Origin of the sequence: Bradyrhizobium sp. CCBAU 25360 (assembly GCF_028128695.1) — a bacterium.
GTDB classification, from domain to species: domain Bacteria; phylum Pseudomonadota; class Alphaproteobacteria; order Rhizobiales; family Xanthobacteraceae; genus Bradyrhizobium; species Bradyrhizobium ottawaense.
Genome location: NZ_LBJA01000032.1, coordinates 55,665 through 171,007 on the forward strand (window position 1 = coordinate 55,665; position 115,343 = coordinate 171,007).

Consider the following 115,343-nt stretch of genomic DNA (forward strand, 5'->3'; position numbering starts at 1 on the left):
GCGCTCGTCTCCCTGCTTGCACCACGTGGTGGAGCGAGGATCGCCGCAAGCGTCGAGGATGCGCTGGGCGGCGCAACCGGTCTCGTCAACGGCACGCCGGTCGGCATGCTGCCGAACCGGGGCATGCCGGTCACCGCCGATTTGCTGCATGAAAAGCTCTGGGTGGCGGATGCCGTCTATTCGCCCTTGATCACGCCGCTGCTGGCGGCGGCACAAGCCAAGGACGCGCGGATCATGACCGGGCGGGAGCTCGCGATCTACCAGGCTGCCGACGCTTTCGAACTGTTCACGGGCCTTGCCCCATCGACCGAGGTCATGGGAGAGGCATTCGACGAGGTGATGGCGGCACGAAGCTCGGCCTACCACGCAGCGTAAACCGAAGCGGCCGACACAAGGCCGCGGACACTTTCGACGAAAAATGGGAGGAGAAACCATGAAATCGACCCTGCTGGCAGGCGCCCTGCTTGCCTTCGCGACTGCAACCAGCGTCCACGCCCAGGCCATCAAGCTCGCCAACGTCGCCGAGCTCTCGGGCGGCGGCGCCACCGTCGGCACCAACTGGAAGAACGGCATCGACCTCGCCATCGAGGAGATCAACGCCAAGGGCGGCGTGCTCGGCCGCAAGCTGGAAGTCAGCCATGCCGACTCGCAATCCAACCCCGGCGTCGCCCGCGCCCAGGTGCAGAAGGCGCTCGACGCCGAGCCCTATGTGCTGCTCGGGCCCGGCTACTCCGGCTCGGTCAAGGTCACCGCGCCGCTCGCCGCCGAAGCGGGCATCGCGCAGATCATGGGCGGCGAAGCCGCCGAATTGACGCAGGCTGGAAACAAGTTCCTGTTCCGCACCTCGTTCGGCCAGCAATCCTCGATGCCGAAGGTCGCGAAATACATCCATGACGAGATGAAGGCGAAGACGGTCGCTGTGGTCTGGGTCAACAACGACTTCGGCCGCGGCGGCCGCGACGTCGTCGTCAAGGAGCTCGACCGGCTCGGCTCCAAGGTGGTCGCCGACCTCTCGACCGAGGCGGGCCAGGCCGACTTCGCCGCCGACGTCGGCAAGATCAAGGCTGCCAATCCGGACGCCGTGTTCGTCTACCTGAACGAGGAGGAGAGCGCGCGCATCCTGAAGGAGCTGAAGCGCCAGGGCGTCACCGCGCCGCTGATGGGCGAGACCACGCTGATCGGCCAGAAGGTGATCGAGCTCGCCGGCGACGCCGCCAACGGCGCACGCGGCCATGTCGGCCTCACCACCGATGCCCCGGTCGACCTGATCAAGGCGTTCCGCGAGAAATTTTCCAAGAAGTACAATTACGTGCCCGACCATAACGGCCTGAAGGGCTATCTCGCCGTCTACATGGTGAAAGCCACCACCGAGAAGATGGGCAAGGTCGACCCGAAGAAGTTTGCCGAGACGCTGCACGGTCTCACCATCAAGGCCGCGGACGAGCCGGGCATCCTGATGGACGTCACCTTCAGCGACACCGGCGACATCGACCGCCAGAGTTTTCTGGTCGAGGTGGTCGAAGGCAAGCAGGTGGTGAAGCAGGTGCTGCCCAAGGTGAAGTGAGGAACGTGGTCTTTCACCTCTCCCCGCTTGCGGGGAGAGGTCGGATCGCATCGTAGATGCGATCCGGGTGAGGGGGAGCCTCCGCGAGTCCGACTGTCAGCGACCCCGCGGAGACTCCCCCTCACCCCAACCCTCTCCCCGCAAGCGGGGAGAGGGGGAAGACAGAGCGAGGGACACGAGGGGAGAAAATGTCCAATCTGTTCGATCTTCTGGTCGCGGGACTGGCCACCGGCGCGATCTATGCGCTGGTCGCGGTCGGCTTCACGCTGCTGTGGCAGACCTCGCAGACCATCAATTTCGCGCAAGGCGAGTTCGTGATGCTGCCGGCGTTCCTGATGCTGGCGGCGATGCATGCCGGCGCGCCGTTCTGGCTCGCGATCATCCTCGGCATCCTCTTGTCGATGATCCTGCTCGGACTCGGCTTCAAGCTGCTGCTGGTCGACCCGATGATGCGCCACGGCGTGCTGCCGCTGGCGATTGCGACGATGGCGCTGGCGATCGGCCTCAAGGAGGCCGTCAAACAGTTCTTCAGCGCCGAGGCCTCGCCCTTCCCGTCGATCGTGCCGACCGGTGACATCTCCATCCTCGGCCACGCGGTATCGCTGCAAAGCATCGGCGTGCTCGTCGTCGCCATCGTTGCGGTGTTCGGCCTGACTGCACTGCTCAATCGCACCTCGCTCGGCCACCAGATGCAGGCGGCGGCGCAGAACCCGACGGTGGCACGCATCATCGGCGTGCCGGTCGAGCGCATGATCCTGCTGACCTTCCTAATCAACGCCTTCCTGGTCGCACTGGCTTCGCTTTTGATCACACCAATCTACCTCGCAAAATTCTCGTCCGGCGAGGTGCTGGGCCAGGCCGCCTTCATCGCGGCGATCGTCGGCGGCTTCAACCAGGTCCGCGGCGCGATCGCCGGCGGCCTCTTGATCGGCGTGCTCGACAATCTCGCGGCCGCCTATATCTCGACGCAGTACCGCGCCGCCGTGCCAATGATCTTCCTGATCGCCGTCATCCTGTTCCGGCCGCAAGGACTGCTCGGCCGCGCCGAGGAGCGCACGGTATGATCAGCTTCGGCAACCCCCTGAAGATCGCGCTCGGCCTGATCGTCATCGCCGGCCTGATCATCGTTCCCATGAACTTCAACCGCTACGGCCTGTTCATCCTGAGCCAATGGGCGGTGATGACCATCGCTGCGATGGGCCTCAACCTCACGCTCGGCTATGCCGGCCAGGTCTCGCTGGCGCAGGGCGCCTTCGTCGGCATCGGTGCCTATGCAGCGGCGATCATGACCACCCATGGCTGGCCGCTGCCGGCGGCGATCGTCGTCGCCATCGTGCTCAGCTTCGCGGTCGGCTGGGTGCTCGGTTATCCCGCGCTGCGCGTGCAGCATCACTACCTCGCCTTCGTCACCCTGGCCTTCTCCACCCTCGCCTTCCTGGTGTTCCGCAACGAGAGCTGGCTCACTGGCGGCATCTATGGCATCTCCAACATCCCGCGTCCGCATATCTTCGGTTTCGCGACCAACAAGCCGCTGCCGTTCTACTACGTCTGCCTCGGCTCGCTCGCGATCGTGTCGCTGGCGGTGTGGTGGCTGATTCGCTCGCCCTGGGGCGGCGCCTTCATGGCGCTACGCGAGAACCCGCTGCGCGCACAATCGCTCGGCATCGACACCCGCCGCTACACGCTGATGGCATTCGCGATCGGCTCGGCGCTCGGCGGCATCGCCGGCGCACTCTATGCGCCGCTCACGCAATACATCGATCCCGTGCCCTTCAACCTGTCGCTCTCGCTCGACCTTCTGATGATGGTGATCGTCGGCGGCGCGGGCTTCTATTTCGGCCCGTTCCTCGGCGCGATGATCGCGGTGCTGCTGCCGGAATGGCTGCGCTTCACCGAAGGCTATTATCTGATGCTCTACGCGGTGGCGGTGATGCTCCTCCTGATCTGGTCGCCGACCGGCATTCTGGGAATCCTCGACCGCTATCTCGCCGAGCGCCGCACCAAGGCTGCCTCCGCGCTGCGCGCCGTCGCAAAATCCCGCCTGGAGACGGTGCAATGAGTGCGGTCCTCGAAGTCACCGATATCAAGAAGAACTTTGGCGGCATCAGCGCCGTCGACGGCGTCTCCTTCGACGTGCGCGAGGGCGAGATCCTTGGCCTGATCGGTCCGAACGGCTGCGGCAAGTCCACGCTGTTCAACTGCATCCTCGGCCAGCTCACCCCGTCAGGCGGCGAGGTCAAGCTCGACGGCAAGCTCGTCACGGGCCTCCGCCCCTCCGAGCTCAACAAGCTCGGGGTCAGCCGCACCTTCCAGCTGCTGCAGGTGTTTCCAAAGCTCTCGGTCCGCGAGAACCTGATCCTCGCGGGCCAGGAGCACCAGGGCAACATGGCCTCGCGCCTGGTCGGCCGCTCCGATGCCGGGTTGACCGAGACTGCCAACCAGATGATCGGCTTCTTCAAGCTCGATCATCTCGCCGACGAGCCGGCCGGCGGATTATCCTATGGCCAGCAGAAGCTGCTCGACGCCGCCATGGCCTTCATGGGCGGCCCGCGCCTGGTGCTGCTCGACGAGCCCGCGGGCGGCGTCAACCCGTCGATGCTGGCCGACCTGAAGGACCGCCTGGTCGCAATCAACCGCGAGAAGAACGCCACCTTCGTCGTGATCGAGCACAACATGGAGTTCGTGATGTCGCTGTGCTCGCGCGTGATGGTGATGGCGGAAGGCAGGGTGCTGGCGATGGGGCGGCCGGACGAGGTGCGCAAGAACCCCGCCGTGATCGAAGCCTATTTGGGTCATTGAAGGAGCCGACCATGAGCGAGCCAATCCTCTCGGTTCACAATCTCGTCGGCGGCTACGGCAAGATGACGATCTTGAACGGCACGACCTTTGCCGTGCCGGAGGCCACGATCACCACGATCATCGGTCCCAACGGCGCCGGCAAGTCCACCGTGTTCAAGGCGATCTTCGGCCTGTTGAAGCTGCGCGAGGGCAAGATCAGCTTTGCCGGCCGCGACGTCACCAATTTGAGCCAGCGCGCGCTGCTCAATGCCGGCATCTGCTATGTGCCGCAGGGCCGCAACATCTTCCCCGAGCTGTCGGTGCGCCACAATATCGAGCTCGGCGGCGTGGCCGCCGGCAAGGGCCTCGACCTGCCCGCGCGGATCGAGGCCGCGCTTGACCTGTTCCCGGCGCTGCGGCGGAAGTCGACGCAGCAGGCCTCCACGCTGTCCGGCGGCGAGCAGAAGCAGCTCGAGATCGCCCGCTCGCTGCTGCTCGAGCCAAAACTGGTGCTGATCGACGAGCCCTCGATCGGCCTGTCGCCGCTGATGGTGCAGCAGACCTTCGACATCATCAAGAGCCTGCGCGACCGCGGCGTCACCATCCTGATGATCGAGCAGAACGCGCGCTCGGCGCTGGAGATCTCCGACATCGGCATCGTGCTCGAGCTCGGCCAGACCCGCATGGTTGACGACGCCAAGCGCATCCTGAACGATCCCCGCATCGGCCAGCTCTTTCTCGGGGGAGCCATGGAGGAGAGCGCGGCATGAGTGCGCGAATGCGCATCGCCGTCGCCGGCGCCGGCCTGATCGGCCGCCGCCATGCCGAACTGATCGCGACCTCGGCGGACTGCGTGCTGGCCGGCATTGCCGACCCCTCGCCTGCGGCCAAGGAATTCGCGCAAGCACGCAACGCACCCTGGCACGCCGATCATCGCGCATTGCTGGAGCAGGAAAAGCCCGACGGCCTGATCATCGCCTCGCCCAACGCGCTGCATCTTCCGATGGCGCTCGACTGCGCAGAGGCCGGCGTGCCCGCGCTTATCGAGAAGCCGGTCACCGACAGCGTCGCAGCGGCACGTCGGCTCTGCGAGGCGGTGAAGCGCAGCGGCGTGCCGATGCTGGTCGGCCATCATCGCCGCCACAATTCCATCATCAAGGCCGCCCGCGAGGCCATCGCAGCCGGCAAGCTCGGCCAGCTCACGGCCGTGGCCGGGCTGTGGCTGCTGAAGAAGCCCGACGATTACTTCGAGATCGCCTGGCGGCGCGAGCACGGCGGCGGGCCGCTGCTGATCAATCTGATCCACGACATCGACAATCTCCGCTTCATCTGCGGCGAGATCGCCGAGGTGCAGGCACTGACGTCGAACATGGTGCGCGGCTTTGCCGTCGAGGACACCGCCGGGCTGCTGCTGCGCTTCGCCAATGGGGCGCTCGGAACCATGACCGTTTCGGATGCGACGCCGGCGCCGTGGAGCTGGGAGCTGACCTCGGGCGAGAACGCGGCATACCCGAAGCAGGATCAGCCCTGCTACGTCTTCGCCGGCACGCGCGGCTCACTGTCGGTGCCGAATATGGAGCTGTGGTCCTACCCGCAAGATCCCGGCTGGCACGTGCCGCTGGTTCGCGAGCCCGTCGCACTCTCCACTTACGATCCACTCGTTGAACAGCTCCGGCATTTCCTGGCGGTGATCGCAGGCCGCGAACGGCCTCTGATTTCGGTCGAGGATGCGACAGCGACACTCGCCGTCGTCGAAGCCGTCAGCGAAGCGGCACGCACGGGCCGAAAAGTCTCACCGGGGCGGATCATGGAGCAGGCAACATGAACAAGCGCTCGATCGCAACCGTCTCCCTCTCCGGCGCTCTCGACGAGAAGCTCCGCGCCATCGCGTCCGCCGGCTTCGACGGGGTCGAGATCTTCGAGAACGATTTGCTGTCGTTCGGCGCCGGCCCGCGCGACATCGCGAAGCTCTGCAAGGATCTCAATCTTGGGATCTGCGCGTTTCAGCCGTTCCGCGATTTCGAGGGCATGCCGGAGCCGCAGCGCGCACGCAATTTTGCCCGCGCGGAGCGCAAGTTCGATCTGATGCAGGAGCTCGGCACCGATTTGCTGCTGATCTGCTCCAACGTCTCGCCCGCCTCGCTCGGCGGCATCGATCGCGCCGCCGACGATTTTCGCGAGCTGGGCGAGCGCGCCGCCAGTCGAGGCTTGCGCGTCGGCTACGAGGCCTTGGCCTGGGGACGTCATGTCAACGACTATCGCGACGCCTGGGAGATCGTGCGCCGCGCCGATCATCCCGCGATCGGAATCATCCTCGACAGCTTCCACGCGCTGGCGCCGGGCCTTCCGACCCGCGCGATGGCCTCGATTCCCGGCGACAAGATTTTTCTGGTGCAGCTTGCCGATGCACCAAAGCTCGAGCTCGATATCCTGTCGTGGAGCCGGCATTTCCGCTCCTTCCCCGGCCAGGGCGATCTGCCGGTCGGTGAGTTCATGGCGGCGATCGCGGCGACCGGCTATGCCGGGCCGCTGTCACTGGAGATCTTCAACGACCAGTTCCGCGCCGGCTCGGCCGCGCAGACCGCGCTCGACGGCCTGCGCTCGCTGATCCTGCTGGAGGACCAGCTTGCGCCGGATTGGCCGAGATTCGCCGCCGAACCGCTGGCACCGAAAGCGAAGAGCCGCGGCACCGGGTTCATCGAGTTTGCCGTCAACGAGACCAAGGCCAGCGAGCTCGCCCGCCTGTTGGCGCAGCTCGGCTTCCGCAAGTCCGGCGCGCATCGCAGCAAGGCGGTGGAGCGCTGGTCGCAGGGCAAGGTCGAGCTCGTCATCAACAGCGAAACCGACGGCTTTGCGCATTCGCATTATGTGACGCACGGCCCCGGCGTCTGCGCGATTGCGCTCGATGTCGACAATGCCGGCCTTGCCATGCAGCGTGCGGAGATGTTGAAGGCGCGCACCTTCTACCAGCCGGTCGGGCCGGGCGAGCTCGAAATCCCGGCGATCCACGGCGTCGGCGGCAGCCTGCTGTATTTCCTCGACCAGGCCGGCAAGAACTGGGACACGGATTTCGAGCCTGTTGCGAGCGACAAAGGCGCGGACGCGCTGCTCGCCGTCGATCACATCGCGCAGTCGATGCCCTATGACGAGATGCTGTCCTGGCTGTTGTTCTACACCGGCATCCTCGACCTCAAGCGCCTGCCGCAGATGGAGATCGCCGATCCCCGAGGCCTGGTGCAGAGCCAGGCCATCATCAACGCCGACCAGAGCCTGCGCTTCGTGCTCAACGGCTCCTCCGCCAACCGGACGTTGCCGGCACGCTTCATCTCGGAGTTCTTCGGCTCGGGCGTGCAGCACGTCGCATTCTCGTGCCGGGACATTTTTGCGACGGTCGCGGAGATGCGCAAGCGCGGCGCGGATTTCCTGGATATCCCCGACAATTACTACGACGACATCGAAGCCAAATACGACCTCGCGCCCGAGCTGATGGCGCAGCTGCGCGCCAACCACATCCTCTACGACCGCGAGGGCGACGGCGAGTTCTTCCAGGTCTACACCCACATTTTCGACGAGCGGTTCTTCTTCGAGATCGTCGAGCGCAGGGATTATCAGGGGTTCGGTGCGGCCAATGCCGGGATCAGGCTCGCAGCCCAGGCCCGCGAAGTGCGGCCCGCGAGCATGCCAAGGGTGTAGGCACTTCTTCCCCTCGCCCCTTGTGGGAGAGGGTGGCTCGCCGCAAAGCGGCGAGACGGGTGAGGGGTCTCTATCCGTGCGATCAACTCTCGCAGGGAATCTGCGGAGAGATACCCCTCATCCGGCGCTTCGCGCCACCTTCTCCCACAAGGGGAGAAGGGGCAACGTCGCTTGTAGCTACTTCATCTTGCACTTGTCGTGGAAACGATCCTGGTCGTTCTCCACGATGGTCGCGACCGTCTTCAGCGAGAGCTGGCCTTCGGCGTCCTTCACGACGTCCTGGAGATAGAAGCTCTGCACCGGGATGTGGTTCTTGCCGTATTTGAACGCGCCGCGCAGCGACTTGAAGTTGGCCTTCTCCATCTCGGCCTTCATTGCGTCCTTCTTGCTGGTGTCGCCCTTCACCGCGACCACCGCGCTGTTGATGAGCTGGGCGGCGTCATAGGATTGCGCGCCGTAATAGGTCGGGCGCAGGCCGGGATATTTCTTGCGGTAGTCGGCGACGAAGCGCTTGTTCTGCTCGTTCGGGAGGTCGTTGACCCATTCCTGCGCGCCGGGCACGCCGAGCGCGTTCTCCTTCTGCAGCGGCAGCGAGAGCTCGTCCACCGTGAAGGCGGTGTAGAGCGGCATCGTGCTCTTCAGGCCGGCCTGCGCATATTGATTGAGGAACTGCACGCCGGCGGCGCCCGGATAGAAAACGAAGATCGACTCCGCGCCCGAGGCGCGCGCCTTGGAGAGTTCGGCTGAGAAATCGAGCTGGCTCGGCCACACCGTGTATTCCTCGCCCTTGATCTCGCCCTTGAACGTGTTCTTCAGGCCCGCGAGCATGTCCTTGCCGGCCGCGTAGTTCGGCCCGATCAGGAACACGCTCTTGACGCCTTTCTGGTTCATGTAGAGGCCCATAGCCTGCGGCGTCTGGTCGTTCTGCCAGGAGGTCGAGAACACGTAAGGCGAACAGAGTTCGCCGGCGAGCTGCGACGGGCCGGCGTTGGCCGAGATCAGGAAGGTCTGCGAATCGACCGCGGTCTTCAGCGAGGCCAGCAGCACGTTCGACCAGATGTAGCCGACGATGAAATCGACCTTGTCGGACTGCACCAGCTTCTCGGTCTTCTGCTTGCCGACATCGGGCTTCTGCCCGTCATCCTCGTAGATGACCTCGACCGGCTTGCCGTCCATCTTGCGGCCCATGTGATCCAGCGCGAGCTCGAAGGAGTTGCGCATATCGTTGCCGATCACGGCGGTCGGGCCGCTGAAGGTCGAAACGAAACCGATCTTGATGGTGTCGCCGGCGAATGCCGGGCTCGCCAGCACCAGCGCCGCTGCGCCCGCCAGCCAGAATGCCGTCCTCATAACCACTCCCCTCCTTATTATCGGTCCCGGAAAACGGGGTGATCGCCGCCCCGGGCCTGTCTCTATTGAACGCAAAATCTGTCGCGCCGCCAATGGCTCAGCGCCCGCCCCTGCACCATATTTCGCCCCAATCGGCGATGGCAAGAAATATAATTCTACTTACTTAGATCAACCCTGCGGCGCTTTTTCGCGCCCGATCGATACATCCGGCCTATGCGGCGATTGATGACAGCTATTGGACCGCAGCGTCCGATCCGCACTTAAATGGGGATGTGGAGCAGCGAGATTCGAGGGCACATCATGACCACGACACCGCATCGCGTCGTCATCGTCGGCGCCGGCTTCGGCGGGCTGGAGGCGACCTACCGGCTTGCGGGTGCGCCGGTCGAGATCACGCTGATCGACCGCCGCAACCATCATCTGTTCCAGCCGCTGCTCTATCAGGTCGCAACCGCCTCGCTCGCCACCAGTGAGATCGCCTGGCCGATCCGCCACCTGATGCGAGACAGGCCCGAGGTGACGACGCTGTTCGCGACCGTCAGCGGCGTCGACGCGGCAAGGCGCTGTGTGCTGATCGACGACGGCAGCGAGGTGCCCTACGACACGCTGGTGCTCGCCACCGGCGCGCGTCACGCCTATTTCGGCCACGACGAATGGGAGCAGTTCGCGCCGGGCCTGAAGACGCTGGAGGACGGCACCACGCTGCGCCGCCACATCCTGGTGGCGTTCGAGCGCGCCGAGCGCGAGACCGATCCGGCGAAGCGCGCGGCGCGGCTGACCTTCGTCATCGTCGGCGCCGGCCCCACCGGGGTCGAGCTCGCCGGCACCATCGCCGAGATGGCGCGTCACACCTTGCCCGGCGATTTCCGCAACATCGACACGACCAAGGCGCGCGTGGTGCTGATCGAGGCGGGGCCGCGCGTGCTCGCGGGCTTCGCCGACGATCTCTCGGCCTATGCGCAGGCCTCGCTGGAGAAGATCGGCGTCGAGGTCGTGCTGGGGCAGGCCGTCACCGAGATCAATCGTGAGGGCGTGGTATTCGGCGGCAAGCTGCTCGAGGCAAAGACCCGAATCTGGGCCGCCGGCGTCCGCGCCTCTCCCGCCGCAGAATGGCTGGACGCGCCAGCCGATCGCGCCGGGCGCGTACAGGTCGAAGACGACCTGACGATACCAGGCCATCCCGAGATCTTTGCGATCGGCGATACCGTCAGCATCAACGCCTGGGACGGCAAGCCGGTGCCAGGCATCGCGCCGGCCGCCAAGCAGCAGGGCCGTCACGTCGCAGAAACGATCAAGGCGCGACTGCGAGGCGAGACAAAGGGCGCGTTCCGCTACAAGCATGCCGGCAGCCTCGCCCAGATCGGCAAGCGCCTCGCCGTGATCGACTTCGGCCGCTTCAAGCTGCGCGGCGCGATCGCATGGTGGATCTGGGGCATCGCCCACATCTACTTCCTGATCGGCCTGCGCCACCGGCTCAGTGTTGCGCTGAGCTGGCTCTGGATCTACGCGCGGGACCAGCGGGCAGCGCGGCTGATCACGCAGGGGAGTAGTAAGGTGGTGTAGGGGCTATCGCGGCGCGTTCCTCTTACCCTCCCCTGGAGGGGGAGGGGTCGCGAAGCATGCCGCGAAGCGAAATGCGTAGCGGGGTGGGGTGACAGTCTCTCCGCGCAGACACTGCCCGTGTTGAGAGATCACCCCACCCCGCTCGCGCTGCGCGCGATCGACCCTCCCCCTCCAGGGGAGGGTGAAAGAGACGGCGCTCGCTCCCTTACTTCACCAATTCACACCCGCCTTCCGCCAGCGGGCGGAACGCCTGGTCGGCCGGAATCGTCGAGACCAGCTTGTAATAGTCGTAGGGATATTTCGACTCCTCCGGCTTCTTCACCTCGAACAGGTACATCGGATGCACGACGCGGCCGTCCTGGCGGATCGTGGTGTCGCCGAACAATTTGTCCTTGCCTCTGAACTTCTTCATCTCGGGCACGGCGTCCTTGGCGTTGTCGCTGCCGGTCGCGGCGACCGCATTGAGATAAGCGAGCGTCGAGGCATAGACGCCGGCCTGGTTGCCGCTCGGCATCTTGCCGTTCATGCCGGGACGGGCGGCGAACCGCTTGGCGAAGGCGCGGGTGTCGTCATTCATGTCCCAGTAGAAGGCTTCCATAAGCTGGAGGCCCTGCGCGACCTTGATGCCCATGCCGTGGACGTCGTTGATGAAGAGCAGGAAGGCGACGAGCCGCTGCCCGTTCTGCTGAATGCCGAACTCGGCGGCCTGCTTCACCGCGTTAATGGTGTCACCGCCGGCATTGGCAAGGCCGATCACCTGAGCCTTCGAGCCCTGCGCCTGCAACAGGAAGGAGGCAAAGTCGGAGGTGCCGAGCGGGTGCTTGGAGGAGCCAAGCACCTTGCCGCCATGCGCCTCGATGTATTTCTGCGCTTCCGATTCGATGCCCTTGCCGAGCGCGAAATCGACTGTGAGGAAATACCAGTCCTTGCCGCCACGCGAGACCATCGCGGCCGCCGTGGTGTTGCCGGTGGCCCAGGTGTCGTTGACCCATTGGATGGTGTTGGGCGAGCAGGCCTTGCCGGTGAGATCGGAGCTTGCGGTCGAGGACGCCAGGAACGTCATGCGGCTGTCGCGCAGCAGCGTGTTGATGGAGAGGCCTACGGCCGAGTTCGGCACGTCGACGATGGCATCGACACCCTCGACGTCGAGCCATTTGCGCGCAATGGCATTGCCGACATCGGCCTTGTTCTGGTGGTCGGTATAGACGATCTCGACCTTGATGTTCTTGCCGCCGCCGTTGAAATCCTCCGCGGCCATGCGCGCGGCTTCCACCGAGCCCATGCCGTTAGTGTCCTGGAAGATGCCGGAGATGTCGTTGAGCACGCCGACGCGCACGACATTGTCCGAGATCTCGGCGCTCGCCGCGCCGGCCACCAGGCTCGCGGCCAACGCAAGCGTCCATTTCAGATGTTTCATGGTTCCCTCCCCTGTTTGATGGTTTGCCGCGCCGGTCGTTGCCGGCGCGTCGAGACTCAGACCTGCCGCTCCGGCAGCTTCACGACGAGCCCGTCGAGCTCCGGCGTGATCTTGATCTGGCAGGACAGCCGGCTGTTGGGCAGCCGCTCGCTCGCGGTGCCGTCAAGCAGCGCATCCTCGTCGTCGGCCATGCCGGGCAGCCGCGCGAGCCAGCCCTCGTCGACATAGACATGGCAAGTCGCGCACATGGCGTTGCCGCCGCATTCGGCCAGAATGCCGTCGAGACCGTGTCGGGTCGCGGTCTGCATGGCGCTCTCCCCGTCCGCGGTCTCGATGCGCTCGGACTTGCCGTCGGGATGGATGAAAGTGATGGCGGGCATCAAAGCTCCTGGTCAGGCCGGGGTGATCGTGACGGGCAGGCTGTCGAGCCCGCGCAGCGTGTTGTTGAAGCGACGCTTCGGCTCGCCCGTGATCTCGATCTTCGCGATGCGCCGGGCCAGCGCCGTCAGCATCACCTCGCCTTCGAGGCGGGCGACGAGCTGGCCGACGCACATGTGGATGCCCGAGCCGAATCCGACGTGACCGGAGGTGCGGCGCGTGATGTCGTAGCTATCAGGCTCGTCCCAGCGTCTGGGATCGCGATTGGCGGCGGCGAGGAACATCAGTACCTTCTCGCCCTCGCCGATCGTCGCGCCTGACAGCTCGACATCGCGAGTGGTGGTCCGGAAGAAAGTCTGCACCGGGCTTTCGAACCGCACGGCCTCCTCGAAGGCGTTGCGTGCCAGCGTCAGATCAGCGCGCAGGCGCTGCCACTGGTCGGGGAAGCGCGCAAGGCAATAGACCGCCGCGCCGATGCCGTTGACGGTGGTGTCGAGACCGGCCGACAGCAGCGAACGCACCAGCAGCGGCGCCTCGGTCGCGGTGATCTCGCCGTCGTCGACCCGGGCGTGGATACAGGCGCCAAAGCCACCGGGCGCGAGGTTGTCGCGCTGGCATTGCTCGGCGACATAGGCCTGGTGCGGCGCCGAGCGCGCGATCGCCTGCTGGCGCAGCTCATTGGGCGGACCGAACGCGTTGAACACGACGCTGGCATAGGGAATCAGATGCTCGCGTCCCTCCGCCTTCAGGCCCAGCGCATCCGGAAAGATCGAGAGCGGATAGGCCTCGGCGAGATCGGTGATCGCGTCGAAGCTGCGCTTGTCCAGCAGCGCATCCACCCGCTCCTCCGCAGCGCCGGCAAAGCGGTCGCGCACCTGCTTCATCACGGTCGGCGACAGCACCTTCGACAGCACGGCGCGGGTGCGGGTGTGCGCGGGCGGATCGGCCTCGAGGATCAGGCTGGGCGGCCGCCACGGTGTCTCCCTCTTGAAGTCGGACAGGCCGACGCCGCGGCTGGAGCAGAACGTCGCGGGATCGTTCAGCACCGCATGGACCTCGGCATAGCGCGCCACGCCATAGACGTTCCATTTGTCGAGATAGACCACCGGCCCTGCCTCTCGCAGCCGCTGGTGTGTCGGATACGGGTCCGCGAAAAAATTCATGTCGAAGGGATCGACGTCGAGATGCGGGACGGCCGCAGAGCCTGTCGATGCAGGGGTGCCGGATGCGGTCATGGGAGACCTCTCTCATTTTGATCTTGTGAAAGCGCGGCGCATGCCTTTAGGTCGGTGGCCTCACCGCGAGACAGAACGCCGACATGCCTGCGCCTTCGACCAGACCCCGCCACAAGCCTGCGCCCGCAGAGGCGGGACCGACGCTCGATCTCGAGCGTTACGTCCCGGCCTTCGTCACCTTCATCGCCAACAAGCTCTCGAACAGCGCGACCGCGTTCTATCAGCGGGAGTTCGGCGTCAACGTCACGGAATGGCGGATCATGTCGCTGCTGGCGATCGAGCCCGGCATTCCGGCCTCGCGCATCTGTCACGTCATCGGCTTCGACAAGGGGCCGGTGAGCCGGACGCTGGCGGGCCTCGAGAAGCGCGGGCTGATCTCGATCCGCACCGATCCCCATGACGGCCGCACCCATTCGATTTCGCTGACGGCGAAGGGCCGCAGCACCCACGACAAGGTGATCGCCGCAGCGCTCGAACGCGAGCGGCGGCTGTTGTCCTGCCTGAGCAAGGACGAGCGCGAGGTGCTGATCGGCCTGCTCCGCCGGCTGCACGAAAATCTCGGCGCGGTCACGGACAGCAGCTACACCTGACGCACCGCACCGCGGCCGCGCCCTGTCGCCACCTCCAGGCATGCGCCCGCGCTTGCCCGCGGCACCCTTCCTGCCGAGCATCGTTTCCTCCGAGATCGGACCCGGCGGTTTCCCCGCCGTCGTCCTGGTCTGGAACGGTTCGCACAGATTAGTTGCTTAGGCAACAAAAGAAACAGCAATATATTGCGGCAGCGGGATTGGCCTATCGGCTCGTCATTCCGGGGCGCGCGTAGCGCGAACCCGGAATCCATCGTGCAACACCACTGCGGTGAATTGGATTCCGGGCTCGCGCCAAGAGGCGCGCCCCGGAATGACAGCGGAATGTGGCTTCGCTACCGGCCTTTACAACCCGATCCACTCGCCCGACGCATCATCGTTCAACCGCGCCACCGCATCGGCGCGGCGGGTCAGCACGGCGCGCTGGTTGATGTAGCCCTTGTCGGTAATCTCGCCGCCATCGACCGACGGCGGTTCGGCGAGAAGCAGCGCGCGCGTGGCGTGGCCGGCGGAATTGGGGCCGTCCTGCTTCAGTTTCGCCAGTCCCTGCGCAATGGCGCTCCTGACCTTGTCATGCGCGAGCACCTCGTGCACATCAGCCGTCTCGCCCAGGCCGGCATGAGCACGGCAGGCCGCGACGTTGGGGAACACCAGGAAGCGCACTTCGTCGCCGCCATGACCTGACACCACGATATCCTGCGCCAGCGGCGCCAGCGCGGCGATGCCGGCAACGCGCAGCGTGCCGACGCTGACCCAGGTGCCGGAATTGAGCTTGAAATCCTCGGCGACGCGGCCGTCGAAGAACAGACCGCGCTCCGGCCGCGCGTGATCGGCAAGCTTCACGGCATCGCCGATCAGATAAAAGCCCTCTTCATCAAAAGCCTGCCTGGTCAGCTCCGGCGCCTTCCAATAGCCCGGCGTGACGTTGGGACCACGTACCCGCACCTCCAGCTTGTCGCCGGAGGCGACGAGCTTCAGCTCGGTGCCGGGAATGGGGACACCGATATTGCCGGAACGTTCGGCGAGGAAATGGCAGTCGGTCGCAAGCGGCGACGTTTCGGTCGAACCCCAGGCCGAAACCATCGGCAGCGCGCGGCCGACGGTCCTGATCGAGAGGTCTTCGAGCGCATCCCAGAGATTCTGCGGCAACGCGGCACCGGCATAGAAGGCGAATTTCACCTCGCTGAAGAAGCGGTGACGCAGCTCCTCGTCGCCGCGCAGCGCCGCGATCAGCATGTCGAATCCGCGCGGCACGTTGAAATAGACCGTCGGCATCACGCTTTTCAGATTGGCGAGCGACGTCGCAAACAGCCCGGGCGCCGGCTTGCCGCCGTCGATATAGAGCGAGCCGCCATTGCGCAGCACGAGATTGAAATTGTGGTTGGCGCCGAAGGTGTGGCTCCAGGGCAACCAGTCGAGAATGACGAGGTCGCGGCCACCCTGCTCCAGAAATGTCCAGGTCTGCGCCTTGGCCTGCTGGCTCGAGGTCAGCATGCGCTGGGTGTTGATGACGGCCTTGGGCCTGCCTGTCGACCCCGAGGTGAACAGGAATTTGGCGATCGTGTCGGGCGTCACCGCGGCGAACGCCGTTGCGACGTCGGGCGTTTCAGGCGTTGTTGCAATGGCGCCGAAGGCCAACGCATCGGCATCGCCGTCGATGCCGCTGATGATCTGGGCCGTGTGAAGCGGTTTGATCGCCGCCAGCGCTGCCGCAAATGGTTTCATGGCGGAGACATAGATCGCGCCCGGCTCGAGCAGTGCGATCATGCTCTTGAGCTTGTCGAAATCTTTCGACATCAACGAATAGGCCGGCGAAATCGCCGCCGAGGGCACGCCGACATGCTGGGCCGCAAGCGCCAGCAGCGCGTGGTCGATGCTGTTGTCGGAGAGGATCGCGAGCGGGCGTTCGGCGCTCAGACCCTGTGCCAGGATCCAGGACGCCGCCGCACGCACCTGGCGCAGCGCCTGCGCATAGCTGACGGTGGTCCATGGCGCCTCGACGTCGCCGCGCTCGGCAAGGAAGGTCGCATCCGGCGTTTGCCGCGCCCATTGCTCCAGCCAGTCGCCGACGCAGCGCGCGCCGTCGCGCAAGGGGTCGGGCGAGCGCAGCACGATGCTGCCGTCGGCGCGATGCTCGGCGACGGTCCGTGGCGTTGCAAACAGGCTTGCGGCATCGCCGCGTGCGGCGGTTGTCATGATTTCCTCCTCCGCCCGGATCCCGGATCGGCCGCAGCCTCGTTCCGGGCTGCTTTGGCCATAATGTTGGGCATGACAATTGTTGTCGTCAACAACAATCTTCCGCCCGCGCTATAATGACGTTACAAGAATAGTCCGGCAGGAGACGCGATTTGACAGCCACCTCAGCCCAGACTTCCGCACGCAGACGCGCCGGCAACGGCGCGGCGCCTCGGGACATGGCCGACGATATTGGCCTCGACGCACTGGTCGGGCACGCCGGCTATGCGGTGCGGCGCTTCCAGATCTGGATCTTTCAGGACTTCATCAGAACGCTCGGCGATGTCGACATCCGGCCGACGCAATATTCGGTGCTGACCGTGATCGGCGCCAATCCGGGCCTGTCGCAGATGGCGGTGGCAAAGCGCCTTGGCATCGAGCGCGCCCGGCTGGTGCACCTGCTCGACAGCCTCGAACAGCGCAAGCTCGTGAAGCGGGTCAAATCGAAGGCGGACCGTCGCTCGCATGCGCTGCATCTCACGACCCAGGGCGAGACGGCGCTGGCGAAATTCAAGCGGCTCGCGGCCGAGCACGAGCGGCATGTCGAAGAGAAGATCGGCAAGGAAAACCGGGCGCAGCTGCTGCGGATCCTCGCCGGCTTCACCTGATCTCGACTGCCCATGATTTGGGCAGATGCCCGTCACAGGGCGCTGACGGCACGGCCCGCCCGCCTGCCAAAATATCCCGCAAGCCACTGATCCCACGGATCATATCCGCAGCAGCCGTCCTGCCCGGATAATGTACACAATGGCACATCGCTTGCTTCACTCCGGGGGTGAAGCAGTTGCCGGAGTTTTGTCGCCATGGGGGCTGAAATGGGGGCTGAGCAGCCTGAAACGATCGCCGCGATTTTGGCCGCGCATCGCGCGGGCACGCTGACGCCGGCAGAGACGGTCGCGCGGACCTATCAGCGCATCCACGACCACAATGATCCCGCCATCTTCATCAGCCTGCGCGACGAAAAGGATGCGATCGCCGAGGCTGAGAGGCTCGCCACGAAGGACACCGCCAGCCTGCCACTCTACGGCGTGCCCGTTGCGGTGAAGGACAATATCGACGCGCTGGGCTTTCCGACCACGGCGGCCTGCCCGGCCTTCTCCACGACGCCGACGCATGACTCGACTGCGGTGGCGCGGCTGCGCGCGGCCGGCGCCATCATCATCGGCAAGACCAATCTCGACCAGTTCGCCACCGGCCTCGTCGGCGTGCGCTCGCCCTACGGCGTTCCCAAGAATTCGATCCGCGAGGATCTCATTCCGGGCGGCTCCAGTTCGGGCTCCGCGGTGGCGGTCGGCGCGGGGCTCGTGCCGCTGTCGCTGGGGACTGACACGGCCGGCTCCGGGCGCGTGCCGGCGATGCTCAACAACATCGTCGGGCTGAAGCCGAGCCTCGGCATGGTCTCGAATGCGGGGCTGGTGCCGGCCTGCCGCACGCTCGATTGCATCTCGGTGTTTGCGCTGACCGTGGACGATGCCGCACTGGCGCTCTCCGTGATGGCAGGACCCGACCAAGCCGATCCGTTCTCGCGCGACCGGCCGCTGGGCGCGCTCACGCCGTTCCCGGCAGGCTTGCGCCTCGGCGTGCCGCGCAACGGACAGCTGATCTTTTTCGGCGACAAGAAGGCGGAAGCCGCCTACGCCGATGCACTGAAGCGCTGGACAGCACTCGGCGCAACGTTGGTCGAATTCGACCTCGAGCCGTTCTACGAGACGGCGCGGCTGCTCTATGAGGGCCCCTGGGTCGCCGAACGCTACCTCGTGATCAAGGATCTGCTGGCGTCCGCGCCCGATTCGATTCATCCGGTGACGCGCGAGATCACCGCGGCCGGCGCGCGGCTCACGGCTGCGGACACGTTCTCGGCGCTCTATCGCCTGCAGGGCCTGCGCAAGATTGCCGAGCGCACGTTTGCCAATATCGACGCGCTGGTGCTGCCGACCGCGCCGACCGCCTATACCACCGCGCAGGTGCTCGCCAATCCGATCGAGCTCAACAGCCGGCTCGGCACCTACACCAATTTCGTCAATCTGCTCGATCTCTGCGGCCTCGCGCTGCCGGCGTCGATGCGCGCCGACGGCATTCCGTTCGGCATCACGCTGCTCGCGCCCGCGGGGCATGATGCGCTGCTCGCGAGCATCGGTCGCGTCTTCCATGCCGATACCAAGCTGAGTCTCGGCGCGAAGGGCACGGCGCAAGCTCCGCTGTCGCCGCTGCCGCCAAGCAGCGGCGACGAGATCCCGATCGCGGTCGTCGGCGCGCATCTGTCCGGCATGGTGCTCAACGGCGAATTGAAGGCACTGAACGGGCGCCTGATCGAGGCAACCAGAACTGCGCCCGACTACAAGCTCTACGCGCTCAAGACCACGCCGCCGAAACCCGGCATGCTGCGCGTCGCAGCCGGCAAGGGCGCATCGATCGAGCTGGAGATCTGGTCGCTGTCGCCGTCCGCGTTCGGCAAATTCGTCAATGCGATTCCTTCGCCGATGGCGATCGGCACGGTGCGCCTGGGCGACGGCCGCAGCGTGAAGGGGTTTCTCGTCGAGCCGGAGGTGCTGAGCGATGCGCGAGATATCACCGCGTATGGGGGATGGCGCGCGTATATGAAGGAAGCTGCGACAAAGTAGGTCTCGTAGGGTGGGCAAAGCGAAGCGTGCCCACGATCCCGACCTTCATGAAAAACCGTGGGCACGGCGCTTTGCGCCTTTGCCCACCCTACGGCACCGATCGCGCGGCGCTACACCGACACCGCGTAGATCTCGTACTCCCCGCGCACCAATTCGATATGCGCGCGCATCGCGACGGCTGCGCCCTGCTTGTCGCCGCGCATGATGGCGACGACGACGCGGTCGTGCTCGGCTTGCGATTTGGCGAGACGGCCGAGGTTGCGGAACTGGGCGCGACGGAACGGTTGCACGCGCACCCGCGTGGCGAGCGTGATCTCGGCGATGTAGCCGTTCTGCGATCCCGCATAGATCGCGTTGTGGAAGCGCTCGTTGACCACGTGGAAGCGATCGGGATTGCCGGTGTAGCTCAGCACGCGCAGCTCTTCGTGGATCGCCTCGAGGCCATGGCGCTCGGCGGCGGACATGCGCTCGGCGGCAAGGCCTGCGCACAGCGCCTCGAGCTCGGCCATCGCCTCGAACATGCTCGTCAGACGCTCGATCGAGGGCTGCGCCACCACCGCGCCGCGATGAGCACGCGCTTCGACGAGGCCGCTGGCCACGAGCTGACGCAGCGCCTCACGCACCGGCGTCCGCGACACGCTGAAGCGGCGCGCGATATCGGTCTCGTCCAGGGGCGAGCCGGGGGCCAGGGCGCCGCGCACGATCTCGTCGGCGAGTTGCAGGCGCAGCTCCTCGGCGCGCGTGACCTTCTGCACCGATGGCGAGGCACGGTCGACGCGGGGCACCACCGGCTCGGCCGGCAGTGCTCCCTGCGGAAGATCGTCGAGCGTCATGCGGTCAGGTCTCTTTCGGCTCGTCGATCATGCTGACATGGGCGGCGACGACGCGCCAGCCCTCGGGAAAGCGAATCCAGGTCTGCATCTGCCGGCCGACCTTGCCGGGCGCCGTATCGCGGTAGAACAGGGTGGAGGCCACCGCGGTGTCGCGGCCATAGCTGCTGATCACCGTCTTGGCGGTGCGGCGGTTCAGGCCGACCGGCGAGCGCGCGGCGCGGAAGCCGTTGATCGCCTCGTAGCCGTAGAGGTTCTCACCGATGCCGTAGCGCAGCGTGCGGGGATCGTTGCGGAAGAGTTCGCCGAGCACGGCGACATCGTTACTGACGAGGGCCTGCTCATAACGATCGAATGCGGCTTTGACTTCCGCGATCACCTCGGGGAGATCGATCTCCATGTCAGAGTCCTCTCGGCGCGGGCGCTGCCGCGACGCCCATCTTTTCCAAAGCGTAGGCGACGCGGAGCGCGATGTCCTCGCGCCAGGGCGCAGCGATGATCTGCACGCCGATCGGCAGCGGCTCGAGCGGCACCGGGACGGCCACCACCGGCAGGCCGATGAAGGAGATCGGCTGGGTGTGGACGCCGATATTGGCGCGCACCGGCAGCTCGACGCCGTCGAGGTTGAAATTCACCTGGCCGAGCTTTGGCGCGGTGCAGGGCGTTGCCGGCGCGAGCAGCACGTCGACGGTCTTGAAGATCTCGGCGAGCTGCGCGCGATACCAGCGCCGAAATTTTTGCGCCCGATCGACCATCGGCGCCGGCACCATCGCGCCTGCGATCAGCCGGTCGCGCACGGCTGGATCGAAATCGTTCGGCCGCTTGCGCAGGCGATCGAGATGCAACGAAGCGCCCTCGGTGGTGGTGATGACATAGGCGGCCGCGCGGGCGCGCGCGGCTTCGGGAACGTCGATCACCTTCGTTGCGCCAAGCGCCTTGGCGACGCGGCTGACGGCCTCGACCGCTTCCGGAAACACGTTCTTCTGGAAATACCCGCCGGCGATGGCGATGCGCAGATCCGAGACGGGATTGGCGATCAGCGGCAGCGTCGGCTCCAGCCCGCGCGTCGTGCAGGCGCTGTCCTCCGCGTCAGGGCCCTGCATCACGTCATAGGCAAGCGCGAGATCGGTGACGGAGCGCGCGAACGGGCCGAGATGATCGAGGCTCGCGACGAACGGGAACGAGCGCGCGCGCGACAGCCGGCCATAGGTCGGCTTCAAACCAAAAATGCCGCAAAACGAGGACGGCACGCGGATCGAGCCATTGGTGTCCGAGCCGAGCGCGATCGGCACCAGCGCGCCGCCGACCGCGCTGCCGGAGCCGCCCGAGGAGCCGCCCGTCATCCGCGTGGTGTCATGCGGATTGCGCGAGGGACCGTCATGGACGTTCTCGCCCGTAAAATCATAGGCGTATTCGCCCATGTTGAGCGCGCCGACCAGCACGGCGCCGGCGGCTTCCATCCGCTCGATCAGCGTCGCATCGCGCGCTGCGGGCGCGCGATCGCGGTTGATCTTCGAGCCGGCGCGCGTCGGAAGCCCGGCGACGTCAAACAGGTTCTTCACCGCGAAGGGAACGCCGGCGAGCGGGCCGACTTCCTTGCCGGCGGCGATATCGGCGTCGACGGCGCGCGCTTTGGCGCGGGCGCGATCGGCGGTGACGTCGGTGAAGGAATTGAGGATGCCGTCATGCTGCTTGATGCGCGAAAGTGCCGCTTCCGTGGCATCGAGCGCGGACATCCGGCGGCCCGCAACCGCACTCGCGATGTCCGAGGCCGTCATCTCTGGCTTGCTGGTCATGGCAGCATCAAGCGGTGAAAATCGGCGCCGGCTCGGTCTCGTCCGGCAGCGCGAATTCGTCGACCAGGCGAGCGAGGCGCAGCGAGACTTCGAGATTGGCGCGCACCGCGGGCCTCCAGGCCTCCTCGACCGGCAGCGCCAGCGCTTTCGATACGGCGTCGATATAATCGTCCAGCGGCTCGGCCATCACGCTCCCAAACTAGCTCTCTAGGTTGTCATTTGAGCATGATCTTTTCGGAAAACCGCGTCACACTTTTCCGGATCATGCTCAGTGGACCTGCAACGGCGGATGCGGGATCGCCGTCAGCAGCTCCTTGGTGTAGTCGTCCTGCGGATCGCTCAAGACCTGCTCGGAAGAGCCCTCTTCGACGATTCGACCCGTCCGCATCACAATGACACGATCGCACAGCAAGCGCACCACATTCAAATCATGCGAGACGAACAGATAGCTCATACCTAGCCGCGCCTTGAGGTCCTGCAGCAGGTTCAGAACGACAGCCTGCACCGAGACGTCCAGCGCCGCCGTCGGCTCGTCCAGGATGACCAGCTTGGGATGCAGCGCGATGGCGCGGGCGATGCCGACACGGGCCTTCTGGCCGCCGGACAATTGATGCGGGAAACGATCCAGCAGGTTGTGCGGCAGGCCGACCATGGTGGCCAGCTCCTCGCAGCGGGCGCGAAGCGCGTCGCGCCCCCTGATATCTCCCAATTGCATGATCGGGTCGGCGATGGCGCGCGCGGCGGTGAAGCGCGGGTTGAGGCTGTCGGTCGGATCCTGGAACACCATCTGGATGCGGCTGCGCTGCGGCAGCCGGGCGAACGAGGCCGGCGCGATGCCGCCGATGTCCTCGCCGTCGAACTGGATCAGGCCGGAGGTCTGGTCGAGGAGGCGCATCACCATCATCGACGTGGTCGATTTGCCGCAGCCGGACTCGCCGACGAGGCCGACGCTTTCGCCATGGCCGATCGAAAAGCTGATGCCGTCGACGGCGCGGAACACGTCCGGCTCCAGCGGCGGCTTGCGGCCGAACAGTTTTCCGAGCGTCGCGGTGGCACCCTGGCGCGGGTATTCCTTGACGAGCTTTTCGATGAGGAGGAGCGGCGTCTTCTCCCTCTCCCCGCTTGCGGGGTCGCGACGAGCTTCGCTCGCGCTGAGAGGGTCGGGGTGAGGGGGACTCTCCGCGAGCACGGTGCTGGGAGAGCCCCCCTCACCCGCCGCGCTCCGCGCGTCGGCCTCTCCCCGCACGCGGGGAGAGGCAAGAGTCTCCTCCTCCGGCAGCAGATCCCGCAGGCTCACACCAAGCCGCGGCGTCGCGCGCATCAGCTTCTTGGTGTAGGGGTGCTGCGGGTTGGCGAAGATGTCGGCGGCTTTCGCGGTTTCGACCACGCGGCCCTTCTCCATCACCACGACGCGGTCGCAATAGGCGGCTGCCAAGCCGAGATCGTGGGTGATCAGGATGGTCGACATCGCGCGGCGCTTGGTCAGCTCCACGATCAGGTCCATCACCGCCTTCTGCGTGGTCACGTCAAGGCCGGTGGTCGGCTCGTCCGCGATCAGCAGCTGCGGATTGCAGGCGAGCGCGAGCGCGATGACGACGCGCTGGCACATGCCGCCCGAGAGCTCGAACGGATAGGCGTGGTAGCGCTCGCGCGGGCGGGCGATCTTGACCTGCTCCAGCGCCTCGATCGCCTTCTCGCCGTGATCCTTGACCTGGGCCTGCTGCACGTGGGTGCGCAGCACGTCCTCGATCTGGTCGCCGACTTTCCGGATCGGGTTGAGCGCGGCGCGCGGATTCTGAAAGATCATCGAGACTTCGCGGCCGCGCAGATCGCGCATCTGGTCCTCGGTGGCGGCCTTCACGTCGATGCCGGAGAACATCACCGAGCCCTCGGCGATCCGCCCCGCGCGGTCGAGGATGCGCATCACCGCGTACGACGTCACCGACTTGCCCGAGCCGGACTCGCCGACGATGGCAAGCGTCTCGCCCTTGGCGACGGAGATGTTGACGTGCTGCACGGCTTTGACGATGCCGCGGCGGGTGGAGAATTCGACGGTGAGGTCCTGGACGTCGAGCAGCGGCTGGGCGGTCATGCGGGCCTACGAACCAAAAAACGCGAAAACAACCCCATGCACAGTAGAATGGGATTGAAATCATTGGAGAATTTTGGACGGGTGTTTGCGCGTGAGGCGTGCACGGGCCTCTCGCTCCCTCTCCCCGTTCTTACGGGGAGAGGGTTGGGGTGAGGGGCCTCTCTCCGCGCAAACGGCTGGCAGAGGAGTTCGCGGAGACCCCCCCTCACCCGGTCCGCTAACGCGGCCCGGCCTCTCCCCGCACGCGGGGAGAGGCGAGCTTCAGACAAAGCAATCATCACGTCCTCCGCTGGGGGTCGACGATGTCGCGCAGGCCGTCGCCGAGGAGGTTGAAGCAGAACACGGCGATCATCAGGGCGAGGCCGGGGAACAGCGCGATCCACCATTCGCCCGACACCATGAAGCCCGCGCCTTCGGCGACCATGATGCCCCATTCGGCGGTGGGCGGGCGGACGCCGAGGCCGATGAAGGAGAGACCGGCGGCATTGAGGATGGCGTAGCCCATGGTCAGCGACATCTGCACGATCATGATCGGCATGATGTTCGGGAGGATGTGCACCAAGAGGATGCGGAATTCGCCGTTGCCGGAGAGACGCGCGGCCTGCACGAAGCCGGCGTTGCGGCGGACGTTGGCCTCGGCGCGCGCGACGCGGGCGTAGAGCGGGAAGTTCACGATGGCTGTAGCGAGGATGATGTTCTGCACGGTGTTGCCGAGCGCGGCGACGATGCCCATCGCCAGCACGAACAGCGGGAAAGCCATGATGGTGTCGGCGATGCGGCCGACGATGCGATCGGTCCAGCCACCGAAATAGCCGGCAGCGATGCCGGCGAGGCCGCCCATCAGGAACACCAGCGCGACAGAGGCGACCGCGATAAAAGTGTCGAGCCGCGTTGCCACGACGACGCGACTGAAGATATCGCGCCCCAATTGGTCGGTGCCGAACCAGTGCGCGGCCGACGGCGGCTTCAGTGCTGCGGCGGTGTCGGAGGCGAGCGGATCGTAGGGCACCACGTAGGGACCGAGGATCGCGGCGGCGAGGATCAGGATCAGCAAGGCGAAGGCAAAGCCGGTGACCTTGTTTTCGCCGAGCACGTAGCGGGTCTGTTCGAGGATCGCAGCCAGTCCCGAGGTACGTGCGGGACCGACAGGCTCGACAGCAGGCGCAACAGAACTCATGAATGCCCCCTACCCTTCCAACCGCACGCGCGGATCGATCACGCCGTACAAAATGTCGATCACGAGATTGAGCAGCACGTACATGACCGCCATGGTCAGGACAAAACCTTGCACCGGCGCGAAGTCCGACGAGATCAGCGCTTCCACCGCGTAGGAGCCGATGCCGGGCCATGCGAAGACTTTTTCCACCAGCACGTTGGCGCCGAGCAGGAACGAGAACACCATGCTGAGCGTGGTGATCACGGGCAGCATCGCATTGCGGAAGGCGTAAGTGACGATCACGGTCGACGGTGACAGGCCGCTGGCGCGCGCGGTGCGGACGAATTCGGACGCGAGCACCGCCAGCATCGAGGCGCGTGTCATGCGTGCGATCGGCGCCAGCGAGAAGATCGCCAACGTCGTCGCCGGCAGGATGAGCTGGCTCAGCGCCGAGCGGAACGCTTCGAGATCGCGCGCGATCAAGGTGTCGATCAGATAGAAGCCGGTCACCGTCGGCGGCGCGCTGTAGAACACGTCGAGCCGGCCGAGCGGCGCAGGCGACCAGCCGAGCCGGAAATAGAAGACATAGACCAGCACGAGGCCAGTGAAGAACACCGGCAGCGAGACGCCGGCTGTCGTCGTGATGCGACATAAGTGATCGACCCACGATCCCGGCCGCGTCGCGGCGAGCACGCCGAGCGGAATGGCGATGACGACGGACACGATGAGGCCGAGCAGCGTGAGTTCAGCCGAGGCCGGCAGGCGGTTGCGGATCTCGGCCGCGACCGGCTGTCCTGTCGTCAGCGAGTTGCCGAAATCGCCGTGGGCGAGGTCGTTGGTGTAGCGGAAGAACTGCTCGATCAGCGGCTTGTCGAGGCCGAGTTTTTTCCGGATCTGCTCGACGGCTTCCTTCGTCGCAGCGGGGCCGGCGAAGTAGGCGGCGGGATCGCCCGGCAGCGCGCGCGTCAGCAGGAATGTGACGATGACGACCCCGATCAGCGAGGGAATCGCAAACATCAGGCGCTTGCCGATCATGGTGAGCATGGGGTGCTCCTGCGCTGCGTATGGGAACGAGATCGTGCGGCACGTTCGGCTGCGTTCCCTTCCCCCTTGTGGGGGAGGGCTAGGGAGGGGGGTGGCTCCGGGAGAGGTCTGAGTTTGTGGCTACCCCCCTCCCTGCCCCTCCCCCACAAGGGGGGAGGGAATGAGGGAGCGGTGGCAGCCTCACTCCAAGAGCTGAAAGACACGGCCAGATCGCACGCACGCACGACACCTCACCCCTTCGCCAGCGCGCGATAATCGAGCCTCCGGTGGAACCAGTATTGATAGCCGCTGATGTTCTTCTGCATCGCGACGTTGACGAAGGGCTGGTACAGCGGGATGCGCGGGATGTCGGTGAAGGCGAGATCGACGAAGCCCTTCACGTCGGCATCGTAAGTTGACTTGTCGCCGGCCGCGGCGGCGGTGCGGGCGCCGTCGATCAGTCTGTCCATCTCCGCCGACTTGTAGCTCATGGTGTTGAAGACGGAATTGTTGCCGTGATAGCACCAGTAGAAGAAGTACTCGGGGTAATCGAGCCAGCCCGAGAACACATTGGTGAAGAGCGGCATCTCCTTCTTGTTCAATTCGGTGCGCCAGTTGGCGCCGGGCACCTTGTTGATGGTGGTCTTGATGCCGATCTGCGCGAGGCTCTCCTGCACCAGCACGCAGAGCGGCTCGTTGACGCCGGCAAAATTGAGGTCGAACGAGATCGTGGTCTCGAAGCCGTTCGCATAGCCCGCCTCCGCCAGTAGCGCCTTCGCCTTGTCCATGTCGGTGTTGTATTTATGCGGCTGCGGCCAGGCGACCTCGGTCGCCTTGTCCTTCGGCGCGCCGAACATCGGGTTGGCGAGGCCGAACATCACGGCGTCCATGATCTTCTGATAGGGCAGCGCGTAGGCAACGGCCTGGCGCACCTTCGGATTGTCGAAGGGCGGCTTGGTGACGTTCATGCCGATATACTGGATGCCGTTGGAGAACGGCAGCGACACCACGTTGAGCTTGCCGTTGGCTTTCATCTCCTGAAAGTCCTTGTTCGGCAGCTCATAGGAGATGTCGGCATCGCCGCGCTCCAGCAGCGCGCGGCGGTTGCCGGCCTGCGGCACCATGCGCCAGATCACGCGCTTGATCTTCGGCAAGGGGCCACCGACCCAATCCTCGTTGCGCTCCATGATCACTTCGGTGCCCGCGGTCCACTTCGTCACCTTGTAGGCGCCGGAGCCCGCGGTCTGCTGCTTGGTGAATTCGAGACCCCAGGGGTCCTTCTCGCTGGCGTTCTTCTTCACCAGCTCGGAGTTGACGATGCAGGGCACGATCACCGCGAGATCGGGGACCGTCAGCTTGTCCTTCTTCAGGAAGTCGACGCGCACCGTGTGGTCGTCGATCACGACGAACTGCTCGGGCTTGGTCAGCGAGCCCGCGCTCATCTGGAACGTCGGAAAGCCGCCGACGCTGACGGCGCGATCGAGCGACCACTTCACGTCCTTGGCGGTAACGGGCGCCCCGTCGTGGAATTTGGCGTTCTTCTTCAGCTTGAAGGTGACCGACATGTCGTCGATCCTAAACTCCTCGGCGAGCTCGCCCTTGAACTTGTCGCGGTCGTAATAGGGCACCCCGCCGGGGCCGCTCTTCATCTCGTGGCTGATCAGGCGGTCGTAGCAATTCCAAGACACCTCATAGCCGGGCACGTTGGTGCCGACGCCATGGATGTCGAGATTGTTGGGGCCGCCTTCCGAGACGATCAGCAGCGTCTCGGAGCGGGCGTCGGCATAGGCTGAGGAAATCACCTGTGGCATCGCCGGAAGCGCCGCTCCGGCGGCCAACCCGGAAACGGACTTGAGGAAATCGCGGCGCTTCATGAAATCGCTCCAACTCAAAGTTTTTGGTTGGAACCGGATTCGCAAAGTTCGTGCCAAGGCTTAACGGGTATTTACAATCAAGGTAATAGGCTGAAATCGCATATGAAATATTGATTTGACGCGTGCGCCGCCTTCGTCTCGATTGTCCGTAATTGCATACAAAGATACAGATTTGCTTATTTAATGAGCTACATTGGATAGACGCCCGCCTAATAAGCATGACCGTCATTCCGGGGTGATGCGCCGCATCGAGGCCAGAATCCATCGGGCGGCAGAACGCGCGGGACCATGGATTCCGGGCTCGCCGCTGCGCTGCGCCCCGGAATGACGGATCGAGGTAGTGCGCTCACCCCGTCCAGATCAACTCCTGCAATTCCAGCAGATCATCCGCCTGCTCCTGCCAGCCCTCGATGCAGATGTGGCTGTTGAGGTCGCTGGCGCGGTGCAGCAGCATCAGGGCCATCAGCCGGCGCTTCAGCGTATAGTCGAGCTTCGTATAGCCAAAGCCTTCGAGCAGGCTCTTCACCCTCCCCGGCCGGCCCGCCGCCATGAACGCGCCGGGGCCGAGCAGGTCGTAATCGCGCCATCCCGCCAGCACGTCGCCGAAGTCGAACAGGCCTTTGAGCGACCACTGGCCGTCATCGCAGGCGAGCAGGAAGTTCTCCGGGATGTACTCGCCGACCAGAAAGACCGGCGGCGCATCCATCGGAATGAGCTTTTCCGCATCGCGCAGGAGATCGTCGAGGCCTTTGAGGAATTTCGGCGCGAGGCCGAGGCGCGTGTGCCGGGCACGGCAGCCTAGCATCTGCGCACGCATGAAGTCGTCCCAGCGCGGCTCGATGTTCGCCAGCGGTCCGAGCGGGACGCGCTGGACGCTCGCGATGGTCTCGCCGATCTGGCGCAGCAGGCGCTCCTTCTGCGCTTCGGGCAGATGCGGCCAGACCTCCGAGCCGAGCGTGCCGGCAAGACGGGTGATGACGAGATAGGGCCAGCCGTCTCGCGTTCCTTCGGCGACGATCTCGGGGATCGGCAGATCGAGATGGCCTTTGAGCTGCATCAGCGAGCCGCGCTCGGAGACGAATTGTGCGTGCAGCAGCGGCGGGAAGATTTTCAGGATCAGCGTCTCGCCGAGACCAACCACGAGGTTGGTGCCGGTCGCAAACACATGCGGCGCGCTGATGTCGAGATCGTGGCTGCGCGCGATGTCGAGGGCGATCGGCAGCCATTGCGAGGACGCGGAGCGAAAGGCGCGAAAGCTTTCGGAGTCGGTGAAGGCCGGCAGTGTTTGCGATGGAGCGATCGTCATTCAGGTGTTTTTTTGTTGATTCAGTGCGAGCCAAGAAGACGGTGCACCTCTCCCGCTTGCGGGGGAGGTCGGCGCGTTCCGGGCGATGCGAAGCATCGTCCCGCGCCGGGTGGGGGCTCTTTCCTCTAGGGGATTATCCCGTTGTGGAGACACCCCCACCCCAACCCTCCCCCGCAAGCGGGAGAGGGGGCGCACCTCACTCGAGGTCGCAGCGGTGTCCAATCGCAACATGCATTACCGCTCCGGACTTGCCCGCTCGAACTGGCGAAGCAGCTTGTTGCCGCGCTCGACGGCGGAATCCAGCGCGGCTTGCGCGCTCTTCTGGCCGGCGAACGCCTGCTCCAGTTCGTCCTCGATCGCGCCGCGGATCAGGACGAAGGAGCCGAGCCGGATGCCCTTCGAGTTCTCCGTCGGCGGATTGAGCGTGATCTCCTCGAACGAGATCGCCGAGCCCGGATTGCGCTCGTAAAAGCCCTGCGTGCGCGTCAGCTCGGACGCGGCGCGGGTGATCGGCAGATAGCCGGTGTTCTGATGCCAGGCGGCCTGCACGCCGGGCTGCGACAGATAGGCGAAGAACCGCGCCACGCCCTTGTATTCCTCGCGCGGCCGGTCGCGCAGCACCCACAGCGTGGCGCCGCCGATGATCGAGTTCTGCGGCGCGCCCTTCACGTCGGGCCAATACGGCATCATGCCGTAGCCGATCTCGAATTTCGAATTCGCTCTGATGTCGGCGCGCGTCGCCGAGGAGCCGATGAAGATGCCGCATTCGCCCTTCTGAAAGCGCGGCTCGGCCGCTTGGCCGCGGCCGCCATAGTCGAACAGTTTTGTCTTTTGCCATTCGGCGAGCTGGGCGATGTGCATCACCACGACCGGATTGTTGATGGTCAGCTCGGCGTCGAGCCCGGCAAAGCCGTTGCCGCGCGTCGCCAGCGGCAAATTATGGAAAGCGGAGAAATTCTCGACATGGATCCAGGACGGCCAGGACGTGGTGAAGCCGCACGCCGCACCGCGGTCGCGCAGGCGCTTTGCGGCCGCGCCCAATTCCGGCCAGGTCTTCGGCGGCGCGTCCGGATCGAGGCCGGCGTCGCGGAACATAGTTTTGTTGTAGTAGAGGATCGGCGTCGAGGAGTTGAACGGGAACGACAACAGATTGCCGGCCGCGTCGGTGTAATAGCCGGAGACCGCGGGCAGGTAATCGGTCAGCGAGAACGGCTCGTGCATGTCCCGCATCAGGCTGAACACCGGATAGATCGCGCCCCTGGCCGCGGTCATGGTGGCGGTGGCGACCTCGTTGACCTGGACGATGGCGGGCTGGCTGCGCGAGCGGAAGGCGAAGATCGCGGCGGTCACCGTCTCGGTGTAGTTGCCCTTGTAAGCGGGCACGATGCGGTAATCGGACTGCGAGGCGTTGAAGTCCGAGGCGAGCTTTTCCAATTGCCGCCCAAGCTCGCCGGACATGGCGTGCCACCACGCGATGTCGGTGGCGGCGCGCACGGGCGCGGCCAATGAGAGAGCCGCCAGGGCGGCGACGAGCTGCAAAAGGCGCAATGCTGAAGTCACGATGGCGCTTCCCATGCCGCACGACAAAGGCGGCTGCCCTGCTTAAGGCGCGGCATTTGCGGTTTCAACCGGGAATGAACGCCGGCCGCGCCGCACAATTACACGGCCGCGCCGGGCGGGATGGCCTTCCCCCGACCATCTGCTAGATTGCATTGAACCTTTTGCTCCCGCCATAGACTCCACCACTGAGGGGTTGAGTGTGCCAGTGTTGAGCCGTGCCGAACTCTCGCGGACCGGAGTGATCGTCGTCGCGCTTCTGCTTGCCGTCTGTGCGACGGGCGCCGTTGCACGCGAATTTCGCTCCGCCGATACCCAGACCGAGGATTACCCGACCGTCCAGGCGCTGCGCTACATGGGCGCGCTGATCGCCGAGCGCAGCGGCGGCCGCCACGAGATCAAGGTGTTCCACTCCCGCCAGCTCGGCGAGGAAAAGGAGACCATCGAGCAGACCCGGGCCGGCGCGATCGACCTCAACCGGACCAACGTGGCGCTGATCGGCAACTTCGTGCCGGCGATGAACGTGCTCGCCATGCCGTTCCTGTTCCGGTCCATCGAGCACATGCAGAAGGTGCTGGACGGGCCGATTGGCAGCGAGATCCTGAACAGCTTCGAGCCCTATGGCTTCGTCGGGCTCGCCTTCTACGATTCCGGGGCGCGGTCGATCTACAACGGCGCCCGCCCGGTGAAGACCATCGCGGATCTCAAGGGATTGCGGATCCGGGTGCAGCAGTCGGAGTTGATGAGCCAGATGATCCGCTCGCTCGGCGCCGAGCCGGTCGAGATGCCCTATGGGCAGGTGCTCACCGGGCTCGCCAACCATCTGATCGACGGCGCCGAGAACAACTGGCCATCTTTCGTGACGACGGATCATTACACGCACGCCGGGCATTATACGCTCACCGAGCACACGATGAGCCCCGAAGTGCTGGTGATCTCGCTGAAGGCCTGGCAGAGCCTGTCGCCGGACGACCAGAAGATCTTCCGGGAGGCCGCGCAGCGCTCCAGCCGGTTCATGCGCGAGAAATGGCGCGACCTCGAGGAGCAGTCGCAGCGCAAGGCGCAGGAAGCCGGCGTCACCATCATCAGGGAGATCGACCGCAAGCCGTTCGAGGACGCGATGGCCCCGATCTACGCCAAGGCCGGGCGCGATCCCGCCGCGGCCGCGCTGATCGAACGCATTCGCAAGGTGGAGTGAGCCGCGTTGGCTGCACTTGGACATACCGAGCACCCAGACCGGCCGTCCGGCCCGATCGGACGGCTGCGCGCACGGCTGGTCGGCGTGCTTCGGGCGGTGCCGATCCGCTGGCGCATCCTGTCGATCGCCGCGCTGAACTCCGCCGTGGTGGTGGTGCTGGTGGGGATGATCTGGAACGGCGCGCAGGTGCTGGGCTCGGCCTGGGACGACGTGCGCCAGGTGCGCGAATCCGACCGCATCCTGGCGCTGCTCGAAAGCGAGACCGGGCGCCTGCACAATCTGATCCACCGCTACATCAACCAGCCGAGCCCCGACCTGTTCGCCGAGATCCTGCTGCTGCGCGAGGCGGTACTGGGCACGCTGACCAACCGCGCCGCCAAGGACCCGATGCTGTCGGGCTCGGTCGAGGAGCTGGAGCGCACCACCGACCGCTTCCTCAACGGCTTCGGCGAGCTGCGCAGCGTGCAGGCCACCATTGCCAAGACCTATGAGGACCAGGTGCAGGGCCCGGCCAGGGACATGGCCGGCCTCTATTCCATCATCGAAGGCGCCACCGGCCATCGCGACGCCCTGATCTGGCCATCGCTCGGCAAATCCCGCGAGGCCTTCACCGCGATGCTGGTGGCGGCCAATTCCTACTATCTGTCGCTGTCATCGGGCGCGGCCGACGACGCGCGCCGCAACACCGAGACGATCGAGAAGACCATCCCCGTGATGATCGATCTCGCCGACAACGACCTGCAGAAGATGGCCTTGCGGCGGCTCGGGGCCCGCACCGCCGCACTGCGTGAGGGCTTTGCAAAGCTCTCCGAGCAGCTTGCCAGCCGCACCGAGCTGCTCCGCAACACCATCGACGCCAGCCAGGCCGAGGCGATCGGCGCCATCGACGACCTCTCCACCAAGATGCGCAAGCGCGAGCAGAAGGCGCAGGAGACCTTCGACCGCACGCTGGCGGATATTTCCCGCCGTGTCCTTTCCATTGCGGTGATCTTCCTCGGCATCATCCTCACCGCCGGCGTGATGATCGCGCTGTCGATCCGGCTGCCGCTGCAGCAGATCATGGCGGCGATGCGCGCGATCACGCTCGGCGATCTCGACCGCGAGGTGCAGGGCACCAAGGCCCGCGACGAGGTCGGCGCCATGGCGCGCGCGGTGGAGGTGTTCCGCGAGAACGCGATCGCGAAGCGGCAGACCGAGGACGAGTTGCGCGCGTCCAAGGAGAAGGCCGAGAGCGCGCTGCTCGAGCTCAATACCGCACAGCAGAATTTGATCGATGCCGAACGGCTGGCAGCGCTCGGCGGTCTCGTCGCCGGCGTCGCGCACGAGGTCAACAATCCGATCGGCATCAGTCTGACGGTGGCTTCGAGTTTTGCCCGGCGCAGCGAGATCTTCGAGGCCCAGCTCAAGGGCGATGGGGGCCTGCGTCGCTCGCAGCTGGAGGAATTCGTGCAGTCCTCACGCGACGCCTCGCAGCAGCTGGTCGCCAATCTGCAGCGCGCCGGCGAGCTGATCCAGTCGTTCAAGCAGGTCGCGGTCGACCGCTCCCATGCCGAGCGGCGGCAATTCTCGCTCAGCGAGGCCACCGACCAGATCATCGCCAGCCTGCGCCCGGTGCTGAAGCGCTCGCCGATCACGCTCCAGGTCGACGTGCCCGAGGGGCTGCTGCTCGACGGCTATCCCGGCTCCTATGGCCAGATCCTGACCAACCTCTTCCTCAACGCCGCCAACCACGCCTTCGCCGACGGGCGCGCCGGCACGATCATCATCTCGGCGCGGCCGCGCGGGGCCGACGACGTCGAGCTCATCTTCACCGACGACGGGGCCGGCATGACCTCCGACGTGCAGCGCCAGGCCTTTGACCCTTTCTTTACCACCCGGCGCAATGAAGGCGGCACGGGACTCGGGCTTCATATCGTCTATAACCTCGTCACCCAGCAGCTCGGCGGGCGCATGATGCTGGAATCCAAGCTGGGACAAGGCACCACTTTTCGCATTATCATGCCCCGGGTCGCCAAGGGCGGCGCGCAAAGCACAGAAAGTGACGGGACTTCTCAATGGCCGAACAGGACGATGTCCTCCACCTGATCGACGATACCGGTACCGCGTCGGAGGATGCCAACGCCCGGAAATGGAAGATCGCCGTCATCGACGATGATCCGGCCGTGCATGACGGCACCCGCTTTGCGTTGTCCGACTACAGCCTCAACGGCCAGAGCCTGGAGATCCTGTCGGCCTATTCCGCGGCGGAAGGCCGCAAGCTGATGGCCGAGCACAGCGACATCGCCGCCGTGCTGCTCGACGTCATCATGGAGACCGACGTCGCCGGCCTCGAGCTGGTCGAGTTCATCCGCAACGAGATCCGGAACGAGACGGTGCGCATCATCCTGCGCACGGGACAGCCCGGCCAGGCGCCCGAGCGGCGCGTGATCGTGCAGTACGACATCAACGACTACAAGGCCAAGACCGAGCTCACCGCCGACAAGCTGTTCACCTCGCTGACCGCGGCGCTGCGCTCCTATCAGCAGCTCGAGCGCATGGTGCAGACACGGCGCGGGCTCGAGATCATCATCGACGCGGCCTCGACGCTGTACGACTTCAAGTCGATGCAGCGGCTCGCCGAGGGCGTGCTGACCCAGCTGGCCTCGCTGCTCAACGTCGATTGCGCCGGTATACTGGTCTTGCGCGACAATGGCGGCATCGACCCCGAACTCTCGGTCCTCGCCGGCAGCGGCTGCTATAGCCGCTTCATCGGCACCACGACGTCGAAGGCGCTCGACCCCGAACTGCGCGAGATGGTGGAGGCCGCGTTTCAGCGCCGCAAGAACGAATTCGCCGACCACCGCAGCGTGATCTATTTGCGCACAGGGTCCGGCCGCGAGGTGGTAGTGCTGCTGCAGGCCGAGCGCGAATTGTCCGAGACCGACCGCTCGCTGGTCGAGATTTTCTCCTCAAGGCTCTCGATCGCCTTCGACAACGTCATCCTCTATCAGCAGCTTCAAGCCGCCAATACCCAGCTGGAGGACCGCGTCGCCCAGCGCACCCGCGCGCTGATGCAGGCCAACCGCCGCCTCTCCGCGCAATGGCTGCGGCTGCAGCGCGCCAACGGCTTCAAGAACGAGATTTTGGGCACGGTCGCGCACGATCTGAAGAACCCGCTCGGCGTCATCCTCGGCCGCACCGAGATGCTGAAGGAGCTGATCTCGACCGGCGCCTCGGAAAACGGCGTGGTCGCCCAGGTCGACCACATCCGCGACGCCACCAAGCGCCTGACCACGATGGTCGACCATCTGATCTCGGACGCGATGGCCGATGCCTTCGACATCACCATCCGCCGCGAGCCGGTCGACGTCGCCGCCCTGGTCAAGGAGGTCGCCGAGGCCAACCAGCCGCTCGCCGTCAACAAGCAGCAGGCGATCAGCGTCGCCGCGCCGGCCAACATCGTCACCATGTGCGACACCGACCGCATCCGCGAGGCGATCGACAATCTCATCAGCAACGCCATCAAATACTCACCGATCGGCGGCAAGATCGACGTGGTCGTCAGCCACGAGGGCGGCGACACCGTCGTCCGCGTCAGCGACGAGGGCGCCGGCCTGTCGCCGGAAGATCTCGGCCGCCTGTTCGGCCGGTTCCAGCGGCTGTCGGCCAAACCGACCGCCGGCGAGAGCTCGACGGGACTTGGGCTCTCCATCGTCAAGCGTATCGTCGACATGCATGGCGGCGAGGTGACCGCCGACAGCGAAGGGCCCGGCAAGGGCTCGACCTTCACCATCACCCTTCCCGCGACCGAAATGCCGTGACGTAGAGACCATGACCCAAAGCCAGCACATCATGATCGTCGACGATGAAGCCCCGGCCCGGGAGATGGTCGGCGATTATCTCAAGATGCACGGCTTCACCGTGACGCTGTGCGACGGCGGCAAGTCCTTGCGCGCCGCGATCCAGGGCAGCATGCCCGATCTCGTCGTGCTCGATCTCAACATGCCCGAGGAAGATGGCCTCTCGATCATCCGCGACCTCAAGAGCCGCATCAACGTGCCAGTCATCATGCTGACGGCAACCGCGAGCCCGATCGACCGCGTGGTGGGCCTCGAGCTCGGCGCCGACGATTACGTGGCCAAGCCCTGCGAGCTGCGCGAGCTGATGGCGCGCATCCGCTCGGTGCTGCGGCGGAGCGTGCCGGCCAAGGCCGCAGCGCCTGATGCGGCGGCGGCGAAATCCGACAAGGAGCAATTGGTACGGTTCGGGACAAAGTGGCTCGATCTCGAAGCCCAGGCCCTGCGCGACGACGAGGGCAACGAGCATCCGCTGACCGCCTCCGAGTTCGGGCTGTTGAAGGTGTTCGCGGCCAATCCGAAGCGCGTGCTGTCTCGCGAGCGCTTGCTGGAATTGGCTAACGCGCGCGACGCCGAAGCCTTCGACCGCGCCGTCGACCTGCGCATCATGCGCATCCGCCGCAAGATCGAGCCCGATCCGGCCAAGCCCGCCGTGATCCGCACCATCCGCGGCGGCGGCTATCTGTTCTCGCCGGCGGGCGAGAAGGCGTAAGCCTCACACTCCGCCGTCGTCCCGGACAAGCGCGCCCTTGGGCGCGCGCAGATCCGGGACCCATAACCCCAGGCCGTGGTTTGGCGTGAAAGCGCCCACTCCGAGTCCCCGGAACCACTCCTCCCTTTGGGTATGGGTCCCGGGTTCGCTTCGCGCCCCGGGACGACAGTCTGGCGCGACCGAACGCAAGTCACCAAGATTCGTTCCGTGGCGCCCCCGTCCGCCTCAACACCCCTATCCCCGTATTTTCCGTACATTGAAATTCCACGACTTTTCGTCCCGAATGTTTCGTCGCCATCCCTCCGACGAAACAATTTGGCGGCGCACGAAACCATTTTCCCCTTTTCGTGCAGACGTCCCGAAACGTTGGCTCATTAACACTTTGGTCCAAGGAAACGCCGCTCGGTTGCGGCGCTACGGGGAGCCAAGTCAATGCGGAACGTCATCGCCATCAACGCCCAGGCCAGCCAGAGCATCATCGCCGCTCAGGCGACTTCGGACGACATGCTTCTCGAGAGCATTGCCGACGGCAACCGGACGTCGATGCATATCCTTTATTGTCGGCACAGCGTGCGGGTGTACCGCTTCATCCTGCGCATCGTGCGTGACGCCACCGCGGCGGAAGACCTCGTCAGCCAGGTGTTCCTGGACGTGTGGCGGACCGCCGGCCAATTCCAGGGCCGCTCCCAGGTTTCGACCTGGCTGCTGTCGATCGCCCGCTTCAAGGCGCTGACTGCGATGCGCCAGCGCCGCTTCGAGGACATCGACCAGGAGGACGTGCGGCAGATCCCCGACGATTCCGATACGCCGGAGACCTCGCTCGACCGCAGCGACACCAGCGCCATCCTGCGCGCCTGCGTGCAGAAGCTGTCGCCCGCACATCGCGAGATCATCACCCTCGTCTACTACCACGAGAAGTCGGTGGAGGAGGTCGGGCAGATCATCGGCATCCCCCAGAGCACGGTGAAGACGCGGATGTTCTACGCCCGCAAGCAACTGGCCGAATTGCTTAAGGGCTGCGGCGTCGAGCGCTTCGCTGCCTGAGGCCAAGGATTTCAAAGGGATAGGGCCGCCGATCTGGCCCTCTCCCGGGACACGGAAGTGTTACCGCCGACGAAACAATTGAAACAAAGCACAACATCAGGCGGAAAAACTTCCCCCCTATAAAGCTCTCATACGGTTTCGTTAAACCTCCCAAGGACTCCACGACCCGGACGGGATGCCCCCCTCCGGGTCGTTTTGTGTTTGGCGAGCCGTGACGTGGGCATTGCGACCCCCGCTGGGTCCTCCATCGTCATGGCCGGGCTTGACCCGGCCATCCACGCCTTCGGCGCGGCACCAAGAACGTGGATGCCCGGGACAAACCCGGGCATGACGACCTGAGGTGAAAATTGCCCCCCGTCACGAAGCCGTGACGCTCTGTAACGATCCACGCATCCCGCCCGAACTGCCCTCGTGACCTCCTTCACGAGTGCCCCATGCTCGACCTGATCTTCGCCGTCCTTGCCGGCATCCTCACCATCGCCGCGCCCTGCACGCTGCCGATGCTGCCGATCCTGCTCGGCGCCTCGATCGGGCGCGCGGGGCACTTGCGGCCCGCAATGATCGCGCTCGGTTTCGTCGTCTCCTTCTCCGCGGTCGCGCTGCTGCTCGGTGCGCTGACACGGCTGTTCGATTTCGATCCGAATGTGCTGCGTGAAGCCGCCGCGATCCTGCTGCTCGGCTTCGGCCTGCTGATGCTGTGGCCGGCGCCGTTCGAATGGCTGTCGAGCCGGCTCAATGGCTGGCTCGATCTCGGCAGTTCCGGCGCTACCCAGCGCGAGGGCGCGCTCGGCGGGCTCATCCTCGGCACCACGCTCGGCCTGGTCTGGACGCCCTGCGCCGGCCCGGTGCTCGGCTCGATCCTGACGCTGGTCGCGACCTCGAAGAATCTCAGCTGGGCCGGCACGCTGCTGATCGCCTACGCCATTGGTGCTGCGATCCCGATGCTGGCGATCGCCTATGGCGGGCAGGCCGCGACCACACGGGTGCGCAGCCTTTCGCGGATCTCGCCGCGGCTGCAGCAGGGCTTTGGCATCGTCGTGATCGCCTTCGCGGTCGCCGCCTATTTCCAATACGACACGCTGATCGTGGCGTGGCTCACCGGCTTCTATCCCACCGGCCAGATCGGCCTGTGATCATCCCTCATCGTCACCGGAGGACGCTTCCATGACTTTCAGACTGCTCGCCGTCTCCGCCGCCCTGATCGGCTTCACCGTCGCCGGCGCCGTCATCCCCGGCATCTGCGACGAGGCTGCGCGCGCGACCCCCGTCGTCACCGCCGCCGCAAGCCAGCAGACCGCGCCGGATTTCGCCGGCCTCACCAACTGGTTCAACTCGAAACCACTGAACATGGCCGACCTCCGCGGCAAGGTCGTGCTGGTCGATTTCTGGACCTATGGCTGCGTCAACTGCGTCAACACGCTGCCGCACGTCACCGAGCTCTATGCGAAATACCGGGATAAGGGCCTCGTCGTGGTCGGCGTCCACACGCCGGAATTCCCGTTCGAGCGCTCGGCCTCCAACGTGCAGGCGGCGCTGAAGCGCCACGGCATCACCTATCCGGTCGCGCAGGATAACGATTCGAAGACCTGGAACGCCTACAGCAACCAGTATTGGCCGGCGCAATACATCATCGACCAGACCGGCAAGATCGTGTTCCAGCACGCCGGCGAAGGCCGCTACGACGAGATCGACCGCACCGTGGCCAAGCTGCTGAACGTCAATGGCTGAGTGCGGCACGCGCGGCTCCCTTGTTGCTTGACTCCACGGACCCGTCCGTGGAGTTTCGCGCTGACGCAATCAGCCGCCCGCAATGGACGACACGCCCCTCAATAACGACATTCGCCTTCGTGAAGGCTCCTCGATCGCGCAGCGGCTGGTGATGTCCGGCTTTGCGGCGGCCGTTGCGCTGTGCTTCACGCCCGGCCTGTTCACGCATGACACGCCGGAAATCGTCATCTCGGTGGTCGCGCTGCTGGTGGGCGCGGGGTTCGTCGTCGGCATCATGATGGCGCCGGCGGTGGTGTGGATCATCACGGCGAACGAGATCCTGATCGGGCGGCAAAGCCCGTTTGGGAAGCTGCGCACACGCATCGTCGCGAAGGACGACATCACGGCGTTGCAGGTTCCCGGCAACAAGCGGGTGAAGGCCCGCTTTCAACTCGTCTTCACGCTGACCTCGGGGGAACGGCTGACGTCGCCGCCGATCTCCGACGTCACGCATGTTCATGACACCGTGGCCCGGATCGCCACGCAATTCGACGTTCCCAATGTCGAGGAACCCGTCAATCCGCTCGATGCCAGCAATCCCGAGATGCATCTTGGCGAGCCTCTCGAGGCGTTTCCCGCACGAGACATCCGCATCGTCGCGTTGATCGCCGTCGCGTTGTCCGCTGTGCCCTACGCCTACAAGCTCTGGCGCGGATGGCCGCCCAGCCATGTCGATATCCTGCTGCTGCCGCTCGGCGCGCTCGCGGCGTTCGCGGTGCATCGCTACGCCAATCTCGTGACCGGCGCGTTCTGGATCGTCCGCGAGGGCGATATCCGTATCGAACGCCTATGGGGCGACGGCACGCCGCGCGCGGACCATATCGAGGGACACGAGGTGAAGACGATCACCGTCGACCGCCGCGGCCGGTCCGAGGACGAGCACTGCATCGTCACGATCCGGCTGCGCTCGGGACGACGGTTTCGCAGTCCCCGGATCGGATCGCGGGTGGAGGCGCGGGCGGTGGGGACGGAGATTGTGAGGCGGCTGGGGATCGCTGCGGAGAGCAATAAGATCTAGCCGGCGTCTCGCGCCAGTTGTCGAATTTGATCTCACCGCGAGTTCGGTCTGAGCCTCTCCCGCTTGCGGGAGAGATCGCGCCGAAGGCGCGGGTGAGGGCTCTCTCCTCTGAGGGAGTCTCCCTGGAGGCGAAACCCTCTCCCCAGCCCTCTCCCGCAAGCGGGAGAGGGAGCTCACCTCCCGAGCGGTGACAAACTATGCTTTTCGCGCCATCCCCTGTTTGTGGCATTGCGAGGACCCCGTCAAAAAACCAAAGCATTCTCGTGACATATCAGGGTGGCGCGCCATCAACTTGCCATGAACATGCCCCTCAGGTTTGATGGTTCCGAATGATTTGCGCCGTGGCAGTGGGGAGAGCTTGAAATGACGGATTTTCGTCGCCTGACCGGGACGTTCGTGGCCGCGATCGGCCTGATCCTGTCCGCACCACATGCCATCGCGCAGCAGCCTGATCGCGGCGACGAGCCGGGTCTGGTCGCCGACGATGGCTACCAGCTCGAGCCGGAATGGCAGAAGCAGGTGGTCTATTTCCGCACCACCGAGACGCCGGGCACCATCATCATCTCCACGGCCGAGCGCCACCTTTACCTGGTGCAGCCGGGCGGGCGCGCGATCCGCTACGGCATCGGTGTCGGCCGCGACGGTTTCCAGTGGCAGGGGCTGGTGAACATCACCAACAAGAAGGAGTGGCCGGACTGGACGCCGCCGCCGGAGATGATCCAGCGCCAGCCCTATCTGCCGCGCTTCATGGCAGGCGGCCCCGGCAATCCGCTCGGGGCACGCGCCATGTATCTCGGCACCACCGTCTACCGCATCCACGGCACCAACCGTCCTGACACGATCGGCACCAAGGTGTCCTCGGGCTGCTTCCGCCTCGTCAACAACGACGTCGCCGATCTCTACGACCGCGTTCCTGTCGGCACCAAGGTGGTGATCCGGCAGAAGCCCGAGCTGTAAGGCTATCGTCGGAGCATGATCCCCAGGGGATCATGCTCCGCGCCCTCCTCCCAATTCCTTTTCCCGATTTTTCGAGAGAGCAACATGATGCGCACTTTTCGTGGCGGCCTGCTGATCGGGCTCGCGGTCGCCGTGCTGGTCGCCGTTCTGGCCATCATCTATGAATTCTACGACACCCGCACGCTGAAGCGCACCGTGCGCCGCGGCGAGGTGCTGTGCGGCGTCAACAAGGGGCTGCCGGGCTTCTCGTACTCGGAAGACAACAAGAACTGGGCCGGCTTCGACGTCGATTTCTGCCGCGCGGTGGCCGCGGCGATCTTCAACGACCCGGGCAAGGCGAAGTTCATCCCGCTCGATGCCAGCGAGCGCTTCAAGGAATTGCAGAGCCGCAAGGTGGACATCCTCTCGCGCAACTCGACCTGGAGCATGGCGCGCGAGCTCGACTACGACCTCTATTTCCCCGCGGTCGCCTATTACGATGGCGCCGGCTTCATGCTGCCGCGTTCGCGCAACAAGGAGACCTCGCTGGACCTGACCGGCAGCAAGGTCTGTGTCCAGGCCGGCACCACGACGGCGCTCAACGTCGCCGATTACTTCCGTGCCAACAACATGAAGTATGACGAGGTGAAGTTCGACAAGCTCGACGAGGTCGTGAAGGCCTACGACACCGGCAAGTGCGACACGTTCTCCGCCGACGTCTCCCAGCTCTACGCGCTCAGGCTGAACCTGGCGAAGCCGGCCGATCACATGATCCTGCCGGACATGATCTCCAAGGAGCCGCTCGCCCCCGTGGTGCGCCAGCGCGACGACGACTGGATGATGATCGTGAAGTGGACGCTCTATGCGATGATCAACGCCGAAGAGCTGGGCGTCACCTCGGAGAACATCGACGAGGCCCTGAAGTCGAAGAAGCCGGAAGTGATGCGCCTCGTCGGCACCGAAGGCAATTACGGCGAGCAGCTCGGCCTCACCAAGGACTGGGCCGTCCGCATCATCCGCCACGTCGGCAATTACGGCGAGATGTACGAGCGCAACATCGGCGAGAAGTCGAAGCTGAAGATCCCGCGCGGCATGAACCAGCTGTGGAACGCGGGTGGCGTGCAGTACGCGCCGCCGATGCGGTAGGCCTCACGCGTGTCGTCCCGGCGAACGCCGGGACCCATACCGCGTGATTTATCGATAAGCGCAGGTGACCGTACCGCGGGAAGGCTCTTTAACCACGAGCCTTCGCCAAACTACTCCCTGGGGGTTATGGGTCCCGGCTTTCGCCGGGACGACATCGAGATTGAGGCGACGCTGCACGCTTTTACTCGCCCTCGCCTCAATACCCCCGCGCCCGCGCCAGCTGCTCGGTGTGGTAGTTCGCATCCCCAAACAGCTCCTCGCACACCCGCGCGCGCTTCATGAAGAAGCCGATGTCGAACTGGTCGGTCATGCCCATGCCGCCATGCATCTGTACGCCTTCCTGGACCGCGCGGGTGGCGGTGGTGCCGGCGCGGGCTTTTGCCACCGCGACGGCTGACGTTGCCTTGGCAACATCGGTATCCAGCGCCTGAAGCGCCTTCATGGTGGCGGCGCGGGTGATCTCGATGTCGACATAGAGCTCGGCGGCGCGATGCTGCAGCGCCTGGAATTCGCCGATCAGCTTGCCGAACTGCTTTCTATTTTTGAGGTACTCGACGGTACGGTTGAAAACTTCTTCGCTGAGGCCGACCATTTCAGCTGCGACCGCGCCACGGCCGATGTCGAGCACGCCGTCGAGCAGCGCGGCGCCCTGATCGACCTCGCCGAGCACGCTGTCGGCATTGACCTCCACATTGGCGAGCTCGATCCGCGCCGCATTGTGCGCGTCGACCATGATGGTGCGCTCGATCGCGACGCCCTTGGCCGCAGGGTTCACCAGGAACAGCGTCAAGCCTTCGCGCTCGCCGGCGGTGCCGCCCGTGCGCGCGGCGAGGATGAGCAAATCGGCAACGTGGCCATCGACGACCAGCGCCTTGGCGCCGGAGAGCTTGAACCCGTTGCCGGCGCGCACGGCCTGCAGGTTGGTCTGGAGCGGACGATGCTTTGCGCCTTCGTCGATCGCGAGCGTCGCGAGCAGCGAACCGCTCGCGATCCTCGGCAGATATTCCGACTTCTGCGCGGCATTGCCGCCGCGGTTCAGCGCCGAGGCCGCAATCACGCTGGTGGCGAGGAAGGGCGACGGCATCAAGGTGCGGCCGATCTCCTCCATCACGACACCGGCCTCGACATAGCCGAGCCCGCTGCCGCCGAATTCTTCCGGCACCAGGAGGCCGGCGAAGCCCATCTCGGCGAAGGAATGCCAAAACTCCTTGGAGAAGCCGGTGGGGTCTTTGCTGTCGCGCAAATGGCGCAGATGCGACACCGGCGCCTTGTCGCTGATCAGCCCGCGTGCGCTATCGCGGAGCATCGATTGTTCTTCGGTGAGGACGAGGGCCATGTGCGTGTTTCCGATGAGAAATCTATTTGTCGTCGTCATTCCGGGATGGCCCGAAGGGCCAGGCCCGGAATCCATCGGGCCGCTTATATGCGGTGAGATGGATTCCGGGTTCGCGACTTCGTCGCGCCCCGGAATGACGCCGTAAGAGAGTGCGCCTCACGCCCCCGGCAAATCCAGGATGCGCTTGGCGACGATGCCGAGCATCACCTCGCTCGTGCCGCCTTCGATCGAGTTGGCCTTGGTGCGCAGCCAGGCGCGCGGGCGGGCGCCCTGCTTGGAGCGCTCGCTCTCCCATTCCAGCGCATCGGCGCCGCCGGCCGACATCAGGATCTCGTAGCGGCGCTTGTTGAGCTCGGTGCCGTAATATTTCATCGCGGAGGAGAACGCCGGATGCGCCTGTCCCGCCTTGGCGAGATCGACGGCGCGCTCGGCGCACGCCGCAAGCGCGGCTTCATCGACGTCGAAGCTGGCGATCTTGCCGCGGAGCATGGAATCATCGAGCCGCCCCTGCGCATCGGTGCCGACGGAATCGGCCGCGATCTGACCGAGCGGACGGCCGACGCCGCGCTCGCCCATGCCCGAGATCATCGCGCGCTCATGCTGCAGCAGGTATTTCGCAACGTCCCAGCCGCGGTTGACGGTGCCGACCACATGCGATTTCGGCACGCGGACGCCGTCGAAGAAGGTCTCGCAGAACGGCGAGTAGCCGGAGATCAACAGGATCGGCTTGGTCGAGACGCCCTTCGAGGTCATGTCGAACAGGATGAAGCTGATGCCGTCATGCTTCTTCGCAGCGGGATCGGTACGCACCAGGCAGAAGATCCAGTCGGCGTAGTTGGCGTAGGAGGTCCAGATCTTCGAACCCGTGATGACGAAATCGTCGCCGTCGCTCTCGGCGCGGGTCTGCAGCGAAGCAAGGTCGGAGCCGGCGTTCGGCTCGGAATAGCCCTGGCACCAGCGGATCTCGCCCGCGGCAATCTTGGGCAGGTGCTCCTGCTTCTGGGCGTCGTTGCCGTATTTCAGCAGCGCCGGCCCGAGCATCCAGATGCCGAAGCTCGACAGCGGCGGACGCGCGCCGATTCTTCCCATCTCCGCGCGCAGCACCTTGTGCTCGGCGGCGCTCAAACCGCCGCCGCCATATTCCCTGGGCCAGTCAGGCACGGTCCAGCCCTTGTCGCGCATGCGCTCGAACCAGATGCGCTGCGGCTCGGACGAGAACTTTGCGTTGCGTCCGCCCCAGAACACGTCGGCATCCGACGTCGCGGGCTTGCGCATTTCCGGCGGGCAATTGGCTTCCAGCCAGGCGCGCGTCTCAGCGCGGAATGTTTCGAGATCGGCGGTCTCAGAATCGCTGGTTTTGGATTCAGACATTGGTCGTTTCCATCAATCAAAATCGACTTGTTGGGCGCGACTCTGGGCCAAGCTCCCGCGGAATTCAACCACTTCCGCGAGCCGCATTCCGCTATAGTCGCGACCAAGACGGTGCTTGAAAACAAAGAGGAAACGACGATGCGCCTGAAACTTCTTTCGCCTGGCGAAATGAACGAGAGCCAGCGGCAGACCTACGACGAGTCGATTGCCGGCAAGCGCGGCAAGCCGCCGGCGCCGATGATGGCCTGGCTGAGCAGCCCGGAGATGGCGCGCCACGCCACGCGGCTCGGCGAGGTGCTGCGCTTCGACACGATATTTCCCGCAAAGCTTTCGGAGATTGCGATCCTGGTGACGGCGCGGCACTGGACCGCGCACTACGAATGGTACGCGCATAAGCGTCTCGCACTGGCGGGCGGCATGGATCCCAAAATCATCGACGCCATCCGCGACCGCCGCACGCCCGAGTTCGACGATCCCAGGGGCAGGATGATCTACGACGTGGCGAAATCGCTGCACGAGGGCCACGGCGTCGAGAAGGGGCTCTACGACGAGGCCGTGAAGCTGCTCGGCGAGCGCGGCGTGGTCGAGGTGATCGGCCTGTGCGGTTACTACACGATGGTGTCGATGACGCTGAACACGTTCGAGTTCGGCCTGCCGGAGGGCGAGGTGGCGGAACTGGCTTAATTTCTGTTCCGGAAACGCTGGGTTTCGGGATCGGCCGTAGCAGAGCCCCGAAGCCCGCCTTATGTGCATGCCTTCAACGGAGCATTCCCATGTCGCAAAGCCCAGCCGTCGCCGCCGGCACCAGGATCGGCCACGTTCACCTCAAGGTCGCCGATCTCGATCGCGCGCTCGGCTTCTATTGCGGCGTGCTCGGCTTCGAGCTGATGCAGCGCATGGGTTCGGGCGCGGCCTTCATCTCGGCCGGCGGCTATCATCACCACATCGGGCTCAACACCTGGGAAAGCAAGGGCGGCTCGCCGCCGCCGCCCGGCACGACCGGTCTCTATCACACCGCCATCCTCTATCCGACGCGCGCCGCGCTCGCCGATGCGCTGCACCGCGTGCGCTCGGCCGGCATTGCGCTGGATGGCGCCAGCGATCACGGCGTCAGCGACGCGCTGTATCTGCGCGATCCGGATGAAAATGGCGTCGAGCTGTATTGGGACAAGCCGAGGGAGCAATGGCCGTTCGGGCCGGATGGCAAGCTCGCGATGGTGACGAAACGGCTGGATGTGGAGGGGTTGTTGAGGGATCGGGAAACGTGATGCCGTACGGTGGGTTAGGCGAAGCCGTAACCCACCATGTCTCAGCGAATGCGGGGCGAAGTTGGCGGATTACGCTTCGCTAATCCGCCCTACGAAACCTGTTTCCCCGCACCATGATCAACGCCGCGGCCGCCACTTCCAGCGCGATGCAGAGATAGAACGGCAGCGAATAACCGCCGGACCAATCGCGCAAGGCCCCGACGATTCCGGGACCGAACGCGTAGGTCACCTGGTTGATCGCGGTGTTGAGGCTGATCAGCACGCCGAACGACGACGAATCGAACTCCTGCTGCACGATCAGCGACGGCAGCGTGATGAGGTTGCCGACGGAGAAGCCGAACACCGCGCAGGCCGCGATCAGCACGTAGTCGTTGTGGAGGTTGATGACGACCAGAAGCGCCGCGGCCTGGCTGAGGAACGACAGCGCGGAGGCCAGCCGCTGGTTGAGACGATCGATCACCAACGAGAACAGCACGCGGCCGACCACCGCCATCGCAGTCAGCACCGCGACGGCGACAGCAGCGCGCTCGCGGCCGATCACGGGATCGAGAAACGAGATCAGATGCACGATGAAGCCGACCTGCGCGAACAGCACCAGCGCAAACGCAATCGTCACCGTGAGGAAGCCGACGTCGCGCAGCGCCCATGCGCGGATCTGCGTCGATGATTGCGGGTTCGCCTTGGCCGCCGCGTGCCAGCCGTGGTGATCGGGCGGGCGGCCGACGAGAACAAGGATCACTGGCAGCAGCAGCACCAGCATGGCGCCGGCGGCGGCATACATCGCACTGGCAAAGCCGACATGGCCGATCAGGGTCACCAGCAGCGGCACGCCGACGATGCCGCCGAAGCTGGCGCCGTTCAGCGCCAGGCTGATCGCCATGCCGCGCTTGTGGTCGAACCACAGGCTGATCGTGTTGGTGATCATGGCGAGGCTGGTGCCGGCCCAGCCGAAGGCGAGCACGGCATCGGCGAGATAAAGCTGCCAGGGCTCGCGCACGGCGCCGATCGCAACGCTAGCTGCCGCCATCGCCAGTGTGCCGGCGATCAGGCAGAAGCGCGGGCCGTATCTCCTCACGGCTTCGCCGACGAACACGACGAGCAGCGCGCCGAACAGATAGAAGAACGTGGTGCCCGATGAGATCAGCGTGGTCGGCCAGCCCCGCGCGCGCTGCAGCTCGGCGACATAGACGCTCTGGCCGTAGAAGCCGAGCCCCCAGCCGAAGGTCGCAAGCAGGAAGCAGACCGCAACGATGCGCCAGCCTTCGTAACGCAGGGAGGATTCGTCGATCGCTGGCTGTTGAGGATTGTCGAGCATGCCGCCTACTCCCGTCATGCCCGGGCATAGCCGTCTGAAGGACGGCGTCGCTTCCGCTCGCCTATGCCCGGGCATACACGTTCTTCGATCCGCGTCCCTAAGACGTGGATGGCCGGGACAAGCCCGGCCATGACGAACATCTAAATAGCCCTCGCCAAAAAATCACTTCGACCTGGATCGAAGTATCAACATTGCTGACAATCTCCTGCCAGTCAAATCGCGTCCGGGAACTCGCCCATCGCCGCCTCCAGCCGCGCCTTGCGACGGCGGGCCCAGGAAACCAGCGAGAGCACGGCAAGACCGAGAACGACCGGCGGAAACACCACCAGGTTCACCGCCGACCAGCCGTAATTGGCGAGCAATTGCCCGGAGGAGAACGAGCCGATCGCCATCATGCCGAACACCAGGAAGTCGTTGAAGGCCTGCACCTTGTTGCGCTCCTGCGGCCGGTGCGTCTCCAGCACCAGCGCGGAGGCGCCGATGAAGGAGAAATTCCAGCCGACGCCGAGCACGATCAGCGTGGCCCAGAAATGCATCGCGGTGAGCCCGGAGAGGCCGATGCCGGCAGCGCCAGCCTCCAGCAGCAGGCCGGCTGCCACGATCTTCGGCGCACCAAAACGGGCGATCAGCGCGCCCGTGAAGAAGCTCGGCCCGTACATCGCGACGATGTGCCATTGAATGCCGAAATTGGAATCGGACACGGACAGGCCGCACATCTTCATGGCGAGCGGCGCCGAGGTCATCACCAGATTCATCATGGGATAGGAGATGATGCCGCACAGCGCCGCCGCGACGAAGCGCGGCTGCGTCACGATCGTGAGCAGCGGCCGGCCGCCATGCAGATCGGCCGGCGCGGGCTTGGGCATGTCGACGCCGGCGACGATGCCCATCGCGATCAGCGCCACGGCGGCCTGCACCAGGAAGCTGAAGGCGAACAGATAGGGCTGCCAGACGTCCATGGTCCATTGCACGAGCTGCGGACCGAGCACGCCGGCGAACACGCCGCCGGCCATCACCCAGGACACCGCCTTGGGCCGGTAGGCCGCGCTGGCGCCATCGGCAGCGGCGAAGCGATAGGACTGCGCGACGGAGCCGTAGAGGCCGCCGAGGAAGGTCGCGATGCAGAACAGCGCGAACGAGCCGTGCAGGATCGCGAACGAGCCGAGCACGCCGGTGAGCGTGCCGAGGCCCGTGCCGATGACGAAGGCCACGCGGCGGCCGAAACGGCGCGAGATCGCGCCGGTCGGCAGCGTGCCGGCAGCAAGTCCGACCACATACATCGAGATCGGCACGGTTGCGAACGACATGTCCGGCGCGAGCGTGGCCCCGACGATCGCGCCCGTGGCGAAGATCACGGCCGAGTTGGCGCCCGTCAGCGCCTGGGCCGCGGCCAGGCGCACCACATTGGCGCGCACGCGGGCGTCGTCGGCGATCTCATGGGCAGAAGTCACGTCAAGCATCGGCTTTTTCTGCCCGAACGGGCTCGAGGGCTGGTTGATTCCCGGCACTATGGAGTGACGCGAGTGGCCGGGCAACCGGCGCAAACGGGCGCAGGCCATGCCTCTGACGCAATCGGTGCGATGATAGCGGGCCGCGCGCTTGACGGCTTGCGCTCGATCAAATCCTATCGCCGCGACTTTTGGGAGTTTCGTTCATGACCGTCGACGACAGGCCTACACTCAGCGCTCCCGACGACGATCCCTGGCTGTGGCTGGAGGAGATCGAGGGCACGCAAGCGCTCGATTTCGTCGAGCGGCAGAACAGCCTGACGCTCCAGGCGTTCGGTGGCAAAGCCTTCGAGCACGACCGCGACATCCTCGCAGCGATCTATGATCGCCCCGACAACATTCCCTATGTCAGCCGGCGCGGCAGCGACCTGCACAATCTCTGGAAGGACGCCGCCAACCCGCGCGGCCTGTGGCGGCGGACCACGCTGACGGAGTTTCGCAAAGCCGGTCCTGCGTGGGAGACCATGCTGGATATCGACCAGCTCGCAGCGCGCGAAGGCGAGGACTGGCTGCTGAGCGGGATCGCCACGACGCCGGGAAGCTCGCACGCCATCTTGAGCCTGTCGCGCGGTGGCAGCGACGCCGTGACGTTGCGGGAATTCGACCTCGTTACGAAAAGCTTCGTCGCCGACGGCTTTACACTGCCGGAAGCCAAGGGCGGCGCGGACTGGCTCGATGCCGACACGTTGCTGCTGTCGAGCGCGCATGGCGAGGGCATGGTGACGGACTCCGGATACTCGCGGACAGTTCGCCTGTGGCGGCGCGGCCAGCCGGTCGATCAGGCTGAGGTGATCATCGAGACCACCGCCGATCACATGATGATCTATGGCGGCGCCGACGACACCGGACCTGAGCCGCGGGTCTGGATCGTCGAGCAGATCGACTTCTTCAATCACGCGGTCTGGCTGCGCGATGCCGCCGGTCGCATGACCAAGCTCGATCTGCCGACCGGCATCTGGCTGCAGGCCCATGGCGACTGGTTCGCGATGAAGCTGCGCAAGGACTGGACGGCCGGCGGGCGGACCTACGCCACCGACACCGTGCTCGGCATCTCACTCTCGGCATTCCTGAACGGCAGTCGCGATTTTGCGGTGCTGTTCGAGCCGGCGCCGCGGCGCGCTTTGCAAGGCCTGTTCTGGGCTGCGGGCAAGCTCGTGCTGTCGATCCTCGACGAGCTGCGTCCGCGCTTTGAGACCTTCACGCCCTCGGCCACCGGCTGGAGCCGCGAGACGCTTGGCGGCCTGCCCGAGATCGGCGTCGTCGACGTCTGGCCGCTCGATCGTCATCCCAGCGAGAGCAATGGCGATCTGCTCGCCAATGTGCAGGATCCGCTCACCCCGCCGTCGCTGCTGCTGATCGAGCGCGGCGTCGCAAGCCCGGTCGTGCTGAAGCAGGCGCCGAAGACGTTCACCGCCGACGGGCTCGTGGTGACGCAGCACGAGGCGGTCTCGATCGATGGCGAGCGCATTCCCTATGTCCAGACCGGCCCGGGCGGCGAGACCGGCGATGCGCCGGTCTATATGAGCGCCTATGGCGGCTTCGCCCATTCGGTGAAGCCGTACTACAACGCCTCGCTCGGCAAGCTCTGGCTGGAGCGCGGCGGCACCGTTGTGCAGGCGAACTTACGCGGCGGCGGCGAGTTCGGCACGCGCTGGCACGATGCCGGCCGGCTCGCCGGCAAGAAACTCTCGCATGACGATTTCGCCGCGGTTGCGGCCGATCTCGTCCGCCGCGGCGTGACGAGCGCAAAACGGATCGCGGCCCAGGGCGGATCGAACGGCGGCATCCTCATCACCAACATGCTGGTGCGCTACCCCGAGCGCTTCGGCGCGCTGTTCTGCACCATCCCGCTGATCGACATGCGCCGCTACACAAAACTGCTCGCGGGCGCGAGCTGGATCGCGGAATATGGCGACCCCGACAAGGCCGAGGAGTGGGAGTGGCTCAAGACCTACTCGGCCTATCATAATGTGAAAGCCGGCCAGACCTATCCGCCGATCCTGATCGCCACCACGCGGCGCGACGACCGCGTTCATCCCGGCCACGCCCGCAAGATGGCGGCAAAGCTGCAGGCCATGGGTTACGAGGCCTGGTTCTACGAGCCGGAAGCCGGCGGCCACGGCTACGGCAAGGACAACAAGGAGCGCGCCGGCTTCGAGGTGCTCGGTTTTCGGTTCTTGAAGGAGAAGATCGGGTGGGGGGATGAAGGCTAGGCCCGTCATGACCGGGCTTGCCCCGGCCATCCACACCTTGCCTTGCTGCACGAAGAACGTGGATGCCCGGGACAAGCCCGGGCATGACGGTTTCCTACCGCTCAAACACCAGCGTCAGATTGTTCGCGGGCATGTCGATCGTATCGACGAGGCGAAGACCCGCAGCCTTCGCGAGCGTCTCGACATCGCCGATGTCGCGCACGCCCCAGTCGGGATTGCCTTCACGCAGGGAGGTGTCGAACACCGCATTGCTGAGCGCGGTGTGCTTGCCGTCGCGCTTGAACGGGCCATAGAGGAACAGCTTGCCGTCGGGGCGTAAGTAACGGCCGGCGCCGGCGAACAGGCCCTCGGCCACGGCCCAGGGCGCGATGTGGATGACATTGGCGCAGAACACCGCCGCAAGGCTCGTCGGCGTCTGTCCGCTTTTCATCTCCGGACACCAGTCGGGATCGGTGAGATCGATCCGCAGGGGGCTGCGGATGTTTGCGAGGCCCGTATGGACGCGCCAGGCTTCGATGCTCTTGAGGTGGCGCTGGTTGAGGTCGCTCGGCCACCAGATCAGGCCGGGCGTGTGGCGGGCGAAATGGACCACGTGCTGGCCGGTTCCGCTGCCGAGCTCGACCACGTTGCCGGTCAGCCCGGTGAGGTGCTTTTCCAGCGCCGCCCAGATGGGCAGGTGGTTGCGATGGAACGCAGGCGCATCGAGCCGCCCATCGGGCTCGACCCGTCCGCCATCCCTGCCAAATTCGACGACATATTCAGCCAAGTCAGTCCCCAATAAATGTGAAACAGAAAAGACGGCCCGTAAGGGCCAAACGCCCTAGAATAATTTGCTAGTGCCAACCTGCTGGGATGAACAAACTGTCTCATCGGTTGCAATGCGCAGGATATTAACTCCATTTTGCCGCGTGCATAGTCTTGATTGTCAGACGATGCCCTTTGTGCTTTGGAACGCTTATATTTCCGCAAACGAGATCATCGACATAACGCTTGGGACGATGCCTTGACCGCCTTTCATTGCAAGCTTGCCGTCCTGGTGGCGCTGCTCCTCTCCGCCGGCGCGGCTGTGGCTCCGGCGCGGGCACAATCCGCTGTCGCCGACGGCCAGAAGCTCGCTTTCGATCGCGGCAAGGGCAATTGCCTGACCTGCCACGTCATCAAAGGGGGCGACCTGCCGGGAACAATCGGGCCGGAACTGAAGGACCTCAAGGCCAAATACCCCGATCGCAACGAGCTCACCGCGATCATCTTCGACGAGACCAAGCGCAATCCGCAGACCATGATGCCGCCGTTCGGCCGGAACCGGATTTTGACCGAACAGGAGATCAGCGCGATCGTTGATTTCCTGCAGACCCTGTAACGGCCGGCTGCCCAGGAGATTTGAGATGACCACGACCACCGGCCCGCTTGCGACAAGGCGCCTGATCCTTCAGGGCGCGGCCTCGGTCGCCCTGCTCGGCCTCGGCAATCTGCCGTTCGCGGCGACGCCCGCGCGTGCCGCGGCCAACGACAAATATCCGGAAGAGGCCTTCAAGCAGAAGAACGAGGCCGACGCGATCAAGGCGCTCTATGGCAAGACCGCCGAGCCCTCGGACAAAATCAAGCTGGATGCGCCCGAGATCGCCGAGAACGGTGGCGTGGTGCCGGTGTCGGTGACGACGACGCTCGACAAGGTCACCTCGATCTCGTTCTTCGTGACCGAGAACCCGTACGCGCTTGCCGCGTCCTACAAGATCGCCGACGGCACCATTCCGGGCGTCGCCAACCGGCTGAAAATGGCCAAGACCACCAAACTGGTCGCCATCGTCGAGGCTGACGGCAAGCTCTACAGCGCCACCAAGGAAGTGAAGGTCACCGTCGGCGGCTGCGGCGGCTAGGAGGATCGGTCCGATGGCATCAAGCATTCGCGTGCGCGCAACATCCAATGGCGACATCACCGAGGTGCAGGCGTTGATCCAGCACCCCATGGATACCGGCCTGGTCAAGGATCCCAAGGGTGAGCTGATCCCCGCGCACTTCATCCAGCAGCTGAAATTCGAATGTAACGGCAAGGACGTCTTCGTCGCCGATTGGGGCACTGCGGTCTCCAAGGACCCCTATGTCAAATTCAGCTTCAAAGGCGCCAAGAAGGGCGACGACCTCAAGATCTCCTGGACCGACAACAAGGGTGCGTCGGATACGACCACCGCGAAGATTTCGTGATGAAGACCCGATCTGCCCTGCTGCTTGGCTCGCTCAGCGCCGCGCTCGTGGCGTTCGCCCTCACCTCTCCGCGCGTCGTCGCGGCCGACAAGGTCGATCCCGTTGCCGACGCCAAGGCGTTCCAGAACTTCTTCTTCCAGAAATTTCCCGACGTGAAGCACGAGGACTTCGTCAACGGTCCGTATTCCATGAACGCGGACATGAAGCGGCAGTGGCAGGAGAAGGAGGAATTCCCTCCTTATGAGTTCGCGCTCGATGCCGGCAAGGAGATGTTTGCCACTCCGTTCAAGAACGGCAAGACCTATGCCGATTGCTTCTCCAACGGGGGCGTCGGCATCCGCCAGAACTATCCTTACTTCGACGAGAAGGAGGGCAAGGTCGTCACGCTGGAGCTCGCGCTCAACCGCTGCCGCGAGGCCAATGGCGAGGCGCCCTACTCCTACGTCAAGGACGAGATGGCCTCGCTCACCGCCTACATGGCCTTCACCTCGCGTGGCAAGCCGATGGACATCAAGATCCCCGATGATCCCCGCGCGCTCGCCGCGTTCGAGAACGGCAAGCGTTATTTCTACACGCGACGTGGCCAGATGAATTTCTCCTGCGCCAGCTGCCATGTGCAGAGCCCGGGCGAGCGCATCCGCGCCGAGATCCTGGCGCCGGCGCTCGGCATTTTGAACGCGATGCCGATCTACCGCTCCGAATGGAGCGGCATGGGCACGACCAGCCGCCGCTTCGTCACCTGCAACAGCCAGACCCGCGCGGTTCCGCTGGAGCCGCAATCGGACGAATATCGCGACGTCGAATATTTCCTGTCCTATGTCGCCAACGGCTTGCCGATATCAGGACCGGGAGCGCGGCCATGAAGCGGTCATTTCCCCTCGCCATGCTGCTGGCGCTCGGCCTCGCGTCAGCGGCGCGCGCGGCAAATGAAGCGGACTACAAGGCGGCCTATGCCACCGCTGAAGCCGCATCGAAGGAGGCTGCCGGCTTGCGCAACCAGTGGACCGTGACTGTCTCGACGCTGGCCGCGGCCAGGAAAGCGGCGGATGGCGGCGATTTCGACCGCGCCACCGCCGCAGCCAGGGAGGCCGAGGCGCTGGCAAAGGCGTCGATCTTCCAGGCGACCTCTGAAAAAGAAGCCTGGAAGGCGATGGAAATCCGCTAGACTGGCATCAACTGAAACAGTCTTGCGACATTGAGGGCGCGGAGAATTTTGATATGGCGATCCGCCGCCGCGATTTCCTGAAGAGCGCAGGCCTTGCCGCTGCATCGCTCAGTCTGCCGCGGCTTGCGCGGGGCACTGAGTCCGCGAGCATTTACGACCTCGAGCGCTTCGGCAACGCGCGCATCCTGCACATCACCGACACGCATGCGCAGCTCAACCCGGTTTATTTCCGCGAGCCCAGCATCAATATCGGCGTCGGTGAGATGGCCGGGCGGCCGCCGCATCTGGTCGGCCGCGCCTTCCTCGATCGTTTCGGCATCCGTCCCGACAGCGCCGATGCCTATGCCTTCACCTGTGTCGAGTTCGAGAAGTCTGCAGGCCGCTTCGGCAAGCTCGGCGGCTTTGCCCATCTGAAGACGCTGGTCGACCGCTTGCGCGGCGATGTCGGCGAGAAGCGCTCGCTGCTGGTCGACGGCGGCGATCTCTGGCAGGGCACCGGGCTTGCCAACGTCATGCAGGGCCGCGACATGGTCGAGGTCGCCAATCTGCTCGGCATCGAAGCGATGACCGGGCATTGGGAATTCACCTATGGCGAGCAGACGCTGCGCGACAATCTCGAGCGCTTCAAGGGCGAGTTTCTGGCGCAGAACGTGTTCCTGACCGAGGAAGCCGCGTTCAACGACGCTCCCGCCTTCGACAAGGCCACGGGACGCGTGTTCAAGCCTTCGATGATCAAGGAGATCGGCGGTCACCGGGTCGCGATCGTCGGCCAGGCCTTCCCTTACGTGCCGATCGCGCACCCCAAGCGGTTCACGCCGGACTGGACCTTCGGCATCCGCGAGGAGGAGTTGCAGAAGCATGTCGATGCCTTGCGCGGCACCGACAAGGTCGATGCCGTCATCCTGCTGTCGCACAACGGCATGGACGTCGACCTCAAGCTCGCAAGCCGCGTCACCGGCATCGACGTCATTCTCGGCGGCCATACCCATGACGCCGTGCCGCAGCCCATCGCCGTGAAGAACGCCGGCGGCACCACGCTCGTCACCAATGCCGGCTCCAACGGGAAATTCCTCGCCGTGCTCGATCTCGCGATCGACAAGGGCAAGGTCAGCGACATTCATTATCATCTCCTGCCGGTCTATTCCGAGCTGCTGAAGCCCGACCCCGGAATGGCCGAGCTGATTGGCCGGCTGCGCGCGCCGCATGTGACCGACTGGTCGGCGAAGATCGCAACGCCCGACCGCCTGCTCTATCGGCGCGGCAATTTCTCCGGGCCGGTCGACGAGCTGATCTGCACGGCGCTCCGCACCGAGCTCGATGCCGAGATCGCGCTGTCGCCGGGGTTCCGCTGGGGCGTCACCGCGCTGTCGGGCCAGGCCCTGACCATGGAGGATCTGCTCGCGGAAACTGCGATCACTTATCCCGAGACCTATGTGCAGGAGATGACGGGAGCCCAGATCAAGGACGTGCTGGAAGACGTCTGCGACAACCTCTTCAACGCCGATCCCTATTATCAGCAGGGCGGCGACATGGTGCGCGCCGGTGGACTCAGCTACACCTGCACGCCGACCGCCGCGATCGGCGGCCGCATCTCGGAAGTGAAACTCCATGGCGGCAAGGCGCTCAGCGCCAGCCACCGCTACAAGGTCGCAGGCTGGGCTTCGGTCAACGGCCAGCAAGGCGCGCCGGTGTGGGACGTCGTCGGCAAATATCTGCGCTCGGGCCGGATGTTTCAGGAGCGGCTCGGCTCCGGCGTGACGCTGAGAGGCGTCGAGGACAATCCGGGTATTGCGGGACAAGGATGATGCGGGCGCAACTGTTTCGCGCGATGCTGCTGACGCTGCTGGCCTGGGCGGCGGTGCCGCCAGCATTTGCGCAGCCGGTGCCACTTCAGGACAAGCCGTTCGCAGAGCACAGGATCGTGCTGCAGCTTTCCGACGGTGATGCAAGGAAGCAGGCGCTGGTGCTCAGCGTCGCCAACAATCTCTTGAAGGCGTACGACCCCGACAAGATCGCGATCGAGGTCGTCGCGTTCGGCCCCGGCGTCGATCTCCTGTTGTCCGGCAGCGAGCGTCGCAAGCAGGTCGAGAGCCTGATCGCGCAGGGCGTGCGCTTCGACATCTGTCTCAACACGGTGGATACGATCGAGCGCGAGACGGGCAAGCGGCCGGAATTCATTCCCGCGGCAACACCGGTGCAGGTCGGGGTCGGGCAGATCCTGTTCCTGGCGGAGAATGGGTATACGGTGGTGAGGCCGTAGCGTCTTCCGCAACACCCTCCCTCGTCGTCCCGGCGAAGGCCGGGACCCATACCGCGTGATCTATCGGTAGGGGCTGGTAGGAGTACCGAACGACTGATCTGCCCTAAACTGCTCCCTGTGGTTATGGGTCCCGGCCTTCGCCGGGACGACAGCGAGTTATGCAAAACAATATTCCATATTTCCCTCCCAACACAGTGATTTGCTTCTCTTTTCGACCCGTGGCGTAGTAGAATTTGCAATCAGTTCCATGCCGGGTCCTGCCATGATCTTCCGCCAGCTCTTCGACAGCGTTTCGGGCACCTACAGCTACGTCCTTGCCAGCCGCCCCGGCGGCGAGGCGCTGATCCTCGATCCCGTGCTGGAGAAGGTCGATCGCTACTGCCAATTGCTGCGCGAGCTCGACCTCAAGCTGGTCAAGGCGGTCGACACCCATCTGCATGCCGACCACGTCACCGGCCTCGGCGAGCTGCGCGACCGCACCCATTGCATGACCGTGATGGGCGACCAGACCAAGGCCGACGTTGTGGCGATGCGGGTCGCCGACGGCGACAAGGTGACGATCGAGGGCCTGTCGCTCGACGTGATGTACACGCCCGGCCACACCGACGATTCCTATTCCTACCTGATGGGCGACCGCGTCTTCACCGGCGACACGCTGCTGATCCGCGGCACCGGCCGCACCGATTTCCAGAACGGCTCCTCGCGCGCCCAGTACGATTCGATCTTCAACCGGCTGCTCAAGCTGCCGGACGAGACGATGGTGTTTCCGGCGCACGACTACAAGGGCGACACCGTCTCCACCATCGGCGAGGAGAAGCGCTACAACCCGCGGCTCCAGGTGCGCTCGGTCGACGAATATATCGAGCTGATGGCCAACCTGAAGCTGCCCAATCCGAAGATGATGGACGTGGCGGTGCCCGCCAACATGCATGTCGGCCTGCATCAGGAGGAGCTGGAGAAGGAAGGCCGCGCGCTCAGCGCGGTCGAGGCGATCCGCATTCTCGGCCGGCCCGACATGCTGCTGGTCGATCTGCGCGAGACCAACGAGCGGATGAAGCACGGCATGCTCGAAGGCGCGCTGCATACGCCCTATCCGTCCGTCGAGGAAAGCCTCAAGCCCGGCGGCATGCTGCGCGAGGTCGCCGCCGCCACCGGCCGCCGCATCGTGTTCTTCTGCGCCTTCGGCGAGCGCTCGGCGATGGCGGTGGCCGCCGCCAAGGCGGCCGGCCTTTCCAACACCGCCCATATCGCCGGCGGCGTGGATGCCTGGAAGAAGGCGGGCGGGCCGCTCGTGCACTGACGGCCCTGCTTGCGATAGGTCAGAAACTACACATATGTTCCGGATAGGATCGGATGCAGCATCACCATCCGGGAACAGCCATGGCCAAGATCGGCAAGCCAAGCGAGCCGCCCAAAATCGCTGACAAAAAGCGGGCGGAAGACAAGGTGAAGATACCCCCGCCTCCGCTCGATGACGATGACTACGAGGACGGCGACATCGCGACGCCCAAGCGTGACCGCTACGGTCCGGATGACGAGTCGTTTTGAGGGGGGCTATGATCCGACGCTAGCGCCCCACTCTCCGCCGTCGTCCCTGCGAACGCAGGGACCCATAACCCCAGGGAGAAGTTGGCGGGGGATCGCCGTCCGGTACTGCGACCTGTCACAATCGATAAATCCCGCGGTATGGGTCCCTGCGTTCGCATGCGTTCGCAGGGACGACAGCGGGGATGGAATCCCCACCCGCACTACCTGCCATGCGCCTGCGTTCATGGACAAATAACCGCTCTCCCCGATAGTTTGCGCGCCTTCCAGGGAGTGAAACCGGAATTGCAATGGTCGACGTTCTCGCCGCACCGCAGCAAGGCAAGGCGGACAGCGCGCTACGCACGCTGACCGGAATCTCGATCGCGCATTGGGTCAGCCATTTCCACCTGCTGGTCCTGCCGATGCTGTTCCCGTTCCTCAAGGCTCAGCTCGGCGTCGGCTATATCGAGCTCGGCTTCGCGCTCACCGTGTTCGCGGTGGTGTCCGGATTGACGCAGGCGCCGACCGGCTATCTCGTCGACCATTTTGGCGCGCGACGAATTCTGCTGGCCGGCCTCACGCTCGGCGGCTTCGCGCTGATCCTGCTCGGTCTGCACCTCAGCTACGCCTCGCTGATCGCCTGCGCCGTGCTGCTGGGTCTCGCCAATAGCGTCTATCACCCCGCCGACTACGCGATCCTGGCCGAGCACATGGACGAGGCACGGATGGGCCGCGCCTTTTCGATCCACACCTTTGCCGGGTTTCTTGGCGGCGCGGTGGCGCCGGCAATCGTGGCTGCACTCGTCACCCTGTCGGGCGGCGTCGGCGCGCTGATCGCCTCGGGTGCGATCGGCATTGCGGTGGCGTTGCTGCTACTCGTCATGAACATTCCCGACGCCGGCGCCAGCAAGAAGAAGCCAGGCGCGGAGAACGCGCCGAAGCAGGCTGTCATCACGCCCGCGCTGATCGTGCTGACCGCGCTGTTCATGCTGCTCAGCCTGTCGGTCGCCGGTATCAACAATTTCGGCGTCGTCGCGCTGATGAGCGGCTATGGAACGTCCTACTCGGCTGCCAACGTCATGCTGACGGCATTCCTCGGCGCCAGCGCCGCCGGCGTGCTGGCCGGCGGTTTCCTTGCCGATCACACCGAACGCCATGGCTATGTCGCAGCGGCCTGCTTCGCCGTGAACGCGGCAATCGTGCTGCTGATCGCGCTGGTGACGCTACCCGGCTGGGCGCTGACTGCCGCGATGACGGCGGCGGGCTTTCTGTCCGGCGTGATCGCCCCCTCGCGCGACATGCTGGTGCGCAATGCGGCTCCTCCCGGCGCTGCGGGGCGCGCCTTCGGCATCGTCTCCACCGGCTTCAATCTCGGCGGCATCATCAGCCCGCTGCTGTTCGGCTGGATCATGGACCAGAGTGCGCCACACTGGGTGTTCGGCGCGTCGGTGGTGTTCATGGTGGCGACGGTGGCGCTGTCCCCGTTCACGGAGCGGAAGCGACAAGCCGGTTCTTGAGGAGCGAGAGCGGCTGCCACAAATTCAATCGTCGTCCCCGCCTAGTGCGCAATTGCGCACGGGGGGCGGGGACCCATAACCCCAGGGAGCGGTTGTGGAGCGAAGCTGCCAACTACGAGTCTTCGCCAAACTCCTCCCTGTGGCTATGGGTCCCGGATCTGCGCTGCGCTTGTCCGGGACGACGAAAGAAGACTTAGAAAAACAAAAACAGGAAGAAACACATGAGCACCCCTGATCTCGTCATCCGCGGCGGCACCGTTGCGGATGGAAACGGCGGCGAACTGTTCGAGGCCGACGTCGCCATCACCGGCGGCAGGATCAGCGAGGTCGGCAAGGTCTCTGGCAAAGGCGCCGAGGAAATCGACGCACGCGGAAAGCTGGTGACGCCGGGTTTCGTCGACGTGCACACCCATTACGACGGCCAGGTCACCTGGAGCCAGGACATCACGCCGTCGTCGCAGAACGGCGTCACCACGGCGATCATGGGCAATTGCGGCGTCGGCTTCGCGCCGTGCAAGCCCGCCGACCACACCCGCCTGATCCATCTGATGGAAGGCGTCGAGGACATTCCCGAGCCCGTCCTGAGCGCCGGCATTCCCTGGGCCTGGGAGAGCTTTCCGGACTACATGAACTGGCTCTCCAAGCGCGATTTCGACATCGATGTCGGTGCGCAGCTGCCGCATGCGGCGCTACGGGTCTATGTCATGGGCGAGCGCGGCGCACGCCGCGACCCCTCGACCACCGAAGACAATGCCGCAATGGCCAAGCTCGCGGGCGAGGCGGTTCGCTCCGGCGCGCTCGGCTTCTCGACCTCGCGCACGCTCAACCACCGCACCTCCACCGGCGACTTCACGCCGACGCTCAAGGCCGGCGAAGACGAGCTCACCGCGATCGCCGGGGCGATGCACAGCCAGGGCCGCAGCGTGCTGCAATTCGTGCTCGATCTCTCCACCATCCACGAAGACTTGCCGATGATGTTGCGGGTCGCCGACACGACGAAGTGTCCGATCTCGTTCTCGATCACGCAGAACGACAGATCGCCAAACCGCTGGCGCCAGACGCTGGACGAGATCAATGCGGCGGCGAAGCGCGGCCTCTCCATCACCGCGCAGATCGCGGCGCGCCCGGTCGGCCTGCTGCTCGGGCTCGAGCTGTCGCGCAATCCGTTCCAGACCCATCCTAGCTACAAGGCGATCGCGCATCTTCCCTTGAAGGAGCGGCTGGCGCGGCTGCACCAGGCCGACGTGCGCAAGGCAATCCTGAGCGAGACGGCAACCGCCACCGACGATCCGCTGTTCTTCCGGCCCAACTACGACAAGATGTTTTTGCTCGGCGATCCCCCCGATTACGAGCAGCCGCCGGAGAACGCGCTGGGGCCGCAGGCGCGCAAGCAGGGCCGTCAGCCGGAAGAGCTCGCCTATGACGCGATGCTGTCGGACCAGGGCCGCGGCATGCTCTACGTGCCGTTCCTGAACTATGCCGACGGCAATCTCGATGCGACGCGCGAGATGCTGATCGACCCGCAATCGGTGCCGGGCCTGTCCGACGGCGGCGCGCATTGCGGCATCATCTGCGATGCCAGCTTCCCGACCTATCTGCTGACGCATTGGACACGCGACCGCACGCGCGGCGAGAAGCTGTCGATCCCGTTCGTGGTCGCAGCGCAGTCGCGCAAGACCGCACTCTCGGTCGGCCTCACCGATCGCGGCCTGATTGCGCCCGGCTACAAGGCCGACGTCAACGTGATCGACTATGACCGTCTGCACCTGCATCCGCCGAAGGTGCATTACGATCTGCCGGTCGGCGGGCGGCGGCTGTTGCAGGACGTCGACGGCTACGAGGCGACGATCGTCTCAGGCGTGGTGACGCGGCGGCATGGCGAGGCCACGGGCCGCCGGCCGGGGAAGCTGATCCGCGGGGCGCAGGGGGTGAATTAGCAGCTGATGGTGAGTGAGGCGCGAAGTCCGCGCCTCATTCTCAGTGTCGTCCTTGCGAACGCAGGGACCCATAACCACAGGGAGCGGTTATGGGGCTAAACTGTAACTCCGAGTCGTCGCCAAACCCCTCCCTGTGGTTATGGATCCCGGATCTGCGCTTCGCTTGTCCGGGACGACAGTTGGGGTTGTGGCCGGCGGCCTCTATCTAACCCTCGCCCGCCCCCTTACGTGGGCGAGACCGCACCCTTCAACGATGCTGCCTGCGGCGCCGCACCGCGCGTCAGCCTGGCCTTTTCCGAGTTCGGCCACAGCAGCAGCAGGCCGAGCAGGCCGGAGCCGACCATGATCACGGCGTTGATGGTGAAGCCGGCCATGTAGCCATCGACCGTGCTGCCGGCGCGCTGGATCATCGCCCCCATCACGGCCGGCGCGATGATGCCGGCCAGCGTGTAGAGCGCACCATAGATCGCGAGGATCGCGCCGCGCTGCGACGTCGGCGTGAACTCGCCGAGCATCGGCGGGCAGACCACATAGATCGCCCCGCACAGGCCAGAGCCGACCACGAGCAGCGCGATCTGCAAGCCCGCGCCCTGAACATGCGGCATCACCGCCAGAATCAGCCCGCCGATCACCAGCGGCACCGAGCCGAGCACGCCGCGAGCCACGCGGGTGTTGTAGCCGCGCGCCATCATCACCTGCGAGATCCACCCGGTGAGAATGACGATGGTGGCACCGAACACCCAGGGCAGGATCGAGATGAAGCCGGCCTGGCTCTGCGAGAAGCCGAGCCCCTTGACGATGAACGGCGTGAACCAGGTCAGGCCGAGCGAGAGTGCCCAATAGGCACCGAAGGTCGCCGCGACGCAGCCGATGAAGGTGCGAGAGGTGAGAAGCTGCAAGTAAGGGATCTTCTGCTCGGTCGCGGCCAGGACCTGCGTGTCCTCCAGCGGGCCTTCCTTGCCGAGCGCGAGCCAGGCACAAACCCAGATCAGGCCGACCACGCCGAGCGCGCCGAAGGCATAGTGCCAGGAATGATTGACGATGACCCAGTTCAGCGCCGGCACCGCCAGGATCACGCCGAAGGCCGAGCCCTGCGACAGGATCGCGGTCGGCAGCGTGCGCTTCTCGTCGGGGAACCATTTGTAGATCGCGTGCGCGGCGACGGAGAAGGCCGGGCCCTCGCCGGCACCCAGCACGATGCGGCAGATCAGCAGCGTAGTGAAGGAGACGGTGCCGACCATCGGAAACTGCGCCAGCGCCCAGATCACTGCGAGCACGAGCAGCACCCAGCGTGTCGGCACCTTGTTGACGATGAAGCCGACCACAATGGCGGCGATCGAGAACAGGAAGAAGAACGAGGAGCCGAGCAGGCCGAACTGCTCCGGGGTGAGCTTCAGATCGGTCATGATCGGCACGCCGGCGAGACCGACGACGATCTTGTCGGCGAAGTTCACGACCATGAAGAGGAAGAGGAGAAAGGTGACGGTCCAGGCGCCCTTCGGCGTTCCCTTGGTCCCGATCGTCTTGCCGACCACCTCCGTCGTTCCCTCAACGCTCATGATTCTCCCCCGTCGATGTCTTTTGGCACTTTTTTGATTTGGCTATCTTGGGAGCTAACAACGGCTTCGAGACCAACGCAACCCGGCATTTCCGCAGCAAGTGTGCTACGCAGCAATTCCGCTAATTCCGCCCGGCGCCATTCATCGTGTTGAGCATCCGAAATCTCTCCAAGACTTTCTCCTCGGCCGGCGAACCGGTCCATGTGCTGCGTGGCGTCGATCTCGACCTTAAGGAGGGTGAACGCGTCGCGCTGACCGGCGAGTCCGGCAGCGGCAAGAGCACATTGTTGCACCTGATCGCGGGACTCGATGCCGCCGATGGCGGCACGATCCGGCTGCAAGGCACCGAAGTCACCGCGCTGTCCGATGCAGGGCGCGCCAGCTTGCGGCGCGACCGGATCGGCCTGGTTTTTCAGCAATTCAACCTGATCCCGAGCCTGTCGGTCGCGGACAATCTGGTTTTCCAGGCGCGGATCGCCGACCGTCACGATGCAGCCTGGACCAAGGAGCTGGTCGAACGGCTCGGCCTCGGCCCTCTCCTGAAGCGCTATCCCGAGCAATTGTCCGGCGGCCAGCAGCAGCGGGTCGCGATCGGCCGGGCACTGGCGACAAAGCCCTCGCTGCTGCTGGCGGACGAGCCGACCGGCAATCTCGACGAGGCCACGGCCGAAAACGTGCTGGCGCTGACGCGCGACCTCGTCGCGCGCACCGGCTGCGGCTTCCTGATGGTGACCCATAGCCTGCATCTGGCCGGCACGCTCGACCGCCACCTCACCCTGCATGCGGGGCGGATCGCATGAGACGCGCGCTCTGGGTGCTCGCAGTGCTGCTCAGCCATTGGCGGCGTCACAAGATGCAGTTCGCGACGCTGCTGGTCGGGTTGATCGCGGCGACCGCGCTGTGGAGCGGCGTGCAGGCCATCAACCAGCAGGCCCGCAATGCCTATGACCGCGCCGCGGCGACGTTCGGCGGCGCCCGCACCGCCATGCTGGTCGCGCCTGCCAGCGCGACATTTCCCCAGGAGCTGTTCATCAAACTCCGCCGTGCCGGCTGGCCGGTGTCGCCGGCGCTGGAGGGCCGGGTCCAGATCAACGGACGCTCGGTGCGGCTGCTCGGGATCGAGCCGGTGACGCTGCCGGTCGAAATCGGCAACGCACCGCGTCTCGGTGCTGCGAATCTAGGCAGTTTTGTTGCCCCGCCGGGCCAGACATTGGTGGCACGTGAGACGCTGAGCGACTTGCAAGAGACGGAAGGCGCGGCGCCGCCGATCAGCAACGGCGCGACATTGCCGCCGCTGCGCGTGTTGCCGCAGCTCGCGCCCGGCGTGCTGGTGGTCGATATCGGCGTGGCGCAGCGTCTGCTGAACAAGCCGGATCAGCTGTCGCGGCTTCTGATCGGCAAGCCCAGGAGCAAGCCTGCGCCGCTGGCAAGCGTGGTCGGCGACCGGCTGCAGCTGGTTGAGCCGAACGCGGAGACCGAGCTGGAGCGCCTCACCGACAGCTTTCATCTCAACCTCACGGCGTTCGGCCTGTTATCGTTCTTCGTCGGCCTGTTCATCGTCAACTCGGCCGTCGGCCTCGCCTTCGAGCAGCGGCTGCCGATGTTGCGGACCTTGCGCGCCTGCGGCGCCTCGGCGCGGCTGGTCAACACCGTGCTGGTGATCGAGCTCGTGGCGCTGGCGCTGATCGCCGGCCTGATCGGGCTCGTCTGCGGCTATTTCATCGCGGCAGTGCTGCTGCCCGACGTCGCGGCGTCGCTGCGCGGGCTCTATGGCGCACAGATCCCGGGGCAGCTGACCTTACAGCCTGAATGGTGGCTCGCCGGCATCGGCATCAGCATTGCGGGCGCGCTGGTTGCGGCGGCGACCAGCCTGATCAAGGCGATCAGGATGCCGGTGCTGGCGACGGCGCAGCCGCGCGCCTGGCAGCAGAGGCAGCGCCGCTGGCTGATCCTGCAAAGTCTGGCCGCCTGCGCCGTGTTCGCGGTCGCGCTGCTGCTGCTCCAGTACGGGCAATCGCTGATCGTAGGCTTTGGCGTGCTGGCGGCATTGATGTTCGGTGCGGCCCTGATCCTGCCGGCGCTGCTCGAGATCATCCTGCTCGCGGGCCAGCGCGCCGCGAGGAAGCCGCTTGCGCTGTGGTTCTGGGCGGACAGCCGGCAGCAGCTTTCCGGATTGTCGTTGGCGCTGATGGCGCTGCTCCTCGCGCTCGCCGTCAATGTCGGCGTGTCCACCATGGTGGAAACCTTCAGCCGCACCTTCCTCGGCTGGCTCAACGGTCGGCTCGCCGCCGACGTCTACATCAGCGCCTCGGACAATGCGCAAGGCGTTGCCATCCGCAACTGGCTGCGCGAGCGCAGCGACGTACAGGCGATCCTGTCGGGCGGCCGCGCCGAGGCGCAGGTTCAGGGCCAGCCGGTGGAGCTGCTCGGCCTGCCCGATCACGCGCTCTATCGCGAACGCTGGCCGCTGCTGGAAACCGCGCCGCGCGGCTGGAGCCGGCTCGTGCCGGGCAATGCCGCCTTCATCAGCGAGCAGCTCAGCCGCCGCCTCAACGTCCGCATCGGCGACGTCGTCGAGGTGCCGGCGCCAGGCGGGACCTGGGAGCTCGACATCGTCGGCATCTATGCCGATTACGGCAACCCTAAGGGGCAGCTGACCGTCAACGTCGCGGCGCTGATCCGGCAGTTTCCGCAGACGCCGCAGACGCGGATCGGCCTGATCGTCGCGAAGGAGAATATCCTCGGCCTGATCGCGGCGTTGCAGAAACAGTTGGCGCTCGACGACCGCAGTGTCGCCGACCAGGCGACGGTGAAGGCCGAATCGATCCGCATCTTCAACCGCACCTTCGCAGTGACCTCGGCGCTGAACGCCTTCACACTCGGTGTCGCCGGGATCGCGCTGTTCACGAGCCTGCTGACGCTGGCGAACTCCCGCCTGCCGCACCTCGCGCCGCTATGGGCGATCGGCATCACGCGGCCGCGCCTTGCCGCGATCGAATTGACCAAGACGCTGTCGGTGGCGCTGTTCACGGCGCTGCTGGCCGTTCCGCTCGGGCTCCTGGTGGCGTGGTGCCTGATCGCGATCGTGAACGTGAAGGCGTTCGGCTGGCGGCTGCCGTTCCACGTGTTTCCGCTGCAACTGGTCGAGCTGGTCGCGGTCGCGCTGTTGGCGTCGCTGCTGGCGGCGCTGTTGCCGGTGGCACGGCTGGCGCGGATGCAGCCGGCAAATCTCGTCAAGGTGTTTGCCAATGAACGCTGATCGCATGTCGCGCCGCGCCTTCGCCGGCGGCATCGCTGCGCTGGCCCTCGCACGCCGCGCCAGCGCGCAAGGCTATGCGGGGCTCGGTGAAAAAGCGGATGGCTTTGGGAAGGTGACGCCGGGAAAGCTGTTTGCCTTTCCTGGCGATCACGGGCCGCATCCGGACTTTCGCATCGAATGGTGGTATCTGACGGCAAACCTCATCGACGGCAGCGGCGCGGCTTGCGGCCTGCAATGGACGCTGTTCCGTCAGGCGGCGCAGCCAGGCCCTCAAGGCGAAGGCTGGGCCAATCAGCAGGTCTGGATGGCGCATGCTGCAGTGACGCGCGCCGACACCCACCGCTTCAACGAAGTCTTTTCACGCGGCGGCGTCGGCCAGGCCGGCGTCACGGCCAAGCCGTTCGATGCCTGGATCGACGATTGGGAGATGAAGGCTCTCGAGCGAACCGATGACCGCACTTTGGCGCCGCTGGCGCTGAGGGCGTCCAGCACAGATTTCAGCTACGCACTGACGCTGGAGGCCGATCGCGCTGTGGTGCTGCAAGGCGATCGCGGCTACAGCCGCAAGTCGGAGCGTGGCCAGGCGTCCTACTATTACAGCCAGCCGTTCTACCGCGCTCGCGGCACGCTCACCATCGACGACAAGCCGGTCGATGTCTCGGGCCAGGCCTGGATGGACCGCGAATGGAGCAGCCAGCCGCTCGACGCCGACCAGACCGGCTGGGACTGGCTGTCGCTGCATCTGTCGTCAGGCGACAAGCTGATGCTGTACCGGCTGCGGCAGAAGGAAGGCAAAGACTATCCGTTCGGCAACTGGATCAGCGCTGCCGGCGAAACGCAGATGATCACGGGCGGCGACATCCGGATGATGCCGAAAGCGACGGCGGAGGTTGCGGGACGCAAGCTGCCGGTGGAATGGCAGATCGCGATCCCGTCGCGATCGTTCTCGATCCACTGCAAGCCGCTCAATCCCGGGGCCTGGATGGGGATCGGCTTCTCCTATTGGGAGGGGCCGATCAGCTTTGCCGGGACGCATGACGGCGTTGGCTATCTCGAGCTGACCGGGTATTGAAGCGCGGTCTGTTTGAAGGAACCAGCGATGTATCATTTCACCGCTCTCGTCACGCTGCTGGCGATCGCATTTTATTTCTTCACCGCCATCAACGTCTCGAGCGCGCGCACCAAGACCGGCGTCAAGGTGCCGGCGATGTCGGGCCATCCGGATTTCGAACGCGCCTTCCGCATCCAGGCGAACACGCTGGAATGGATGCCGATTGTCCTGCCGGCGCTCTGGCTGTTCGCGGTCTATATCGTCGACGGCATCGCGGCGGGGATCGGCGCCGTCTGGATCATCGGCCGCATCGTCTATTTCATCGGTTATTCGAAAGCGGCAGCCAAGCGCGGCCCGGGCTTCATGATCCAGGGCATCGCCGCCATCGCACTGTGGGCCGGCGCGCTGGGTGCGGTGGTGTTGCGGCTGGTGTGAGGCGGGGGCCGCGGCCACACGTTCCGCTGTCGTCCCGGGGCGCGAAGCGAGCCCGGGACCCATAACCACAGGACGAAGTTGTAGCGCGAGCTGATCACTCCGAGTCCCCGTAACCACACAGTCCTGTGGTTATGGGTCCCGGATCTGCGCTTCGCCCTCGACAACGCTACGCGTTGCCAAGGGCTGCGCTTGTCCGGGACGACACTGAGTTATTGGCGCGATCCTCGCCCCTACTTCGTCAGCGGGCAGCCGCTGTCCTTGGCGGTGAAGAAGGCCTTGTCGCCGGGGACGGTGGCGAGCAGCTTGTAATAGTCCCAGGGCTTCTTCGATTCCGACGGCTTCTTGACCTCGAACAGATACATGTCGTGGATCATGCGGCCGTTCTCGAGCACCTTGCCGCCTTGCGCGAAGTCGTCGTCGACCGGCAGCTCCTTCAGCTTCCTGGCAACCGCATCCGGATCCTTGGTGCCTGCCGCCTTGACCGCCTTCAGGTAGCTCAGCGTCGCCGAATAGGTGCCGGCCTGGATCATGTTCGGCATCCGGCCGGTGCGCTTGAGGAAGCGTTCGCCGAGATTGCGGGACTTGTCGTTGACGTCCCAGTAATAGCCTTCGGTCAGCACCAGGCCCTGTGCAGCCTGGAGGCCGAGGCCATTTACTTCGGCGAGCGTCATCAGCAGGCCGGCGAGCTTCTGGCCGCTGGCGACGATGCCGAACTCGGACGCCTGCTTGATCGAATTGGTGGTGTCGAGGCCGGCATTGGCAAGGCCGACGATCTTCGCCTTCGAGCTCTGCGCCTGCAGCAGGAACGAGGAGAAGTCCGAGGAGTTGAGCGGCACGCGCACCGAGCCGACCACCTTGCCGCCATTGGCGGTGACGATCTCGCTGGTGTCCTTCTCCAGCGCGTAGCCGAAGGCGTAGTCCGCGGTGAGGAAGAACCAGGTGTCGCCGCCGGCCTTGGTCAGCGCACCACCGGTGCCGACGCCGAGCGCGCGGGTGTCGTAGGCCCAGTGGAAGCCGTAGGGCTGGCAGGCATCGCCTGTCAGCCGCGAGGTGGCGGCGCCGACGACGATGTCGATCTTCTTCTTTTCCTTGGACAGCTCGTGGATCGCGAGCGCGACCGAGGAGGTCGTCAGCTCCGTGATCATGTCGACGTTCTCGACGTCGTACCAGCGCCGCGCGATCGAGGTCGCGAGGTCGGCCTTGTTCTGGTGGTCGGCGGTGACGAGCTCGACCTTCTGACCCAGCACCTCGCCGCCAAAATCCTCGATCGCCATCCTGGCCGCCTCGACCGACCATTTGCCGCCGTAATCGGCATAGACGCCGGACTGGTCGTTGAGGATGCCGATCTTGACGCCTTGCGCGGAGGCCGGCGCCGCCAGCACCAGAGCAGAGGTTGCGACGGCGGCCAAAAGTGCTGATTTCATCTGTTATCTCCCAGCAGTTTTCTGTTTTGAAATCGCGCGGATACTAGGGAAGAACCCCGCGCCTGCCCATCCATTTCAAGTTGGTCGTTAGTATGGGCGTGTGCCAATTGGCATCGAGGGTGGCGCGACAAAATGAGCTGTCGTCCCGGACGAGCGAAGCGAAGATCCGGGATCCATAGCCACAGGAAGAGGTTTGGGGCGAACCTGGTAACTCCGAGCCTTCGCCAAGCTGCTCCCTGTGGCTATGGGTCCCCGCTTTCGCGGGGACGACACCGTGAGTGAGGGGACGCAAGTGGCCACCACCGACAACTAGGAGGCCACCACCTCCGGCTTCTTCCCCTCATTCCGCCCCTCGGCCAGGTTCCGCACCACCACGTAGAAGATCGGCGTGAACAACAGGCCGAACAGGGTGACGCCGATCATGCCGAAGAACACGGCGACGCCGACGGCCTGCCGCATCTCCGAGCCGGAGCCGCTCGATATCACCAATGGCAGCACGCCGAGGATGAAGGCGAAGGAGGTCATCAGGATCGGCCGCAGGCGCAAGCGGCAGGCGTCGATCACCGCCTCCAGCCGCGGCTTGCCCTCGTTCTCGATGTCGCGCGCGAACTCGACGATCAGGATCGCGTTCTTGGCCGCCAGCCCCACCAGCACGACGAAGCCGATCTGGGTGAGGATGTTGACGTCCTGGCCCATGATGCGCACGCCGATGGTGGCGGCGAGCAGGCACATCGGCACGATCAGGATCACCGCGAACGGCAAGGTCCAGCTGCCATATTGCGCAGCGAGCACGAGGTAGACGAACAGCACGCAGATCGGGAACACGTAGAGGCCGGCATTGCCGCCGGTGATCTGCTGATAGGACAGATCGGTCCATTCGAAGGTGAAGCCGCTCGGCAAGGTGTCGTCCGCCAGCTTCTTGATGGTGTTGAGCGCGGTGGTCGAGCTGGTGCCCGGCGCCGGCTCGCCCTGGAGCTCGGACGCGGCATAGAGATTGTAGCGCGCGACGCGGTCGGGACCCGAGACATCCCTGAACTCGACCACGCTGCCGAGCATCACCATGTCGCCGGAGGCGTTGCGTGTGCGCAGGCGTGCGAGGTCGCTGGGCTCTTTCCGGAACGGGAAGTCGGCCTGCGCGGTGACGTGATAGGTGCGACCGAACAGGTTGAAGTCGTTGACATAGGTCGATCCGAAATAGCTCTGGATCGTGTCGTTGATATTGGAGATGGGAACGCCGAGCTTCTGCGCCTTGGTGCGGTCGATGTCGACGAAGAGCTGCGGCGTGTTGGCCGAGAACGGCGAGAACACCGTGGGGCCGAGCAGCGAGGGCGATTTGCGCGCCGCGGCGACAAGCTCGTCGGTGGCCGCAGCGAGCAACTCAGGCCCGCGGCCCTGACGGTCCTGGATGCGGATGGTGAAGCCGCCGCCGGTGCCGATGCCAGGCACGGCCGGCGGCGGGATCACGATGATGAAGGCGCCCTGGATCGCGGACAGGCGCTTGCGCAGCTCGACCGTGATGGCGTTGGCCGTCAATCCTTTCTTGATCCGCGCCTCTGGTTCGTCGAACACCGGGAACAGCGCGGCGGCATTGCCCGCCTGTGTGCGGGTGGCACCGGAGAAGCCGGCAAAGGCGGCGACACGAACGATGCCCGGCGTGTCCAGCGAGATCCGCTCGATCTCGCGCACGACCTCGGTGGTGCGCGCCAGCGAAGCCGCGCCCGGCAATTGCACGGATACGATGACGTAGCCGCGGTCCTGCGCCGGGATGAAGCCTTGCGGCGTGGTCGCGATCAACCAGCCGGCGCTTCCGATCAGCACGACATAGATCAGGATCATCACCACCGAGTGCCGGATCACGAAATTGGCGAGGCCGGCATAGCCGTGCGCCAGACGGTCGAACACGCGATTGAATACGCCGGTGAAGGCATTCCAGCCGCGCGCGATGACATTCCAGCTTGCCGGCGGCTGCTTCTCCTCGTGCGGCACCAGGATCTGCGAGGCCAGCGCCGGCGACAGCGTCAGCGAGCAGAAGCAGGAGATCGCGGTCGCAACCGCAATGGTGACGGCGAATTGCTGGAAGAACTGCCCGGAAATACCGCCCAGAAAGGCGGTCGGCACGAACACCGCGCAGAGCACCAGCGCGATCGAGACCAGCGCGCCGCCGACCTCCTCCATCGTCTTGAGCGCGGCATCGCGCCGGCTCATGCCATGCTCGAGATGCCGCTCGACGTTCTCGACCACCACGATAGCATCATCGACCACGATGCCGACCGCGAGGACGAGGCCGAACAGTGTGAGGTTGTTGATCGAGAAGCCCAGCGCCGCCATCACCGCGAAGGTACCGACCAGCGACACCGGGATCGCGATGATCGGAATGATCGCGGGACGCCAGCCCTGCAGGAACACCAGCACGACGATGACGACGAGCAGCATGGCCTCATAGATGGTCTTGATCAGCTCGTGGACGGACTGAGCGATGAATTCGGTCGGGTTGTAGCCGATATTGTAGTCGAGGCCTTTCGGGAAGCTCTCCTTCAGCCTCGTCATGGTGTCGGTAATGTTCTTCGCGGTAGCGAGAGCGTTCGATCCCGGCCGCTGCGTCACCAGCATGGCGACCGCGGATTTGCGCAGCAGGAAGCTGTTGGTGCTGTAGGCGAGCGCCCCGAGCTCGATGCGGGCGACGTCACGCAGCCGCACCACGCGGCCGTCCGAGCCGGCCTTGATCAGGATGTCCTCGAACTGCTTCTGGTCCTTCAGGCGGCCCGTGAAGGTGAGGTTCGGCTGGAAGGCGCGGTCGGCGATCGGCGGCTCGGCGATCTGGCCGCCGGCGATCTGCACGTTCTGCGCGCGGATCGCGGCCAGCACCTCCGCCGAGGTCAGGCCGAGATTGGCAATCCGGTCAGGATCGAGCCACAGCCGCATCGAATAGTCGCGGGCACCGAAGATCTGGATGTCGCCAACGCCGTCGAGACGCAGCAGTTGGTCGCGGACCTGGAGCAGCGCGTAATTGGAGATGTAGAGCTGGTCGAAGGTGTCGTCCGGCGACAGCATGAACACGACCATCAGGATGTCGGGCGAGTTCTTGCGGGTGGTGACGCCGTTGCGCTGGACCTCCTCGGGCAGGCGCGGCTGCGCGATCGCGACGCGGTTCTGCACCAGCACCTGGGCCTTGTCGAGATCGGTGCCCAGCTTGAAGGTGACGGTGATGGTGAGCTGGCCGTTCGAGGTCGCCTGGCTATAGAGATACAGCATGTCCTCGACGCCGTTGATCTCCTGCTCGATCGGAGCTGCGACCGTGTCGGACACGGTCTGCGCGGAGGCGCCGGGATATTGCGTGGTGACGACGACGGTCGGCGGCACCACTTGCGGATATTCGGACACCGGCAGCGTGGTGTAGGCGAGCGCACCGACGATCAGGAGCACGATCGACAGCACCATCGCGAGGATGGGCTGGTTGATGGAGAGACGACCGAGATTCATGACTTGCCACCGGCCGGCGCTGGCGCAGTCTGCGGGGCAACCTTGGCACCGACACGGGCACGCTGGATGCCGTTGACGATGACGCGATCCTCGGCCTTCAATCCTTCGCGGATCACGCGCAGGCCGTCGTCCAGCGGTCCGAGCACCACGGGACGCGCCTCGACGGTGTCGTCGGGCTTCACCACGAACACGATCTTGCGGGACTGGTCGGTCGCAACAGCGACGTCCGGAATCAGCAGGGCCTCATAGGGCGCGCTGCCGATCAGCCGGACGCGACCGAATTGGCCGGGCAGGATCGACAGATCGGTATTCTTGACCACGGCGCGGCTGCGCAGCGTGCCGGTCGAAACGTCGAGCCGGTTATCGAGGAAGTTGATGGTGCCTTCATGGGACGGCTTGGTTTCGCCGGCGAGCGTCACCTGCACCGGATTGGCCGTGTCGCGCGAGCTCGGACGCCGCCCTTCGAACCACAGCTTGCTGTATTTGATGAAGGTCGCCTCATCCATGTCGAAATAGACGTAGATCGGGTCGAGCGTGACGATGGAGGTCAGGAGGGTCGAAGAGCCATTGTCGCTGCCCTGCACGAGATTGCCGGGGCTGACGAGATGGCGGCTGACGCGGCCGGTCAACGGTGCCGTCACATGCGTGAATTCGATGTTCAGTCTGGCCGCTTTGAGCGCGCCTTCAGCCTGCACCTCCGCGGCATGCGCAGCTTGCAGGGCCTGACGGCGCTGATCGACGACCTGCTCGGAGACCGCGCTGGTCTGCACCAGGCTGAGGCCGCGGTCGAGCTCGCGCTTGGCAAGTTCCACCTTGGCCCGTGCATCCGACAGCTGCCCTTCCGCCTGCGTGGCCACCGCCTCGAACGGACGCGGGTCGATCACGTAAAGCAGATCGCCCTGATGCACGATGGCGCCGTCCTGGAATTCGACCGAGTTGACGAAGCCGCCGACGCGCGGGCGCACCTGCACCTCCTCGACCGCTTCGAAGCGGCCGGTGAACTCGTCCCAATCGGTAACGGTGCGCTTGACCGGCTGGGCGACCGTCACGGGCGCCGGCGGCGGCGCAGACGCTTGCGAGGTGGGCTGCCCGCAACCGGTGAGCGCGAACGAAGCGACGAGGAGGCCCGCGAGTGCGTAATGCCGCGGCTGGACGAATTCGTGCTTTTTGACAAGTCGCTCGCTTCCATCCGGTCCAGCCATCCCAGGTCCTCGCATCGTCCTCATGCCAAAAGCCGCGGAAAAGGCAGGGTAGGCATTTACCCGCGGGCGTCCCAAGATGGGTGGAGTTGATGAACACTTCAAGACCAAAGCGCGTGCAGGGCTCCAAGCGCGCCCTGACCGGATGGCGGGTTGACAGGGGGTGGCAACCCGCCCGGCACGCGCTGAATAGCCGGCAGGTTTGCGATTGGACTTTGTTCGCCGGGCTCTTGAATGGAAACGTCCTTCCCTTTCCCGCACGCGGGGAAAGGGAAAGAGCGCCAGCGCCTTCGCACATGACGAACGCCATCCGCTCGGCTAGATTGCCCTCACAAAAACAAGACGAATTGTCCGGGAGGGCAGGCGTGCACCAGGGACGTGTCGTTTTCGGCGCGATCGAGGAGGTCGTGTTCGGCCATCCTGCAACTGAGGCCATCGTCGCGCAGATGGACCGGCTGGGAACGCGCCGCGCCTTCCTGATGGTTTCGGGCACGCTGAACCGGCAGACCGACGAAATCGAGAAGATCAAGCAGGCTTTGGGCCCCCGCTGCGCCGGCCTGTTCGATGCCATGCCGGCGCACACGCCGCGCGAGGCGGTGATCGCGGCAACCAACGCGGCGCGCGGGGCCGGCGCCGATCTGATCGTCACGGTGGGCGGCGGCTCGATCACCGACGGCGCCAAGGCGGTGCAGCTTTGCCTCGCCAACGGCATCGACGATATCGACGGCATCGAGCGGATCCGCGTGCACAAGGGCGTCGCACCGGAGATGACGGCGCCAACCGTGCGCCAAGTTAGCGTGCCCACCACGATCGCCGGCGGCGAATTCAGCGCGATCGCGGGCGTCACCGACCGAGCTGCGCATGTGAAGCAGATGCTGCGGCATCCGCTCGCCGTGCCGCGCGCGACCATCCTCGATCCCGCGATCACCGTGCACACCCCGGAATGGCTGTTCCTGTCGACCGGCATCCGCGCCATCGACCATTGCGTCGAGGCGATCTGCTCGCGCGAGACGCATCCCTATGCCGACGCGCAAGCTGTGAAGGGCCTCGCCATGCTCGCCGACGCGCTGCCGCGGGTGAAAGCCGACCCCGCCGATCTCGACGCGCGGATGGACGCGCAGATCGGCACCTGGCTGTCGATGGGCGCGCTCGCGGCCGGCGTTCCCATGGGCGCGAGCCACGGCATCGGCTACGTGCTGGGCGCGGCCTTCGACGTGCCGCACGGCTACACGTCCTGCGTCATGCTGCCGGCAGTGATGCGCTGGAATGCGAGCGCCAATGCCGAGCGGCAGATGATCGTCGCGGCCGCCATGGGCTTTCCCGGCCACGACGCTGCCGACGTGCTCGATGCCTTCATCCGCTCGCTGGGCATGCCGCGCAGCCTCACCGAGGTGCAGGTGTCGCCGCAGCATTTCGACGCCATCGCCGAGCAGGCGATGCGCACCAACTGGATCCCGCGTAACCCGCGCAAGATCGAAGGCCCGGCGCAGGTGCGCGAAATCCTGCTTCTCGCCGCATAAATCAAAGCCGGAGGATAGATGTACCCAGGTCAGCATGCCCGCCTACGCCCGCTGCAGCCCGCCTTCATCATGGCGGCCACAGGCGAGGCCGTCACCTATCGCGAGCTCGATGCGCGCAGCAACCGGCTGGCCCACCTGTTCCGCAAGCACGGCTTGAAGCGGCTCGACCACTACTCGATCTTCATGGAGAACAATTCGCGCTATCTGGAGGCCTGCGGCGCCGGCGAACGCTCCGGGCTGTACTACACCTGCATCAACTCGTTCCTGACGCCGGGCGAGCTCGCCTATCTGCTGGTCAACAGCCAGTCCAAGATCCTGATCACCTCGGTGGCGAAGCTCGACATCGCCCGCGAGGCGATCAAGGCCTGCCCCGACATCAAGCTCTGCATCGTCGCCGACGGCCCCGGCGAGAGCGAGCGCATCGTCGGACTTGCGGACGTCACCGCGGATATGTCGGCAACATCGATCGCGGATGAGTGGCTCGGCACCGCCATGCTCTATTCGTCCGGCACGACGGGACGGCCGAAAGGCATTCTGCGGCCGCTGCCGGAGGAGCCGCCGAAGCATAATCTGCCGCTGTTCGATTTCCTCACCAAGCTCTGGCACTACCGCGAGGGCATGGTCTACCTCTCGCCTGCCCCGCTCTATCACTCGGCGCCGCAGGCGGCCGTGAACCTCACGATCCGCATGGGCGGCACCGTGATCATCATGGAGAGTTTCGATCCCGAGCGTTACCTCGAACTCGTCCAGCGGTGGGGCATCACCCACACCCAGCTGGTGCCGACCATGTTCTCGCGCATGCTGAAGTTGCCGGCGGAGGTGCGCGGCCGCTACGACCTGTCCTCGCTGGAGATCGCGATCCACGCCGCCGCGCCCTGCCCGGCGCTGGTCAAGGACGACATCATCAAATGGTGGGGGCCGATCATTCACGAATATTACGGCGCGACGGAGGGCCTCGGCTTTACCGCCTGCAACAGCGAGGAATGGCTTAGCCACCGCGGCACCGTCGGCAAGGTGCTGCTCGGCGATCTCCACATCCTCGACGAGAACATGCGGGAATGTCCGACCGGCACCCCCGGCCAGGTCTGGTTCAAGACCGCCTCGCCGTTCGAATATTTCAACGATCCGGAGAAGACCAGGGAGGCGCGCTCGGCCGACGGCAGCATGAGCACGGTCGGCGATGTCGGCTATGTCGATGCCGACCGATTTCTCTACCTCACCGATCGCGCCACCTTCATGATCATCTCCGGTGGCGTGAACATCTACCCGCAGGAATGCGAGAATTTGCTCATCACCCATCCGAAGGTCGCCGATGCCGCGGTGTTCGGCGTGCCCAATCCCGATCTCGGCGAAGAGGTGAAGGCGGTGGTCCAGCCGATGCCTGATGTCGTGCCGGGCGAGGCGTTCGCCGAAGAGCTGATCGCATTCTGCGCAAAATCGCTGTCGCGGCAGAAGGTGCCGCGCTCGGTCGATTTCGAGAAGGAATTGCCGCGGCTGCCGACGGGGAAGTTGTACAAGCGCCTGCTGCGGGACCGGTATTGGGGAAACAAGGCGTCGAGGATCGTGTGAGGGCGTCGCTCCACTCGCGGGCGATATGCGCGAGACGCGTCCAAACAAATGGTGTCGTCCCGGGGCGCGACGAAGTCGCGAACCCGGGATCGATAACCACAGGGAATAGTCGTAGCGCGAGCAGGTCACCCCGAGTCTTCGCCAAACGTCTCCCTGTGGCTATGGGTCCCGGAGCTGCGCTTCGCTTGTCGGGGACGACAGTGAGTTTGTTGATTCTGCATCGCGCAACATCACCGCAGGAACCATCTCTTCGCACCTGCACTCTCACATCGTGAGCATGAAAACCTGCGGCCTTCCGTCATCCGAATTGTCGAGGCGGCATGCGGCCTTACCGGTTGCCTCCCTCAACTCGCGTGCTATCGTCGCGACAAACAGGCCGCAAAGGCCAAAAAGACTGATGTCCAGGGAGGATGAGCATGCGGAGCGTGTGGGCGCTCGCCGCAATGGCGGCGCTATCTGTGCTGACGGCCTCAACCACCACGCTCGCCGGCGAGCCCAAGCAGGGCGGCGTCCTGCGAATGTATCACCGCGACAGCCCGGCCAACGCATCGATCCTCGAGGGCGCGACCTATTCGGTCAACGTGCCGTTCATGGGCGTCTTCAATAATCTCGTCATTTACGACCAGCACATCGCGCAGAACAGCCCTGATACCCTCCGGCCCGAGCTGGCCGAAAGCTGGTCCTGGGGCAACGACAACAAGAAGCTGACGTTCAAGCTGCGCCAGGGTGTCAAATGGCATGACGGCAAGCCGTTCACATCGGCCGACGTCAAATGCACCTTCGATCTCCTGATGGGCAAATCGCAGCAGAAGCTTCGGCAAAATCCGCGCAAGGCCTGGTACAATGAAGTCAACGAGATCACGACGAGTGGCGATTTCGAGGTCTCCTTCGACCTGAAGCGGCCGCAACCGTCGCTGCTGGCGATGCTGGCGTCAGGCTATACGCCGATCTATCCCTGCCACGTCTCGCCCGCGGACATGCGCACTCATCCGGTCGGTACCGGACCGTTCAAGTTCGTCGAGTTCAAGGCCAATGAATCGATCAAGCTGACGCGAAATCCGGACTATTGGAAGAAGGGCCTGCCCTATCTCGACGGCATCGAGTACACGATCATCACGAACCGATCGACCGCGATCCTCGCTTTCGTCGCCGGAAAGTTCGACATGACCTTCCCGACGCACATCACGATCCCGCTCCTGAAGGACATCAAGTCGCAGGCGCCGAACGCGACTTGCGTCGTCGAGCCGACCAACGTTTCGACCAACATCATCGTCAATTCGACCTCCGCGCCGTTCGACAACATCGATATTCGCCGCGCGATGGCGATGGCACTCGACCGCAAGGCGTTCGTCGATATCCTGTTCGAAGGCCAGGCCGACATCGGCGGCACCATGCTGCCACTGCCTCAAGGCGTCTGGGGCATGCCCAAGGACAAGCTCGAGACCATTCCGGGCTATGGCCGGGACGTGAACGCGAACCGCGAGGAAGCGAAGAAACTGATGCAGAAGGCGGGCTACGGTCCCGACAAGCACCTCGCGGTGAAGGTCTCGACGCGCAATCTCGCGGAATATCGCGACCCCGCCGTGATCCTGATCGACCAGCTCAAGAGCATCTATATCGACGGCGAGCTCGACGTCGTCGAAACCGCGAACTGGTTCCCGAAAGTCGCGCGCAAGGACTACATGCTCGGCCTCAATCTGACCGGCAATTCCGTCGACGATCCCGACCAGTCCTTCTACGAAAACTATTCCTGCGGCTCGGAGCGGAACTACACCAATTACTGCAACAAGGAGATCGAGAAGCTGTTCGACGTGCAATCGCAGGAGACCGACACCAGCAAGCGCAAGCCGCTGGTCTGGGATATCGACAAGAAGCTGCAGGAGGATGTCGCCCGTCCGATCATCTTCCATGCACGGGCCGGCACCTGCTGGCAGCCCTACGTCAAGGGCATCACGATCATGTCGAACAGCTCCTATAACGGCTTTCGCTACGAGGACGCGTGGCTCGACAAGTAGCGCGGCAGGCTGAAGAGTAGCGGCTCGCGGAGGGCGAAGGATGTTTGCCTATCTGGTGCGACGCCTGTTCCTGATGCTCGTGACCCTGTTCGGGATCTCGATCGTCATCTTCCTCCTGCTGCGCATCGTGCCCGGCAACATCGTCGACATCCTGTTCGCCGCGGCCGGCTATGTCGATCCCGCCGACAAGGCCAACCTGGAGAAGGAGCTCGGCATCGACCAGCCGCTGATCGTGCAGTATTGGCACTGGATCAGCGGTTTTCTGCGCGGCGACTTTGGTTACTCCTACGTCTCCGAGAAGCCGGCGCTCCAGGAGATCCTGCCGCGGATCCCGATCACGGCGCGGCTCGCCGGCCTTGCGCTGTTGTTCTCGGTCTCGATTGGCATTCCGCTCGGCGTCATCAGCGCGGTGAAGCAAGGCACGCGGCTGGATTACGCCTTGCGCGTCGTCAGCTTGAGCGGCTTGTCGCTGCCCTCGTTCTGGCTCGGCCTGCTCATCCTCACGGCGTCGGTGGCGATGTTCGGCCAGATGCCGATCTTCAATCCGAATCCGCAGACCTGGCTCGAGGCGTTCGCAACCTATGCCGTGCCCGCCGCCGCCGTCGGCTTCCGCAGCGCGGCGCTGACCATGCGCATCACGCGGTCCTCGATGCTGGAGGTGCTGCGGCAGGACTACATCCGCACCGCGCGCGCCAAGGGCGCCTCCGATGCCGCCGTGAACTATCAGCACGCGCTGAAGAACGCGATCCTGCCCGTCATCACCGTGATCGGCATCGAGGCGGCGTTCCTGATCGGCGGCCTGATCGTCACCGAGACGGTGTTCAACATCCCCGGCGTCGCCCGCTTCCTGGTCGAGGCGATCCGCTGGCGCGACTATCCGATCGTGCAGAACCTCGTGATGCTGATCGCCGTCGTGGTGGTGAGCGCGAATTTCATCGTCGACATGCTCTACGCCGTGTTCGATCCGCGCATCAGGTACACGGATTAGCCGCATGACCTTCTCTCACACAGTATGTGCGCTCTCCTTCACCTCTCCCCGCCTGCGGGGAGAGGTCGGATTGCGCAGCAATCCGGGTGAGGGGGAGTCTCCGCGAGTCCAACTCCCACCTCCCCCGCGGAGAGCCCCCCTCACCCCTACCCTCTCCCCGCAGGCGGGGAGAGGGGGAAGATAGAGTTCACATGGCCGCGATCGACTATGACGTTGAACTGAGGCGGGCCGGCGCCTACGCGACCGGCGGCTGGCGCCGCGTGCTGTATCTGGCACAGCGGCATGTGCTGGGCGCCGCTGGCCTCGTCATCATGACCGTGTTCGTGTTCACCGCCATCTTCGCCGATTTCATCGCGCGCTATGATCCCCTGTCGATCGATTCGGCCCGCGCTCTGGCCCGCCCGAGCCTGGCGCACTGGATGGGAACGGACTCTTTTGGCCGCGACGTGTTCAGCCGCATCATCCACGGCGCGCGGATCTCGCTTGCGGTCGGGATCGGCTCGACCGCGCTCGGCGGCACGATCGGCGTCATCGTCGGCCTGACCTCCGGCTATCTCTCCGGCTGGGTCGATCTCGTGTTCCAGCGCGTCTCCGACGTCCTCCAGGCGCTGCCGCTGCTGGTGCTGGCGCTGGTGATGACGGCGGCACTCGGCCCGTCGCTGCCGAACGTGATCATTGCGATTGCCATTCCGCTGATCCCGACGGTCGCGCGCGTTATCCGCGCCAACACGCTGGCGCTGCGCGAACTCCCCTTTATCGAAGCCGCCAAGTCGATCGGCATGAGCGAAGTGCGCATCGCGCTCCGCCACGTACTGCCGAACACGCTGGCGCCGCTGATCGTGCTCGCGACCGCGCAGCTCGGCTCGACCATCCTGACGGAAGCTTCCCTCTCCTTCCTCGGCCTGGGCATTCCCGAGCCTTATCCGTCTTGGGGCCGCATGCTCTCCGAGTCCGCCGCCGAATATGTCCGCACCGCGCCGTGGCTGGTGATCTTCCCGGGCATTGCGATCAGCCTCGCCGTGTTCGGCGCCAACCTGTTCGGCGACGCCCTGCGCGACATCCTGGATCCGAGGCAGCGCGGCTGATGACGGACAAATCCAACCTTGTGCTCGAAGTGAAGAACCTGAAAACGGTGTTCTTCACCAATTCCGGTTTGTTCAAAGCCGTCGACGACCTCTCCTTTACCGTGAAGCGCGGCGAGACGCTGGCGATCGTCGGCGAATCCGGCTGCGGCAAGAGCGTAACGGCGCTGTCGCTGATGCGGCTGGTGCCCGATCCGCCCGGCCGCATCGTCGGCGGCTCGATTTCGCTCGAAGGCACCGACCTGCTGGCGCTGGATGAGGCGGAGATGCGTGCCGTCAGGGGCAACCGCATCTCCATGATCTTCCAGGAGCCGATGACCTCGCTCAATCCGGTGATGCGGATTGGCGACCAGATCGTCGAGGCGGTGCGGCTGCACCGGAACATCCCGGCCCAGGAGGCCCGGAATATCGCCGTCGAGATGCTGCGCCTGGTGCGCATTCCCGAACCGGCGCGACGCGCGAAGGAATATCCGCATCAACTCTCCGGCGGCATGCGCCAGCGCGCGATGATCGCGATGGCGCTGGCGTGCCGCCCCGCGCTGCTGATCGCGGACGAGCCGACCACCGCGCTCGACGTCACCATCCAGGCGCAGATCCTGGCGCTTATCCTCGACCTGCAGAAGGAGTTCGGCACCGGGCTCGTGCTGATCACGCATGATCTCGGCGTGGTCGCGCAGACAGCGCAGCGCGTGATCGTGATGTATGCGGGCCGCAAGGTCGAGGAGGCTAGTGTCGAGGCACTGTTCGCCGCGCCAAAGCATCCCTATACGCGCGGGCTGATGGCTTCGATCCCGGCCGTTCCGGCGGCCGGCGTCCCGGCACAGGCGCGGCTGAACGAAATTCCCGGCACCGTGCCGTCGCTGGTGCGGCTGCCGAAGGGCTGCGCCTTCGCACCGCGCTGCAAGCTCGCAATCAAGCGCTGCGAGGCAGAATATCCGCCGCTGGTGGATTGGGGCGGCGGACATCTCGCCGCTTGCTGGCGTGCGGCTGAAGTTGCGGAGGTGGCATGAGCGAAGTTCTGCTCGAAGTCACCAACCTCAAGAAGCATTACCCGGTGCGCGCCGGCGTATTGCGCAGGCAAGTCGGCACCGTACACTCGGTCGACGGCGTCTCGTTCTCGGTTCATGCCGGCGAAACGCTCGGGCTCGTCGGCGAATCCGGTTGCGGCAAGTCGACGGTGGCGCGTAGCGTGTTGCGGCTGGTCGAGCCGACCTCGGGCCAGATCCGGCTCGACGGCGAGGATATCACCCATCTGTCCAAGGCGGCACTGCGCCCGCACCGGCGTTCGATGCAGATCGTCTTCCAGGACCCGTTCGCCTCGCTCAATCCGCGCATGACCGCCGGCGACATCGTCGGCGAGCCGCTGGCGGTGCACGGGCTCGCCAGCGGCAAGGCGCTGGATGCGCGGGTCGCAACGCTGTTCGAGCAGGTCGGCTTGCGAGCCGACCAGATGCGCAACTTTCCGCATCAATTCTCCGGCGGCCAGCGCCAGCGCATCTGCATCGCGCGCGCGCTCGCACTCGAGCCGCGCCTGATCGTCTGCGACGAGCCGGTGTCCGCGCTCGACGTGTCGATCCAGGCGCAGGTGATCAATCTGCTGATCGACCTGCAGCGCCAGCACGGCTTCTCCTATCTCTTCATCGCCCACGATCTCGCCGTGGTCGCTCATATCAGCCATCGCGTCGCCGTGATGTATCTCGGCCGCATCGTCGAGATCGCAGCCAAAGACGAGCTGTTTCGCAATCCCAGGCATCCCTACACGCAGGCGCTGCTCGCCTCCGTGCCGGTTGCCAACCCGCTGGCGAAGAAGCTCGCGCCGCTGGTCGACGGGGATGTGCCGAGCCCGGTCAATCCGCCGCCCGGATGCGCGTTTCACACCCGCTGCCGATATGCGATGGAGCGTTGCAAGACCGAGCGACCGGCGCTGCTGGACGCGGGCGACGGGCATCAGGTCGCGTGTCTGCTCAATGAGGGCACGGGGCGGAGCCAGTTGGCGCCAACGACCTGATCACCGGCCAGGCCGCCAAGGCGGCAGCGACATGCTTGAGCGTGTGGCCCGAGACGATGTGCCCTGTGGCTTCGAAAATGAGCGCGTCACCGAATTCGAAAAGCTTCGCCAGCACATAAAAGAAGATCACGCCACCGAGCGGCACGCCGAGCGCGCCAGGCCGCGGCCGCGTCAGCGCCAGACTCGCGGCGAGCGCCATACCGCCGAACTGCACGACAATCCATGGCGTGAGATTGTCGCGTGCCACCCAGGCAGCCAGCAGACCCGCAATCATCATGAGCACCAGCACCGCCTCGCCGGCACGCACGCTCACGCGCTCGCTGGCTGCGATCCCCAGGAATCCTGCGAACGCGACGGCCATGCCGAGGCGATCGGCGATGAGCCGTTGCGGCGCGTCGGGGTCGAGATGATAGAAGCCGGAGCCGAGGCAAGTGAGGACCAGGCCGACGAAAAGCCAACTTGCACCCACGGGCGCATCATGGCGGGCGCGCAGCCGCTCCGAACCCCAGACGCCCATCGCGAGAAAGGCGAGATTGCTCAGCACATCGCCGGCGTTGGGCACACCGAGCCAGGTGCGACTGTCGACGAAGTGCGGGACGTGCCAAGCGGCGGCGGGCAGCGCTGGAGCGAGGAGTGCCGACAGCGTCAGAACGCTGAGGGCCCCAATCAGGTATCTCTCGCGGAGTTGTGGGGCGGCGAACGAGAAGCGGCGGGATACCGACGGGAGCGTCGGATTGGTCGCTTGGGCGGGATCATTTGGGCGCAACATGCCGGCTCCAAAATTGAACAATGTTCAACATATGTAGCCAGAGAATGAAAGACGTTCAAATTGAATTTCTCCCCTTGCGCCAATACGCAATTAAGCAACTGAAATAATAGGGAATTTTACCCCAGTGCCAGGGTGGGCAAAGCGGAGCGCACCGACCATGCCCTCCACCATTTTTGAACATCGATGGTGGGCACGGCGCTTCGCGCCTTTGACCACCTGCGATATCGCGTTCGCTGCGCTACCCTGCCCCGATCTCGGCCACGATCCTGCCCGTCGTCACCTGCTCGCCTTCGGCGACGTCGATCGCCGCCACCACGCCGTCGACGCCGGCCTTGTGGACGTGCTCCATCTTCATCGCTTCCAGCGTCAGCACCGGTTGGCCGGCTTTGACACGGTCACCCGGCTTGACCAGCACGGCGACGACGCGTCCGTTCATGGCGGCGCGCACCTTGCCGTCGCCGCCGTTGGCTGCGGCGGCCTTCGGCGCGGCGAGGGTGAGATCGGTGACCGCGAGAGGGATGCCGCGGTGCTGGAGGTAGAGCCGGTCGCCGTCGCGCAAGAACTTTGCGCTGTCCATCACGCCATCGTGGCGGAAGCGGACGGCGTCGGAATCGAGTTGGTCGATCTCGAACTTGTCTTGCCGGCCGTCGGCGGCGACAGTGTAACTACCATCGCGCTCGCGCGTGACTTCGAGTTCGTATGTCTGACCGGCGATCTCGATTTTCGCTGGCAACGGAAAGGTGGCGGCGAGGCTCCGCCCGCCCTGCCATGACGGTGTGCGCGGGTTGGTGACGTAGAGCAGCAGGCTCGCCAGCGCCATGTCGAATGCCGCGTTCGCGCGCGGTGCCAGCAGTTCGTCGCGATGCGCGCCGATGAAGGCTGTCGTCGCCTCACCCTTGGCAAAGCCGGGATGACGCAGGCAGGACATCAGGAACGCCTGATTAGTCGTCACGCCGAAAGCCGTGAGCTGCTCAAGGCCGACGACCAGCCGCGCCCTCGCCTCCTCGCGCGTGGCGCCATGGCTGATCACCTTGGCGATCATGGAATCGTAGAACGGCGGGATCTCCGAACCCGATTGCAGCGCGTGCTCGACGCGGATGCCATCAGGCACCTGCCAGCGCGCCATGCGGCCCGACTGCGGCATGAAGTCGTGCCCGGCATCCTCCGAGCAGAGCCGCACCTCGATGGCATGGCCTGTGAAGCGGATGTCCTGCTGCTTCACCGGCAATTGCTCGCCACGCGCGACGCGCAGCTGCAACTCGACGAGATCGAGCCCGGTGATCGCCTCGGTCACGGGATGCTCGACCTGGAGGCGTGTATTCATCTCCATGAAGTAGAACTCGCCGCTGGCATCGAGCAGGAACTCCAGCGTGCCGGCGCCCTCGTAACGCAACGCCTTTACCGCGGCGACCGCGACCTCGCCCATTTTCGCACGCAACTCCGGTGTGACCGCGGGCGACGGCGCCTCCTCGATCAGCTTCTGGTGCCGCCGCTGCACCGAACAGTCGCGCTCGCCGAGATGGATGGCGTTGCCGTGGCTGTCGCCGAACACCTGGATTTCGATGTGGCGCGGGTTCTGGATCGCGCGCTCGAGGATGACGGTGGGATCGCCGAACGCCGCTTTCGCCTCCGATCGCGCGCTGCGCAGGGCATCAGGGAACGAGGCCGCGTCGATGACGAGCCGCATGCCACGACCGCCGCCGCCGGCGACCGCCTTGATCATCACGGGGAAGCCGATCTTTTTGGCCTCCGCGAGCATGACCTCGTCACCCTGGTCGGCGCCCTGATAGCCGGGCACGACGGGCACGCCGGCCTTCTCCATGATCTCCTTGGCGCCGGCCTTGTTACCCATCGCCTCGATCGCCTGCGGCGAGGGACCGATGAAGACGAGACCCGCATCCTTGCAGGCTTGGGCAAAATCCTCGTTCTCGGCGAGGAAGCCGTAGCCGGGATGAACGGCATCTGCGCCGCTCGCTTTCGCCGCGGCGATGATCGCGGGGATGTTGAGATAGGATTGCGCCGGCAAGGCTTCGCCGATGCGCACGGCCTGGTCGGCCTGTTGCACGTGGAGGGCGCCGCGATCCGCGTCCGAATAGACCGCGACGACGCCGAGGCCCAGCTGTCGCGCGCTGCGCATCACGCGCAGTGCGATCTCGCCACGATTGGCGACCAGGACCCTGAAGAACAGCCGGTGCTGCACTGATCCGTTCCTCATGGGCGGGCCACCGAAAACTGCATGCGCTGAGGCGTCCGTGCGTCACCCTCGCGGCAGATCGCGAGCACTTCGGAGAGGACCGCGCGGGTGTCGCGCGGGTCAATCACGCCGTCGTCGAGCACGCGGGCGCTGGTGGAGAACACGTCCATCTGGCCGTCGAACACACCGATGATTTGCGCCTTCATCGCGTCGAGTTTTTCCTTTTCGACCGGCTTTCCGCGCCTCGCGGCGGCCGCTTCCGTCACGATAGCCATTGTCTCGGCCGCCTGCTCGCCGCCCATCACGGCGGTCTTGGCGTTGGGCCAGGAGAAGCAGAAACGCGGATGGAAGCCGCGGCCGCACATGCCGTAATTGCCGGCGCCGAACGAGGCGCCGCAATAGATGGTGATCTGCGGCACCGTCGCCGAGGTCACTGCCTGGATCATCTTCGAGCCGTGCTTGATCATGCCGGCTTCTTCGTAGGCTTTGCCGACCATGTAGCCGGTGGTATTGTTGAGATAGAGGATCGGCGTGCGGGTCTGGCAGCACGCCTGAATGAAATGCGTCGCCTTGTTGGCGCCGGCGGGATCGAGCGGCCCGTTGTTGGTGATGATGCCGATCGCCTGTCCTTCGATGCGGGCGTGGCCGCAGACGGTGGCCGGACCGTAATTCGGCGCCATCTCTGTGAAATCGGAATCGTCGACGATGCGTGCGATCACCTGCTTCATGTCGACGGAGCGCTTATGGTCCATCGGCATGATGCCGAGCAGCTCGTCCTGGTCGTAGCGCGGCGGCTTGAATTCCGACGCGGTCCTGCCCGGGCGTTCCCATTGCAGCGCCGCCATGATCTCGCGCGCGATACGCAACGCGTCGCGATCGTCTTCGGCGAGATAGTCGCCGAGACCGGAGACCTGCGTGTGCATCTCGGCACCGCCGAGCTCTTCCTCGGTCGCGATCTCACCGGTCGCGGCCTTCAGCAGCGGCGGCCCGGCGAGGAAGGCGCGGGTACGGCCGCGCACCATGACGATGTAGTCGGACAGGCCGGTCTGATAGGCGCCGCCAGCGGTGGATGAGCCGTGCGTGACGGTGACGACGGGCAGTCCTGCCGCGGAGAGTCGCGCGAGATTGCGAAAGATGTTGCCGCCGCGGACAAAATCCTCGACGCGGTAGCGCAAGAGGTTGGCGCCGGCGCTTTCGACGAGTTGCACATAGGGCAGCTTGTTCTCCAGCGCGAGCTCCTGCACCCGCAGCGTCTTGTCGAGGCCGTAAGGCTGCAGCGCGCCGGCATCGATGCCGGAATCGCTGGCGCTCACCATGCAGCGGATGCCCGAGACGAAGCCGATGCCGCCGATGACGCCGCCGCCGGGCACGCTCTTGGTCGCGTCCGGTACATCGAACATGTAGCCGGCGAGCGTCGACAGCTCGATGAAAGGCGCACCGGGATCGAGCACCAGCGCGACGCGCTCGCGCGGCAACAACTGCCCGCGCTTGTGAAAGCGATCCTTGGCTGCGGCCGACGCCGCGCGGGTGCGCTCTTCCAGCGCGCGCATGCGGTCGATGAGGCCGAGCATGCCGTCGCGGTTGGCGTGGTAGGCGGCGCTGCCGGGGGAAATGGTGTTTTCGATGCTAGACATTAGTGCTCCTGCCCGTCATTCCGGGGCGCGCGGAGCGCGAGCCCGGAATCCATACTCCCGATCGTGGCTATGGATTCCGGGCATGGCCTTCGGCCATCCCGGAATGACGGAGTGTGGCTTACCTGTTCGTCCCAAAGATCTTCCGCGCCTCGGCGGGGCTCGCGATCTCGCGGCCGGCACGGCGGGCGCAGGCAGCGACGGCTTCGATCAACTGGCCGTTCGACGTCACCTTCTTGCCGTCGGCGAGATAGAAGGTGTCCTCGAGACCGGTGCGCAGATGGCCGCCGAGCTCGGCGCAGCGCTGGTGCAGCGGCCAGATTTCCTCGCGGCCGATCGCGGTGACCTGAAAATGCGCCTCGGGACGCTTCAGCTTGATCAGGATCGGCAGCAGTTCCGGGTCCGAAGGCATTCCCGAAGCGACGCCCATCACAAAATTATATTCGAGCGGTCCCTTGTACATGCCGACCTGGGTGTACATGCCGACGCAGCGGACGATGCCGACGTCGAAGCATTCGAACTCGGGGATGGTGCCGACCGCATTCATGACGTCGAGATAGTCCTTCACCTTCTCAACCGCGTTGTCGAACATCATCGGTGGCCAGGCCCAGGTGTTGTCGGCCTTGACCTTCAGATAATTCAGCGAGCCGGCATTGCAGGCGGCGATCTCCGGCTTGGTCTCGCGGATGCAGTCGAGCGCGCCGGAGTAGTTCGGTCCTGACACGCCCGAGGTGTGATTGATGATCACGCCGGGACAGGCTTCGCGGATCGCCTGCTGGATCTCCCTGCTGACGCTCACCTCCCAGGACGGCAGATGTCCCTTGCCCGGCGCCTGCTGGCGCAGGTGGATGTGCATGACGGACGCGCCGGCATCGAACGCAGCCCTGGCTTCGCGCGCCATCTGCTCGGGCGTCACGGGGACATTGTGCTGCTTCGGGTCGGTGAGCACGCCGTTCAGCGCGCAGGTGATGACGGCCTTGTCGCTCATGCCTTGGATGTCTCGCACGTTGAGAATTCAACGTTGGCGATCATGGGATGGGCGGCATGCGGCTTCTTGCGCGGAGAAGCTGGAAAACACGACGAATTCGCAGGGTGGGCAAAGCGAAGCGTGCCCACCATCTTTGCCGAGAGGTGAGCGCAAGAGCGCCTTTGCCCACCCTACGAGAGCGAGCCTAACTCGCCTCCGCGAGCCGCACCGTCTCCGTGCTGCGATAGATCGCAAGGTCGCGCGAGCCGACGAAGATCGCGCGCGGCTTCAATCCGTAGAAGCGGCGGATTGAATGGCTGAAATGCGTCGAGTCGGGATAGCCGATGTCCTGCGCGAGATGGGCGAGGTTGAGGTCCTGGTTGGCGAAGTGCAGCAAATGCCGCGCGCGCTTCCAGGCGCGGAAGGAGCGGAAGGAGATGCCGGTCTCCTCCTTGAACAGATGCAGGAAGCGCGAGGCCGAGAGCCCCGCCTCCGCCGCGCAGGTATCGGCCGTCACCGGCTCGCCCGAGAAACGCTCGATGCGGGCGACCGCCCGGGTCACGCGCGGATCGAGCACGCGGCGGGCGAGCGCCTCGCCAAAGCACATCTCGTCGAATTCGGCGGTGGTGATGTCGCCATAGCGGCGCTGGCGCAGCAACGCGTAAGCGGCGAGGATCTTGCGGGCATAGAGAGCCTTGTCCGGCCCTCGCAGCCGCTCGGCCAAAGCCTCGATCACGCCATCCGGCATGCTTTCCGGCTCCAGCGTCACGCTGATCACGGTGCGATAGTCGCTGGCGATGGTGTGGCGCTGGTTCGGCAGGGTCACGATCAACTCGTCCGACGTGTGGACGTCGTCGATCGTCAGATGCAGGCTGCCTTTCACCGCGACGTAGATATGGCAGCAGCCGGGGGTCCGCTTGCGAGGGCGGCCGAGCAGGCCGGCATAGAATACCCGCTCCGGCGTGATCAGCATCAGATGGTCGGATTCGCGACCTTTATCTTCCATTGGGATCCTCCTCGCGCGGCTCTCTGGCCGCTGCGGACGGAGGTCACCTTAGCGGAAATTTGGGCGCTGTCACGACGGGATAGCGCTGTCAAAAGACACAGCGAGTCGTTCCGGGGCGGTCGATAGGACCGAACCTCAGGTGCGCAATTGCGCACCGGGGAACCTCGAGATTCTCAGGTGCGCAACGGCGCACCATAGTCGATGCTCCGCATCGCCCGGAATGACGCGTCCTTACGCCCTCACGCGCGGTGCAACATTCTGCTCGGCGCCAGCCTTCTGTTCCGCAGCAACCGCACGCTTGAAACCGTCCCGCTGCTGCAGGCGCGCCCAATAGGCTGCGACATTTGGCCCAAAATCCTTGGCGAGCCCGATATTGTCGGCCAGCCGAAGCGCATAACCGATGACAATGTCAGCGGCGGTGAAGCGGCCGGCGCACAATGTTTCAGCATTGGCCGTCGCTGCCTCGACGGCGCGCAACCGGCCCAGGAACCATTTTGCATAGTCGCCGGCGACCTGCGGATTGCGCCGCTCCTCCGGCTCGAGCTGGGTGTATCGGAGCACCAGCGTCTGCGGGAAGGTTAACGTGGCGTCGCTGAAATACATCCAGTTCAGGAACGCGCCATAGGCGGGATCTTCCGGGCCGACCATCAGGGGCGTCGGGCCGTGCTTGATGCCGAGATAGTGGCAGATGCCGGAGGATTCGGTCATCTTCGTCTCGCCGTCGACCATGAAGGGAATCGTGCCGAGCGGATTGAGCGCCAGATATTCCTTGGCGAAGACCCGCGGTGGGAACGGCAGCATCTTCAGCTCATACGGCAGCCCCATCTCTTCCAGCATCCAGAGCGGACGGAACGAGCGCGCGGCGTCGCAGTGATAGAGCGTGATCATCAAGAGCTTCCTTTGCTGCCGGGCAGCGTGCCCATCATCTTGCACAAGACCATCAGCATGACCTCGTCGGCACCGCCGCCGATCGAGGTCAGGCGGCTGTCGCGATAGGCGCGGCTGACCGGCGTCTCGTTGGTAAAGCCCATTCCGCCCCAATATTGCAAGCAGGCGTCGGTGAGCTCGCGGCCGAGCCGGCCGGCCTTCAGCTTGGCCATGGTCGCAAGCTTGGTCACGTCCTCGCCTGCGACCAGCTGCTCGGCGGCGCGATAGATCAGCGCGCGCAGCAGCTCGACCTCGGTCTGCATCTCCGCCAGCTTGAAGTGCACGACCTGGTTGTCGAGGATGCTCTGGCCGAAGGCCTTGCGGTTGCGGGTATATTCGATGGTCTGATCGATAATGTATTCATGCGCCTTAAGACAAGCCGCCGCGCCCCAGAGCCGCTCCTCCTGGAATTGGATCATCTGGTAGGTAAAGCCCTTGCCCTCCTCGCCGATCCGGTTGCGCTTGGGCACACGGACATTGTCGAAGAAGATCTGTGCGGTGTCGGATGAGCGCATGCCCATCTTGTCGAGTTTTCGCGCGACAGTGACACCCTTGGCCTTCATGGGCACGCAGATCAGCGACTTGTTGCGATGAACGGGCCCATCGCCGGTGTTGGCGAGCAGGCAGATCCAGTCGGCCTGGGTGCCGTTGGTGATCCACATCTTGCCGCCGGTGATCACGTAGTCATCGCCGTCGGAGCGTGCCTGGGTCTTGATCGAGGCGACGTCGGAGCCTGCGCCCGGCTCGGAGACCCCGATGCAGGCGACGAAGTCTCCCGAGACCGAGGGCGCGAGAAACTCGCGACGCACCTCGTCCGAGCCGAACCGCGCCAGCGCCGGCGTCGCCATGTCGGTCTGCACCCCGATCGCCATAGGCACGCCGCCGCAGGTGATGGCGCCCAGCTCCTCCGCCATCATCAGCGCATAGGAGTAGTCGAGGCCGGAGCCGCCGAACTCCACGGGCTTGTTCAGGCCGAGGAAGCCGAGGCTGCCCATCTTCTTGAACAGCTCGTGCGCCGGGAAGATGTCGGCCTTCTCCCAGTCATCGACATGAGGGTTGATCTCATTGGCGATGAACTTTTGCAGGGAGCGGCGGATGTCGTCGTGGTCGGCGGTGAATAGCATTTTGTCCTCTCGTCATTCCGGGGCATCGCGCAGCGATGAACCCGGAATCCATTTCTCTACGGAGTCTGGAGCCCGATGGATTCTCAGGTGCGCAATTGCGCACCATAGCTCGACGCTTCGCGTCGCCCCGGAATGACGGCGTCCGTCACAACCCCATCTGCCGGCTGGCCAGATCCTTCATGATCTCCTCGGTGCCGCCGCCGATGGCGTTGACCTTGACCTCGCGGTAGATGCGTTCGGCCTTGATGCCGCGCATGAAACCGGCGCCGCCGAAAATCTGTACGGCTTCCGAGGCGCAGAACGCCATTGTCTGCGTCGCCTGGTTCTTCATCATGCAGATTTCCGCGACCGGGCTCTCGCCCTGCTCGAGCCGCCACGCCAGCATTTCCAGCATCGCCTGACTTGCGGCGACCTTCTGCGCCATGTCCACGATCTTGTGACGGATCACCTGATGCTGCGCGAGCGGCTTGCCAAAAGTCTTGCGCTCCCTGGCGTAGGCGACGGCCTCGTCGAGGCAGACCCGGGCGAAGGCGGTGCAGCCGGCCGCCATGCCCATGCGCTCGCTGTTGAAATTCTGCATGATGATCTTGAAGCCCTGGCCTTCCTCGCCGATCAGGTTTTCCGCCGGCACGCGGCATTGGTCGAAATGCAGCGTCGCGGTGTCGGAGGCCCACCAGCCCATCTTCTTCAGTTTCGTCCTGGACAGACCGGGCGTGGCGCCCTCGATCAGGAGCAGGCTGACGCCGCCGGCGCCTTCGCCGCCCGTGCGCACGGCAACGGTCAGATAGTCGGCGCGCATCCCTGAGGTGATGAAGGTCTTCTCGCCGGTCACGACGTAGTGATCGCCGTCGCGTCGCGCCCTTGTGGCGAGGTTCGCGACATCGGAGCCGCCGCCCGGCTCGGTGATCGCGAGCGCGGAGATCTTGTCGCCTGACAGCACCTGCGGCAGCACGCGTGCCCTCACCTCCGGCCGCGCTGCCCGCGCGATCGGCGGCGAGCCGATGGTGTGGCTCATCAGGCTGGCGCTGACGCCTCCGGCGCCCGCCCGCGCCAATTCCTGGCTCGCCACGATCTTCATGAACTGGTCGGCGGCGATCCCGCCATATTCCTCAGGGAATCCCAGCCCCAACAGACCGATCCCGGCCGCCTTGCGATAGAGCTCGCGGGGGAATTCGCCGGCCTCGTCCCACTCATGGGCGAACGGGGAGATCTCCTTCTCGACGAAGCGGCGCATCATTTCGCGGAAGGCATCGTGCTCGGCGGTATAGAACGGGCTCTTCATCGCAGTCTCGCCTCGCGGACGGATTCGTCTCGTTTACCATGGCCGGAACATCGGCGGCTCACTTGCGCAGAGTGGCTGACCGAAGAACCACTGCGGCGCAGGCCATGGCCTAGCAACTCAACGCAAGACGATTTTGACCCCTCGCGCGCCAACTCCAAATAAAAAAAGACGTCGATGCACCAACTCCGGCTGGCCCCCAGGGCCATGCCGGGCATGGTGCACGGCAATAAGGATGCAGGCGGCACAAGACCGCCGAGGGAGGAATTCTTGGCCGTTCGTTACTACGACTGGATCATTCATCATGGCCGCCGCACGCCTGACAAGGTTGCGGTGATCGACCTCGCGAGCGAGCGCCGCTTGACCTATGCGCAGCTTGACGCCCGAGTCTCGCGCCTCGCCTCTTTCCTGCGCCACACGCTGAACGTCGCACGCGGCGACCGTGTCGCGGTGCTGGCGCTGAACACGACCGATACGCTGGAGGTCCAGTTCGCCTGCGGCCGCCTCGGCGCGATCTTCGTGCCGCTGAACACCCGCCTCACCGTTCCCGAGCTTCAGTTCATCACCGGCGACTGCGCGCCGAAGGTGATGATCCACGACGCCGATCTCGCCGAGACCGGGCTTGCCGTCGCAAAGCTGTGCGGCATCGCGACCAGCCTGCTGCTCGGGCCCGGCGGGTCCTATGAGGCCGGCATTGCCGGCGCAAAGCCGCTCGAGGCGATCGAGCAGGTCACGCTCGATGACGTCTCGACCATCATGTACACGTCGGGCACGACAGGACATCCGAAGGGCGCGACCATCACCCATGGCATGACCTTCTGGAATTGCGTCAATCTCGGCGGTCCCGCCTGTATCGGACCGTCCTCGGTTCTGCTCACCGTGCTGCCGCTGTTCCACACCGGCGGGCTGAATTGCTACACCAATCCCGTGCTGCATGCCGGCGGCACCGTGATGATCATGCGCGCGTTCGATCCCGGTACCGCGCTCGGCCTGATCAACGATCCCGCACAGGGCATCAACGTGTTTTTCGGCGTGCCCGCGATCTACCAGTTCATGGCGCAACACCCCGCTTTCCCAACGACCGATCTCGGCCGGCTGATCGTCGGAGGCGTCGGCGGCGCGCCGATGCCGGTACCGCTCTTGAAAGTCTGGGAAGCGCGCGGCGTCGCGCTCCAGCAGGGTTACGGCATGACCGAGACCTCGCCGGCCGTGCTGGTGCTCGACCGCGAGGATGCGGCGCGCAAGGCCGGCTCCGCCGGCAAGCCCGTGCTGCACACCGAAGTGCGCATCGTGCGCCCCGACGGCAGCGATGCAGATGTCGGCGAGCTCGGTGAGCTCTGGGTCAAGGGGCCGAACATCACCCCGGGCTACTGGAACAGGCCGGAGGCGAACAAGACCTCCTTCACCGACGGCTGGCTGCACACCGGTGACGCGACGCGCGTCGACGAAGAGGGCTTCTACTACATCGTCGACCGCTGGAAGGACATGTACATCTCCGGCGGCGAGAACGTCTATCCGGCCGAGGTCGAGAACGTCCTGCACCAGCTCGGGGCCGTCGCCGAAGCCGCCGTGATCGGCATTTCCGATCCGCAATGGGGCGAAGTGGGCCTGGCCATCGTCGCGGTCAAGTCGGGCCAAAAGCTGACCGAGGCCGATGTCTTCGCGCATTGCGCGGCCAATCTGGCGCGCTTCAAATGTCCACGCCAGATCCGCTTCGTCGACGCGCTGCCCCGCAACGCCACGGGCAAGATCCACAAGCCGACCTTGCGCAAGGAGTTCTCGGTGGCCTCCGAAGTCGACAGGAAAGTCGCCAACGCCTGACCCAAGCGCCCCTCGCGGGCGCTTTTTCTTTTTGAAGTGCCTGCCCTACCCAACAAGAAACCCCAAGGAATTTCCATGAAGAACAAGAAACTCGTCCTGCTCGCCGCGGCAACTGCCCTGACATTGCTCTCCACCCAGGGTGCTTTCGCGCAGAAGAAATACGACACCGGCGCCAGCGACACCGAGATCAAGATCGGCAATGTCGAGGCCTATTCCGGTCCCGCTTCCGCCTACGGCATCATCGGCAAGACCGAGGAGGCCTACTTCAAGATGGTCAACGATCAGGGCGGCATCAACGGCCGCAAGATCAACTGGATCTCTTATGATGACGGCTATTCGCCGCCCAAGACCGTGGAGCAGGTCCGCAAGCTGATCGAGAGTGACGAGGTGTTCCTGATCTTCAACGCGCTGGGCACCCCGACCCAGACCGCTGTGCAGAAATATCACAATGCAAAGAAGGTGCCGCAGCTGTTCCTCGCCACCGGCGCCAGCAAGTGGAACGACCCGAAGAATTTTCCCTGGACCATGGGCTTCCAGCCCAGCTACCGGGTCGAGGCCCAGATCTTCGCCAAGTACATTCTGAAGGAGAAGCCGGACGCGAAGGTCGCGATCTTCTATGCCAACGACGATTTCGGCAAGGACTACGTCGCCGGCATCAAGGACGTGTTCGGTGACAAGGCATCGAAGCTGATCGTGGCCGAAGAGAGCTACGAGACGTCGGAACCGTCGATCGACGCCCATATCGTCAAGCTCAAGGGCACCGGCGCCGATGTTTTCGTGAACATCGCCACCCCCAAATTCGCGGCGCAGGCCATCAAGAAGATCGCGGAGCTGGAATGGAAGCCGATGCATTTGATGACCGACGTCTCGGTGTCGATCGGCGCGGTAATGAAGCCAGCCGGCCTCGAGGCATCTGAAGGCGTGCTGTCGGCCGGCTATCTGAAGGACGCCTCCGATCCGCAGTGGAAGGACGACGAGGGCATGAAGAAGTTCATGACCTTCATCGACAAGTACATGCCCGGCGCGAACATTTCGGACGCCAATCTGGTTTACGCCTACGCCGCGGCCCAGACGATGGTGCAGGTGCTGAAGCAGTCGGGCGACAACCTGACCCGAGATAACGTGATGAAGCAGGCCGCCAGTCTCAAGGACTTCGTCCCCGACACGCTGATCCCGGGGATCAAGATCAACACCTCCGCCACGGACTTCGCGCCGATCGAGCAGCTCAAGATGTGGCGCTTCAAGAAGGGTCAGTGGGAACTGTTTGGCGATATCATCAGCGCCGAAACCGGAGGCTAGCTCGACGCCGGCCAACCTCGTCTGACCAAAGCGCGATGCGATCAGGATGAATCGTCATCGCGCTTCAGGTCGTTGTTTGAGCGTGGTCTTCTCGAAAAACCGCCAGGCACTTTTCCGGATCAGGCTCTAGGCTGAAATTGAAGCTCCGGCATCCTGGCTCACCTCGATGGATGCCACGGAAAGACCAAGGCGGCGGGAATCGCCAATCCCCCTCAACTCGGGGCAGGACCATGCCAGGATGGCGATGCCCGAGGGCGGCAGATCGAGGTCCATCGTATAGCTATCAGGGCCGATTGCGATCGCGGAGGCATCAACGTGCACGCCGTCGAGATAGAAATGCACACCGATCTCGCGCAGCGGCGCGCGCAAGGCGGGACTTCGGATCCGAACGGTGTTGCGGCCCGCGCCCCCCTGGATGCGAACGGCGGCCTGGGGCTCGCTCCAGCGGAAGGTGTGCCCCGCTGACGATTCGAGGGCATGGAATCCGACTTGCCCGAGAACGCGATCTCCCAGGAATTTCACCGCCGGCCCGGCATGGCCGCGAATGCTACGAATGCATTCGAGCCGCTGCAGATGGATCAGCGAGGCGATGTAGCGTCTCATCCATCGCGCGATCGCTTCGCTCGATCCGATCATCGTCAGCGCGCGCAGACCGAAATGCGATTGCAGGACGGCCAGGCGCGCGGCGAAGCGCGCCGGAAGATCGCCGCACAGAGCCAGTGCACCCCAATGCCAGAAGGCGCGCAGTTTTTCCCCTGGCGGCCTCCAGCCGCGGCCTGCAAAGCAGTAATGCAGGAGCGCATTCGACGCAGCGCGGGCGAGCGATACGTCGAATCCGGCCCATTCAACCCATTCGACTGGAACTTCGAGCAGCTCGCTGCCGGGCTCGCGGCGCGCCTCGCTGAGATATCGGATCTCGCCCTCGACGAAATCGAGCGTGAAGGTCTTGAGCTCGCCGATTTCGCCGATGTAATAATGATGGAAGCGCGCCTCCTCCAGATAACCGATGGCGTGACCTCTCGCGTGATAGGCCGCGGCCAGCACCCATTCGGCAAAATGGCCGAGCTCCTCGCGCAGGCCTCCGCATTCCCAATAGACGTCACGCCGCGTCACGAAGCACTGATCGAGCACCTTGCGCCAGGGATGCTGCTTCATGCCGAATTCGATGTCGGCCTGGTACATTGTGGCCTCGGCTTCCGAGAGCCTGTTATGGCAAATCGGCACCGAGCGGCAGGAGAAGGCGGCCCAGTCGGGATGCGCGTCGATCGCGCGGATGCACAGCTCGATTACTTCGGGCTCGGGCCAGCAATGCGACTCCGTGAAGAACAGATAACTGCCGCGGGCCTTGGCGGCGCCAAATGCGCAGAGCCCGATGTCGTGATCCGAAGCGGTGAATTCCAGGCGCGCCTGGTCGCAAGCCAGCACCTTCAGCTCCTCGCGCGCGGCGAAGTCCGGCGGCACCACCAGGATGATTTCGTAAAGCGATCTATCTGCGGTCTGCGACGTCCAACCGAGCCAGGACAGCTCCCATTGCCCGCGGTGATATTCGAGCGGGATGATGATGGAGAACAGCGGAGATTCGCCGATGCATGGGGCGCGCGCGTTCTGCATACCCCCTTATAGACGCAGGCAACGCCATTCCGGATTCTTTCTTGCGGACTATACCGACAGAAACAGTGCGAAGGATTCTTCCACCGTGCGGCGTAGATGCTTTCCGTACAACGCATGGTTGGCGTCGCCGGGCCCGACCCTGCCCAGCGACGGCCTCGGGACGTTCCGGAGCGGTACGTAGGCGATCGGCGCTGCGATCGGCGTGAGCTGTGAACCAGGCCCGGCGCGGAGCGTCGAGATGATGCCGTACATCTCGCCGGCGACCGTCGGCCGCGACACCGTGATCACGCGGTGCTGGCCGTGCTTGATGATGACGAGGTAGATGAAGCCTGACTGATGCGGGACGGCGACCTCGCCGGTATGCTCGTAGGCGGTATCGGTGCGATCGCCCTCCCGAAAGACCAGCGAAGACACCTTCGGCTCCCAGACGATCTCGGTGCGGTAAGCGAAGATCGCGTCCTTGTCGCCGAACGACGGCCGCAGCGTGATGTAGACGTCCTCGAGCCAGGTCACGGCGCGATGCGCATAGGAGCCAAGACTGTCGGGAGCGACATCGTTGGCGGCCTGAGGCGCCGCCACGACGGGGCCCTTGCGCAAGGAAACGCCCAGCGCCTGCTCCAGCCGGACCGTCGTCGCCAGCGTAAACGGCCGCCGGCCGCCGAGCACCTTCTCCAGCGTCGACAGGCTGAGCTTGGCCTGCTCGGCCAGCGTCTGCCGGGAGATCCGGCGTCTGGCGAGCTCCTCGCGAATGGTCTCGGCGATCTCGCGGCTCTGCTCGTCCGAAAGCTGCTTGTCGGTGAGTTTATCCTGCATCTGCATCGCTAACCCTGCTCCAGCACGGCCATTCTAGCAGGGCGGACAAATCAGCACAAAACCGCACATGGGCGCCCCACGGCGGCTTGCCCGGGCCGGCCGCGGCGGAACATGACCGATCATTCTGCTCGCGAAATCGGCCCCTCCCAGCGAATGCTCAGAGCCAGCAAACGTCCTTCCGGGAGCAGGCCAATGGACACCTACGACACAGCCGACAACGACGAGCACCCCATGTTGAAGGGGCTGATCAAGCTCGGATTGTTTCTTCTCGCGCAGGGCATCGCGGTGATGCTGATGGCCTTCGTGGCCCTGCTCGTCAGCTTCGGAACCAGTTGGTCGGCAACGACCGAGCAGGCCAGCCTGCTCCAGCCCGGCGACGCCAAGTCCGGCTCCCTCCTCCTGAAGGAGGATGGCGCCACCACCGAAGCGATCCGCCTCGGCACCGACATCGACATCACGGTCTCGGGCCCGACGCTGCGCGCGCGCGTCACCCAAATCTTCCGCAACCCGACCAAGGACTGGGTCGAAGCAACCTATGTCTATCCGCTCGCGACCGGCGGCGCCGTCGATACGCTGAAGATGGTGGTCGGCGACCGCGTCATCGTCGGCGACATCAAGGAGCGCCAGCAGGCCCGCGTGATCTACGAAGAGGCACGCCGCACCGGTCAGAGGGCCGCGCTCACCGAGCGGGAGCGGCCGAACATCTTCACCAATTCGGTCGCCAATATCGGCCCCGGCGAAACCGTGCTGGTGCAGATCGAATATCAGGAGCCGGTGCATCAATCCGGCAACGAATATTCACTGCGTCTGCCGCTGGTGGTCGGACCGCGCTACAATCCGGCGCCGATCGTGCAGAGCGTCGACTTCCGCAAGGACGGATCGGGCTGGGGCGCGGCGACCTCGGACCCGGTACCGGACCGCGACCGCCTCTCGCCGCCTGTGCTCGATCCCGCCAGGAATGCACCGGTCAATCCGACCAGCATCACGGTGCGCCTGAAGGCCGGCTTCGCGCTCGGCGAGGTCAAGAGCCACCACCATAAGGTCAAGATCGAAAGTCCGGACAACATGGCGCGTGTCATCACGCTCGCCGACGGCGCCGTCCCGGCTGACCGCGATTTCGAGCTGACCTGGAAGGCCGCCGCCGAGAAGGCGCCATCGGTCGGCCTGTTCCGCGAACATGTCGGCGACGCCGACTACCTGCTCGCCTTCGTCACTCCGCCCAGCGCCGAACAGACGACACAAAAGCCATTGCCGCGTGAGGTCGTGTTCGTGATCGACAATTCGGGCTCGATGGGCGGCACGTCGATCGTCCAGGCCAAGGCGAGCCTCTCCTACGCTCTGTCCCGGCTCCAGCCGACCGACAGTTTCAACGTCATTCGCTTCGACGATACCATGGACATGCTGTTTCCAACCTCCGTGACGGCAGACGCTACCCATGTCGGCGAGGCAACCTCGTTCGTGAGCGCGTTGCAGGCGCGCGGCGGCACCGAGATGGTGCCGGCAATGCGCGCCGCGCTGGCAGACAAGCTCGGCGACACCGGCATGGTTCGCCAGGTCGTTTTCCTGACCGACGGCGCAATCGGCAACGAACAGCAATTGTTCGAAACGATCACGGCGATGCGCGGCCGCTCGCGCGTCTTCATGGTCGGCATCGGCTCGGCGCCGAACACCTATCTGATGACCCGCGCCGCCGAACTCGGCCGTGGTGCCTTCACCCATATCGGTTCCGTCGAGCAGGTGGAGGAGCGCATGCGCGGCTTGTTCGCCAAGCTGGAAAATCCGGCCGTCACCGGCCTCACCGCGAAATTCTCCGAGGCCAACGCCGACGTGACCCCGGCGATCATCCCGGACGTCTATCGCGACGAGCCGCTGGTGCTGGCAGCAAAGCTCGACAAGCTCGCAGGCTCGCTCGAGATCAGGGGCCGCGTCGACGACCGTCCATGGTCAGTGACGCTGCCGCTGCAAAATGCCGCCGAAGGCAATGGCCTGTCAAAGCTCTGGGCCAAGCGCAAGATCGGCGATGCCGAAGTGGCGCGCGCCATGCGGGAGCTCGCGCCCGAGGAGGCCGACAAGGCGATCCTGGCGCTGGCGCTCGACCATCAGATCGTCACGCGCCTGACCAGCCTTGTCGCCGTCGACAAGACGCCGAGCCGGCCAGAAGGCGCGCCGCTCAAGCTCAGCGAATTGCCGATCAACCTGCCCGCCGGCTGGGATTTCGAGAAGGTGTTCGGCGAACGGCCGCAGGTCCCGGCACACTTGCGTGAACGCCATGCCGATGCGAGCACCTCACCCGCCGCGCGGCGTCCGACCCCCGCAGCGCCCGACGCGATCCGTCTGCCCAAGACAGCAACTTCAGCCGAGCTGAAGATGATCGCAGGCCTGGTCCTGATCGTGCTCGCCCTGATCCTGTTCGTGTTCAACCGGCGTCGGCTCTTGCTCACCGACGCCGCTTGAGAGAGGAGCCGCCCCGAACTCCTCTGTTAGCGCGCGCGGCTGCCCGTCCCATACCAACGGCCGCGCGCGTCTTTTTCCTGTCATTGCGAGGAGCGAAGCCACGAAGCAATCAGACTGCCGCCGTTCAGACAATCTGGATTGCTTCGCAATGACGAGAGTAGATGTCATGCCCCGCCTCTCATCTCCCCTGGTTCTGGCACTGATCGGCCTCATCCTGTTCGGCGACGGCGCCTACATCCATGCCAAGGCGTGGCTGGCGCAGGTGCTGCTGGAGCGCGCGTTCGACAAGAGCCTTGCGACGGGCGGGGTGATCAAACCATGGGCATGGGCCGATACCTGGCCGGTCGCGCGGATCGAGGTGAAGCGGATAGGCGCCAGCGCGATCGTGCTGGAAGGTACGAGCGGCCAGGCGCTTGCCTTCGGGCCGGGCCATATCAGCCGAACGGCTGATGCGGGCGAGCGCGGTGTTGCCGTATACGCAGCGCATCGTGACATACATTTCCGTTTCTTGCGGAATGTTGCCGTCGGAGACATCGTTGAGATCACCCGCCGTGACGGCAGGCATTTTCGCTATCGGGCGGATTCTTCGGCCGTTGTCCGTTTCGACGCGTCGGGCATCGATCCCTCGACGCAGGGTGTGGAACTTGTGCTCACGACCTGCTGGCCGTTCGACGCCGTTACGTCCGGGCCGGAGCGCTATGTCATGCATGCCACCTTGATCGAAGCGCGTGAATAGCGGTTCGCAATCGGCCCGTCCGGGAACGATCGAGCCCTCTCAAATCGCGCCGGACACGCCGGTCCATCGCGTTTGACGCGACCGTGAACTGGCGCCGTCAACCAGAGACCTGTAAGAAGGTCCCATTGATTATTATACGTTGTAATTTGCGAAAGCTCGATAGATGGACGACGAGTTCAGGCAGCGCCTCGAACAGCGAATGGAGCAGCTCGAAAATCGCGTCGCGCTGCTCGAAAGGAATCAGGATCTCATCGCCGCCGGGCAAAGGCGATCCTCGCTCCGGAGCCTCTGGCGGCGTCCGCCGATGTGGACTTTCGAGCAATATCCTCCGCGCCTGCTCAACCTGACGGCCTTCCCGCCGGCACCCTCGATCCACGAAAATGCACCGCGGATCGCGATGGTCACGCCGAGCTACAACCAGGCGCAATATCTCGGCGCCACGATCGACAGCATCGTGAGCCAGAACTATCCGAACCTGTATTACCACGTGCAGGACGGCGCCTCGATCGACGGCACGGCTGATCTCCTGAAGGGCCGCGGCGAGAGCATCAGCTGGAGGAGCGAACCTGACAGCGGACAATCGAACGCCATCAATCTCGGCTTCGCCGGCGTCGACAGCGAGATCATGGCCTATCTCAACAGCGACGACATGCTGCTGCCGGGGACGCTGGCCTATGTTGCCAACTACTTCACATCGCATCCGCATGTCGACATCGTCTATGGCCATCGCGTCTTCGTCGATCGCGAGGGACTCGAGGTCGGCCGTGCCGTGCTGCCGCCCCATGACGGGCGCGCGCTGCAATATGCCGACTATATCCCGCAGGAGACGATGTTCTGGCGCAGGCGCGTGTGGGACAGAGTCGGTCCGATCGACGAGAGCTTCCACTACGCGATGGATTGGGACTTCATCCTGCGGGCACAGGCCGCGGGATTCAAATTCGTGCGCCTGCCGCGATTTCTCGCCTGCTTCCGAATCCATGATGCCCAGAAGACGGCATCGACCTACGCGATCGGCGTCCGGGAGATGGGCATCTTGAGGCGCCGCGCTCTCGGCTTCGATCCGACACAGATACAGATTCGCCGCGCCATCGCCCCCTATCTCGCGAGGCAGGTCGTCTTTCACTACGCCCACAAGCTGAGCCTGCTGGGGTACTGAGCGGTGACGATCACTCACCTCGCGCCGCGCGGACGTCGTGATCGAGCCAGATCCGCTCGAGCCCGATGCCGAGAGGTCGCGCGTCGGAGCTCAGTCCGAGATCCGCGGGAGAGCGTGGATCGGATAGCGACAGGCTGATGGTCAACGTCCCGTCGGCGGCAATCGCGGCGGGATCGAGCATCAACCTGCGCAAGCCCGCGAACGCCTCTCTCGAGAATGTCAGTTGCTGCGGCGCTCCGTTGCCGACGCGGCAGGCCGCCCGCAATTGCGGATTTCCGTCGGAAACGAAGGCCCGGCACGCCAGCACAAGCTCGACCGGCCGTGACGGAATGGGATGGACCTCGAACCGGAGCACGCAATTCCTGCCAATGGACCAGGTGCCCCATTGTTCCGGCTCGCTCCATCCCTCGATCAACGCGGCGACGCCCGCTCCGCCATGCGCGAATTCGAGCTCCTTCACGCCGAGGACCGGCGAGGACACGGGAGCCTTCAGAGCGGCAGGATCGAGCGGCCCCTGATCCGGAACGAACTGCGCGATCACGCGCACTGCGTCCGCAATCGAATTGAGCCCAAGCGCAGAACCATCCAGCTCGTAAACCACACGGTTCGGTCCGGTCACGCGAACACCCCCGCGGGGTGGCGGCCGATCCGCAAGGCGGGCAGGAATGATGATGTCGGCGACGTCGAACCCATGCGTGCGGGCGAGTTCGCCGATGGTCTGCACGGTCCGATCATACAGGGGCGGCCGATGGTTGATGTCGGTCGCGAGCGCCTGTGCCAGCGCCTTGAAGTCGAGCCGCACATCGCCGTGATCCGCCAGCAGCAGACGCTTGAGGACAAGCATGTCCTTGGCGATGAAGAGCTGGAGGGCGTTGAGATCGGGGAGTTGGGGATCCTCGTCAATGGGTCCGAAATCGCGCGCCCCTCGCGGCGTCTCGAGCAGATCAGTGGTCTCGAAGAACAGCGCGTGACCGGTGCTGTGCTGCGAGAACCCGGCCATGCTCAGAGGCCGCGACAGTCGGATAAAACTGTCGGTCAGTGCGGCGTTGGCGATACCGGACGCCACGTCGGGTGATAGACCGATGAAGTAGCGCCCACCGATCGCGCGCATCCGATCGATGATGCAGCGGCGGACGAACGAATTGTAGATCATCGGCAGATGCGCATAGTGCGCCTGGAAGCCGAAGATGCGCGCCAGCTCGTCGCGTGACGACAGTCGCTTCACGGACGAGGTCAGGTCGATCTCGGCGAGCAGCCGGTTGCGGAAGGCCGGATGGTAATAGCTCGGCCAGTGATAGGTGTAGGCGCTCCAGCTCAGGAGATCGATGTTTCGGTCGGAGAGCATCTCCGATGCCGCGGCACAAGCGTAGGGCATCAGCCCGTCATCGTCGCCGATGAAGGCGACGTACTCGCCCGAGGTGTGGCCGAGCGCCGCCTCCCAATTGTCGGTCATGGTCAGAACGGTCTCGCTGGCAAAATGCCTGAAGCGCTCGTCCTTGAGGTCTGCAACGATCCTCGCAATCTCGGGATTACCGCCATTGTTCTGAACGATGAACTCGCAATCTGCATGCGCAGGCTGGCACGCCATGGTCGCAAGCGCGTGGCGAAGCGTGTCGGGACGATCGAGGGTCGGCACCACGATGGACAGCAGCGGCATGATCACCATTTGAGAGAATGAGGGTCACGGTTTCCTAGCATCTTGCCGGACCGTTCGCACTTTCGCCAAAAGTCTCGTGATGCTAGCCTCATCGCCAAATCTTTGTCGTCAAGTCTTGCCCATTCCGTCTCGCGGCATGGAGCGGCCAGGATCAGCCCCCGAAGCCGCCGCGGGGCGCGCGTTGCAACAAGAACAAGAAGTGAGGAAGCGCATGGAAGCTCAAGTGCCCGCCGCATCGGTCTCTCCGCGCCCATGGTCTCCACCGCCCGACGCCGGAGAGATCGTCAAGGGCATCCATGCCATGCTGCACCCGCACAACATCGTGCTCGTGGGCGCGACCGACAAGCCTGGCAATTATGCCGAACGCATCTGGAACAATCTGATCAAGTACGGTTACGAGGGCGGCCTCTATCCGGTCAACGCCAAGCGGGAGACGATCTGGGGCGTCCCCTGCTACAAGGACTTTGCGAGCCTCCCGGAAAAGCCGGATCACGTTCTGGTGCTGGTGCCGGCGCGCTTTGCGGTCCAGGTGATCCGCGACGCCGCGGCCGCCGGCGCACGGTCGGCCACCATCGTCACCTCGGGCTTCAGCGAATTGCAGGACGAGGAAAGCCAGAAGCTCGCGGCCGAATTGCAAGCGGCGATACGTGAGACCGGACTTGCCGTCACCGGCCCGAATTGCCTCGGCAACCTAAGCGCCGGCGAAAAGCTCTTCACCAACATCGATGATCGCATCGTCACCATGGAACAGGGCGCGGTGGCGATCGCCGGGCAGTCCGGCGCGATCGTCATGGCCATCCGCCAGGCGCTGGAAGACCGCGGTGTCGGTGTCGGCTACATGGTCACATCAGGCAATGAGGCCGGGCTCGAGACGCCGGACCTGATGCGCTATTTCGCCGAGGACCCAAGCATCAAGGTGATCGTCGTCTACCTCGAAGGCGTGCGCAACACCAAGGCCTTTCGCGATGCCTGCAAGGCGGCGCGCGCTGCCAGCAAGCCCGTGATCGCACTCAAGCTCGGCGCCTCCGAGGGCGGCCGCGCCGCGGCGATGGCGCATACCGGCGCGCTCGCGGGCTCGATCGAGACGTTCGACGCCGTTGCAACGCGCGAAGGCGTGATCCGGGTCGGCGGCCTCGACGAGCTGATCGAGACCACCGAGTGTTTCGTTCACTCCGCCGTGCCCAAGGGCGACCGGCTCGCGGCGGTCACGCTGTCGGGCGGCAAGCGCGGCATGCTGCTGGACGCCTTCTATGCCGAGGGCCTGAACTTTGCGCCGCTCAGCCCGCACGTCGGCTCCGAACTGGCGAAGATGCTCGGGCCGGGGTCTATCGTCGGCAACCCGCTCGACGCCGGCTTTGCCGCGGTGGTCGATCCCTCCGTCTACATGAAGTCGATCAAGCTCATGATCGACGATCCTGATATCGACATCGTCATCGTCGATGCCGAGCTGCCGAAGACGCCGCACGAGCTGCGCGAGCGCAACTTGCGCATCGTCGATGACATGGCGCGCCAGGGCGGCAAGCCCGTGATCTACATCAGCGCGATGTCGATCGGCTTCACCGACTTCACCAAGACCTTGCGCAAATCGCTGCCGCATCTCGCGGTCATGCAGGGCATGGACCGGGCGGTGACCGCGATCAAGTCGCTGCTCGACTACGCCAAGCTGCGCAAGGAGGTGCCCGACATCGTCTCGAGCTCGAAACCCGCCGCGCGCGCCGTGCTGGAGAAGGCGCTGAAATCGGCGAGCGGCGCCGCGCTCGACGAGGTCGCCTCGAAGAAACTCTTGAAGGCTTATGGCATTCCGATCTCGAAGGAAGCCATCGCGCAGACGGCAGCCGAGGCGGTGAAGATCGCCAAGCAGATCGGCTTTCCGGTCGTGGCAAAACTCGTCAGCGCCGAGATCCTGCACAAATCCGACATCGGCGGCGTGGTATTGAACCTCAACAGCGCAGCTGACGTGAAGAAGGCGTTTGCCGCCATCACCGCCCGGGTGAGCAAGTTGAAAGGCAAGCCCAAGCTGGACGGCATCCTGATCGCGCAGCAGGTCAAGGCCGAGCTCGAGCTCGTCGTCGGCGCCTCGCTCGATGCCGAGATGGGACCGGTCGTGCTGTTCGGCACCGGCGGCATCGACATCGAGCTGATGAAAGACGTCGCGCTCGCCGGCGCGCCGCTGGACGAGGCCGAGGCGCGGCTCCTGATCGGCCGCACCAAGGCCGGCATCAAGCTGCGCGGCTATCGCGGCAAGCCGTCCCTGCACGAGGCCTCCGCGGTGAAAGCGCTGGTCGGCCTGTCCAATTTGATCGCGGATGCCGGCGACCGGATCGCCTCGATCGACATCAACCCGTTCCTGATCAACACCAGGACGGGCGTAGCGGTCGATGCCCTCATCGTCCTCAACAACGCCGCGGCTAGGCGGGTTGCCGGGCATTGATGCCGTAGGGCGGATTAGCGCCAGCGTAATCCGCCAATTTGCACGACTGCTGAGGCGAAAACGGCGGGTTACGCTTCGCTAACCCGCTCTACGTACCATCCGGGCTCCTTCCAACTTGCCTGCTTTGGCCGTAAAACCTTCCCCGCATGGCACGCGCGAGCAATCTGGTGATCGGAACGGCAACGCTGGCGGTGATCGCCGTGGCGTTCGGCGGCCTGCTCGGCGTGCAGAAATGGCGCACCATCCAGAGCCGCAGCCAGTTGCGCGTGGTGTTCGAGGGCGGCTCGGCCAGCGGCCTGCGCCGCGGCGGGCCGGTCAATTTCGACGGCGTGCCCGCGGGCCAGATCCTGTCGATCAAGCTGGACAATCCGCGCAGGATCGTGGCGCTGGTGATGCTCGACAACACCGCGCCGATCCGCAAGGACACCGTGGCCGGCATCGAGTTCCAGGGCCTCACCGGTGTTGCCGCGATCTCGCTGATCGGGGGCGCGCCCTCTGCGCCGCCGGTGCCGCTGGACTCGGACGGCGTCCCCGTGCTGACCGCCGATCTCAGCGACGCCGAATCCATCGTCGACACCCTGCACAGTGTCGACCGCACCATCGTCAGCAACGCCCCCGCGATCAAGGAGGGCCTGCGCACGTTCGAGGACTACACCGCCGACCTCCGGAGCAAGGGTGGCGAAATCGACTCCGTCATGGCCAAGGTCGACAGCGCCTTCGCGGGCTTTGATAAGGCAGTCACGAAGATCGAGGGCGTGGTGCCCGGCTTCGTCGACGGCAAGGCCGACGAGCTGTTCGAGAAGATACAGGGGCTGCACGAGCTCGCCGACACCATGAGGAAGAAATCGGCCGGCTACCTCGAGGACATCCGTCGCTCGCTGCTCGACGTCAGCGAGGCCGCCAACAAGATGAGTGGGACGCCGGCCCCCACTGCCGCCCCGCGCCCGCCGCGCAAGCCGCCGCAGAAGAAGCAGTGACGCCTCCCCTATCCTCCCTCTCAAGGGAGGCGACCATGCCTCACCACGCGTAGCGCACGACGCCCTTGCCGGCGTAGGAGCGGCTGAGGTTCGAGAATTCTCCCTCGAACGTCGCCGATGCAGACCAGCCGTTCATCCAGTTCATCTGCGCTGATGCCGTGGTCAGAGCCGAATCGCGCGCCTGGGCGGCACCGTTCACGACGAAAGCCGATCCCGGCAGGGTCTGGAACACCGCGCCCACAGTGCGGTCCGGATTGTAGTCATGCGCCCAGGCGAGGCGGCCGCGCAGGGTCATGAGGCCACCGGCCGCGGCAAACGACCTGTCCGCGCGCAGGCCGAGTTCGGTGCGGGTGCTGGTCACGTCCTTGGCGGCATAGTTGAGCGCGAAGACGTTGCTGCCGACCACGGCTGCCTCTGCATAGCTGGGAAGGCTGAACAAGGTGGCCTGGAGCGCCGCATACGGCGTGAGGCCGGCCCACCGCATGGCATAGCGATAGCCGCCCTCGATGCGGCCCGACACGGCATTGGCGTCGAACTGCGCACGCAGCTGGTCATAACCGGCAGCCGTCACGACGCGGTTGGTCGTGACGTCCTGCCAACCATAGGCGAGCGCCGCCGTGATGTAGGCAGGTCCCGCCGTATGACGCACGAAGGCGCCGGCCTGGAACAGGTCGGAGCGGCCCCAGCCGAGCCCGTTGACGTTGAAGGCGGTCCCGCCACCTGCGAGTGCAAAGCCCGCAATCGTCGACGGCGAGAAGCGGTAATCGAGGCCCACGGCAGTGCCGTAGACACTGCTGCTCGTGGTGTTCGAGCCGAGGCCGGCATTGCCGTCCGTGGTCTGCGAGCCGCCATAGCCGGCCGTCCACACATCCCAGCGCTGCTCGAACGTTGCCGCCGGTGCCTTGCGATAGATCGAGGCGAAGGCGTCGCGCGCGCTCTTGTCGCGCGCATTCGCGTCCGCGGCAAATGGCGACGCGCCAGGCGTGCCGCTGCGTCCTGAGCTGAAGACGTCGGTCAACAGGCTCATGAACAGGTTCATCGCATTGAACGTCGTCTGCTGCGATCCCGTTGCGGATTCACCCGAGGCCTGCGTCAGGCCCCCGGGACCAAGTCCCGCGAGTTCGGCCTGCAGGAAGCCGTTGGTGTTGAAGAAGTTCTGAAGCGTCGTGGCGACGTTCTGCTGGTTGACGTTGAGCGCGTATTTCGCGCCGTAGTTCAGCGTGAAATCGAGGATGACCTCGTTCGACCCGACGGTCGTCGTGCCGATGAGGCCACCCGGTGCGGCAACACCCGAAAAATTCCCGACGGAGGTGCCGAAGAAGTTCATGATCGAATAGTGCTTCATCACCGCGGCGCCCGGATACAGCGCGACGCCGACGGTGCCGTCCAGCGCGACATTGCCGGTAACGAGCGCGTGGCTCGTGCTGGATCCGCTACCGACCTGCACCACATAGACCGAGCCGGACTGAAGCGTGAGATCGCCCTGAACCTGCATGCTCGAGCCCGGGCCGCCGTCGCCGGGCGCATAGATGCCGCCGTTGGCGATGAGGGTATTGCCGACGATTCCGGCGCCGAACAACGCACCACCTGCATTCACGGTGGTCAGGCTCGACTGCGAGATGTCACCATCGACCCGCAGGATGCCGCCGTTCACCGTGGTCGTGCCGGTGTAGGAGTTCGTCCCCGAGAGGATCAGCGTGCCGCTGCCGACCTTTTCCAGCGAGCCGGGGCCGGCGGGACCGCAACCGCAGGTATCACCGATGACGCCGCTGACCTCGGTCGAGAGGTTGTTACCGCCGACGACGAGGGTATTGCCGCCGCCGATGTAGTAGAAGCCGCTGCCTTCGATCGATCCTGCGGTGATGCGACCATCGCCGGCCGGACCGGTGCCTCCACCGAAATCGACGACGCCGGTCCCGGTGGTGATGAAGCGTGCGTTGCCGCCGGTGGAGTTGTCGAAGAATTCGGTCCTGCCGCCGTCCTTGGTGATGATCGTGGCATTGCCGGCCGTGGTGAACGCGCCGAAATCGGTGAGACCATCCGCTTCATTGATGATGGTTGCATTGCCGGCGGTCGCCGTGTCGGAGCCGGCGAACGTCCCGAACACGGTCCCGCCAAAATCCTTGTTCACGATCGTCGCCGAGCCCGCCGAAGATTGCTCGATGAATATCGTGCCGCCGCCATTCTGGTTGGTGATGTTGGCCGTGCCTGCATTAGTCCGTCCGAAGAAGCCGATCAGGCCGCTGTCATTGATGATGGTGGCCCGACCGGCCGTCGCGGTGTCGGCTCCACCCCCGAGCGGATCGCCGAAATACACCTGGCCGTTGTTGGTGATCAAGATCGAGCTGGCGGAGCTTGCGTTGAGGAACATCGTCGTGCCGGAGAAGTCGTTCAGGATCGACGTGATCCCCGACGTGTCGGCATTGACGATGCTGAAGAGGCCCTCGTTGGTGACGGCGCCGACCATGCTCGCGGTGTGGGTCGCGTCGCCGAGCTGCAGGGATCCGCAATTGCAGATGAAGGTGCCGCCGGTATAGGAGTTCGCGCCGAGCAGCGCCAGGATACCTGGTCCCTGAACATTGATCCCGTCGCTGCCGACGATGCGGGAAGCGATCACGGCCGAGGGATCCGCAGTGCCGGTCACATCGTTGGTGACGAACGTGGTGCCGCCCGCAGCCAGCCTGAGGTCGCCGCCCTGAATGGTATAGATCGAGCCGTCGGCGGTGAGGTCGAAGCCCACGAGGCTGGTGAGTTGCACGCCGCCCGGCGTCACCGTCACCGTGCCGCCCGTCGCCGGCGTCGAGGGAGCGCTGCTTCCGAACAGCGTGCCGGCTGACGCAGGATCGTAGGCCGTGCTGGTCCCGCCAAAGACGTCGGTCCAGTTGGTCGTAGTGTTGTCCCAGACGCCGCCCCCGCCGTTGACGATGCCGTTCGGCGTGGTCTGTGATCCGTTGAAGACCTGTTGTGCCTGGACGGGATCGATCAGAGCGATCGCGCTCAAGACGAGGCCCGCCCCGGATGCCGCGCGCATGACCGCGGCACTCCGAAGCAGGCAACCCCGCCCGCTTGCTCGCAACCAAGCCCCCAAAGCTCGTCCCCCAACCTGCGGCGCTCCCCAATGGCGCCGCGGGAACTTAGGCGATGAAGGCGGGCGGTAGAACTACGGAGGCATGAGAATCCGCCAACGCGACCGCAACTCGGGCAGATTCAACAGCCCATGTTGCAGCCGCGCCACGATTTTACCGAGCGCGCCCCGTCCCGCCCATAGGCGGACGCGCCAGAACGTCCGCCATTATGGACGGCCATTCACATCCCTGGCTTGTCGTCCAACGCGTGGCACCGGCCGGGGCTCAATAGTTGCTCGGAGAGGACCCGTTCGGGATGCCGTCGATCGGACACTCATCGGTCCCCGGGGTCGCGCGGGTCATGGCCTCGACCATGTCGCGCGTGCCCTCGGGGTCTTTGATCCAATTCTTGTAGAAATCATACGGGCAAGCTGCGACGCCGCGCGGGCTTTCGCCGGAGTTGATCATGCCGGTGTAGCCGCGGTGGACCAGCTTGTAGAGATGGTTCTGCGACTGGCCGTTGCGGCGCGCATCGCGGATCAGATGTTTCGACAGCTGGGCGTACTGGATGCCGTAATCCTCCTCGCCGCACTCGCCGAGCGTACGACCGTCGAAGCCGATGATCGCGGAGTGGCCGAAATAGGAATAGACGCCGTCGAAACCGGCGGCATTGGCGACGGCGACATAGACGTTGTTGGCCCACGCCATGGCCTTCGAGATCAGAACCTGCTGCTCCTTGGCCGGATACATGTAACCCTGGCAGCGCACAATCAGCTCGGCCCCCTTCATGGCGCAGTCGCGCCAGATCTCCGGGAAATTGCCATCGTCGCAGATGATCAGGCTGACCTTCATCCCCTTCGGGCCGTCGGAGACATAGGTGCAATTGCCGGGATACCAGCCCTCGATCGGCACCCATGGCATGATCTTGCGGTACTTCTGCACGATCTCGCCCTTGTCGTTCATCAGGATCAGGGTGTTGTAGGGCGCCTTGTTCGGGTGCTCCTCATGGCGTTCACCGGTCAGCGAGAACACGCCCCACACCTTGGCCTTGCGACAGGCCTCGGCGAAGATCGCGGTCTCTTCGCCCGGCACGGCGCATGCCGTCTCGTACATCTCCTTGGAGTCGTACATGATCCCTTGCGTGGAATATTCCGGGAAGATCACGAGGTCCATGCCGGGCAGGCCGGACTTCATGCCCACCACCATGTCGGCGATCTTGCGGGCATTGTCGAGCACCTCGGCCTTGGTGTGCAGGCGGGGCATCTTGTAGTTCACCACGGCGACGCCGACGGTGTCGTTGCTGCTGGAAATGTCGCCGTGAAGCATTTGAGCGCTCCTGTCTTTTATTCGTTCGAGGTCATCGCGGGCGTTAGTGGCTGATCATCCAGGGCCGCGCTGTTGGGAAACCCTTGGCACCGCTCCCGGTCTTGGTCATCAGCCGCGCCGGTTTTTTCTTGTCTGACGCGTTCTTGTCTTTCACGGTTTTGCCTGTGGAGCAGCAACCGCAGCCGGGCCCGTGCGAGGCCTTGTATTGCGCGAGCGTCTGCGGCGCGTGGGTGCTGCGCTCGTTGACGGCATGAGCCTTGCGCTTCTCGGCCGGCATGCAGAAGAAGTTCGGCGCGGTCAGGATCACGCGCGGCGCCGACGTCTCGCAGTGCGGGCAGCTTTGCGGATCGTCGCACTCGGCCATCGGGCGCAGATCCGTAAAAGGTCCGCAATCGTCACAGAGATACTCGTAGACCGGCATCGCATCACCTAAGTTCTTGCCTGTTCATACAACTCGCTGCCACCATTCGTGTGGAGACAGCCCCTCACCCCAACCCTCTCCCCGTAAGAACGGGGAGAGGGAGCGCACCGGCTACTTGTCGGGCGAAATCGGCATCTGGATATCGCCGGTGATGTGCTTGATGGGCCCTGCCGCCGACGGCATCACGTCGAAGTCGAAGATCTCGGTCGGCAGCCACAACGTGGCGCAGGCGTTGGGCACATCGACCACGCCGGAGATGTGGCCCTGGCACGGCGCGGTGCCGAGGATCGAATAGGCCTGGGCGCCGGAATAGCCGAACTTCTTCATGTACTCGATCGCATTCAAACAGGCCTGGCGATAGGCGATGTGGACGTCGAGATAGTGCTGCTTGCCTTGCTCGTCGACCGAGATGCCCTCGAAGATCAGGTAGTCCTTGTAGTTCGGCGTGATCGGCGAGGGCTTGAAGATCGGGTTCTTGATGCCGTATTTCGACATGCCGTCCTTGATCACTTCGACCTTCAGATGCAGCCAGCCGGCCATCTCGATGGCGCCGCAGAAGGTGATCTCGCCGTCACCCTGGCTGAAGTGCAGATCGCCCATCGAAAGACCTGCGCCCGGCACATAGACCGGGAAGTAGATCTTCGAGCCGCGCGAGAGATCCTTGATATCGCAATTGCCGCCATGCTCGCGCGGCGGCACCGTGCGCGCACCCTCCGCGCCGATCTTGGCCTTGACGTCGCCCTTGGCGCGGCCGCCATGGGCGGTCGCCGCGAACGGCGGATTGGCAAGGCCCGGGACGCGGGTCGGGTTGGTCGAGATCAGCTCGGCCTCGCGCTTGTTCCAGGTCTCCAGCATCTTCGGATCCGGAAGACAGCCGATCAGGCCGGGATGGATCAGGCCGGCGAAGTTGACGCCAGGCACATGGCGCGACGAAGTGTAGAGACCCTTGATGTCCCAGATCGATTTCTGCGCCAGCGGGAAGTGGTCGGTGAGGAAGCCGCCGCCATTCTGCTTGGAGAAGAAGCCGTTGAAGCCCCACAGGCTTTCCTTCATCGGGCCGACGTCGAGCAGGTCGACCACGAGGAGATCGCCGGGCTCGGCGCCCTTGACGCCGATCGGACCAGACAGGAAGTGCACGATCGACAGGTCGATGTCGCGCACGTCGTCGGCGGAATCGTTGTTCTTGATGAAACCGCCGGTCCAGTCATAGGTCTCGATGATGAAATCGTCGCCGGGATTGACCCAGGCCACGATCGGGATGTCGGGGTGCCAGCGGTTGTGCACCATGTCATTTTCGTAGGCCGACTTGGTGAGATCGACCTTGATCAGTGTCTCTGGCATCGAGATGCTCCCCTTTTACTACGGTTGGTTAGACGGACAGATATTTCGAGACCTGCGCGGCATCGACGGCGTCGCGCGGGTCGTCGCGCACGATCTCACCGTTCTCGATCACCAGCACGCGGTCGGCGATGTCGAGCGCGAAGCTCAGGACCTGCTCGGACACGACGATCGAGAGCCCCTTCTCGTCACGGATGCGCTTCAGGGTTCGCGCCATCTCCTTGATGATGGAGGGCTGGATGCCTTCCGTCGGCTCATCCAGCAGCAGGACCTTCGGCTTGGTCGCGAGCGCACGCGCAATCGCGAGCTGTTGCTGCTGGCCTCCCGACAGATTGCCGCCGCGGCGGCCCTTCATCTCGAGCAGGACCGGGAACAATTCATAGATGTCACCGGGCACCTCGGATTCGCCCGCGACAACGAG

The 115,343-nt window shown here is 64.9% G+C and carries 94 protein-coding genes (2 of these 94 cut by a window edge); 54 read left to right on the forward strand and 40 right to left on the reverse strand.

Going from position 1 to position 115,343, the window contains the following annotated elements; all coding sequences use genetic code 11:
* The 8 genes from XH81_RS09280 to XH81_RS09315 form a co-directional block, all read left to right on the forward strand.
* Positions 1–375, forward strand: partial view of a shikimate dehydrogenase gene (locus XH81_RS09280; RefSeq protein WP_271596111.1) — the end only. 504 nt of this gene lie to the left of the window's left edge; only the last 375 of its 879 coding nucleotides appear in the window; its start codon lies beyond the left edge, outside the window; it ends in the stop codon at positions 373–375.
* A 58-nt stretch (positions 376–433) separates the two neighbouring features.
* Positions 434–1,564 (forward strand): ABC transporter substrate-binding protein, encoded by a 1,131-nt coding sequence (locus XH81_RS09285; RefSeq protein ID WP_018316871.1) that lies wholly within the window; start codon positions 434–436, stop codon positions 1,562–1,564.
* A gap of 188 nt (positions 1,565–1,752) precedes the next feature.
* Positions 1,753–2,628, forward strand: coding sequence for a branched-chain amino acid ABC transporter permease (locus XH81_RS09290; protein WP_028139749.1), 876 nt, complete (start codon positions 1,753–1,755; stop codon positions 2,626–2,628).
* On the forward strand, positions 2,625–3,623 hold the full coding sequence (locus XH81_RS09295) for a branched-chain amino acid ABC transporter permease (RefSeq protein ID WP_028139748.1): 999 nt from the start codon (positions 2,625–2,627) through the stop codon (positions 3,621–3,623). Before XH81_RS09290 ends, XH81_RS09295 begins: the two co-directional genes overlap by 4 nt.
* Complete coding sequence (locus XH81_RS09300; protein ID WP_028139747.1) at positions 3,620–4,363, forward strand: ABC transporter ATP-binding protein; 744 nt, start codon at positions 3,620–3,622, stop codon at positions 4,361–4,363. Before XH81_RS09295 ends, XH81_RS09300 begins: the two co-directional genes overlap by 4 nt.
* An 11-nt stretch (positions 4,364–4,374) precedes the next feature.
* The gene (locus XH81_RS09305; RefSeq protein WP_028139746.1) at positions 4,375–5,112 is read left to right on the forward strand and encodes an ABC transporter ATP-binding protein; all 738 of its coding nucleotides are present in this window, start codon (positions 4,375–4,377) and stop codon (positions 5,110–5,112) included.
* The gene (locus tag XH81_RS09310; RefSeq protein WP_028139745.1) at positions 5,109–6,167 is read left to right on the forward strand and encodes a Gfo/Idh/MocA family protein; all 1,059 of its coding nucleotides are present in this window, start codon (positions 5,109–5,111) and stop codon (positions 6,165–6,167) included. Before XH81_RS09305 ends, XH81_RS09310 begins: the two co-directional genes overlap by 4 nt.
* Positions 6,164–8,035, forward strand: a complete 1,872-nt coding sequence (locus tag XH81_RS09315; RefSeq protein WP_028139744.1) for a bifunctional sugar phosphate isomerase/epimerase/4-hydroxyphenylpyruvate dioxygenase family protein — start codon at positions 6,164–6,166, stop codon at positions 8,033–8,035. Before XH81_RS09310 ends, XH81_RS09315 begins: the two co-directional genes overlap by 4 nt.
* 177 nt (positions 8,036–8,212) lie before the next feature.
* Here the strand turns inward: XH81_RS09315 and XH81_RS09320 are convergent, their stop codons facing one another.
* Positions 8,213–9,385, reverse strand: a complete 1,173-nt coding sequence (locus XH81_RS09320) for an ABC transporter substrate-binding protein (protein ID WP_026201746.1) — start codon at positions 9,383–9,385, stop codon at positions 8,213–8,215.
* 300 nt (positions 9,386–9,685) lie between these two features.
* On the opposite strand from XH81_RS09320, the gene XH81_RS09325 reads away from it, so the two are divergent.
* Positions 9,686–10,948 (forward strand): NAD(P)/FAD-dependent oxidoreductase, encoded by a 1,263-nt coding sequence (locus tag XH81_RS09325; protein WP_028139743.1) that lies wholly within the window; start codon positions 9,686–9,688, stop codon positions 10,946–10,948.
* Between the two features lie 205 nt (positions 10,949–11,153).
* On the opposite strand, the gene XH81_RS09330 is transcribed toward XH81_RS09325, so the two are convergent.
* The 3 genes from XH81_RS09330 to XH81_RS09340 are packed head-to-tail and all read right to left on the reverse strand — an operon-like array spanning position 11,154 to position 13,978.
* Complete coding sequence (locus XH81_RS09330) at positions 11,154–12,365, reverse strand: ABC transporter substrate-binding protein (protein WP_271596112.1); 1,212 nt, start codon at positions 12,363–12,365, stop codon at positions 11,154–11,156.
* A 56-nt stretch (positions 12,366–12,421) separates the two neighbouring features.
* Positions 12,422–12,745, reverse strand: a complete 324-nt coding sequence (locus tag XH81_RS09335; RefSeq protein WP_028139741.1) for a 2Fe-2S iron-sulfur cluster-binding protein — start codon at positions 12,743–12,745, stop codon at positions 12,422–12,424.
* A 12-nt stretch (positions 12,746–12,757) separates the two neighbouring features.
* Entirely contained in the window at positions 12,758–13,978 is a 1,221-nt protein-coding gene (locus XH81_RS09340) for a cytochrome P450 (protein ID WP_028139740.1), read from the reverse strand.
* Between the two features lie 83 nt (positions 13,979–14,061).
* Here XH81_RS09340 and XH81_RS09345 point away from each other — a divergent pair, with 83 nt between their 5' ends.
* A complete protein-coding gene (locus XH81_RS09345) occupies positions 14,062–14,568 on the forward strand; it encodes a MarR family winged helix-turn-helix transcriptional regulator (protein ID WP_028139739.1) in 507 nt (168 codons plus the stop codon).
* Positions 14,569–14,910: 342 nt separating this feature from the next.
* On the opposite strand, the gene XH81_RS09350 is transcribed toward XH81_RS09345, so the two are convergent.
* Positions 14,911–16,761: a feruloyl-CoA synthase gene (locus XH81_RS09350; RefSeq protein WP_028139738.1), complete on the reverse strand. Its 1,851-nt coding sequence runs from the start codon at positions 16,759–16,761 to the stop codon at positions 14,911–14,913.
* Positions 16,762–16,913: 152 nt separating this feature from the next.
* Here XH81_RS09350 and XH81_RS09355 point away from each other — a divergent pair, with 152 nt between their 5' ends.
* Both XH81_RS09355 and atzF read left to right on the forward strand, forming a co-directional pair.
* On the forward strand, positions 16,914–17,408 hold the full coding sequence (locus tag XH81_RS09355) for a MarR family winged helix-turn-helix transcriptional regulator (RefSeq protein ID WP_028139737.1): 495 nt from the start codon (positions 16,914–16,916) through the stop codon (positions 17,406–17,408).
* Positions 17,409–17,615: 207 nt separating this feature from the next.
* Positions 17,616–19,421 carry an allophanate hydrolase gene (atzF, locus tag XH81_RS09360; RefSeq protein ID WP_028139736.1) on the forward strand — a complete coding sequence of 602 codons (1,806 nt, stop codon included), beginning with the start codon at positions 17,616–17,618 and terminating at the stop codon, positions 19,419–19,421.
* Positions 19,422–19,531: 110 nt separating this feature from the next.
* On the opposite strand, the gene XH81_RS09365 is transcribed toward atzF, so the two are convergent.
* From XH81_RS09365 to ugpB, 10 genes are all read right to left on the reverse strand, one after another.
* Positions 19,532–20,254, reverse strand: a complete 723-nt coding sequence (locus XH81_RS09365) for a GntR family transcriptional regulator (RefSeq protein ID WP_028139735.1) — start codon at positions 20,252–20,254, stop codon at positions 19,532–19,534.
* A gap of 4 nt (positions 20,255–20,258) precedes the next feature.
* On the reverse strand, positions 20,259–20,651 hold the full coding sequence (gene hpxZ, locus XH81_RS09370) for an oxalurate catabolism protein HpxZ (RefSeq protein WP_028139734.1): 393 nt from the start codon (positions 20,649–20,651) through the stop codon (positions 20,259–20,261).
* Position 20,652: 1 nt separating this feature from the next.
* Positions 20,653–22,047, reverse strand: coding sequence for an AtzE family amidohydrolase (locus XH81_RS09375; RefSeq protein WP_028139733.1), 1,395 nt, complete (start codon positions 22,045–22,047; stop codon positions 20,653–20,655).
* A gap of 7 nt (positions 22,048–22,054) precedes the next feature.
* Positions 22,055–22,234 carry a DUF4089 domain-containing protein gene (locus XH81_RS09380; RefSeq protein WP_018316853.1) on the reverse strand — a complete coding sequence of 60 codons (180 nt, stop codon included), beginning with the start codon at positions 22,232–22,234 and terminating at the stop codon, positions 22,055–22,057.
* 81 nt (positions 22,235–22,315) lie between these two features.
* Entirely contained in the window at positions 22,316–24,139 is a 1,824-nt protein-coding gene (locus XH81_RS09385) for a dipeptide ABC transporter ATP-binding protein (protein WP_028139732.1), read from the reverse strand.
* Positions 24,140–24,416: 277 nt separating this feature from the next.
* Positions 24,417–25,316 (reverse strand): ABC transporter permease, encoded by a 900-nt coding sequence (locus XH81_RS09390; protein ID WP_028139731.1) that lies wholly within the window; start codon positions 25,314–25,316, stop codon positions 24,417–24,419.
* A 9-nt stretch (positions 25,317–25,325) separates the two neighbouring features.
* Positions 25,326–26,339, reverse strand: a complete 1,014-nt coding sequence (locus XH81_RS09395) for an ABC transporter permease (protein ID WP_028139730.1) — start codon at positions 26,337–26,339, stop codon at positions 25,326–25,328.
* Between the two features lie 230 nt (positions 26,340–26,569).
* Complete coding sequence (locus tag XH81_RS09400; RefSeq protein ID WP_028139729.1) at positions 26,570–28,192, reverse strand: ABC transporter substrate-binding protein; 1,623 nt, start codon at positions 28,190–28,192, stop codon at positions 26,570–26,572.
* A gap of 346 nt (positions 28,193–28,538) precedes the next feature.
* Positions 28,539–29,498: an aminoglycoside phosphotransferase family protein gene (locus XH81_RS09405; protein ID WP_028139728.1), complete on the reverse strand. Its 960-nt coding sequence runs from the start codon at positions 29,496–29,498 to the stop codon at positions 28,539–28,541.
* A gap of 234 nt (positions 29,499–29,732) precedes the next feature.
* Positions 29,733–31,073, reverse strand: a complete 1,341-nt coding sequence (gene ugpB / locus XH81_RS09410) for a sn-glycerol-3-phosphate ABC transporter substrate-binding protein UgpB (protein WP_028139727.1) — start codon at positions 31,071–31,073, stop codon at positions 29,733–29,735.
* Positions 31,074–31,257: 184 nt separating this feature from the next.
* On the opposite strand from ugpB, the gene XH81_RS09415 reads away from it, so the two are divergent.
* From XH81_RS09415 to XH81_RS09460, 10 genes are all read left to right on the forward strand, one after another.
* Complete coding sequence (locus tag XH81_RS09415) at positions 31,258–32,253, forward strand: TRAP transporter substrate-binding protein (RefSeq protein ID WP_049801935.1); 996 nt, start codon at positions 31,258–31,260, stop codon at positions 32,251–32,253.
* Between the two features lie 6 nt (positions 32,254–32,259).
* Positions 32,260–34,338: a sensor histidine kinase gene (locus XH81_RS09420; protein ID WP_244429081.1), complete on the forward strand. Its 2,079-nt coding sequence runs from the start codon at positions 32,260–32,262 to the stop codon at positions 34,336–34,338.
* Entirely contained in the window at positions 34,308–36,053 is a 1,746-nt protein-coding gene (locus tag XH81_RS09425; protein ID WP_028139724.1) for an ATP-binding response regulator, read from the forward strand. The genes XH81_RS09420 and XH81_RS09425 overlap by 31 nt, the downstream gene beginning before the upstream one ends.
* 10 nt (positions 36,054–36,063) lie before the next feature.
* Positions 36,064–36,801 carry a response regulator gene (locus XH81_RS09430; protein WP_028139723.1) on the forward strand — a complete coding sequence of 246 codons (738 nt, stop codon included), beginning with the start codon at positions 36,064–36,066 and terminating at the stop codon, positions 36,799–36,801.
* 432 nt (positions 36,802–37,233) lie between these two features.
* Complete coding sequence (locus XH81_RS09435; protein WP_018316842.1) at positions 37,234–37,845, forward strand: sigma-70 family RNA polymerase sigma factor; 612 nt, start codon at positions 37,234–37,236, stop codon at positions 37,843–37,845.
* Positions 37,846–38,279: 434 nt separating this feature from the next.
* Positions 38,280–38,978: a cytochrome c biogenesis CcdA family protein gene (locus XH81_RS09440; RefSeq protein ID WP_028139722.1), complete on the forward strand. Its 699-nt coding sequence runs from the start codon at positions 38,280–38,282 to the stop codon at positions 38,976–38,978.
* 31 nt (positions 38,979–39,009) lie between these two features.
* A complete protein-coding gene (locus XH81_RS09445) occupies positions 39,010–39,573 on the forward strand; it encodes a thioredoxin family protein (protein WP_028139721.1) in 564 nt (187 codons plus the stop codon).
* 82 nt (positions 39,574–39,655) lie between these two features.
* Positions 39,656–40,630, forward strand: coding sequence for a hypothetical protein (locus XH81_RS09450; RefSeq protein WP_028139720.1), 975 nt, complete (start codon positions 39,656–39,658; stop codon positions 40,628–40,630).
* Positions 40,631–40,993: 363 nt separating this feature from the next.
* Entirely contained in the window at positions 40,994–41,587 is a 594-nt protein-coding gene (locus XH81_RS09455) for a L,D-transpeptidase (protein ID WP_028139719.1), read from the forward strand.
* Positions 41,588–41,674: 87 nt separating this feature from the next.
* A complete protein-coding gene (locus XH81_RS09460) occupies positions 41,675–42,712 on the forward strand; it encodes an amino acid ABC transporter substrate-binding protein (protein ID WP_028139718.1) in 1,038 nt (345 codons plus the stop codon).
* A 196-nt stretch (positions 42,713–42,908) separates the two neighbouring features.
* Here XH81_RS09460 and XH81_RS09465 read toward each other — a convergent pair whose 3' ends face one another.
* On the reverse strand, positions 42,909–44,048 hold the full coding sequence (locus XH81_RS09465; RefSeq protein ID WP_028139717.1) for an acyl-CoA dehydrogenase family protein: 1,140 nt from the start codon (positions 44,046–44,048) through the stop codon (positions 42,909–42,911).
* Between the two features lie 156 nt (positions 44,049–44,204).
* A complete protein-coding gene (locus XH81_RS09470; protein ID WP_028139716.1) occupies positions 44,205–45,419 on the reverse strand; it encodes an acyl-CoA dehydrogenase family protein in 1,215 nt (404 codons plus the stop codon).
* Between the two features lie 138 nt (positions 45,420–45,557).
* On the opposite strand from XH81_RS09470, the gene XH81_RS09475 reads away from it, so the two are divergent.
* Both XH81_RS09475 and XH81_RS09480 read left to right on the forward strand, forming a co-directional pair.
* Positions 45,558–46,103 carry a carboxymuconolactone decarboxylase family protein gene (locus tag XH81_RS09475; protein ID WP_028139715.1) on the forward strand — a complete coding sequence of 182 codons (546 nt, stop codon included), beginning with the start codon at positions 45,558–45,560 and terminating at the stop codon, positions 46,101–46,103.
* Positions 46,104–46,192: 89 nt separating this feature from the next.
* Positions 46,193–46,687, forward strand: a complete 495-nt coding sequence (locus tag XH81_RS09480; RefSeq protein ID WP_028139714.1) for a VOC family protein — start codon at positions 46,193–46,195, stop codon at positions 46,685–46,687.
* A gap of 79 nt (positions 46,688–46,766) precedes the next feature.
* On the opposite strand, the gene XH81_RS09485 is transcribed toward XH81_RS09480, so the two are convergent.
* Complete coding sequence (locus XH81_RS09485) at positions 46,767–48,002, reverse strand: MFS transporter (protein ID WP_028139713.1); 1,236 nt, start codon at positions 48,000–48,002, stop codon at positions 46,767–46,769.
* A 212-nt stretch (positions 48,003–48,214) separates the two neighbouring features.
* Positions 48,215–49,462 (reverse strand): MFS transporter, encoded by a 1,248-nt coding sequence (locus tag XH81_RS09490; RefSeq protein ID WP_028139712.1) that lies wholly within the window; start codon positions 49,460–49,462, stop codon positions 48,215–48,217.
* A gap of 194 nt (positions 49,463–49,656) precedes the next feature.
* On the opposite strand from XH81_RS09490, the gene XH81_RS09495 reads away from it, so the two are divergent.
* Positions 49,657–51,723, forward strand: coding sequence for a prolyl oligopeptidase family serine peptidase (locus tag XH81_RS09495; RefSeq protein WP_028139711.1), 2,067 nt, complete (start codon positions 49,657–49,659; stop codon positions 51,721–51,723).
* A 94-nt stretch (positions 51,724–51,817) separates the two neighbouring features.
* Here the strand turns inward: XH81_RS09495 and XH81_RS09500 are convergent, their stop codons facing one another.
* On the reverse strand, positions 51,818–52,489 hold the full coding sequence (locus XH81_RS09500; protein ID WP_028139710.1) for a DUF938 domain-containing protein: 672 nt from the start codon (positions 52,487–52,489) through the stop codon (positions 51,818–51,820).
* A gap of 267 nt (positions 52,490–52,756) precedes the next feature.
* Between XH81_RS09500 and soxX the strand changes: the two genes are divergently transcribed.
* The 11 genes from soxX (at position 52,757) to XH81_RS09555 (ending at position 62,331) form a co-directional block, all read left to right on the forward strand.
* Entirely contained in the window at positions 52,757–53,083 is a 327-nt protein-coding gene (gene soxX / locus XH81_RS09505) for a sulfur oxidation c-type cytochrome SoxX (protein WP_085968002.1), read from the forward strand.
* Between the two features lie 25 nt (positions 53,084–53,108).
* The gene (gene soxY / locus XH81_RS09510; protein ID WP_028139708.1) at positions 53,109–53,600 is read left to right on the forward strand and encodes a thiosulfate oxidation carrier protein SoxY; all 492 of its coding nucleotides are present in this window, start codon (positions 53,109–53,111) and stop codon (positions 53,598–53,600) included.
* Between the two features lie 13 nt (positions 53,601–53,613).
* Positions 53,614–53,925 carry a thiosulfate oxidation carrier complex protein SoxZ gene (gene soxZ / locus XH81_RS09515; protein WP_028139707.1) on the forward strand — a complete coding sequence of 104 codons (312 nt, stop codon included), beginning with the start codon at positions 53,614–53,616 and terminating at the stop codon, positions 53,923–53,925.
* Entirely contained in the window at positions 53,925–54,788 is an 864-nt protein-coding gene (gene soxA / locus XH81_RS09520) for a sulfur oxidation c-type cytochrome SoxA (protein ID WP_028139706.1), read from the forward strand. The genes soxZ and soxA overlap by 1 nt, the downstream gene beginning before the upstream one ends.
* A complete protein-coding gene (locus XH81_RS09525; RefSeq protein WP_028139705.1) occupies positions 54,785–55,090 on the forward strand; it encodes a hypothetical protein in 306 nt (101 codons plus the stop codon). Before soxA ends, XH81_RS09525 begins: the two co-directional genes overlap by 4 nt.
* Positions 55,091–55,143: 53 nt before the next feature.
* Positions 55,144–56,895 carry a thiosulfohydrolase SoxB gene (gene soxB / locus XH81_RS09530; RefSeq protein WP_028139704.1) on the forward strand — a complete coding sequence of 584 codons (1,752 nt, stop codon included), beginning with the start codon at positions 55,144–55,146 and terminating at the stop codon, positions 56,893–56,895.
* Positions 56,892–57,350, forward strand: a complete 459-nt coding sequence (locus XH81_RS09535) for a DsrE family protein (protein WP_028139703.1) — start codon at positions 56,892–56,894, stop codon at positions 57,348–57,350. Before soxB ends, XH81_RS09535 begins: the two co-directional genes overlap by 4 nt.
* A gap of 262 nt (positions 57,351–57,612) precedes the next feature.
* Positions 57,613–58,650, forward strand: coding sequence for an MBL fold metallo-hydrolase (locus tag XH81_RS09540; RefSeq protein WP_028139702.1), 1,038 nt, complete (start codon positions 57,613–57,615; stop codon positions 58,648–58,650).
* An 80-nt stretch (positions 58,651–58,730) separates the two neighbouring features.
* Positions 58,731–58,898, forward strand: coding sequence for a hypothetical protein (locus XH81_RS09545; protein ID WP_162832267.1), 168 nt, complete (start codon positions 58,731–58,733; stop codon positions 58,896–58,898).
* A gap of 287 nt (positions 58,899–59,185) precedes the next feature.
* A complete protein-coding gene (locus XH81_RS09550) occupies positions 59,186–60,394 on the forward strand; it encodes an MFS transporter (protein WP_028139701.1) in 1,209 nt (402 codons plus the stop codon).
* A gap of 221 nt (positions 60,395–60,615) precedes the next feature.
* Positions 60,616–62,331 carry an N-acyl-D-amino-acid deacylase family protein gene (locus tag XH81_RS09555; RefSeq protein ID WP_271596113.1) on the forward strand — a complete coding sequence of 572 codons (1,716 nt, stop codon included), beginning with the start codon at positions 60,616–60,618 and terminating at the stop codon, positions 62,329–62,331.
* Positions 62,332–62,555: 224 nt separating this feature from the next.
* On the opposite strand, the gene XH81_RS09560 is transcribed toward XH81_RS09555, so the two are convergent.
* Positions 62,556–63,890, reverse strand: coding sequence for an MFS transporter (locus tag XH81_RS09560; RefSeq protein ID WP_028139699.1), 1,335 nt, complete (start codon positions 63,888–63,890; stop codon positions 62,556–62,558).
* Positions 63,891–64,036: 146 nt separating this feature from the next.
* Between XH81_RS09560 and XH81_RS09565 the strand changes: the two genes are divergently transcribed.
* Genes XH81_RS09565 through XH81_RS09580 form a run of 4 tightly spaced genes read left to right on the forward strand, consistent with a single transcriptional unit; the run spans position 64,037 to position 68,635 of the window.
* Entirely contained in the window at positions 64,037–64,690 is a 654-nt protein-coding gene (locus XH81_RS09565; protein ID WP_028139698.1) for an ABC transporter ATP-binding protein, read from the forward strand.
* Complete coding sequence (locus XH81_RS09570; RefSeq protein WP_028139697.1) at positions 64,687–67,149, forward strand: FtsX-like permease family protein; 2,463 nt, start codon at positions 64,687–64,689, stop codon at positions 67,147–67,149. The genes XH81_RS09565 and XH81_RS09570 overlap by 4 nt, the downstream gene beginning before the upstream one ends.
* The gene (locus XH81_RS09575; protein WP_028139696.1) at positions 67,139–68,221 is read left to right on the forward strand and encodes a lipocalin-like domain-containing protein; all 1,083 of its coding nucleotides are present in this window, start codon (positions 67,139–67,141) and stop codon (positions 68,219–68,221) included. Before XH81_RS09570 ends, XH81_RS09575 begins: the two co-directional genes overlap by 11 nt.
* Positions 68,222–68,248: 27 nt before the next feature.
* On the forward strand, positions 68,249–68,635 hold the full coding sequence (locus XH81_RS09580; protein WP_028139695.1) for an MAPEG family protein: 387 nt from the start codon (positions 68,249–68,251) through the stop codon (positions 68,633–68,635).
* 230 nt (positions 68,636–68,865) lie between these two features.
* Here the strand turns inward: XH81_RS09580 and XH81_RS09585 are convergent, their stop codons facing one another.
* The 3 genes from XH81_RS09585 to XH81_RS09595 all read right to left on the reverse strand — a co-directional run bounded on the left by XH81_RS09585 (position 68,866) and on the right by XH81_RS09595 (position 74,741).
* Complete coding sequence (locus XH81_RS09585; RefSeq protein WP_028139694.1) at positions 68,866–70,059, reverse strand: ABC transporter substrate-binding protein; 1,194 nt, start codon at positions 70,057–70,059, stop codon at positions 68,866–68,868.
* A gap of 309 nt (positions 70,060–70,368) precedes the next feature.
* Complete coding sequence (locus XH81_RS09590) at positions 70,369–73,539, reverse strand: efflux RND transporter permease subunit (RefSeq protein WP_028139693.1); 3,171 nt, start codon at positions 73,537–73,539, stop codon at positions 70,369–70,371.
* On the reverse strand, positions 73,536–74,741 hold the full coding sequence (locus tag XH81_RS09595; RefSeq protein WP_028139692.1) for an efflux RND transporter periplasmic adaptor subunit: 1,206 nt from the start codon (positions 74,739–74,741) through the stop codon (positions 73,536–73,538). The genes XH81_RS09590 and XH81_RS09595 overlap by 4 nt, the downstream gene beginning before the upstream one ends.
* A 362-nt stretch (positions 74,742–75,103) precedes the next feature.
* Between XH81_RS09595 and XH81_RS09600 the strand changes: the two genes are divergently transcribed.
* The 7 genes from XH81_RS09600 to XH81_RS09630 all read left to right on the forward strand — a co-directional run bounded on the left by XH81_RS09600 (position 75,104) and on the right by XH81_RS09630 (position 83,920).
* Positions 75,104–76,258: an iron-containing alcohol dehydrogenase gene (locus XH81_RS09600; RefSeq protein WP_028139691.1), complete on the forward strand. Its 1,155-nt coding sequence runs from the start codon at positions 75,104–75,106 to the stop codon at positions 76,256–76,258.
* A gap of 18 nt (positions 76,259–76,276) precedes the next feature.
* Complete coding sequence (locus XH81_RS09605; protein WP_028139690.1) at positions 76,277–77,827, forward strand: AMP-binding protein; 1,551 nt, start codon at positions 76,277–76,279, stop codon at positions 77,825–77,827.
* Positions 77,828–78,243: 416 nt separating this feature from the next.
* Complete coding sequence (locus XH81_RS09610) at positions 78,244–79,842, forward strand: ABC transporter substrate-binding protein (RefSeq protein WP_028139689.1); 1,599 nt, start codon at positions 78,244–78,246, stop codon at positions 79,840–79,842.
* Positions 79,843–79,882: 40 nt separating this feature from the next.
* Positions 79,883–80,830, forward strand: coding sequence for an ABC transporter permease (locus XH81_RS09615; RefSeq protein WP_028139688.1), 948 nt, complete (start codon positions 79,883–79,885; stop codon positions 80,828–80,830).
* Between the two features lie 191 nt (positions 80,831–81,021).
* On the forward strand, positions 81,022–81,915 hold the full coding sequence (locus XH81_RS09620) for an ABC transporter permease (protein ID WP_028139687.1): 894 nt from the start codon (positions 81,022–81,024) through the stop codon (positions 81,913–81,915).
* Positions 81,915–82,922, forward strand: coding sequence for an ABC transporter ATP-binding protein (locus XH81_RS09625; RefSeq protein WP_271596114.1), 1,008 nt, complete (start codon positions 81,915–81,917; stop codon positions 82,920–82,922). Before XH81_RS09620 ends, XH81_RS09625 begins: the two co-directional genes overlap by 1 nt.
* Entirely contained in the window at positions 82,919–83,920 is a 1,002-nt protein-coding gene (locus XH81_RS09630; protein WP_028139685.1) for an ABC transporter ATP-binding protein, read from the forward strand. Before XH81_RS09625 ends, XH81_RS09630 begins: the two co-directional genes overlap by 4 nt.
* Here the strand turns inward: XH81_RS09630 and XH81_RS09635 are convergent.
* From XH81_RS09635 to XH81_RS09670, 8 genes are all read right to left on the reverse strand, one after another.
* The gene (locus tag XH81_RS09635) at positions 83,877–84,689 is read right to left on the reverse strand and encodes a hypothetical protein (RefSeq protein ID WP_028139684.1); all 813 of its coding nucleotides are present in this window, start codon (positions 84,687–84,689) and stop codon (positions 83,877–83,879) included. The two genes, XH81_RS09630 and XH81_RS09635, sit on opposite strands and share 44 nt — an antisense overlap.
* A 238-nt stretch (positions 84,690–84,927) precedes the next feature.
* Positions 84,928–86,904 carry an acetyl-CoA carboxylase biotin carboxylase subunit gene (locus tag XH81_RS09640; protein ID WP_028139683.1) on the reverse strand — a complete coding sequence of 659 codons (1,977 nt, stop codon included), beginning with the start codon at positions 86,902–86,904 and terminating at the stop codon, positions 84,928–84,930.
* Positions 86,901–88,517: an acyl-CoA carboxylase subunit beta gene (locus XH81_RS09645; RefSeq protein WP_028139682.1), complete on the reverse strand. Its 1,617-nt coding sequence runs from the start codon at positions 88,515–88,517 to the stop codon at positions 86,901–86,903. Before XH81_RS09645 ends, XH81_RS09640 begins: the two co-directional genes overlap by 4 nt.
* A gap of 118 nt (positions 88,518–88,635) precedes the next feature.
* The gene (locus XH81_RS09650) at positions 88,636–89,502 is read right to left on the reverse strand and encodes a 3-keto-5-aminohexanoate cleavage protein (protein WP_028139681.1); all 867 of its coding nucleotides are present in this window, start codon (positions 89,500–89,502) and stop codon (positions 88,636–88,638) included.
* 184 nt (positions 89,503–89,686) lie between these two features.
* The gene (locus XH81_RS09655; RefSeq protein WP_028139680.1) at positions 89,687–90,487 is read right to left on the reverse strand and encodes a helix-turn-helix domain-containing protein; all 801 of its coding nucleotides are present in this window, start codon (positions 90,485–90,487) and stop codon (positions 89,687–89,689) included.
* A 231-nt stretch (positions 90,488–90,718) separates the two neighbouring features.
* Complete coding sequence (locus tag XH81_RS09660; protein ID WP_028139679.1) at positions 90,719–91,375, reverse strand: glutathione S-transferase family protein; 657 nt, start codon at positions 91,373–91,375, stop codon at positions 90,719–90,721.
* Positions 91,375–92,538, reverse strand: a complete 1,164-nt coding sequence (locus XH81_RS09665) for an acyl-CoA dehydrogenase family protein (protein WP_028139678.1) — start codon at positions 92,536–92,538, stop codon at positions 91,375–91,377. The genes XH81_RS09660 and XH81_RS09665 overlap by 1 nt, the downstream gene beginning before the upstream one ends.
* Positions 92,539–92,683: 145 nt before the next feature.
* Complete coding sequence (locus XH81_RS09670; protein WP_028139677.1) at positions 92,684–93,820, reverse strand: acyl-CoA dehydrogenase family protein; 1,137 nt, start codon at positions 93,818–93,820, stop codon at positions 92,684–92,686.
* Between the two features lie 267 nt (positions 93,821–94,087).
* Here XH81_RS09670 and XH81_RS09675 point away from each other — a divergent pair, with 267 nt between their 5' ends.
* A complete protein-coding gene (locus XH81_RS09675) occupies positions 94,088–95,638 on the forward strand; it encodes an acyl-CoA synthetase (protein WP_028139676.1) in 1,551 nt (516 codons plus the stop codon).
* A gap of 75 nt (positions 95,639–95,713) precedes the next feature.
* Positions 95,714–96,937: an ABC transporter substrate-binding protein gene (locus XH81_RS09680; RefSeq protein WP_028139675.1), complete on the forward strand. Its 1,224-nt coding sequence runs from the start codon at positions 95,714–95,716 to the stop codon at positions 96,935–96,937.
* Between the two features lie 126 nt (positions 96,938–97,063).
* Here XH81_RS09680 and XH81_RS09685 read toward each other — a convergent pair whose 3' ends face one another.
* The gene (locus XH81_RS09685) at positions 97,064–98,548 is read right to left on the reverse strand and encodes a glycosyltransferase family 2 protein (protein WP_028139674.1); all 1,485 of its coding nucleotides are present in this window, start codon (positions 98,546–98,548) and stop codon (positions 97,064–97,066) included.
* A gap of 48 nt (positions 98,549–98,596) precedes the next feature.
* Complete coding sequence (locus XH81_RS09690) at positions 98,597–99,367, reverse strand: helix-turn-helix domain-containing protein (protein ID WP_028139673.1); 771 nt, start codon at positions 99,365–99,367, stop codon at positions 98,597–98,599.
* 186 nt (positions 99,368–99,553) lie between these two features.
* On the opposite strand from XH81_RS09690, the gene XH81_RS09695 reads away from it, so the two are divergent.
* The 3 genes from XH81_RS09695 (at position 99,554) to XH81_RS09705 (ending at position 103,707) form a co-directional block, all read left to right on the forward strand.
* Positions 99,554–101,815, forward strand: a complete 2,262-nt coding sequence (locus tag XH81_RS09695; RefSeq protein WP_271596115.1) for a marine proteobacterial sortase target protein — start codon at positions 99,554–99,556, stop codon at positions 101,813–101,815.
* 166 nt (positions 101,816–101,981) lie between these two features.
* Positions 101,982–102,551, forward strand: a complete 570-nt coding sequence (locus tag XH81_RS09700; RefSeq protein ID WP_028139671.1) for a class GN sortase — start codon at positions 101,982–101,984, stop codon at positions 102,549–102,551.
* A gap of 163 nt (positions 102,552–102,714) precedes the next feature.
* Positions 102,715–103,707 carry a glycosyltransferase gene (locus XH81_RS09705; protein WP_028139670.1) on the forward strand — a complete coding sequence of 331 codons (993 nt, stop codon included), beginning with the start codon at positions 102,715–102,717 and terminating at the stop codon, positions 103,705–103,707.
* Between the two features lie 10 nt (positions 103,708–103,717).
* Here XH81_RS09705 and XH81_RS09710 read toward each other — a convergent pair whose 3' ends face one another.
* Positions 103,718–105,364 (reverse strand): glycosyltransferase family 2 protein, encoded by a 1,647-nt coding sequence (locus XH81_RS09710; RefSeq protein ID WP_271596116.1) that lies wholly within the window; start codon positions 105,362–105,364, stop codon positions 103,718–103,720.
* 211 nt (positions 105,365–105,575) lie between these two features.
* Here XH81_RS09710 and XH81_RS09715 point away from each other — a divergent pair, with 211 nt between their 5' ends.
* Both XH81_RS09715 and XH81_RS09720 read left to right on the forward strand, forming a co-directional pair.
* On the forward strand, positions 105,576–107,795 hold the full coding sequence (locus XH81_RS09715) for an acetate--CoA ligase family protein (RefSeq protein WP_028139668.1): 2,220 nt from the start codon (positions 105,576–105,578) through the stop codon (positions 107,793–107,795).
* Positions 107,796–107,941: 146 nt separating this feature from the next.
* Positions 107,942–108,772: an MlaD family protein gene (locus tag XH81_RS09720; protein WP_028139667.1), complete on the forward strand. Its 831-nt coding sequence runs from the start codon at positions 107,942–107,944 to the stop codon at positions 108,770–108,772.
* 40 nt (positions 108,773–108,812) lie between these two features.
* Here XH81_RS09720 and XH81_RS09725 read toward each other — a convergent pair whose 3' ends face one another.
* The 5 genes from XH81_RS09725 to urtE all read right to left on the reverse strand — a co-directional run.
* Positions 108,813–111,803, reverse strand: a complete 2,991-nt coding sequence (locus tag XH81_RS09725) for an autotransporter outer membrane beta-barrel domain-containing protein (RefSeq protein WP_244439208.1) — start codon at positions 111,801–111,803, stop codon at positions 108,813–108,815.
* Positions 111,804–112,122: 319 nt separating this feature from the next.
* The gene (locus tag XH81_RS09730) at positions 112,123–113,163 is read right to left on the reverse strand and encodes an aliphatic amidase (protein WP_028139665.1); all 1,041 of its coding nucleotides are present in this window, start codon (positions 113,161–113,163) and stop codon (positions 112,123–112,125) included.
* A gap of 43 nt (positions 113,164–113,206) precedes the next feature.
* On the reverse strand, positions 113,207–113,584 hold the full coding sequence (locus XH81_RS09735; RefSeq protein ID WP_028139664.1) for an FmdB family zinc ribbon protein: 378 nt from the start codon (positions 113,582–113,584) through the stop codon (positions 113,207–113,209).
* 111 nt (positions 113,585–113,695) lie between these two features.
* On the reverse strand, positions 113,696–114,925 hold the full coding sequence (gene fmdA / locus XH81_RS09740; protein ID WP_271596117.1) for a formamidase: 1,230 nt from the start codon (positions 114,923–114,925) through the stop codon (positions 113,696–113,698).
* 28 nt (positions 114,926–114,953) lie between these two features.
* Positions 114,954–115,343: the 3' portion of an urea ABC transporter ATP-binding subunit UrtE gene (gene urtE, locus XH81_RS09745; protein ID WP_038949525.1), read on the reverse strand. 300 nt of this gene lie beyond the right edge of the window; only the last 390 of its 690 coding nucleotides appear in the window; its start codon lies beyond the right edge, outside the window — the gene reads right to left on this strand; its stop codon occupies positions 114,954–114,956.

Bases quoted from the DNA above. Each gene is read 5' to 3' on its own strand.
- XH81_RS09290 (WP_028139749.1), top strand. From the start codon at position 1,753: ATGTCCAATCTGTTCGATCTTCTGGTCGCGGGACTGGCCACCGGCGCG.
- XH81_RS09605 (WP_028139690.1), top strand. From the start codon at position 76,277: ATGTACCCAGGTCAGCATGCCCGCCTACGCCCGCTGCAGCCCGCCTTC.
- XH81_RS09690 (WP_028139673.1), bottom strand. From the start codon at position 99,367: ATGCAGATGCAGGATAAACTCACCGACAAGCAGCTTTCGGACGAGCAG.
- soxA (WP_028139706.1), top strand. From the start codon at position 53,925: ATGAAGACCCGATCTGCCCTGCTGCTTGGCTCGCTCAGCGCCGCGCTC.
- soxY (WP_028139708.1), top strand. From the start codon at position 53,109: ATGACCACGACCACCGGCCCGCTTGCGACAAGGCGCCTGATCCTTCAG.
- XH81_RS09610 (WP_028139689.1), top strand. From the start codon at position 78,244: ATGCGGAGCGTGTGGGCGCTCGCCGCAATGGCGGCGCTATCTGTGCTG.
- XH81_RS09580 (WP_028139695.1), top strand. From the start codon at position 68,249: ATGTATCATTTCACCGCTCTCGTCACGCTGCTGGCGATCGCATTTTAT.
- XH81_RS09405 (WP_028139728.1), bottom strand. From the start codon at position 29,498: ATGACGATCGCTCCATCGCAAACACTGCCGGCCTTCACCGACTCCGAA.
- XH81_RS09670 (WP_028139677.1), bottom strand. From the start codon at position 93,820: ATGAAGAGCCCGTTCTATACCGCCGAGCACGATGCCTTCCGCGAAATG.
- XH81_RS09585 (WP_028139694.1), bottom strand. From the start codon at position 70,059: ATGAAATCAGCACTTTTGGCCGCCGTCGCAACCTCTGCTCTGGTGCTG.
- XH81_RS09490 (WP_028139712.1), bottom strand. From the start codon at position 49,462: ATGCTTGACGTGACTTCTGCCCATGAGATCGCCGACGACGCCCGCGTG.
- XH81_RS09545 (WP_162832267.1), top strand. From the start codon at position 58,731: ATGGCCAAGATCGGCAAGCCAAGCGAGCCGCCCAAAATCGCTGACAAA.
- XH81_RS09655 (WP_028139680.1), bottom strand. From the start codon at position 90,487: ATGGAAGATAAAGGTCGCGAATCCGACCATCTGATGCTGATCACGCCG.
- ugpB (WP_028139727.1), bottom strand. From the start codon at position 31,073: ATGGGAAGCGCCATCGTGACTTCAGCATTGCGCCTTTTGCAGCTCGTC.
- XH81_RS09625 (WP_271596114.1), top strand. From the start codon at position 81,915: ATGACGGACAAATCCAACCTTGTGCTCGAAGTGAAGAACCTGAAAACG.
- XH81_RS09595 (WP_028139692.1), bottom strand. From the start codon at position 74,741: ATGGCTGGACCGGATGGAAGCGAGCGACTTGTCAAAAAGCACGAATTC.
- XH81_RS09475 (WP_028139715.1), top strand. From the start codon at position 45,558: ATGCGCCTGAAACTTCTTTCGCCTGGCGAAATGAACGAGAGCCAGCGG.
- XH81_RS09735 (WP_028139664.1), bottom strand. From the start codon at position 113,584: ATGCCGGTCTACGAGTATCTCTGTGACGATTGCGGACCTTTTACGGAT.
- XH81_RS09295 (WP_028139748.1), top strand. From the start codon at position 2,625: ATGATCAGCTTCGGCAACCCCCTGAAGATCGCGCTCGGCCTGATCGTC.
- XH81_RS09720 (WP_028139667.1), top strand. From the start codon at position 107,942: ATGGCACGCGCGAGCAATCTGGTGATCGGAACGGCAACGCTGGCGGTG.
- XH81_RS09700 (WP_028139671.1), top strand. From the start codon at position 101,982: ATGCCCCGCCTCTCATCTCCCCTGGTTCTGGCACTGATCGGCCTCATC.
- soxZ (WP_028139707.1), top strand. From the start codon at position 53,614: ATGGCATCAAGCATTCGCGTGCGCGCAACATCCAATGGCGACATCACC.
- XH81_RS09495 (WP_028139711.1), top strand. From the start codon at position 49,657: ATGACCGTCGACGACAGGCCTACACTCAGCGCTCCCGACGACGATCCC.
- XH81_RS09330 (WP_271596112.1), bottom strand. From the start codon at position 12,365: ATGAAACATCTGAAATGGACGCTTGCGTTGGCCGCGAGCCTGGTGGCC.
- XH81_RS09300 (WP_028139747.1), top strand. From the start codon at position 3,620: ATGAGTGCGGTCCTCGAAGTCACCGATATCAAGAAGAACTTTGGCGGC.
- XH81_RS09310 (WP_028139745.1), top strand. From the start codon at position 5,109: ATGAGTGCGCGAATGCGCATCGCCGTCGCCGGCGCCGGCCTGATCGGC.
- XH81_RS09460 (WP_028139718.1), top strand. From the start codon at position 41,675: ATGCGCACTTTTCGTGGCGGCCTGCTGATCGGGCTCGCGGTCGCCGTG.
- XH81_RS09350 (WP_028139738.1), bottom strand. From the start codon at position 16,761: ATGACAACCGCCGCACGCGGCGATGCCGCAAGCCTGTTTGCAACGCCA.
- XH81_RS09715 (WP_028139668.1), top strand. From the start codon at position 105,576: ATGGAAGCTCAAGTGCCCGCCGCATCGGTCTCTCCGCGCCCATGGTCT.
- XH81_RS09635 (WP_028139684.1), bottom strand. From the start codon at position 84,689: ATGTTGCGCCCAAATGATCCCGCCCAAGCGACCAATCCGACGCTCCCG.
- XH81_RS09465 (WP_028139717.1), bottom strand. From the start codon at position 44,048: ATGGCCCTCGTCCTCACCGAAGAACAATCGATGCTCCGCGATAGCGCA.
- XH81_RS09705 (WP_028139670.1), top strand. From the start codon at position 102,715: ATGGACGACGAGTTCAGGCAGCGCCTCGAACAGCGAATGGAGCAGCTC.
- XH81_RS09620 (WP_028139687.1), top strand. From the start codon at position 81,022: ATGGCCGCGATCGACTATGACGTTGAACTGAGGCGGGCCGGCGCCTAC.
- XH81_RS09450 (WP_028139720.1), top strand. From the start codon at position 39,656: ATGGACGACACGCCCCTCAATAACGACATTCGCCTTCGTGAAGGCTCC.
- XH81_RS09485 (WP_028139713.1), bottom strand. From the start codon at position 48,002: ATGCTCGACAATCCTCAACAGCCAGCGATCGACGAATCCTCCCTGCGT.
- XH81_RS09695 (WP_271596115.1), top strand. From the start codon at position 99,554: ATGGACACCTACGACACAGCCGACAACGACGAGCACCCCATGTTGAAG.
- XH81_RS09630 (WP_028139685.1), top strand. From the start codon at position 82,919: ATGAGCGAAGTTCTGCTCGAAGTCACCAACCTCAAGAAGCATTACCCG.
- XH81_RS09710 (WP_271596116.1), bottom strand. From the start codon at position 105,364: ATGCCGCTGCTGTCCATCGTGGTGCCGACCCTCGATCGTCCCGACACG.
- XH81_RS09440 (WP_028139722.1), top strand. From the start codon at position 38,280: ATGCTCGACCTGATCTTCGCCGTCCTTGCCGGCATCCTCACCATCGCC.
- XH81_RS09375 (WP_028139733.1), bottom strand. From the start codon at position 22,047: ATGACCAGCAAGCCAGAGATGACGGCCTCGGACATCGCGAGTGCGGTT.
- XH81_RS09640 (WP_028139683.1), bottom strand. From the start codon at position 86,904: ATGAGGAACGGATCAGTGCAGCACCGGCTGTTCTTCAGGGTCCTGGTC.
- soxB (WP_028139704.1), top strand. From the start codon at position 55,144: ATGGCGATCCGCCGCCGCGATTTCCTGAAGAGCGCAGGCCTTGCCGCT.
- XH81_RS09725 (WP_244439208.1), bottom strand. From the start codon at position 111,803: ATGCGCGCGGCATCCGGGGCGGGCCTCGTCTTGAGCGCGATCGCTCTG.
- XH81_RS09335 (WP_028139741.1), bottom strand. From the start codon at position 12,745: ATGCCCGCCATCACTTTCATCCATCCCGACGGCAAGTCCGAGCGCATC.
- atzF (WP_028139736.1), top strand. From the start codon at position 17,616: ATGGGGGCTGAGCAGCCTGAAACGATCGCCGCGATTTTGGCCGCGCAT.
- XH81_RS09380 (WP_018316853.1), bottom strand. From the start codon at position 22,234: ATGGCCGAGCCGCTGGACGATTATATCGACGCCGTATCGAAAGCGCTG.
- XH81_RS09365 (WP_028139735.1), bottom strand. From the start codon at position 20,254: ATGACGCTCGACGATCTTCCGCAGGGAGCACTGCCGGCCGAGCCGGTG.
- fmdA (WP_271596117.1), bottom strand. From the start codon at position 114,925: ATGCCAGAGACACTGATCAAGGTCGATCTCACCAAGTCGGCCTACGAA.
- XH81_RS09320 (WP_026201746.1), bottom strand. From the start codon at position 9,385: ATGAGGACGGCATTCTGGCTGGCGGGCGCAGCGGCGCTGGTGCTGGCG.
- XH81_RS09550 (WP_028139701.1), top strand. From the start codon at position 59,186: ATGGTCGACGTTCTCGCCGCACCGCAGCAAGGCAAGGCGGACAGCGCG.
- XH81_RS09665 (WP_028139678.1), bottom strand. From the start codon at position 92,538: ATGCTATTCACCGCCGACCACGACGACATCCGCCGCTCCCTGCAAAAG.
- XH81_RS09455 (WP_028139719.1), top strand. From the start codon at position 40,994: ATGACGGATTTTCGTCGCCTGACCGGGACGTTCGTGGCCGCGATCGGC.
- XH81_RS09435 (WP_018316842.1), top strand. From the start codon at position 37,234: ATGCGGAACGTCATCGCCATCAACGCCCAGGCCAGCCAGAGCATCATC.
- XH81_RS09590 (WP_028139693.1), bottom strand. From the start codon at position 73,539: ATGAATCTCGGTCGTCTCTCCATCAACCAGCCCATCCTCGCGATGGTG.
- XH81_RS09385 (WP_028139732.1), bottom strand. From the start codon at position 24,139: ATGACCGCCCAGCCGCTGCTCGACGTCCAGGACCTCACCGTCGAATTC.
- XH81_RS09390 (WP_028139731.1), bottom strand. From the start codon at position 25,316: ATGAGTTCTGTTGCGCCTGCTGTCGAGCCTGTCGGTCCCGCACGTACC.
- XH81_RS09470 (WP_028139716.1), bottom strand. From the start codon at position 45,419: ATGTCTGAATCCAAAACCAGCGATTCTGAGACCGCCGATCTCGAAACA.
- XH81_RS09570 (WP_028139697.1), top strand. From the start codon at position 64,687: ATGAGACGCGCGCTCTGGGTGCTCGCAGTGCTGCTCAGCCATTGGCGG.
- XH81_RS09525 (WP_028139705.1), top strand. From the start codon at position 54,785: ATGAAGCGGTCATTTCCCCTCGCCATGCTGCTGGCGCTCGGCCTCGCG.
- XH81_RS09680 (WP_028139675.1), top strand. From the start codon at position 95,714: ATGAAGAACAAGAAACTCGTCCTGCTCGCCGCGGCAACTGCCCTGACA.
- XH81_RS09325 (WP_028139743.1), top strand. From the start codon at position 9,686: ATGACCACGACACCGCATCGCGTCGTCATCGTCGGCGCCGGCTTCGGC.
- XH81_RS09340 (WP_028139740.1), bottom strand. From the start codon at position 13,978: ATGACCGCATCCGGCACCCCTGCATCGACAGGCTCTGCGGCCGTCCCG.
- XH81_RS09535 (WP_028139703.1), top strand. From the start codon at position 56,892: ATGATGCGGGCGCAACTGTTTCGCGCGATGCTGCTGACGCTGCTGGCC.
- XH81_RS09685 (WP_028139674.1), bottom strand. From the start codon at position 98,548: ATGCAGAACGCGCGCGCCCCATGCATCGGCGAATCTCCGCTGTTCTCC.
- hpxZ (WP_028139734.1), bottom strand. From the start codon at position 20,651: ATGGAGATCGATCTCCCCGAGGTGATCGCGGAAGTCAAAGCCGCATTC.
- XH81_RS09285 (WP_018316871.1), top strand. From the start codon at position 434: ATGAAATCGACCCTGCTGGCAGGCGCCCTGCTTGCCTTCGCGACTGCA.
- XH81_RS09395 (WP_028139730.1), bottom strand. From the start codon at position 26,339: ATGCTCACCATGATCGGCAAGCGCCTGATGTTTGCGATTCCCTCGCTG.
- XH81_RS09650 (WP_028139681.1), bottom strand. From the start codon at position 89,502: ATGAGCGACAAGGCCGTCATCACCTGCGCGCTGAACGGCGTGCTCACC.
- XH81_RS09560 (WP_028139699.1), bottom strand. From the start codon at position 63,890: ATGAGCGTTGAGGGAACGACGGAGGTGGTCGGCAAGACGATCGGGACC.
- XH81_RS09540 (WP_028139702.1), top strand. From the start codon at position 57,613: ATGATCTTCCGCCAGCTCTTCGACAGCGTTTCGGGCACCTACAGCTAC.
- XH81_RS09480 (WP_028139714.1), top strand. From the start codon at position 46,193: ATGTCGCAAAGCCCAGCCGTCGCCGCCGGCACCAGGATCGGCCACGTT.
- XH81_RS09305 (WP_028139746.1), top strand. From the start codon at position 4,375: ATGAGCGAGCCAATCCTCTCGGTTCACAATCTCGTCGGCGGCTACGGC.
- XH81_RS09555 (WP_271596113.1), top strand. From the start codon at position 60,616: ATGAGCACCCCTGATCTCGTCATCCGCGGCGGCACCGTTGCGGATGGA.
- XH81_RS09645 (WP_028139682.1), bottom strand. From the start codon at position 88,517: ATGTCTAGCATCGAAAACACCATTTCCCCCGGCAGCGCCGCCTACCAC.
- XH81_RS09400 (WP_028139729.1), bottom strand. From the start codon at position 28,192: ATGAAGCGCCGCGATTTCCTCAAGTCCGTTTCCGGGTTGGCCGCCGGA.
- XH81_RS09615 (WP_028139688.1), top strand. From the start codon at position 79,883: ATGTTTGCCTATCTGGTGCGACGCCTGTTCCTGATGCTCGTGACCCTG.
- XH81_RS09430 (WP_028139723.1), top strand. From the start codon at position 36,064: ATGACCCAAAGCCAGCACATCATGATCGTCGACGATGAAGCCCCGGCC.
- XH81_RS09575 (WP_028139696.1), top strand. From the start codon at position 67,139: ATGAACGCTGATCGCATGTCGCGCCGCGCCTTCGCCGGCGGCATCGCT.
- XH81_RS09660 (WP_028139679.1), bottom strand. From the start codon at position 91,375: ATGATCACGCTCTATCACTGCGACGCCGCGCGCTCGTTCCGTCCGCTC.
- XH81_RS09345 (WP_028139739.1), top strand. From the start codon at position 14,062: ATGCCTGCGCCTTCGACCAGACCCCGCCACAAGCCTGCGCCCGCAGAG.
- XH81_RS09315 (WP_028139744.1), top strand. From the start codon at position 6,164: ATGAACAAGCGCTCGATCGCAACCGTCTCCCTCTCCGGCGCTCTCGAC.
- XH81_RS09730 (WP_028139665.1), bottom strand. From the start codon at position 113,163: ATGCTTCACGGCGACATTTCCAGCAGCAACGACACCGTCGGCGTCGCC.
- XH81_RS09425 (WP_028139724.1), top strand. From the start codon at position 34,308: ATGGCCGAACAGGACGATGTCCTCCACCTGATCGACGATACCGGTACC.
- XH81_RS09445 (WP_028139721.1), top strand. From the start codon at position 39,010: ATGACTTTCAGACTGCTCGCCGTCTCCGCCGCCCTGATCGGCTTCACC.